The sequence below is a fragment of the Microbulbifer maximicatervae (SeqCode) genome (genome assembly GCF_052467225.1).
In genome coordinates, this window is record NZ_CP174303.1 from 3247301 (window position 1) to 3362643 (window position 115343).

The 115343-nt window shown below is 47.8% G+C and carries 82 protein-coding genes (2 of these 82 running past the window's edge); 40 read left to right on the forward strand and 42 right to left on the reverse strand.

All coding sequences use genetic code 11. The annotated features are described in order from the left end of the window. Positions 1–2747 carry the 5' portion of a DUF3857 domain-containing transglutaminase family protein gene (locus ACJJIZ_RS14320; protein WP_444913874.1) on the reverse strand. The gene continues 223 nt to the left of window position 1, outside the view, so 2747 of the gene's 2970 nt are visible here — the first part of the coding sequence; it begins with the start codon at positions 2745–2747; its stop codon lies off the left edge, out of view. An 829-nt stretch (positions 2748–3576) separates the two neighbouring features. On the opposite strand from ACJJIZ_RS14320, the gene ACJJIZ_RS14325 reads away from it, so the two are divergent. The 4 genes from ACJJIZ_RS14325 to ACJJIZ_RS14340 all read left to right on the forward strand — a co-directional run bounded on the left by ACJJIZ_RS14325 (position 3577) and on the right by ACJJIZ_RS14340 (position 7130). Further along, the gene (locus ACJJIZ_RS14325) at positions 3577–3933 is read left to right on the forward strand and encodes a helix-turn-helix transcriptional regulator (protein ID WP_282932855.1); all 357 of its coding nucleotides are present in this window, start codon (positions 3577–3579) and stop codon (positions 3931–3933) included. Next, the gene (locus ACJJIZ_RS14330; RefSeq protein ID WP_444913875.1) at positions 3927–5225 is read left to right on the forward strand and encodes a type II toxin-antitoxin system HipA family toxin; all 1299 of its coding nucleotides are present in this window, start codon (positions 3927–3929) and stop codon (positions 5223–5225) included. Before ACJJIZ_RS14325 ends, ACJJIZ_RS14330 begins: the two co-directional genes overlap by 7 nt. Before the next feature lie 216 nt (positions 5226–5441). Beyond that, the gene (locus ACJJIZ_RS14335) at positions 5442–6155 is read left to right on the forward strand and encodes a hypothetical protein (RefSeq protein WP_444913876.1); all 714 of its coding nucleotides are present in this window, start codon (positions 5442–5444) and stop codon (positions 6153–6155) included. A gap of 291 nt (positions 6156–6446) precedes the next feature. Further along, positions 6447–7130: a VOC family protein gene (locus ACJJIZ_RS14340; RefSeq protein ID WP_444913877.1), complete on the forward strand. Its 684-nt coding sequence runs from the start codon at positions 6447–6449 to the stop codon at positions 7128–7130. 99 nt (positions 7131–7229) lie between these two features. On the opposite strand, the gene ACJJIZ_RS14345 is transcribed toward ACJJIZ_RS14340, so the two are convergent. The 14 genes from ACJJIZ_RS14345 to ACJJIZ_RS14410 all read right to left on the reverse strand — a co-directional run bounded on the left by ACJJIZ_RS14345 (position 7230) and on the right by ACJJIZ_RS14410 (position 37995). Beyond that, entirely contained in the window at positions 7230–9374 is a 2145-nt protein-coding gene (locus ACJJIZ_RS14345) for a TonB-dependent receptor (protein WP_444913878.1), read from the reverse strand. Between the two features lie 31 nt (positions 9375–9405). Next, entirely contained in the window at positions 9406–12816 is a 3411-nt protein-coding gene (locus ACJJIZ_RS14350; RefSeq protein WP_444913879.1) for an ABC transporter permease, read from the reverse strand. Continuing rightward, entirely contained in the window at positions 12813–13700 is an 888-nt protein-coding gene (locus ACJJIZ_RS14355; RefSeq protein WP_413662054.1) for an ABC transporter ATP-binding protein, read from the reverse strand. Before ACJJIZ_RS14355 ends, ACJJIZ_RS14350 begins: the two co-directional genes overlap by 4 nt. Before the next feature lie 76 nt (positions 13701–13776). Beyond that, positions 13777–14883, reverse strand: a complete 1107-nt coding sequence (locus ACJJIZ_RS14360) for a Gfo/Idh/MocA family oxidoreductase (protein ID WP_444913880.1) — start codon at positions 14881–14883, stop codon at positions 13777–13779. Continuing rightward, a complete protein-coding gene (locus tag ACJJIZ_RS14365) occupies positions 14873–17146 on the reverse strand; it encodes a class I SAM-dependent methyltransferase (RefSeq protein WP_444913881.1) in 2274 nt (757 codons plus the stop codon). The genes ACJJIZ_RS14360 and ACJJIZ_RS14365 overlap by 11 nt, the downstream gene beginning before the upstream one ends. A gap of 9 nt (positions 17147–17155) precedes the next feature. Next, entirely contained in the window at positions 17156–18307 is a 1152-nt protein-coding gene (locus ACJJIZ_RS14370; RefSeq protein ID WP_444913882.1) for a class I SAM-dependent methyltransferase, read from the reverse strand. Continuing rightward, on the reverse strand, positions 18304–19404 hold the full coding sequence (locus tag ACJJIZ_RS14375) for a saccharopine dehydrogenase NADP-binding domain-containing protein (protein ID WP_444913883.1): 1101 nt from the start codon (positions 19402–19404) through the stop codon (positions 18304–18306). The genes ACJJIZ_RS14370 and ACJJIZ_RS14375 overlap by 4 nt, the downstream gene beginning before the upstream one ends. Continuing rightward, positions 19401–21155, reverse strand: coding sequence for an ABC transporter ATP-binding protein (locus tag ACJJIZ_RS14380; RefSeq protein ID WP_444913884.1), 1755 nt, complete (start codon positions 21153–21155; stop codon positions 19401–19403). Before ACJJIZ_RS14380 ends, ACJJIZ_RS14375 begins: the two co-directional genes overlap by 4 nt. After that, positions 21152–22960 (reverse strand): ABC transporter ATP-binding protein, encoded by a 1809-nt coding sequence (locus ACJJIZ_RS14385; RefSeq protein WP_444913885.1) that lies wholly within the window; start codon positions 22958–22960, stop codon positions 21152–21154. Before ACJJIZ_RS14385 ends, ACJJIZ_RS14380 begins: the two co-directional genes overlap by 4 nt. Beyond that, complete coding sequence (locus tag ACJJIZ_RS14390; RefSeq protein WP_444913886.1) at positions 22961–28546, reverse strand: non-ribosomal peptide synthetase; 5586 nt, start codon at positions 28544–28546, stop codon at positions 22961–22963. It lies immediately after the preceding gene. Positions 28547–28594: 48 nt separating this feature from the next. Beyond that, on the reverse strand, positions 28595–35221 hold the full coding sequence (locus tag ACJJIZ_RS14395) for a non-ribosomal peptide synthetase (protein WP_444913887.1): 6627 nt from the start codon (positions 35219–35221) through the stop codon (positions 28595–28597). After that, on the reverse strand, positions 35199–36614 hold the full coding sequence (locus ACJJIZ_RS14400; RefSeq protein ID WP_444913888.1) for an isochorismate synthase: 1416 nt from the start codon (positions 36612–36614) through the stop codon (positions 35199–35201). Before ACJJIZ_RS14400 ends, ACJJIZ_RS14395 begins: the two co-directional genes overlap by 23 nt. Further along, positions 36611–36940: an isochorismate lyase gene (locus tag ACJJIZ_RS14405; RefSeq protein ID WP_020415350.1), complete on the reverse strand. Its 330-nt coding sequence runs from the start codon at positions 36938–36940 to the stop codon at positions 36611–36613. Before ACJJIZ_RS14405 ends, ACJJIZ_RS14400 begins: the two co-directional genes overlap by 4 nt. Positions 36941–37257: 317 nt before the next feature. Next, entirely contained in the window at positions 37258–37995 is a 738-nt protein-coding gene (locus tag ACJJIZ_RS14410; RefSeq protein WP_444913889.1) for a thioesterase II family protein, read from the reverse strand. Positions 37996–38116: 121 nt separating this feature from the next. On the opposite strand from ACJJIZ_RS14410, the gene ACJJIZ_RS14415 reads away from it, so the two are divergent. Further along, positions 38117–39721, forward strand: coding sequence for a (2,3-dihydroxybenzoyl)adenylate synthase (locus ACJJIZ_RS14415; protein WP_444913890.1), 1605 nt, complete (start codon positions 38117–38119; stop codon positions 39719–39721). 84 nt (positions 39722–39805) lie between these two features. Here ACJJIZ_RS14415 and ACJJIZ_RS14420 read toward each other — a convergent pair whose 3' ends face one another. Next, positions 39806–40564: a putative outer membrane beta-barrel protein gene (locus ACJJIZ_RS14420; RefSeq protein ID WP_444897406.1), complete on the reverse strand. Its 759-nt coding sequence runs from the start codon at positions 40562–40564 to the stop codon at positions 39806–39808. Positions 40565–41526: 962 nt separating this feature from the next. Here ACJJIZ_RS14420 and ACJJIZ_RS14425 point away from each other — a divergent pair. The 4 genes from ACJJIZ_RS14425 to ACJJIZ_RS14440 all read left to right on the forward strand — a co-directional run bounded on the left by ACJJIZ_RS14425 (position 41527) and on the right by ACJJIZ_RS14440 (position 46902). Continuing rightward, a complete protein-coding gene (locus ACJJIZ_RS14425; protein WP_444913891.1) occupies positions 41527–42744 on the forward strand; it encodes a CaiB/BaiF CoA transferase family protein in 1218 nt (405 codons plus the stop codon). A 118-nt stretch (positions 42745–42862) separates the two neighbouring features. Next, the gene (locus ACJJIZ_RS14430; RefSeq protein WP_444913892.1) at positions 42863–44053 is read left to right on the forward strand and encodes an AMP-binding protein; all 1191 of its coding nucleotides are present in this window, start codon (positions 42863–42865) and stop codon (positions 44051–44053) included. A 61-nt stretch (positions 44054–44114) separates the two neighbouring features. Then, positions 44115–45086: a methyltransferase gene (locus tag ACJJIZ_RS14435; RefSeq protein WP_444913893.1), complete on the forward strand. Its 972-nt coding sequence runs from the start codon at positions 44115–44117 to the stop codon at positions 45084–45086. Positions 45087–45549: 463 nt separating this feature from the next. Next, positions 45550–46902 (forward strand): lectin-like protein, encoded by a 1353-nt coding sequence (locus ACJJIZ_RS14440; protein WP_444897410.1) that lies wholly within the window; start codon positions 45550–45552, stop codon positions 46900–46902. Between the two features lie 273 nt (positions 46903–47175). On the opposite strand, the gene ACJJIZ_RS14445 is transcribed toward ACJJIZ_RS14440, so the two are convergent. The 4 genes from ACJJIZ_RS14445 to ACJJIZ_RS14460 form a co-directional block, all read right to left on the reverse strand. Further along, a complete protein-coding gene (locus ACJJIZ_RS14445) occupies positions 47176–48423 on the reverse strand; it encodes a DUF418 domain-containing protein (protein WP_444913894.1) in 1248 nt (415 codons plus the stop codon). A gap of 314 nt (positions 48424–48737) precedes the next feature. Next, positions 48738–49565: an SDR family NAD(P)-dependent oxidoreductase gene (locus ACJJIZ_RS14450; RefSeq protein WP_444913895.1), complete on the reverse strand. Its 828-nt coding sequence runs from the start codon at positions 49563–49565 to the stop codon at positions 48738–48740. Positions 49566–49787: 222 nt separating this feature from the next. After that, a complete protein-coding gene (locus ACJJIZ_RS14455; protein WP_282932883.1) occupies positions 49788–50345 on the reverse strand; it encodes a hypothetical protein in 558 nt (185 codons plus the stop codon). A 73-nt stretch (positions 50346–50418) separates the two neighbouring features. Continuing rightward, complete coding sequence (locus ACJJIZ_RS14460; protein ID WP_444913896.1) at positions 50419–51312, reverse strand: hypothetical protein; 894 nt, start codon at positions 51310–51312, stop codon at positions 50419–50421. Between the two features lie 199 nt (positions 51313–51511). Between ACJJIZ_RS14460 and ACJJIZ_RS14465 the strand changes: the two genes are divergently transcribed. The 11 genes from ACJJIZ_RS14465 to ACJJIZ_RS14515 all read left to right on the forward strand — a co-directional run bounded on the left by ACJJIZ_RS14465 (position 51512) and on the right by ACJJIZ_RS14515 (position 64644). Next, positions 51512–51913, forward strand: a complete 402-nt coding sequence (locus ACJJIZ_RS14465) for a hypothetical protein (protein ID WP_444908216.1) — start codon at positions 51512–51514, stop codon at positions 51911–51913. Positions 51914–52106: 193 nt separating this feature from the next. After that, positions 52107–53645, forward strand: coding sequence for an efflux RND transporter periplasmic adaptor subunit (locus ACJJIZ_RS14470; protein ID WP_444908215.1), 1539 nt, complete (start codon positions 52107–52109; stop codon positions 53643–53645). After that, the gene (locus ACJJIZ_RS14475; RefSeq protein WP_444913897.1) at positions 53639–56779 is read left to right on the forward strand and encodes an efflux RND transporter permease subunit; all 3141 of its coding nucleotides are present in this window, start codon (positions 53639–53641) and stop codon (positions 56777–56779) included. Before ACJJIZ_RS14470 ends, ACJJIZ_RS14475 begins: the two co-directional genes overlap by 7 nt. A gap of 257 nt (positions 56780–57036) precedes the next feature. Next, positions 57037–58425, forward strand: coding sequence for an ATP-dependent RNA helicase DbpA (gene dbpA, locus ACJJIZ_RS14480; RefSeq protein WP_444913898.1), 1389 nt, complete (start codon positions 57037–57039; stop codon positions 58423–58425). Between the two features lie 328 nt (positions 58426–58753). Next, positions 58754–59137, forward strand: coding sequence for an SMI1/KNR4 family protein (locus ACJJIZ_RS14485; RefSeq protein WP_444913899.1), 384 nt, complete (start codon positions 58754–58756; stop codon positions 59135–59137). A gap of 203 nt (positions 59138–59340) precedes the next feature. Then, a complete protein-coding gene (locus ACJJIZ_RS14490) occupies positions 59341–59724 on the forward strand; it encodes a hypothetical protein (RefSeq protein ID WP_444913900.1) in 384 nt (127 codons plus the stop codon). Between the two features lie 26 nt (positions 59725–59750). Next, positions 59751–60095 carry a hypothetical protein gene (locus tag ACJJIZ_RS14495; protein ID WP_444913901.1) on the forward strand — a complete coding sequence of 115 codons (345 nt, stop codon included), beginning with the start codon at positions 59751–59753 and terminating at the stop codon, positions 60093–60095. Positions 60096–60846: 751 nt separating this feature from the next. Continuing rightward, positions 60847–61305 (forward strand): nuclear transport factor 2 family protein, encoded by a 459-nt coding sequence (locus ACJJIZ_RS14500; RefSeq protein ID WP_444913902.1) that lies wholly within the window; start codon positions 60847–60849, stop codon positions 61303–61305. Positions 61306–61601: 296 nt separating this feature from the next. Next, positions 61602–62486, forward strand: coding sequence for a homocysteine S-methyltransferase family protein (locus ACJJIZ_RS14505; RefSeq protein ID WP_444913903.1), 885 nt, complete (start codon positions 61602–61604; stop codon positions 62484–62486). A 631-nt stretch (positions 62487–63117) separates the two neighbouring features. Next, a complete protein-coding gene (locus tag ACJJIZ_RS14510) occupies positions 63118–63399 on the forward strand; it encodes a hypothetical protein (protein ID WP_444913904.1) in 282 nt (93 codons plus the stop codon). Positions 63400–64074: 675 nt separating this feature from the next. Then, a complete protein-coding gene (locus ACJJIZ_RS14515) occupies positions 64075–64644 on the forward strand; it encodes a DJ-1 family glyoxalase III (RefSeq protein WP_444913905.1) in 570 nt (189 codons plus the stop codon). 315 nt (positions 64645–64959) lie between these two features. Here ACJJIZ_RS14515 and ACJJIZ_RS14520 read toward each other — a convergent pair whose 3' ends face one another. Beyond that, the gene (locus ACJJIZ_RS14520; RefSeq protein ID WP_444913906.1) at positions 64960–65958 is read right to left on the reverse strand and encodes a GlxA family transcriptional regulator; all 999 of its coding nucleotides are present in this window, start codon (positions 65956–65958) and stop codon (positions 64960–64962) included. A gap of 108 nt (positions 65959–66066) precedes the next feature. Between ACJJIZ_RS14520 and ACJJIZ_RS14525 the strand changes: the two genes are divergently transcribed. Together ACJJIZ_RS14525 and ACJJIZ_RS14530 are read left to right on the forward strand one after the other, a co-directional pair. Continuing rightward, on the forward strand, positions 66067–66369 hold the full coding sequence (locus ACJJIZ_RS14525) for a putative quinol monooxygenase (protein ID WP_444913907.1): 303 nt from the start codon (positions 66067–66069) through the stop codon (positions 66367–66369). A 28-nt stretch (positions 66370–66397) separates the two neighbouring features. Beyond that, entirely contained in the window at positions 66398–67198 is an 801-nt protein-coding gene (locus ACJJIZ_RS14530; RefSeq protein ID WP_444913908.1) for an alpha/beta hydrolase, read from the forward strand. 43 nt (positions 67199–67241) lie between these two features. Here the strand turns inward: ACJJIZ_RS14530 and ACJJIZ_RS14535 are convergent, their stop codons facing one another. Beyond that, a complete protein-coding gene (locus ACJJIZ_RS14535) occupies positions 67242–68111 on the reverse strand; it encodes a LysR substrate-binding domain-containing protein (RefSeq protein ID WP_282932908.1) in 870 nt (289 codons plus the stop codon). Between the two features lie 140 nt (positions 68112–68251). Here ACJJIZ_RS14535 and ACJJIZ_RS14540 point away from each other — a divergent pair, with 140 nt between their 5' ends. Continuing rightward, on the forward strand, positions 68252–69382 hold the full coding sequence (locus ACJJIZ_RS14540; protein ID WP_444913909.1) for an S-(hydroxymethyl)glutathione dehydrogenase/class III alcohol dehydrogenase: 1131 nt from the start codon (positions 68252–68254) through the stop codon (positions 69380–69382). 56 nt (positions 69383–69438) lie between these two features. Beyond that, on the forward strand, positions 69439–70293 hold the full coding sequence (gene fghA, locus ACJJIZ_RS14545) for an S-formylglutathione hydrolase (RefSeq protein ID WP_444913910.1): 855 nt from the start codon (positions 69439–69441) through the stop codon (positions 70291–70293). Positions 70294–70362: 69 nt separating this feature from the next. On the opposite strand, the gene ACJJIZ_RS14550 is transcribed toward fghA, so the two are convergent. From ACJJIZ_RS14550 to ACJJIZ_RS14560, 3 genes are all read right to left on the reverse strand, one after another. Further along, positions 70363–71796, reverse strand: a complete 1434-nt coding sequence (locus ACJJIZ_RS14550) for an aldehyde dehydrogenase family protein (protein ID WP_444913911.1) — start codon at positions 71794–71796, stop codon at positions 70363–70365. A gap of 253 nt (positions 71797–72049) precedes the next feature. Then, positions 72050–73759 carry an alkaline phosphatase D family protein gene (locus ACJJIZ_RS14555; protein WP_413662096.1) on the reverse strand — a complete coding sequence of 570 codons (1710 nt, stop codon included), beginning with the start codon at positions 73757–73759 and terminating at the stop codon, positions 72050–72052. 213 nt (positions 73760–73972) lie between these two features. Continuing rightward, complete coding sequence (locus tag ACJJIZ_RS14560) at positions 73973–74539, reverse strand: DUF1993 domain-containing protein (RefSeq protein WP_444913912.1); 567 nt, start codon at positions 74537–74539, stop codon at positions 73973–73975. A 148-nt stretch (positions 74540–74687) separates the two neighbouring features. Between ACJJIZ_RS14560 and ACJJIZ_RS14565 the strand changes: the two genes are divergently transcribed. Both ACJJIZ_RS14565 and ACJJIZ_RS14570 read left to right on the forward strand, forming a co-directional pair. After that, positions 74688–75155 (forward strand): allophanate hydrolase-related protein, encoded by a 468-nt coding sequence (locus ACJJIZ_RS14565; protein WP_444913913.1) that lies wholly within the window; start codon positions 74688–74690, stop codon positions 75153–75155. A gap of 34 nt (positions 75156–75189) precedes the next feature. Beyond that, positions 75190–75582, forward strand: coding sequence for an allophanate hydrolase-related protein (locus ACJJIZ_RS14570; protein ID WP_444913914.1), 393 nt, complete (start codon positions 75190–75192; stop codon positions 75580–75582). Positions 75583–75908: 326 nt separating this feature from the next. On the opposite strand, the gene ACJJIZ_RS14575 is transcribed toward ACJJIZ_RS14570, so the two are convergent. Beyond that, positions 75909–76625, reverse strand: coding sequence for an SMP-30/gluconolactonase/LRE family protein (locus ACJJIZ_RS14575; RefSeq protein WP_444913915.1), 717 nt, complete (start codon positions 76623–76625; stop codon positions 75909–75911). Positions 76626–76870: 245 nt separating this feature from the next. After that, positions 76871–77716, reverse strand: a complete 846-nt coding sequence (locus ACJJIZ_RS14580; RefSeq protein WP_444913916.1) for an alpha/beta hydrolase family protein — start codon at positions 77714–77716, stop codon at positions 76871–76873. 548 nt (positions 77717–78264) lie between these two features. Here ACJJIZ_RS14580 and ACJJIZ_RS14585 point away from each other — a divergent pair. After that, a complete protein-coding gene (locus ACJJIZ_RS14585; RefSeq protein ID WP_444913917.1) occupies positions 78265–79137 on the forward strand; it encodes a glycosyltransferase family 2 protein in 873 nt (290 codons plus the stop codon). Between the two features lie 63 nt (positions 79138–79200). On the opposite strand, the gene ACJJIZ_RS14590 is transcribed toward ACJJIZ_RS14585, so the two are convergent. Both ACJJIZ_RS14590 and ACJJIZ_RS14595 read right to left on the reverse strand, forming a co-directional pair. After that, positions 79201–80346, reverse strand: coding sequence for a hypothetical protein (locus ACJJIZ_RS14590; protein WP_444913141.1), 1146 nt, complete (start codon positions 80344–80346; stop codon positions 79201–79203). 843 nt (positions 80347–81189) lie between these two features. Next, a complete protein-coding gene (locus ACJJIZ_RS14595; RefSeq protein ID WP_413662119.1) occupies positions 81190–81885 on the reverse strand; it encodes a YopT-type cysteine protease domain-containing protein in 696 nt (231 codons plus the stop codon). A gap of 626 nt (positions 81886–82511) precedes the next feature. Between ACJJIZ_RS14595 and ACJJIZ_RS14600 the strand changes: the two genes are divergently transcribed. Further along, positions 82512–83342, forward strand: a complete 831-nt coding sequence (locus ACJJIZ_RS14600; RefSeq protein WP_444913918.1) for a sulfite exporter TauE/SafE family protein — start codon at positions 82512–82514, stop codon at positions 83340–83342. Positions 83343–84041: 699 nt separating this feature from the next. Here ACJJIZ_RS14600 and ltrA read toward each other — a convergent pair. Then, the gene (gene ltrA, locus ACJJIZ_RS14605; protein ID WP_444913919.1) at positions 84042–85340 is read right to left on the reverse strand and encodes a group II intron reverse transcriptase/maturase; all 1299 of its coding nucleotides are present in this window, start codon (positions 85338–85340) and stop codon (positions 84042–84044) included. A gap of 723 nt (positions 85341–86063) precedes the next feature. On the opposite strand from ltrA, the gene csrA reads away from it, so the two are divergent. The 4 genes from csrA to ACJJIZ_RS14625 all read left to right on the forward strand — a co-directional run bounded on the left by csrA (position 86064) and on the right by ACJJIZ_RS14625 (position 90950). Next, positions 86064–86237 (forward strand): carbon storage regulator CsrA, encoded by a 174-nt coding sequence (csrA, locus tag ACJJIZ_RS14610; protein ID WP_444897449.1) that lies wholly within the window; start codon positions 86064–86066, stop codon positions 86235–86237. A gap of 712 nt (positions 86238–86949) precedes the next feature. Beyond that, positions 86950–89145 carry a hypothetical protein gene (locus ACJJIZ_RS14615; protein WP_444913920.1) on the forward strand — a complete coding sequence of 732 codons (2196 nt, stop codon included), beginning with the start codon at positions 86950–86952 and terminating at the stop codon, positions 89143–89145. Between the two features lie 348 nt (positions 89146–89493). Further along, a complete protein-coding gene (locus ACJJIZ_RS14620; protein WP_444913921.1) occupies positions 89494–89997 on the forward strand; it encodes a hypothetical protein in 504 nt (167 codons plus the stop codon). After that, positions 89994–90950 (forward strand): histone deacetylase family protein, encoded by a 957-nt coding sequence (locus tag ACJJIZ_RS14625; protein WP_444913922.1) that lies wholly within the window; start codon positions 89994–89996, stop codon positions 90948–90950. Before ACJJIZ_RS14620 ends, ACJJIZ_RS14625 begins: the two co-directional genes overlap by 4 nt. A gap of 127 nt (positions 90951–91077) precedes the next feature. Here ACJJIZ_RS14625 and ACJJIZ_RS14630 read toward each other — a convergent pair whose 3' ends face one another. The 6 genes from ACJJIZ_RS14630 to ACJJIZ_RS14655 all read right to left on the reverse strand — a co-directional run bounded on the left by ACJJIZ_RS14630 (position 91078) and on the right by ACJJIZ_RS14655 (position 97916). Beyond that, positions 91078–91959 carry a DMT family transporter gene (locus ACJJIZ_RS14630; RefSeq protein ID WP_444913923.1) on the reverse strand — a complete coding sequence of 294 codons (882 nt, stop codon included), beginning with the start codon at positions 91957–91959 and terminating at the stop codon, positions 91078–91080. Between the two features lie 526 nt (positions 91960–92485). Continuing rightward, positions 92486–93790: a hypothetical protein gene (locus ACJJIZ_RS14635; protein WP_444913924.1), complete on the reverse strand. Its 1305-nt coding sequence runs from the start codon at positions 93788–93790 to the stop codon at positions 92486–92488. A gap of 251 nt (positions 93791–94041) precedes the next feature. Next, positions 94042–94872, reverse strand: a complete 831-nt coding sequence (locus ACJJIZ_RS14640; protein ID WP_444913925.1) for an IQM protein middle domain-containing protein — start codon at positions 94870–94872, stop codon at positions 94042–94044. A 273-nt stretch (positions 94873–95145) separates the two neighbouring features. Then, entirely contained in the window at positions 95146–96000 is an 855-nt protein-coding gene (locus ACJJIZ_RS14645; protein WP_444913926.1) for an alpha/beta hydrolase family protein, read from the reverse strand. Continuing rightward, a complete protein-coding gene (locus tag ACJJIZ_RS14650) occupies positions 95993–96928 on the reverse strand; it encodes an alpha/beta fold hydrolase (RefSeq protein WP_444913927.1) in 936 nt (311 codons plus the stop codon). Before ACJJIZ_RS14650 ends, ACJJIZ_RS14645 begins: the two co-directional genes overlap by 8 nt. A gap of 127 nt (positions 96929–97055) precedes the next feature. Beyond that, positions 97056–97916, reverse strand: coding sequence for a LysR substrate-binding domain-containing protein (locus ACJJIZ_RS14655; RefSeq protein ID WP_444913928.1), 861 nt, complete (start codon positions 97914–97916; stop codon positions 97056–97058). Between the two features lie 230 nt (positions 97917–98146). Here ACJJIZ_RS14655 and ACJJIZ_RS14660 point away from each other — a divergent pair, with 230 nt between their 5' ends. Continuing rightward, positions 98147–99322 (forward strand): thiolase family protein, encoded by a 1176-nt coding sequence (locus ACJJIZ_RS14660; protein WP_444913929.1) that lies wholly within the window; start codon positions 98147–98149, stop codon positions 99320–99322. Positions 99323–99333: 11 nt separating this feature from the next. Next, on the forward strand, positions 99334–99771 hold the full coding sequence (locus ACJJIZ_RS14665) for a cupin domain-containing protein (RefSeq protein WP_444913930.1): 438 nt from the start codon (positions 99334–99336) through the stop codon (positions 99769–99771). A gap of 39 nt (positions 99772–99810) precedes the next feature. Here ACJJIZ_RS14665 and ACJJIZ_RS14670 read toward each other — a convergent pair whose 3' ends face one another. The 3 genes from ACJJIZ_RS14670 to cadR all read right to left on the reverse strand — a co-directional run bounded on the left by ACJJIZ_RS14670 (position 99811) and on the right by cadR (position 101612). Beyond that, on the reverse strand, positions 99811–100215 hold the full coding sequence (locus tag ACJJIZ_RS14670; RefSeq protein ID WP_108733067.1) for an acyl-CoA thioesterase: 405 nt from the start codon (positions 100213–100215) through the stop codon (positions 99811–99813). A 104-nt stretch (positions 100216–100319) separates the two neighbouring features. Then, positions 100320–101156, reverse strand: coding sequence for a metallophosphoesterase (locus ACJJIZ_RS14675; RefSeq protein WP_444913931.1), 837 nt, complete (start codon positions 101154–101156; stop codon positions 100320–100322). 21 nt (positions 101157–101177) lie between these two features. Then, on the reverse strand, positions 101178–101612 hold the full coding sequence (gene cadR, locus ACJJIZ_RS14680) for a Cd(II)/Pb(II)-responsive transcriptional regulator (protein WP_444897465.1): 435 nt from the start codon (positions 101610–101612) through the stop codon (positions 101178–101180). Between the two features lie 77 nt (positions 101613–101689). Here cadR and ACJJIZ_RS14685 point away from each other — a divergent pair, with 77 nt between their 5' ends. Next, the gene (locus ACJJIZ_RS14685) at positions 101690–103876 is read left to right on the forward strand and encodes a heavy metal translocating P-type ATPase (RefSeq protein WP_444913932.1); all 2187 of its coding nucleotides are present in this window, start codon (positions 101690–101692) and stop codon (positions 103874–103876) included. 15 nt (positions 103877–103891) lie between these two features. Here the strand turns inward: ACJJIZ_RS14685 and ACJJIZ_RS14690 are convergent, their stop codons facing one another. Then, positions 103892–104908 carry a hypothetical protein gene (locus ACJJIZ_RS14690; RefSeq protein ID WP_444913933.1) on the reverse strand — a complete coding sequence of 339 codons (1017 nt, stop codon included), beginning with the start codon at positions 104906–104908 and terminating at the stop codon, positions 103892–103894. A 347-nt stretch (positions 104909–105255) separates the two neighbouring features. After that, a complete protein-coding gene (gene norR, locus ACJJIZ_RS14695; RefSeq protein ID WP_444913934.1) occupies positions 105256–106827 on the reverse strand; it encodes a nitric oxide reductase transcriptional regulator NorR in 1572 nt (523 codons plus the stop codon). A gap of 171 nt (positions 106828–106998) precedes the next feature. Here norR and ACJJIZ_RS14700 point away from each other — a divergent pair, with 171 nt between their 5' ends. From ACJJIZ_RS14700 to ACJJIZ_RS14715, 4 genes are all read left to right on the forward strand, one after another. After that, positions 106999–107250, forward strand: a complete 252-nt coding sequence (locus ACJJIZ_RS14700; RefSeq protein WP_444894013.1) for a hypothetical protein — start codon at positions 106999–107001, stop codon at positions 107248–107250. 428 nt (positions 107251–107678) lie between these two features. Next, entirely contained in the window at positions 107679–108944 is a 1266-nt protein-coding gene (locus ACJJIZ_RS14705) for a glycosyltransferase family 2 protein (protein WP_444913935.1), read from the forward strand. 5 nt (positions 108945–108949) lie between these two features. Continuing rightward, positions 108950–109975: an HlyD family secretion protein gene (locus tag ACJJIZ_RS14710; RefSeq protein WP_444913936.1), complete on the forward strand. Its 1026-nt coding sequence runs from the start codon at positions 108950–108952 to the stop codon at positions 109973–109975. Positions 109976–110280: 305 nt separating this feature from the next. After that, entirely contained in the window at positions 110281–111513 is a 1233-nt protein-coding gene (locus ACJJIZ_RS14715) for a TackOD1 domain-containing metal-binding protein (protein WP_413662142.1), read from the forward strand. A 52-nt stretch (positions 111514–111565) separates the two neighbouring features. On the opposite strand, the gene ACJJIZ_RS14720 is transcribed toward ACJJIZ_RS14715, so the two are convergent. Further along, positions 111566–113206 carry an acetolactate synthase large subunit gene (locus tag ACJJIZ_RS14720; RefSeq protein ID WP_444913937.1) on the reverse strand — a complete coding sequence of 547 codons (1641 nt, stop codon included), beginning with the start codon at positions 113204–113206 and terminating at the stop codon, positions 111566–111568. A 304-nt stretch (positions 113207–113510) separates the two neighbouring features. Here ACJJIZ_RS14720 and ACJJIZ_RS14725 point away from each other — a divergent pair, with 304 nt between their 5' ends. After that, positions 113511–115343: the 5' portion of a potassium transporter Kup gene (locus ACJJIZ_RS14725; RefSeq protein ID WP_444913938.1), read on the forward strand. It continues 57 nt past the right edge of the window; only the first 1833 of its 1890 coding nucleotides appear in the window; its start codon is at positions 113511–113513; its stop codon lies off the right edge, out of view.

Consider the following 115343-nt stretch of genomic DNA (forward strand, 5'->3'; position numbering starts at 1 on the left):
ACATGGCGTTGTGTAAAGCCATTGCCATCTTCACTCACGAATAGAAGCGCGTCACTATAGAAATATGCTACCTCATCTGTAGCCTTTAGGATCCCCTTTCTCTGCATAAACTTGAGGTCCCTATCTGATATCTCACTGCCTTCTACAACCTTGTCGCTAGCTAAAAAACCAAACTCTCCACCGACCACCAGCCCACACACAGGCAAGCTCAACACCACTAACAAAGCATGCCTAGCACGCCATTTGGAACCCTCAATTACCGCTGGTGACTTATCACCATTCACAAACAGTAAATAGTTTGCCAATGGCAATACTGTTAGCACGGTTAGAAGCTGGAACACCAGGGGGTAGCCCGTATATCTACCCAAGACTGGTGAGATCAAAAAGGTAATGGCCAATACAACTGCAAATCTTTTGTTTGGCAAATATGATTTACCATATCGATTTTCACTATCTTCACGGAGTTTATTCCAAAGGGGGAAGTACCAGAACTTGTTAAAAATACCTCTAGCGAGCGGCATGATCGCACTACGTTCCTGCTCCCGGATATATTTGAAGTTTCTATAAAACCAATAAACACCAAAAATTCCGAATGTAAAAACCCACATCGCCGTCAGCTTACCCAGGGAGACAGGGTAAAAAATCGTATCTTCCTTTACAGGATTCTTCCATCTATCAAAGCGCCACATAAAGACCAGGAAGACATACATGGCGGCATAGATATAGATATAGATATACGTGGCGAGCGATAACTGTGACAAGAAACCACTCTCAGTATCTCCTGAGGTATTTTCATAAGACTGATAGATACCGTAACTCAGTTGATTCTTGAGTTTGTTAATAGCCTCTACGTAGGCTTGATATTCACTCGGCTTAACATGATCAGCCTTACTGCGGTATATATATTTCAGTGAAAGTGTCTTACTGGTTTCCTGATAGGAAACCTCATTTTTGAAATAGAAAAAGCTGTTATTTTCCTCAAAATACTCACTATCAAAAAACCAATCGTCTCCTTCGAAGTGAATTTCAATAACCTGCTCTATATGCTCTGGATACGATAACGCCAACGGATGGTGCCTATCCTGATCATCCGGCTCAGATACCCATGGGCTAACAATGTTTGCATAAAAATCAACCTCGTGGCGCTTTCTATCTGGTTTATCTTCCCAAAAATTTTCCAGCTTATATTGCTCATGAGAGGTGAATATATTTCGCTCTGGGTTATCTTCTAGCTCAATTAGAGCAGCGACTTCAATCCCGGGATAATAATCCTCAAAGAACTCCAAATATTCTGTCTGGATTTGATCTCGCCCATTGCTAGCTAAACGCTGTCTCTGCCTTTCGGCGTCCTTACCATAATTTACAGTAGTGGTTGTAAAGGTTGCAGGGCCGTCATCCAGTACTGTGAACTCATCTTTTACAAATACTCCATACTTTGCGAAATCTGGCTCCATATTTACCAAGTCATCAGTGCCCGACCTGAGTATTAGTGCTTTTCCATAATCTGGCTGAAAAATACTACTCAAGTCACCATGCTGATAGCTACGCGTTGGATCTACCCAATACTCTTTGTCTTCAAATTCAAAATAGCTGATAACATGGTCAAATGACCGTACGCTGGGGATTCTATCTTTAAGTCTTGTTTCGGTATTCACTAGAGCCGGGTAGCCATCAACTCCAAGTTCTTTCAATAGAGTTAAAAACAGTACAGTTTTATCTTTACAATCTCCATATCTATACCGCAAAGTCGTGCTGGCTGGTCTGGGCTTGTGTGAGTTTTCCCCCAACTCTATTCCTAAGTAACGTATCTCCTCCTGGACAAACCGAAGTGCGGCAGAGATTTGGGAACTCTTATCTTTGTGATTTAACTTGATGTCAGCGACTAATTTAGCTATCTCCGCATCAACATTAAAAACTCCTTGATATAACCCTAACCCCCAGACACCAACAGCTTCCCAGGTTGCCTGTTCACTAAAGTAAATAGCGCCCCAAGGACTAAACCAGGAAGGAGTCCCATCGTCAGATTTAACTGGATCAAGTTTATTGTCCTCGATGACATACTCTCTGGCACCCCCCAGATCTTTTTGTTTGAGTTCCAAATCGCTATTTAAAATTGAACTATAGAGAGGTGTTTGCTTCTCCCACAATATACGCAAATAGAGTCTCTCAAGTGGGACAGACCAATTCAGACTGGAGCTATATGCAAATATCCCCTGATAAACAGGATTCACCCCCGAACGCGTGTAGCTATACTCTACAACATCACCCACCCTGATATCGTCTAACAAAATATTGAGTGTTAATTGACCATGGTAGACTGACTCATCCATCTCCTCTTCGCGCCGAATATGATCTATTCGCGCAGTATTGAGTTTATTTAAAACCTGTCCATCGCGGATCACATTAAGAGTATGTAATGTAACCTTTTGATACTCTGGGTCATAATCAATACTTATCTGTGAGCTTTCATCAACCCCCTCTGGGTTAATAATGTATTCAGCCATTCGAAAGAAGTATTCAAATTCTGGCTTATCCCCCGCTTTGATCTGCGAGTCCAGAAGAAGATAATGAACCCCATCCTGGATTTTATCGATCGGCCGCTCTTTTACTTCAGGAACTACTACCTTTGTTACCCAATCTGGTATGGGAGATGTAGCAACTTCTTCTCTTGCCCAAACCTTGCCTGCGGCCAAGAATGAACAAATCACTAAAACTATTGATATAGCCGCATCAATCTTTTTCTTCATTATCTACTTTTCTACAATACTTAGAGTGGCTTTCAAATACGATATGAATGCGCACCAGTGAAATTAGGCTGCGAATCCAATTAACTCAATACCTGCTTATACAAGGGGCTTAGTAAAGGCTTTTTTCACTCGAAAGTCCAATATGGAGTCACAATACGAGCTATCCCGATCTTTTTTGTACGATAGTCCATTTACTAAGAATTTAAGACAACGTAAATAGCAGAAGATATAAGATTTAGAAGAGCTGAGACTCTCTATACTAAAACTGGTATTCAGGCTTATAAAAATTTAATCACAACCAAACTTCCCCCACAAACTACAAGTAAGCTTATAAATAAGCTTTCCTATTAACTAGGAGTTAACAGGGATAAATTTTGTAACGGTCAGCTACTGTTGGTTTACCCATAGAACAATATAGGGAAACAATTTGCTTCTAGTTAATTTGCGGCCACTGTTCATGGCAGTAGCTAATGTAAATCTCCATAGAAACCTCTTAGTTGTTCCCATTTGGCAACGGCAAGAAATCTAATAGCAGCAGTGGAGCCTAATCATCCCCGAGGAAAGTAGTCGCCCGCCTATGGCATCAAATCTTATGTAGAACAGGTGTTTCTCTTATCGCCAGCAGAAGTTGAGCTTCCGGTAGAGGCGGCCTCCATAAATAATAGGATTAATACAAATAATAGCCTGAATAACACCTGTAAACGATCAATTTAAGCATTAATAGCTGCAACTCCAACTATTAACACTTTTAACCTTTGTAGACTATAATAGCTCAAAAAGCACCCTTTAGCTCGACAAAACCCAATCAAAGGGTGGAAAGGCAACTATTATGGGATTTCACGGTCAATCAGATAAGCAAATACTTGAGTCGCTGGGCAATCGTCTCAAAAACTACCGCTTACGAATGAACCTTACTCAGGATGACATGGCTGAGCGTGCAGGCCTATCCACCTCCACCATTAAAGGGCTGGAGGCTGGTCGTGGCAGGCTTGATAGCCTTGTTGCTGCGCTGAGAGTACTTCGCCAACTTGATTCATTGGATAGCTTCTTACCTGAACCGGCAGTAAGTCCGATGCAAATTGCTACTCAAGGTAAACAGCGGCAGAGAGCCAGCCGCAGCTCACAGAATCAGCGCGATACCCTGCCCTTGAACAGCAATAAGAAAAGGAGCAAGCCGGAATGGTAAACCAGACAAATGCCGCAACAGTTCACTTGTGGGGCGAGTTGGTAGGCGCTGTCCACTGGGGTGACAGTGGTTATGGTTCATTCGAGTATGCACCGGAGTTCTTGCATCGGGGGCTGGATATAGCTCCGATAACCATGCCTATTGAAGCTTCAAATGAGCCATATACATTTCGCGGCCTCGGTCGGGAAACATTTAAAGGATTACCGGGACTCCTCGCCGATTGCCTGCCTGACAAGTTCGGCAATGCGGTGATTGATGCCTGGCTCGCACGCCAAGGGCGAACTCCAGAGAGCTTCAACCCTATTGAGCGACTCTGTTACACCGGTACTCGTGGCATGGGAGCGCTTGAATTTCAACCGGCGGTGGACGGCACCTTCAAAGACTCTGTCGACCTGAACGTTGAAGAATTAGTCAATCTAGCTGCCGCAATTACCAATAGGCAGACGGATCTCAATACGCAATTTGGACATAGTGATACTGAAAAATCAGGCTCCTTGCTGGACATTTTGCGCGTTGGCACCAGTGCCGGAGGCGCTCGAGCAAAAGCAGTTATTGCCATGAATGATAAGGGGGATATTCGCTCTGGTCAGGTCCCCGCCCCTAAAGGCTATGACTACTGGCTTTTAAAATTTGACGGCGCGGGAGATCTTGAATTCAGGGCAAGCGATGGCTATGGGCGGGTTGAATACGCCTATTATCATATGGCTCGCGAAGCGGGTATCAATATGGCGGAGTGCGGGCTACTGGAGGAAAATGGCCGAGCGCATTTTATGACGCGGCGCTTTGATCGGGTAAACGGGCAAAAGCTTCATATGCAGTCTCTATGTGGTATTGCGCACTTGGATTTCAACATGGCAGGCGCACACTCCTATGAGCAAGTATTCAGCATAATGCGTGAACTATATCTGCCTAAAAATGAAGCCGTTCAGCAATATCGCCGTATGGTCTTCAACGTATTGGCCAGGAATCAAGATGATCATACAAAGAATATTGCATTTCTTATGGACCCAGCCGGAGAATGGTCTCTTTCACCAGCCTTTGACCTGACTTATGCCCACAATCCTGGCGGAGCTTGGACAAGTCAACACCAGATAAGTATTAACGGAAAGCGTGATTACTTCAATTTAGATGACTTAATAACATTAGGGGAATCCATCAGTATTAAGCGCCCAATGGAGATAATTGATCAGGTCGCAAGTGCGGTAGCAAATTGGGAGCAGTTCGCTGAAGCCTCCGGTGTCTCTGAAAGCTGGACTATTGAAATTGGCCAAAACCACCGCAAGCTAACTTAAATTTTATCTATATGTCATTGACCTATCCGCTACCCACTTCTTTTGTGGCCCCAAGGATGGAGCCAGGGCTCGATCCCAAATTTTACCGCTAAAACCTTCAGCCTCCCAACCATACTCCCACGGCGGCCCCAGTGTATCTTTTAACTCCAAAGATCCCTTGTCGAATAGAACAGAGGCACCGTAAACGGGCTGATAGTCCATGAGATATCGAGGGGGATGAAGTCAAGTCCAATCGAAAAAACGACACTTCAATCGTCTTCATCTGAGAAATATCAGCTTACATTCTATTTTGGCGATAGACGTATTAAAGAGCTGCTCATGATGAAACTGTCACTTCTATTCACAATAATTTTGATTTCCCTTGCTTTTATGGGAGCTAAAACGGCAGCAGAAGAGAATAGTCATAACTCAATCAAGAATAGTGAGGGCATCATTTGTAATAATGAGTATGTTCTATGCACATCTGCCCCATGCATTCCAGATCCCAGTAATCCAGATTCAAATGCAATTTGCAGATGTGACGTTAATAAAGGGTTGAACTTCGGGTTTTCTGAATGTAAAAACCGGACTCCTGAGACTGACTCAAACGACGTCAAAAAAGCCTTATCGACATTTTCTTTCGCGCAGGCTTCCACCAAGCCTGTACTTTCCTGCCCCGAAGGTAAACCGTGGACTGATTGCCTGGATCAACCCTGCATTGTCGACCCGATGAATCCACTTAAAGCCATATGCACATGCAAGATTGTACGGGATAAGTCTTTTGTAACTTTTGGAGGCGATTGTGTTTCCCTGAGTTGTGATACGGGTTACTGGTCAGGTGCAACGGCAGAGTCCTATGTGGGAGCAAGCAGAAAACTGATGAAGGCATTTAGCTTAGATGAGGTTCCCGCCAAATATTGCGTGGGGATGAAACCTGAGGTTTCAGAATAATTTCTGCCCGATCCAAGTCACACCAATCTTTTGTGTTTTTTAGAAATAGATACCCGATTCGCAGTACGGGCCGTTGATCCCTACACTGTTTAGCGGCCCATACAATTTCTGAAAGAATCACCAAGTAGATTATATTACTTTCATAATTATTAAAATTTCGGCAAAAGTTAAATCACCCTTATCGTAATTTCTGGTATGGTTAAATCAACCACAAGAAATGATTAACTAACAACTGCCGCCTAAAAAATAAAAACCAAACAAACAACACTATTTTAGACAAAAGGCACTCTTATGAGAACACGCTGTAGCCACGTTTTACTCTGGGTGGAGGATATTCATCAAGCTGTACAAGATTTTCGTCAGCTCGGTTTTTCTGTGGATTACGCCACAAAAGAAAAGAACGCCCAGCACGCCCATATTTGGTTTAGTGAAGGGGCTATTATTGAGTTATTGACATCACCATCCAATGCTCAATACTTCAAATGGATTATTGATCTCTTTGCCGGCCGGGGCGCAGGACGTAGGATGATACGTTGGTCGCAAGAAGGGGAAGGTTTTTGTGATGTTGCCTTAGTCAGTGACGATTTTGATAATGATCTTTCAGCGATGAAGCGTGAGGGTGTTCAAACCGGGCGAGTGATTCCCTGGCAACGAACCAAGCCAAACGGACAAAAAACCAGCTTCCGCTTTGTTTATCCTCGCTCTGGGCGACTGCCATTTATTGTAAGTCCATATAACCCACCTCAGTACCCTCAAGAAACAAACCATAAAAATGGTGCTACTGGCCTGAGTAAAGTGCACATGGAAGTCAGTGAACAGGACTGGAAAACTGTACAACGTTTAATCGATAAAGATTCCATATTTAATATCAAACCCGGGCCTACAACCAAAGTTACGGGTATAGAGGTTAGTGGACTGAGAGAAAATTTAGACCCGACTCTATTGCATGGGAGTACAATTAACCCAGCAAGCTAAGGAGCCTCTGAGCTATTTAGTGGATCAATCTCTACAGAGATTGATCCACTCACCATCAAGATAGATAAAACAGTCGTTAACTAAACTGTCGAAATCTCATTACAGACGGTATAGAACTCCAACTCCCGCACGACGTCCTTTTGCCGGCGCCCCTATTCTGGCATCAGGGGCAAATATCGCATTGGTGTAGCCATATAACTGATACTGCTCATCAAGCAGATTGTCAGCAAACAGATAAAGCTCCATAGAGTCCGTTTGCAGTGCTACACGAAGGTCCACCTTGCTGTAAGCATCCAGGTTAAAGTGGTTTTGTGCATCTGCCGGGCGCTCATCTACATGGCGTACAGTCAGGTTAGTATTGAGAGCTGGTGCGCTTAACCCCATAAAGTCTGGCAGAGGCTGGTAGTAATTCAATGCCAGGCTAGCACTCCAGCTGGGTACGTCAGGCACTTCATTACCCGCCAAAACGTCACCGCCGGAAACACCATACACATCTTTTGTAATTTCCGTATCCAGGAAGCTCAAGCCACCGGCAATACTAAACTGCTCGGTAATAAACCAATCGGCCTCAAGCTCTGCACCAAATGTCTCCGTATCTGCATTTACTGCAGCAGAGGAATAGGAAGCAAAATCAAAGCCTAACAAATGATCATCTTCCACTGAGCTAAAGAATACAGCACCACTGATATTCAGACTGTCTGACTCATTTTTAATGCCTAGCTCGAAGGTGTCGACAGTTGCGGGCTTGTAAGCAACGCTATCGGCAGACTGCAAAGCAAAGTCATTGAACCCACCGGATTTATAGCCTCGTGCGGCAACTGCATAGATATTTGTAGAATTGGACAGCGAATAACCAAGAGCCAATCGGCCAGTTGTATAACTATCGTCCAAATCTCTTTGATCTTGAGAAACGTAGAGATTGCCATCCGTACCGTAGCTGGAATACTCACCGGCGTACTTCTTACTCTCTTGGGTGTAACGTAATCCAGCTGTAAAATTCAGGGAGTCAGTTACAGGTAATGTAGTCTCACCGTAAATAGCCTGGCTATCAGTATCGTAATCCCGGTATTGATTGGCGAAGGACACCAAATCAATTGAGTCAAAACTTCTTTCACCTTCTTGTAGATTGAGTCCAATCACCCAGAATGTAGATGCCTCAGGCAATGAGGACAAGCGTAGATCCTGGCTGATGGTCTGCTCGTCCTGGCTATCGCCACGAAGATACTCCATTGGGAAATTGAACACTGCTTGGGCAGTCTCTTGGTCAAAACCGGTTAGGTAACTAAAATCCGTGTTGACCAATGCAGTGATAGAAGTCAGTTGAGTATTAGCCCATAGGTGATTAATTTCAGTGGAAAATCGCTCAACGGTTTTTTCATTATCGTCAAAAGCTCCTGGTGTGTGTTCACTGCCAGGGTCATCACCGAAAGGTTGTAATAACTGAAGGTTCAGAAAGCCTTCCTGTTGTTGCTTCTCAGCAATAAATAAGGCTGATGTTTTCGCACCTAAATCCCATTCCAGGCTACCTCTGAAAGCCAGGTCTTTGGGTTCAGTCATTGGATCGCCGTTAGTCGTATTCTCAACCCAATGGTCCTCACTGATATGTCGGATGGCTACTCGGCCACGGAGTGATTCAGAGAATGGGCCGCTGATCACAGTTTGATATAAACTCTGGTTATCCTCTCCGAGCTCTACACGTCCGTAAGCTTCAAACTCTTCGGTTGGCTTGTTAGTGGTAATATTAATAGCGCCAGCTTCACTGTTGCGCCCGAATAAGGTCCCTTGAGGACCCTTTAATATTTCCAGTCTTTCGATATCAAGGGTCCCAAGGGACACATTTCCCGCAGGCATAGATACGCCATCAAGGTTCACTACAACGGAGCCATCATCCTTATTTACCTGAGTCAGTGAACCAACCCCGCGAATACGGATATTTGCATCCACCGCACCACTGGAAGAATAAACATCTACTCCAGGTGCACTGCGTAATGCATCTTCAAAATTGAGCAGCAATCGGTTTTTCAAATCCTCTTCGCTAACAACACTCAAGCTGAAGGGAACATCCTTGGCTTTCTCTTTTGTAAGCCGGGCAGTAACTTCAACGACTTCCATTTCTATTTCGGAAGAACTCTCCTTTTCCGCTCCTTCCGCCGTAGAGTAGGCTCCGGAAGCGTATAACAGACTTGCCGATATTAGCGAAATTTGTTTCGCAAGTACTTTCTTATCTAGGTTTAAGCTGAGCATAAATTGAATTTCCTTTCTATTACTTAGGCTATTAATTGATATTCGATACTTCAGAACTCTCAGCCAGTAAATTCTGTGCAGGGTCCCGCTGATAGGAAGGCCAGATATCCAGCGCTAGAACTTTCTCCGAGGGCAGACGCTTAATCAGCGTTTTTCCATTGATGACCTCAGAATCCAACTCATTGATATCGGCTAGCAAACGGTAGCTGGCCGTTTGTGCGACCGGTTGCCATCCACCCTTCTCCCAGCGCCAACGCTGTCCGTCCAGGCGTATTTGACCGGACTCCAGGTACTCGACCGTCAGAGCTGATGACAGAGGAGCCCCGAGCATATTTTGTGTCCGTGTCTCACCGACATAAGCGCTCAGTACATTTTCAATATTCTTCTGCTGCTTGATGTCATCGAGTAACGCGGACAGGGACTCAGGAGATTGCAGAAGCGTCCAGTCCAGTGCAGCCACCGGCGCGTAGTAGCGAGTCCAACCGGAAATCGGTGCGGTGCTTAAGCGCTCAACGGGTACCTCACTGCCAGCCAAGTCTCTGGTCGTCTTATCGGAGTATCGAACCAGCACATCATCAAGCACTTCAATGCCGTCGATTTCCGCTACACAAAGCAGGCCAATCGCTCCAGAAACTCCATCGCTGAGCCACGCGGAGCCGGCAATACGTCGTAAGTCCGAACTTTCCAGTAAATGCTGGCGGGCCAAGGCTCGGGCGATATCGACCCGTCGCAGCCAGCGCCCTGTACCTTCATCGGCGATATCCCAATGAGGCCCCTCGGACAGTTGCAGCAAATTACCGCTGGCCCGTGTCTCTCCAAGTCCTCTTGGCCATTGGGCAATCCGTTTAATTTCGATATCAGTACCCAGCCGCTGGCTCACGCAGGCCTGCATCTGCCCAACGTCTTTAGCAATGGCGGAAACCATATTTGAACGATCGGAATCATGGGAAATATCAAACCCATCGAATACCGCTAGTTTCGTATTGGGTGCCCATTGAATGGAGAAATCCAAGGGGCCATGAGTGCTCCCCTGCTCACTAAAGACATTTTTATCATCCCTTTGGATTTGGATCTGCCAACGCCAGTCCCCCGATGGGGCCGCGCCCTCAAGGGTTGTGGCCAGTTGTGAAGCCGGCAGGCTGAACTCAGGGTTCAAGCCCAGCGCTTCACGTTCCGCTGACACACGCAAGATACGCTCGGGGTCAACACCGATACGCGGAACAATATCGCTCGCTTGTAACCAGACTCCACTGGCAGTCAGCCCTGAGGGCTCTCCCTCTGCGGACCACCCCGGCGCCGTCATTTGCCACAACAGTTTGATGTTACAACTCTGTTCAGAGCAGCCTGATATTGGCAGCGACATATGGTCGTAACGTTGATCCGGTGTGACTTCACGCCCGCCCACTAAGGCCTTAACCAATACAAATCCGTGGGGTAATTCAAACTGCAAGCCCTGCCCTTCGACATGAACTTTATGCAATAACCACTCACCTTCTACTGTTTGGTTATCCGGGTTGATATTGATATTCAATTCACCACCGGACACCTCAAACCCACTCGCTTTCGGCAGCCAATAAGATTCCCAGAGGGCATCTTCTTGTTTGAGTTGCTCTGGTGATTGATACCCGCCCTGCACTACCAGCCTATCTCCCAATACAGAACCGAGACCGAGAAGAAATAAAGCGGAACAAGCCACCAGGGCACCCTGAGGGGCCATAAGGCGTGAACGTATCAGGGCAAAACCCTGAGACATGCGGCTATCCAGTCCACGGGGAATCAAAAGAGCAGCCAGGCCGATCATCAATAGGGCAAGCGCAACTTTAAATCCATCCAAGGCCAATAAATAACCGATCCAGGGTTCCCAACCACTGAGTGCTGACAGTTGAATATGAGCGGTGATACCCACTTCATAGGGCGGGTAATGCACCAGCTCCAGCTCATGATTGAGGACCAGAATAAAGGTCACAAACATTGACATGGAATAGGCAAAGCCCGCATGGCGGAACAATGCATGCACCAAAAGCACCATCATCGACAACTCCAATAAAGGAGCTGTCACTATCAGCAATTGATAAGTGAACGCCTGTACGATATCGACAGATGCCGGAGCGGTGAGAAGCACAGCAATAATGCCCGATAGACCCGGCAACAGGGCCAACAGCACCGTCATGGCGAATACGGTAAGGGCAACGCCAAATAATCGTGTGTAGTCGGGCGCGGGGGTTGCAGACAGCATGTCGTCAAACCCAGGCACCTGATCCCTGCGGCACACCAAGCCAGTCAATGCGGCAATTACAAAAGCAATAACCAGGAAAATAACATCCTTGAGAAGCGGCAATAGCATTTCCAAGCGCGGTGCCATAGGCCCTTCAGCGTGCCAGATGATCTGGGTAAACGAGCTAGCCACCCCCATTATTACCAGGACCGCAACACCGACCCACCAAGCGCGACTACTCCATACGTGAAATAATCTCCAGCGAGCTTCCAACATGAGTTGACACAGGGAGCGGCCAACCGATGCGGTATCGGGCTTAGATGGAGAGAAGTCTTTAACCTTGCGAGTGGCTGCCTTTTTAGCGGCCTTCGCCCGGGCAGGTTTGGCAGCCCCTTCCAGTACCAGTGTTTCCCTTCGCAAGTATTTCAGGCAAGCCGCCAAGGCAAGCAAAGGAACAAGACACCATAGAATTCGATTCAGTACCGAACCCAAAGTAAACGGCAGTAGCGAGGTTGATTTTTGCAGAGGTGTCCAGGAAGTAACCTCCGTATAAACGAAAGTAAATAGCGAGGGGTCCATTACCGCAGCCAGCTGCGAATTAATATTGCCACCCCGAAGAACGATCACAGCAAACATCCACAACATCATTAAAGCCGCTGCGAGTCCAAAAGGACCGGCCAGGCTGCGAGTTCGCAGCGTAGCGACAAAATACAGAGCGCCAATACCGATGCTCGCGGGAATCTGTAACCAGATCCATGCAAACCCAAGGGCTTTCCAGGGCGCTGGGCCAATCGCTGTTTCGGGCAGCAAGCCCATCCACACCAATACCGGCGAGACCAAAAACCCTACCAGCGCAGATGCACTTAATATAGCTCCTATTACCGCTGCGCCAAGAAACCGCCCCCAAAGCATTACGCTCAGGGAATTCGGTGTTGTATAGATCACTTCATGCAAACTGGCTTTGCGGTCCCGCAAAATAGGCTGCGAGAAAACCCAGGCCCAGGCAAAAAACTGAAAGAACATACATCCCGCACCCATCAGGTAAATGAGTGATGGTGAGTTCCGGGGAATATCTGTGGCCCCCATTTTTTGCATGTAGTCGGCATTGACCAAATTCAGAAGCAGGTAGATCACCAGCCCCCAGAAGGCTAAAGCCACGATGCCGCTGCTAAATCCGGCTCTTATCTCCAGCTTTGCCTCATGGGCAATAAGCGCCAGCTTGTTCATGCAGCCTCCCGCTGGTCTTTTACCTGCTCAATCGCCAGGTGATAGATATCTTCCAGGCGCGGGGTATGGGCCGTAAAGCGAGGGTCTTCGGGTTTCTCACCGTGCACAATTACCTGGGTGCCATCAGGCTTGGCGATATTGTGCAGGGATTCCGGTAACCGCTCGCCGCGAGGAATCAGTGCTTGCCACATCTTGTCTTTATGGGGCGCAGTCACTTCCGGGGCTGTCCCCTCAACGACAATGCGCCCTGAGGCCAATATCGCCAGGCGCTGACACAGGTTTTCGATATCTTCAACGATATGGGTAGAAAGCAATACAATGGCATCCGCCGCGACATCCGCCAAAACACAGTGAAAGCGATTGCGTTCAGCCGGGTCCAGGCCAGCGGTTGGCTCGTCAACGATGATCAGGCGCGGCTCGCCAATCAATGCAATGGCAATACCAAAACGACGCAGCATACCGCCGGAATAGGTTGATACGGCTCGATCGGCTACATCGGCCAAATTGACCTGCTCCAATAGCCTATCCACTTCACGGCGTCTTGCGCTTGTTTCGGTGAAGCCTTTGAGCCAGGCAAAACGCTCCAGCAATGACCGCGCTGCAATTCCAGGATAGGCGCCGATATGTTGCGGCAAATAGCCCAGTTTACTGCGCATAAAGTCCGGCTTTGCCAGCACATCCACACCATCCAGCATGATCCGACCACTGTCCGGGGTTTGCAGGGTAGCCAAGGTACGCATCAAACTACTTTTCCCGGCACCATTAGGCCCAAGTAATCCGTACATGCCGGGGCCAACTTCCAAGTTAACGCCGTTTAACGCCTTCACCCCATTTTTATATGTCTTAAAGAGCCCTTCGATGATCAACCCTGATTGATTTTGCATCTCTCCTCCTAACCCCGTTTTATAAGTAAAAATTCCGTAATCACTTTTTTTGTGCTGTTCGTGTTTTCTTAAAACTCTAGTCGCAAGCCTGACCGACAATATCCGCTAGTGCCTGAACTGATACCGGCTCCGGTTCCCCTCGCTGGATCAACGTCGGCATACCGATTCGGGCCGTTAAATCACTCCACGCCATTGAGACACTCAATGCCCATTGACCACTTTGCTTGCGCTTCTCGGGTTGTGCGATATCAGTACAAAGGGAGTGCAGAGCCTCAATAACCGCCTCCGGCCAAGTGAGGGCAAAAATATCGTGGTAACTACGCATTTCCGTATCGCCCAGGGTAACCATGCTGGGAACGGCCAGCCGCTCTGTACCCTCACCCTTTAAAATAAGCCGGCCGGTTTGGTCCCTTGGTGAATGCAACCTGGGATTCCAGAGCACGGGGCCGTGAGTATCAGTCAAAGTCAAAACCCCAGCCTCGCCACCTATAGCAAGCCGATGTAATAGCAGGGAATGATTATCAGGGTCCTGTGGATGAACCTGATTCTGAATACGAAAAGTCATGGGCACACCACCAAAGGTAGCCGACAGACTTTGAAAAGGATGGCCCTCTGGTTGCACCGGCTCGCTAAAAGACCAGGGGCGAAGCCCGCCCACTGCACGACCAATAACATCCAATAGCGGATAGGCCATCTGGCTGTTGCAAATAGCATCGATCATTTCCAGGCGCTGGTGCCGACGTAAGTATTCTGCCGCAGCCAGGAACTGCCTGGTGGGGCGCAAATTGGGGTATAGGGTGTTAACGGCATAGGCCGAATTCCCCTGCTTTGCAGCTAGCAGGTTGGCGGTAATTTCCTTGGTGTGGACCGGATGCTCCTGCAATACATGAATGCCTCGTTTAAGAAACGATTGTGCTATTTCAGAACCCTCGCCCCCGGTTGCACCAGAACGCACAACAACACACACAATATCGATATCATCGGGGACCTGCTCTGCCTCGGTATAGAGCGGTACTCCATATTGCTCGGCACAGCTCCTGGAATAATCACTGCCACGAGCCAATAATCCAGAGAGTTCAAAATGTTCTCGGCCGGGTAATCTGGACGATGTCAGGGCTTCGAGATAAATACGACCAAAACCTGTCCCTGCAACGACAACCCGCTTGCGGTTATCAACTCCCATTTGACTCTCCCCGGTTTTCAGCCATGGACACGGCCCATTGCTCTAGTTGGTTCTTGTCTATCTGACCCTCAAGAGTCAGAGGCAATTGGTCCAAAACTTCGATATAAATTTCTGACTTAAAGTGATCGAGATATTCGGCCAGGCAATCTGCTGACAGTCGCATTTGATGTTGCTTGGCTCTACAGGCGAAGAAGCGATGCCCCTGTCTGGACAAAGGGTGTTCGGAGACAGGCAAATCCATGACCAGCTGTAAGCCGGCAGCATCCAAGGCATTGTGCCACTGGGAAAGTGACAGAAAGGTTGTACCGGTATCTGTGCGCTCATCGACGGCATCCACCAACATAAACGCCTGTGATGCCATCACCCAGAACTCCTCACTGGTTGGCTCCGTCATAATGAACCAACCACCAGGGCGCAATAACTCGGCTGCCCTGCGCAATGACGCATCTGTGTCGCGGGCGGCGTTAAAAACACCACCGGCAATAATTACATCGAAGATATTGGGGGAAAATCCCTGGCTGCGCGGTGAACGATCAATATCAAACAATCCACGGTGCAACCAGGGGCGCTGCTCCTGATCCCCATGTTTTGCGAAAAAGCTGTCGAGAAAAGCCGCAGAGATATCCGTAAACTGGTATTCAAAGTTGATATGGCCACTGACACTATCCAACACTGGCAGTAGAGCCTGGGTTGTCGACCCAGTGCCAGCGCCAACTTCCAATATTTTCAGGGTCTGTTGCTGCCCTTCCCAATTATTTAAGATGGACTTCAATAAAGCCCTTACCGAGTGCTGCTGGTACCTGGCCGCTATACCCTCCCGGTAAAGCGCACTCGCTAAATCCGTGCTTCCACGAGGGAACAACAGATGCACAGCCTGGACTTTGCCCCGAATTAGATCCGGTAATTGTTCCGCGTTAGCGCGGGCGTAATCGATCGTTTTACTGGCTCCAGACAGCATCCGCCATTCCTGTTCCAGCCGAGTCCATGCCAGAGCCAGGGCAGCATCACTGTAGCTGTCTGGATCTACCTCTGGCGACCAATACTCGCCATCAGTACGAAGTAACTGCTGCTCCTGCAAAACCTTGGTCCAGCGCTTGATCAAAGCTCGGTGCTGCTGAGCCACCGGAGGGGCTTCAAGTATTTCCGCTAAGCTGTGTACTGAATGTCGATCGCAAAACAATCCCAGGTGGCTGAAAGCATTCAGCATGGATAGCAAAGCAGTAGCGTTAAGTTGTTCCGTAATCTTTACCGCATATTCCAAATCAATATGGGCAAATTCCGCATCCAGCTCGGTATTAATTCGCTCGAACAACCCTGCCATATCAAGGTTACTGGCCTCTGCCCGCATTTTGGGCTGCGCAAAGACCGCCCAGCGATTCTCTCCAGCAAGGGGAATTGTCACGGAGCTGGCAACCGCAGGGTGTTTCGCAACACTTTCAACAAGAGTCGAAAGCTTTTGGGTCTGGGCTTGCTGGGCCTTTGCAACAGGTTCTATACCTTTATCGGTACGGACCCAACCGGAAACATCGTTTGCCAATAAGCGTTGAATATCCCGCAACAGAGATTGTGATAGCAAGACATCGGTTTCATACAAAAGGCATTGCAGGCTTTTGAGATTGGTCAGGGCTAATGCCGGGTGTGCGACCAAGCCTTTTAGCAAAGTTGCCGTCAATACCACTCCGGAAAACCCTGAACGCTCCAGAGCAACCAGCGCTTTAGCTGGGTTGATAGCGGGGTCCTGCAATCGCACAGGTAGCCCACAACTCCATGCTGCGAAAATACCAAAGCGAGCAAATTCATTAAGCGGAGAAAATACGGCGACCTTTCCCTGAATAGGCCCCAAAGCTTCTTGCTGCGCTTCGAGTAAGGTAAGGTTTGTCTCCACGGTGGTGTTTTCTGCCAGCAATACCGAAAACTCACCTCGATGGCCTTCTAACGCATTCGGGATTTGTACCTCTAAGGTCAAGCAATCCTTCTCTGGGTTCGCCTCAGGCACAAGTTCAAACCCGATGCCCAGCCTTAGTGCCACCAAGTGCATCAGCAGAGGCAATCCATTCCCTGAATTATCAGCTTGCCAGAGTAGTGTTTTGCCTCGCTGTGAGCCCTGTTCTGCAAGCTGCTCACTGAGCTTTGCAAACACGGAACCAGTCCAAGTCAGCACCTGACTGCCACTCCAGTCACAGCCTTCAAGTGATAATGCGGGATCTTCACCCAACTGTTCCAAACCACTTAAAATATTTGCTGCTATTTCTTCTATTTTCATCACAGTCCCTTAAACAGCCCTTGCAACAAATAAGGTTTGGCCGGCTACTGATAGCGGCGATGTCGAGGGTGCCAGGAAGTACTTAATCTCAAAGCCAGCGCTAACCAGCTCTTCCTGCCAGGCTGCGCTATCGATAAATACTTGATCCGAGCCCCCTCGCCGATCTTCACTGCCCAAAAGAGTCCCGGATTCAGCAGGGGAAAGCAGAAACTGCATAGCCGTTAACATGGCGTGGTTATCCCGAGTGGATTCGCTAAACAATAGCCAGCCACCAGGGACAAGCGACCTGCGAATACGCTTTAGCGTTTGGCCAATATGAGCAGCGTTGTGCAAAACATTGCCAGCCACAACGATATCGGTACTTGCCGGCGCAATTGACTGCGCAGAAAAATCGACATTGATATCGAGCAGGCTGCAACGCAAACCGATGTGATTGCGAAATTTTTTCTGTGCCGCAGTGGTAAATACTGGCGATACATCGGTAAAGCGATAATTAACCGGCCTTCCGGCTAAAGTATCTAAAATTGCCGAAGTGGTTAGGCCTGCACCTCCCCCCAATTCAAGCACCCTGAGCATAGGCCCAGGCTTGACAGCCTGTTTTATGATGTACGCTGCGGCATAATTGAGATACGTCGTAAACCAGTTGTTCTGGTAGGCGGCCAGTGCCGTTAGTATTTCTCCATTCTCAAACAGCAGTTGATTAATGGAGACTTGATCCCGCACCAGTTCAGACAAATGCCTCAGGAGCTTTTGGTGTGACTCGGCCATTTCAGGGGGGAATCCCAGCGCACCGTAGGCCTCCGGTAATTTATCTGCTCCGACTGCACTCTCAGGAATTTGCTCCCAGGAGTAGTTGCCATTACTGAGTTTCAAAAACTCCCGTTCAACCAAGGCCACCAGCCAGCGGCGAATTAACCAATGGTGTCGGCAGGCCGCACCTAGCGTATTAATAATTTCCTCACTGCCGCGCCCAACACTCTCTGGAGTCAGCGCTCCGCTGGAGGAAAATAACTCCATAATCGCCCACAGGCTGATAAACTCAAGCCTCTGCATTGCAGCCGGCAGTTTTGCCAAACCACTGTCTGTAGCAAGCTCAGCGGGTAAAGCTGCCAGCCCAGCCTCATGGGCGGTATCGGCGGGTGGAGGTGTTAGGTTTTTCAAATGGCTCCCTCCTCAAGGCACACCATATCTTCAATACTTGTTTCCAGGGTGGTTAAAAAACTCAATGCCCCAATCTTCGACATGCGTTCCATCGCCAATGCCGGCGGCAATACTTGGGCGCAGTAATGACAACCCGGTGGGATTTCATCGCGAAGTACAGCCATAGTGGTGACTGCGGCTACCGCTGCTGTTAGATCTGCATTGCCAGTGCCCCGCAACGCGGCTGTGCGCGTGCGCTCTTGCTTGTTGTATTTACCGGTAAGTTGCAAAAGCATCAGCACATAGGGATCGCGCCCCGCCAGATCCAATTCACTGGCCCGACACAGGGCTGCACGCGCTTCATCGCGGCTAAAACCATGGGCAGTATTAAAGGCGGATAAAATATAAGAGCCGCTAACCGCGTTATACCAATCACCATCAGAGAGGGATAAATCCTGAGCCAGGAGCTCGCCCTCGCTATTTAAATACGGAAGCACAGTGGTAGATGCAGGAAAAAAGGGCAGCTCGACATCGGAACGGCGTTTCAATATTCCACTCACCCGGCGTCCATTGCGCCAGGCTGCCAAGGGTTTATTGTGCTGTTCATTGGCACCTTGCAAATAATCATCGGCGGCGACATCGGTAAATCGATCGCGCAAGCCGAAATAGCTGATCAGGCTCTCTACCTGTGAAAACTCCTGCTCTGCCAGCCAGCGTGGTAGCAGACTACTGAGCCCCGGCTGTAATCCAGCAGATAAAACTGCGGTCAGACCATGGCTCTGGTAATAGGATCCATCGAGTTGCTCATAGAGGGCTTCATCGCCAGCAACATCGATATAGGCTGCTCCCACTTGTGCCGCAGCTTTGGCAACCCTGTCGCCAATTAAATGTGAAGGTCCTGCACAATTGATCAGAACCTCACAGCCAGATACAAACTGATCCAGTGAGGCTGCATCCAGGTAGTCCACCGTCTGATAAGAAATTACCGAATCACTGGATAGCGGCTGTTTATGTGCATTGCGACCACCAATACGCATAGCACCCAACTCGAGGGACTGTAAATAACCGGTAACCGCTGCGCCCACATCGCCATAACCACCTAAAATCGCAATTGTCATAGGCTTACCTCCGTATCGGACTCAACCAAACGCCAGCCAGTAGCACGGCTGCGCTGGTGCCAAAAATGTGCATACAGCCCCTGCTGTGATAACAACTTGCGGTGATTGCCAACTTCAGCCACCGCACCTTCTTCAAGTACGATTATTTGATCCGCGTTCATAACGGTGGATAATTGATGGGCGATCACAATGACAGTGGACCCTTGTTTTAATTGCTGCAGGGAACTGTTCAGGTACTTTTCATTGCGCGGATCGAGTGCTGCTGTTGCTTCATCCAACACAACAATAGGTGCAGCTTTTAATAGGGCACGGGCGATAGAAACCCGCTGGCGTTCGCCACCAGAAAGTGCAGCGCCCCCCTCACCTACCTGCGTCTGCCATCCCTGGGGCAAACGCTCGATAATCTCATCCACGCCAGCCAGTTTCGCCACACGTTCCAGTTCTTCCTGACTGGCTTCGGGACAGCTCAAGCGAATATTCGCTTCCAGGGTGTCGCTGAACAGATACACATCCTGCATAACGATAGAGATCTGCCGCATCAGGTCTTCTGTGCGCAGTTGCCGCACATCCACCCCGCCCACTTTTACCTGGCCCTGGTCGGTATCAAAAAAACGCAATAACAAACGGGTGATGGTGGTTTTACCCGAGCCTGATGCACCGACTATCGCTGTAGTGGTACCCGGAGAAACCCTAAAGGAAAGATCCTTCAATACCGGTTGCCCCGACTCGTAGCTAAAATTCACATTTGAAAATTCAACCAACCCACCCTGCTCGGTAAAAGGCTGAGATCTGGATGGCTCAGGTAGCGACTGCTCAAAAAAGATAGCGGCCAGTCTGTGCAAATCATTACCGGCCATGCGCAGCAGACCACTGCGCCCGGCGAGTTCCGCCAGAGGACCGGTAAATCGGGCCGCTAAAGCTAGCAAAGCCACCAATTCAATAGGGGGAAGTTGTTGATTGAGCGTGAGCCAAACACCCACGGCAATCACTGCGGCAAAGGCGAGTTGCACCATAAATCCACCGGCAAACAAGCGGGGGAAGGTCTGCTGCAACATGGAACCCGCCGCTCTGCTTTGCCCGGCAATCGCCTCTTCCAGTGGGAGATAACCACTGACGTTTTTACCAAATGCCCTCATTACCGCCTGGTTGCGCGCAAACTCCACTACCCGGTTGCTGGCGCGAGCACCAGCAGCATCCACTTCCGTTTCCATGGCGCCGATCCACTGGGAGGACCAACGATGGCCGATATAAATCAGGGGCACAAACAACAAAGCGGTCAGCCCCAAGCGCCAGTCAAACCACAACATCGCCACCCCCACGGTAAGCGGAGTGACAACGCCGCTGACAACAGGGGGTAGCAAATGTGCAAAGACATTGGTCACCATCAAGGTGCCCCCGGTTGCGCTGCGGGACAAACGACCGACTTTTTCTGCACTGAACCAACCGAGGGGAAGTTGAGAGAGGTGTTCACCCAAGCGATTGTGCAGGGTTTTCAATACCAGGATGGCCAGTGCAGCCCCTTTTACGGTTTGCTGGTAACGGGCAATACAAGCAATCACAACTACCGATAACAGGGAAAGCAACCAATACCCAACCGCCTCCATCTCAGATGCCAACAGTGCGCTGAGCAGAGGTACCAGAAGCGTCACCGCGATTCCCTGCAACACGCCATAGGCGAGAAGCCATACTGTATAAGTGCCAACTTCACGGCGATGCGCGGGTCCGAGAATGGCAAGCAAACTACGAATCATGATGAGACCCCGCTAATAACCTGAGCCCCACCATTCATTGCTTCTTCGTTTTGTTCAGCACTGTTGTACAAACGCCATAGTTCCGCGTAGTGCTTGCTCTCAGCCAACAGTTGTCGGTGACTTCCGCATTCAACCAAGCGGCCGCCGTCCAGGACCGCAATCTGATCGACTTCGGTGATGGTGTGCAGCTTATGGGCAATCACCAGTACCGTGCGATTGCGCACCAGGCAGGACAATGCCTGCTGAATTTGGGCTTCGGATTCCGGATCGGCGTGAGCTGTGGCCTCATCCAAAATCAACACAGGGGCATCTGCTAAAAGCGTCCGCGCGATACTTAAACGCTGCGCTTCTCCACCAGAAAAAAAGGCATCCTTGCCAATAACCGCCTGGTAACCTTGGGGGAAACTTAAAATTTTTTCATGGATGCAGGCACTGCGCGCTGCATCTACCAACTCCTGGTCACTGGCACCCGGGCGCCCAAGGCGCAGGTTATCTGCCACAGTGCCACCCAATAGCTGAGTCTCTTGAAGTACAAAGCCAACATGTCGATATAAATTGTCCGGATCTATATCACGGACATCGACGTCTCCCAGAAGTACAGCACCTTGGGTCACGTCATAAAAACGGGGAACCAACTTGGCCAGGGTGGATTTCCCGGCACCGGAACTCCCCACCAAAGCTGTGATCGAACCGGGGCGACAGCGCAAAGTAATATCGCTTACTACCGGCCGATCCTCGGCATAGGCAAAACTGACTTGCTTAAACAGTAACCCTGCATCTTTGGGCTCTTTGGGTTCAGAAGTCACAGCCAAGGGCGCAACCTCCAATAGTTGGTCAATCCTGGCTGCGGCTGCTTTGGCTTTTTGTTGGGCGGTTAATCCCTGGCTCAAAGTCAGGATGGTCTGAGGAATCATTACCGCGATCAGTGTGGTTGCAAGAACATCGATTGGCTGAATGCCTGTATTCACTACCAACCAGGCGCCCCCTCCCAGACTCACCAACATGATGACCGGCACCGATAGGGCCAGAGAGGTGACTGCCTCCAGACGCACAAGCGGTGTAACCCAGCTTGTATAACGGCGACTAAAATCTTCCACGGCCTGTTGGTAATTCCTGTGGGCGCGACCGGTTTGAGAGAAAACCTTGACCACCGCAATACCGTGGACAAATTCAACAATCGCAGCACTGACCCGGCCAAAGTCCTTATCCAGCTGCTGCATTTTTTCCCCGAAACCACGCATCATCCAGGCGTAGGACACGAGGTAAATTGGCAGGGTAACTACCGCTAACAGGGCCAAGCGCCAGTCGAGCCAGAATAAGTAGCCCAAGCCCGCCAGCGGCAGTGCAAACGCAGCGGCCAACTCCACCTGATGATGCGCAACCATATGGTGGAGATCATCGAGATCATCTTGCACGGCCTTGCGGACCGCACCGGAAGTGTGCTCGCTGTACCAACCCAGAGGCACCTGCCCCAATTTCCGCACCAGGGCACGTCGCAGTTCCGCCTGCATACGCTGGTCGGCAATATGGGTTAACCACAAACCGATTACGGTGCAGATCCAACCCATCGCCAGCCCGGCAACTATCGCGAATACAACGGGAATAATCGCATCGGCGATATCACTGATATCGGGCGCCAGGAACAAGCGAGCCAGCTCAACGATACCGATAAAAGGAATCAGTGAAGTGAGCGCACCACAGGCACCAAGCGCCACCCCTAGCCACACGAGGCCACGAAATGGACGCATCAGTTCCCGCAGGTTGGACTTTCGCAAGTTGGAATTTGGCAAAATGTGCTCAGCCATCTATTCGCCCGCTTTACCGCGCTGTAATGGTTTTGCCAAATGCTCGACGACGGTGGCAACCTGCGGCGGTTCCATAACGCTAAAGTGATTGCCCGGCACATCGATTAATTCAAAATCACCCAGACAAACTTCCTGCCAATAAGGCGCAGCCATATGCCCTACGCCGGCGGTGACACCGAAGGATTGCTCTTCCTGGCAGCGCAAGTAGGTCATATCGCCAATATAGGGAGGAAGGTCAAAACAGGCGGCGCGCATACTGTGTCGGCACACCCGGAAAAGCCCCGGTATCATCGCGGCTTCGACCGGCACACCCGCTTGGGCAGAGGCTAACTCGGTATAACCGGTCAGGCGCTGTTCCTGGGTAAGTTGTGAGCGTTGTCGCACAGCTTCAGCGACCGTTTTAAGCCCTGCATCACCGTCGAGTTCTGCCATTGCACCGGCGGGAACACGACCGTTGTGTTTCTGCATTAAGGTCTCGATCGCGCGGGAAATGTCTTCGCTCTCGATATGCTCACCAAATACCGCTTTTACTGGATCGAGATTTAGGTTGGGGGCAAAAATCGCTTCGAAAGCCAGCTCTTCATCGGTATCCACAAACATTGGGATACTGTCGATCAGGCTCAGGTCAATCACATCGACGCCGCGCTCCAGCAATCTCCGCGAAACTTCCGTCGCCAGCAGACCACCCAGGCAGTAACCAATTAACTGGCAGCGCTGGTAGCCCTCGTCGATAATTCTCTGGGCGTAATCATCGGCGGTGCGCTCGATTAACTCTTTGGCATCAATGGACAGATACGCTTCTGTATCGGCGACGGCAATTCCAATGACCGGGCCCAGATCCTGGGCCGCAAGCGCTTTGCCCAGGTGCTGGAAGTAATCCAGGGTACCCAGGGCCGCATGGAACATAATCCGCACCGGCGCCTCTTCTTTGGATGCCCCTTTACCCTCGCCCTTACGGCTGAAAGGCACCATCAAGGAGTTGCTGCCCTCGCGGGTAGTTGCAACCAGGTTGTCGCTATCAGTGTCTGCGTGTTCCTCGGCAGCGGCATCCGGCTCGGCTCTCAGTGCTCTGGCCAATGCACCAACCGTCGGTCCATTGAGCATGTGGCGCAACAAGGCGTCGTAAGTAAACGATTTTGCCTCGGGAATCTCTTCCAACAAGCGCCCTGCAACCCGCGCCATAATCAGCGAGTCACCACCGAGATCGAAAAAGCTGTCCTGTCGGCCCACATTATCGAGGCCCAGTGCATTAGCCCAGAGTTTGCACAGAGCCGTTTCCAGAGGGTCCATCTGTTCTGAGTGCGCGGCCTCTTGTGCATCGCCAGTCGCAGGGCGCCAACCGGCGAGCATTTTGCGATCGACTTTGCCATTGGCGGTGAGCGGCAGCTGGTCGAGAACTTGTAAATGAGCGGGCACCATATGCGCGGGCAATCTATTCGCTAAAAAGTCCCGCAGCTTCCCGGCACTTAAATATTGCCGATCAATTTTCATCTGCGCGGCCAATAAGTTCATACCAAAAGCCGACAAAGGATGCTCATCTTCCGGCAGGCAGAGTACTTGGCCGGCACCATGGGCTTTTAACAGCGATTGCCATTTTTCGATAGACAGGAACTTGGTCGCACCACAAGCGCGATCATCGCCAGCCGGGTCCATCATAAAACCCTGGGTGAGTAAGATATGGGCGTGATCCACCGTTGGCTCAGTCAGGATTAACCAGCCTCCGGGCGCCAGCAATTCGACTGCACTGGCAATAGCCACGTCTGGATTTCGAGTACTGTTGAGCATCCCAGCACATAAAATGACATCTGCACTATTGGGCGCCAAACCCTGGGCGCGATAGTCTGTATTGAGATCCATTATTCCGAAGCGCACCCAAGGCCATTCTTTAAATTGGCGGCGAGCCTCAGTCAGGAAAAATGCGGTCATGTCGGTAAATAGATAGTCAACCTCATATCCATCCAACATGGGAATAACCGACGCACTGGTAGCCCCTGTGCCAGCACCCAACTCAAGAACCGTTAACCCTCTATCGCTCTGGGCGGCAATGCGGTTAATTAATGCGGCAACGGCGGCATTGTTATAGCGGGCAATAAGATCGTCCCGATAGAGGGACAAAGCCACCTGCTGGTCGCCCTGGGGGAACAACAATTCAAACGGGTTTTGTTGATTCGCTAGTAACTGGGGTAATAACTCGACATGATCCCGGTGATATTGCAGGAATTCCCGATCACAAAAACCGCTTTCAATTCCCTGTTCAACGCGCTTCCACGCTTCGTCAACAGCAGAGATGTCTACTGCTTGGGTACGCGTATATTTTCCCTCAGCAGCGGCGCTGATAGTGGATAAGCTGAGCAGCTTCGCATTAACGAGAAGGTCCAACCAACGACGCACCAGCCAGTGATGCTTTTCGTGGACTTCCGCTAGTGAAAGAATTTCTTCTGCACTGTATCCCTGCTCGCAATCTGTAAATGCCCCCAGGCCCATCAAGCCGTGAAGCATCGACAACAGGGCCGCTTGTTCAAGCGCCTGCACATAGTCGCCGACACTGACAGCTTCCGGCTCGCCCGCCTGGTAGTGCGCAAACTGACGCACTGAATTTACCAGCTCGGGATCGATAACCGCCGGCTCGGCATCATCCATCCGGCGACTTTCCACAAAGCCCAACAGATGTAAGTCCGCTCCCGAATCGCCCTCTTTCCTCTCAATCACCGCCGCTGCTGTTGATACTGCGGGGTGGGCCAATAATGCAGACTCCACTTCTCCCAGTTCGATACGGTGTCCACGAATTTTTACCTGTCCGTCTTCACGACCCAGGAATTCGAGTTCACCACCGGGCAAATAACGGCCCAAATCGCCGGTGCGGTAAAGGCGCTGACCGTCCACCGGATGAGAGAAGAATTTCTGTTCAGAGAGGGCCGCATCACCGAGGTAACCATCGGCTAACCCCAGGCCAGTAATCATCAGCTCACCCGCTACCCACACAGGGGCATCGCGCAACTGGCTATCCAGCACCCGGAAGCCCTGGTTCGTCAGCGGCACGCCATAGGGAATACTGCTCCAGGCGGGATCGACTCGCTCAATACGGTGGTAGTTGGACCAGATTGCAGCTTCTGTAGCCCCACCCATGCCGATCAGATTGAGTGCGGGCACATGGCGCCTGATATGTTCCGGTAAAGTAACCGGAATCCAATCCCCCGATAGCATTGCCAACCGCCATTCAGACAGCGGCCGAGGTTCTGTATCCAGATAGGTGGCCAGCATTTGCAACTGCGCGGGGACGGAGTTCCACAATGTCACCCGGTGCTCATCCATGACCTCCGCCCAATGTGAAGGGTCTGCACCGCGGGCCGGATCGGGCAATACCAAAATCGCACCGACTGCCAAGGGGCCAAAAATATCGTAGACCGACAAATCAAAACTGAGTTGGGCCAAACCCAAAATGCGATCGCCCGGGCCCACTTCGAAGCGGCGATTAATATCCAGCACCGTATTTAAAGCGGCCCGATGATTAATCATCACACCCTTGGGTTCGCCGGTAGAGCCGGAGGTGTAGATGACATAAGCCAGCTGCTCGGGGTCACCATTACTGGCTACCGGAATCTCAGTTTCAGGTGCCAGGGTATCTACACTGATCACCTGCACTTCTGATGGCCACTTAATTTGGCTGGCGAGGTCGCTGAGTGTCAGGACGTATTCCGCCTCTGCACTGAGCAACAGTTTATTGAGCCGTATTTCCGGTTGTGCCGCGTCCAGTGGCAAATAGATACCACCAGCCAGGAGCACACCGAGGGTCGCCGCTATTTGCTCCCGCCCTTTCGGCATTGCAATGGCCACGCGGCCGCCCAGCTGGAAACCTTCTTTGCTCAGCGATTTGGCGATACCCGCCGCTTTTTTTGCCAGGTCGCCATAACTTACACTGCCATTGCTATCAATGATGGCGGTAGCTTCTGGCGTTGCCGCAGCCTGGGCAAATACGCCCTGATGCAATAGCTCTGAAGGAACAGGCCCATCGGTTTGATTAACCTGATGCCTCTCCTGTTGCTGCCACTCGGGTAAAGAAACCGGAGATTTGCCAAGCCATTGCCCGTCGCCGCCAGCGGCGAGCTCATTCAACAAGCCGGTAAAGGCCGCGAACATATCCTCTACCAGGCCCGATGGAAAAACGCCCTGGCGCACGTCCCAGTTAATTTCCAGGCCATCGGCATCATCCCTTACCTGGCAATCCAGGGTGACTTGCGGTGTCTGGGTAATTCCTCTGCCGGACTTTCTACCGCTAGCGGGTTTTTCTGTATCTCCCAGGCCAATAGCACTGGTAAATACCACCGGCATCAATGCGGCCTCGGGTCCTCGCGCACGGGACATTTCCCGCAGTACTTCCACACCGGAGAACAAGCGGTGATCAATATCACTGAACAACTGTTCGCCAATGCCTGCCGCCCAATCGCGAAAGGTTTTTCCATTGGAATCACCAATCGCCAACACACTGACCGAAGTAAAATCACCAATCAGCTGGTTAACCTGAGGGTGTAAGGGCAGCCGATTCAATAAGGTAAGATTCAGGCTAAAGCATGGCTGGCGGCTCCACCGCTGCAATACCGCTCCGTAGGCAGCCAGCACGGCAACCGACGCGGTCAAGCCGGCAGTACTGGCTCGCTGCTTCAGTGTCTGCCAGTGCGCGGTGTCCAGGCGATAGTGGTGGCGATTAAAACGTACAGATTCCGCTTCTGCAGCAGGCGGCAAAACCGGTAACTCAGGTGCGGGCGGCAATTGCTCAAGGCGATCCAACCAATAGCGACGATCATTTTGGTAGCCCTGGCTGTCCAATAAACTTCGTTCGGCCAGTAGGTAATCACGAAAATCAATTTCCATTGGCGGCAGGGCTGTACCGGGGTGAGACAGCAGGAGATCGAGCTCATTAAATAAAATTCCTGCACTGGCCCAGTCTGCGATCAGTGCATCCATAGAGAAATGCACTATATGGCCCTTATCTGTGCGGCTATGGCGCAGCTCGAACATGGGCCACTCACCAATGGGGTAGTTGCGGTGGCCCAGTTCATCTCTCACCGATTCCAAGGCAAGCTCCAGGGCGTCCTCGTCCAAACCGGTAAGGTCTTGGCTTTTCATTTCGTAGTGCGGCACTTGGGGGAGAACCCGCTGGTATCCCTCCTGCTCGATAACCGCCCGCAACATCGGGTGACGTTCAATGAGTTGGTTCCAGGCTTCCTGTAAACCTTTTGGATTTAATCCCGGGTACTCCAGCTCCAGGTAACCGTGACAAGCAACGCCGCCGTAGCCAAATGCATTTTGTCGACCCAACAGGTAGGCGGTCTGCACATCGCTTAAAGGGAATGGTTCATGCCGATTTTCCCTATCGGCCTCAACCACCACTCCCAGATCCTGGTCGTTGCCAGCGGCTGTTTGAGCAGCGCTCAGTATTTCGATAATTTGTAACTTGTGTTCCCGCAGCCTCTGCTTGTGCTGCTCCGACAGCAGGCCTTTGGCCGCGCGAAAGCGCAGTTGTTCAGACTCGGTCCAGAGTTCCACCCCAAGCCCTTGTAATTCGTCGATCAGTTCCATAGCCGTCATGGGGTTAAAACTCCGTCCAATCGCTGAAAAATAAAATTGCCAACAAGCTCATATCACACCCTCTTCCACCGTATCGGGATCAACATCCACTAGCGGTTTCATTGCACTTAGGGCACCGGCAACATCTGCCAGTCTCGGAGAGGCGAATAAACGTCTGAGGGGAAGCAGCAAGCGGTGTTGCTGTTTTAAGCGGTCGATAAACCGGGTGGCCAATAAACTATCGCCACCCAATTCAAAGAAATTTTGATCGCGGTTTATCGCTGGCAGGTTAAGAAGTTCCTGCCAGATCAGTGCGACCAGGCGCTCGTTATCTGTTGCCAGCTCAGCCGCTTTTTCCTGTTGCGGTTTTTCCACCGCATGCACGAGCTTTAATACTGAAGCCCGATCCAATTTGCCGTTTGCACTCAAGGGCATTTCCGGCAAGGTCACAATGAAATCCGGGACCATATAAGACGGAAGATGGTGGCGAAGGTACTCGCGCAAGTCATCAGTACTAAAAGTTGGTGGGCATTCGGGTGCGAGCACAACGGCAGCGACCAGCTGTTGTTCTTCTGTGGTTAGCACCAGCGCGCGCTGCACAAACATCTGACGATTAAATACGGTTTCGATTTCACCCAGCTCTATGCGATGGCCACGGACCTTCACCTGGCTATCGGCGCGCCCCAAAAATTCCAAGCATCCATTCGGCCAGTAGCGTCCAAGATCCCCTGTGCGATACCAGCGCTCACCATCGACCGTAACAAAGCGCGCTTCGGTCAACTCGGGAGCCGCGCGATAGCCCATGGCGACACCATCACCACCGATCCACAGCTCACCCGTTGTCCAGTCAGGGCAGTCGCGCCCCTGGGCATCCACCACCCTGAATTTCTGGTTAGCCAGGGGGTATCCGTACGGGATCGAGTGCCAGCTTGGGGCAACGTCTATAACTTCAAAACTGTTGGACCAAATAGAAGCTTCCGTGGCGCCACCCAGTGCGATAAAACGGCATTCGGGCTGTACTTGTTTTAAGCGCTGGGGTAAATCCAGGCCAATCCAATCGCCGGAATTTAATACCAAACGCAATTTGCCAGGCGGTGTACCTGCACCGACAGTGAGTAACATATCCAGTAGCGCCGGTACCGTATTCCAGATGGTGATGCCGTAGTGACATACCCGTTGATGCCAGCACTCGGCATCCCGCCGGTCCTCTTCATCAATCAATACCAGCGCACCACCGACCGATAGCAGTCCGAAAATATCGTAAACAGAGAGGTCAAAATCCAGGGCTGAAATGGCCAGCACACGATCATTTCCATCAACAGAGAAACGTTCGTTGATATCCGCAATGGTATTCCAGGCGGCACCATGACTGATCTCGACGCCCTTGGGTTCACCTGTGGAGCCGGAAGTGAAAATGATATAAGCCAGTTGCTCAGCTTCTGTTGCAATAGGCTCATCTATAGGAGCGAACTGTTCGGCCTGTTGAATTGCACTTTGGTCGAGTACCACTTTTACATCGGCACGGCGCAACATTGACTCACGCCTCGCCTGCGGTTGATCGATACCGACAGGTAAATAAGTGGCTCCCGCTGCGAGTACGCCCAAAACAGCGGCAATCTGGTCGGGTCCTTTCGGCAGGTTAACGGCCACCACCTCGGCAGGTGAAACCTGGCTTTCCAATAACCAGGCAGCGATGCGCAAAGCACGTTCTGCCAGAACGCCATAACTCAGAGAATTATCGTCTCCCCAATATAAGGCGATATTGTCGGGATTTGCTTTTGCCCGCTGGAAAAATCGCTGCGACAAATTATCCGTTGGGTCAATTGCGGTACGCTTTTCAAGCTGGGTTCTCAGTTCCCGTTGGGCCTTGGGTAATAAATCAGGCGGTGTGGAATCCCATTCAGCGTCACCCGCCCATTGGAGTAAGCCGATATAGGCCTGGAACATTTCCGCGCACATCCCCTCAGGGAAAAGCGCTTCGACCACATCCCAATTTAAGAAAACGCCTCCCTCGACTTCGACCACCTGGTGATCCAACCAGACTTGCGGCGTTTGTGTCAGGGCCCAGATGGGTTCCCGCAGAGGCCCATCCTCCGGTGCCGCTGTGCCACCGGGAATACCCAGTGCACTGGTGAAGACCACGGGCATTGTGGCTTCCGCGTCGCTCTGTCGGCGGGCTAATTCCCGCATCAAGCTAACACTGGAAATATCGCGATGTTCCAGGGCCGCGCCAACTTCCCCTTGTATTTTTTTCGCTCTCACCAACCAGCTGTCACCGGCCTCTGGCCGGTAACCCACCAGGGTCAAGGAGGTGAAATCCCCCATCACTCGATAGATATCCGGGTGAACTTCACGGCGATCAAACAGGGTAAGGTTCAAGCTCAGGTCAGGGCGACTGCTCCAGCGGCTCAGCACCTCGGCAAAAGCGGTTAGAAGCAGACTTGATGGAGTGATTCCCTGTTCAGCAGCACGTGCAACCAGGCTTTGCCAGGTACTCTTGTCGATATGCTGTTGATGACGCACGAAATGCGGCCGTTCAATGGATGCCGGCTCCCGCACAATAGGCAGCTGGGGCGCGGGAGGCAGCTCCGATAATTTGTGCTGCCAAAATGTTTTTGCGGCAGCCAGGGGACCTTCGGCAAGATCACTATCAAATACGGCGGTAGTTTGCGGCAGTACATTGCGCACATAGTCGCGGAAAGAGAGTTCGATAGAAGGTAGATGAGTTTCAGGGCTCTGACAGAGGATATTTAGCTCACGATAAAACAGCAGAATACTGAAGGCATCGAGAATCAAATTGTCCAAACCGATAGCCAATCGGGTATTGCGCCCACAGCGCACAGCACGGACATCAAACAGTGGCCACCGGCTGGGCTCAAACACCTGCTCAGCGCACTCCTGTCGCAGTTGAGCAAAAGCAGAAGCTGGATCGCGGTCTACCTCTGTAACATCAATGGAAAATCTCGGCACATCGGCAAGGATGCGCTGACGACCTTCACTGTCGAATACAGCCCGCAGCATTTCATGGCGGGCAATCATCGCATTTAGTGCAGACTCCAAACGCTCCAGATCGAGATCAACAACGTCGTATTCGCGATAAAAATGACAACCGATACCACCCAAAACAAATTCCGGGTCCCTTCCCAGCCAATAGGCCCGCTGGACATCGGTAGGTTCAAAAGCGGCGTACCGATTGGCCTTATCCGATTGCCAGGGTGTAACAGTAATTTCGGTAGTGTCTTTATTTCGCTGTGGGTTCTCAGTTGGATCTTGAACTAATGTCGCAGCAAAGTCGGCCAAGCTGGGCTGGCTAAATAATTCCGACAGTGTGACACCTTCAAAGCCAGACTCGCGCAGATCTCGCACAACACGGGTTGCTAACAGGGAGTCACCTCCAAGTGCGAAGAAGTTATCGTCCCGGGCTATATCATTAACATCGAGGAATTTGCACCAGGCGGCAGCCACCTGCTGCTCTAATTTACCTTGCGGTGGGTTCTGCTTTGTCTGGTACTGCGACAGGGATTCATCGGCAAACTGCTGTAAACCGCCGCGATCAACTTTGCCATTGGCGGTAAGCGGTATTTCAGTGAGACACCAAAGCTCACTGGGCAACATGGCGCTGGTCAATCGTTGACTCAGGAACTCCCGCAAATCGTTCAAAGGTTCCTGCAACTGCTGCAAATCAACAAAGCACTTTTCTGGATTTATATTCCCTTGCGATAATTTGGATTCCAGAACGACAACCGCAACCACACCTCGCTGAGTCAGCAGTGCGACCGCTTGCGCAATCCCTTTGTGCGCAGTCAGTGCCGCTTCAATCTCGCCGAGTTCAATGCGGTGTCCGCGCACCTTGACCTGATTATCGGCGCGGCCCAAAAACTCCAGGCACCCGTTCGGCCAATAGCGGCCCAAGTCTCCGGTGCGGTACCAGCGCTCGCCTTCGTCTGTCACAAAACGGGCTGCGGTGATATCGGGAGCACCGCGATACCCCAAAGCAACGCCAGCACCACCGATCCATAACTCCCCTGTCACCCAGTCAGGGCAATCACGCCCCTGGGCATCCACCACTCTGAATTGCTGGTTGGCCAAAGGGTAACCATAGGGAATAGATCGCCAAGAGGAATCAACTTCTTTGACTTCAAAATTGTTCGACCAAATAGAAGCTTCGGTGGCCCCGCCCAAAGCGATAAAGCGGCAACCTGGGTTTACGCGCTTTAATCGTTCCGGCAGGTCAAGGCTGATCCAGTCGCCAGAATTTAATACCAGGCGCAGCTCCCCAGCTGGGGTATTACCACCCGTGGTCAGCAGCATATCCAAAAGCGCCGGCACCGTATTCCACACAGTAACGCCATGCTGGCACACCAGCTGATGCCAGCGCTCAGCATCCCGCCGGGATTCCTCTTCAACCAATACCAATGCACCGCCGGCGGACAAGAGCCCAAAAATATCGTAAACGGAAAGGTCGAAATCCAATGCTGATACGGCGAGCACTCGATCATTTTCGTTAACCGAAAAGCGCGTGTTAATGTCCGCTATTGTGTTCCAGGCACTCCCGTGACTAATTTCTACGCCCTTGGGTTCACCGGTAGAGCCGGAGGTGAAAATGGTATAGGCGAGACCTTTGGCCTCTCCCACGACAGGCTTGGATAAAGGCGCGACACCGGAGAGCACAGACAAGTTATCTATAACCAGCTTGGCTCCAGCAAGCTTTATCACGCGCTCTCTACGTAGCGGTGGCTGGTCTATACCCAGCGGCAGATATGCCGCTCCTGCCGCTAATACGCCCAAGGCTGCAATAATCTGCTCCGGTCCCTTGGGTAATAAAATACCGACCAAATCACCGGGCTCAACGCCTTGAAGCTGTAAATACGCGGCCATCGCCAAAGCACTGTGGGCCAACTCCCCGTAACGGATTTGATCACCGCTCCAATAGAGAGCCACTGCTTCTGGGCAGTTTTTGGCATTGCTAAAAAAATGTTCGTGTAATTGGTGAGGCTGGTATGGCTTGGCTGTGGAATTTACCTGCTGGCGCTGCTGCTTTTGTTCCGCTGGCAGCAGCGATGGTATCGGCTGGGCCCAGAATTCCGGGCTGCCGATCAGGCATTCCAGTAACTGCGTAAAGGCGGCAAACATGCCATCCAGGACGCCGGGAGCAAAAGCAGCTTCCCGCGCATCCCAGTTTACGGACAGGCCACCTTTGAGTTCCATAACCTGTACGTCCAGCCACACTTGTGGCCCTTGGGAGATAATCCAATTGACATCTCCAAAGGCACTCCGAACTGACTCGCCAAATAATTCTCCCAACCCAAGCGCACTGGTAAAAACAACCGGCGCAAACACCGTTTGTCCCTGTTGCCTGCTGAGGTCACGCAGCACCTCTACGCCGGAATAACTCCCGTGCGCTACATCCTGACGGAAGTTGTGTTGTAAACGCTGTGCACGCTCAACAAAGGTTCCACTCTGGCTGCCCTGCCAGGCAAGCAAGATCGAAGAAGTAAAGTCTCCTACCAGAGAGTTGACATCCCGGTGCAGGGATTCCCGGTCGAACAGGGGGAGATTCAGCAGGAAATCTGACTCTTCGCTATAGGCCGTAAGCACTTCCGCAAGCGCCGCTGCCAAGGTCATGGATAAAGTAATACCGTGACGACTCGCAAATTCCGCTAGCTGGTTTTTCCGATCAGCAGACAGACTATAGTGGCGACGAACAACGCGACGAGTGTCTTTAGACTCAATACCTATTGCAGTGGGTAATTGAGGAGCACCAGTCAAATCTGCCAGGCGATCCTGCCAGTGTTCTTTGGCCTGCTGCTTCTCAGCTCGGCGCTCTTCCTTTGAGTGAAGAGCGCTGCGGTCAGCCTGGTAGCGCGGATAACTGTAATTAAGCGGAACCAGAGACTGTTCTGGTTCCAGGTAGAGCTTGGCCAAGTCATTCAGTAACACGCGCAGACTAAAGGCATCTGCAGCTACCATATCCAGATTAATATGTAGGCGTGTGCCGCCAGCTTTTAATTCCGCAGGTAACAATGAGAGCTGTACATCAAAAACCTCGCCCTGCGATATATCCAGCTTCCGATGGGAGAGTTGCTCCCTAACAGCGATAAGACTCTGCTCCGCTTCTGCGGCAACCTGATGCCTGAAATCATGAACCTTTAAACCGGGCCAGCTCACTTCTGCGGGAATCTGCTGTCGACCATCATCGAGGATTTGAACACGCAGCATCCCATGTCGCTCGAACAGGGAGCGCACAGCCTGTTCCAATCGATCAGGTACTACTTCCTGGCCATCAAACTCATGATAAAAATGTGCGGCAACGCCCCCTAAATATTGGTTCGGGTCTCGTCCAATCCAATAGGCATGTTGCATCGGTGCCAAATCAAAGGGAGTGCCTTCATCAAAGGCTCCCGGCACAGATAAATGTTCACTGGTACTTTCTTCAGTTCCAGTAGCCAACTGAGGTAGAGAAAGCCAGGCTTCCAATTGAGGCACTGCAATAAGATCAGCAAATTTTACTTTGATCTTTTTCTGCCTTAATTGACCAGCTATCTTCATGATTTGTACTGAGTTAAGCCCCAGTGCAATTAAGTCAGCCTGCGGATGAATGCCATTAATATCGGCATCAATAGCCTGACAAACTAAATCCTTTAACAAACTGGCCGGACTGATTGGCTCTGATTTATTCTGCGGCTTCGGCGACAAGAGATACGCTCCTTATTGCGTCTCGGATAACACGCATTTTGATACAACTTTCACGATACTCGTGGGCAGGAAGGGAAGCCTCAACCAGGCCACAACCGGCAAATAGTGTTACCTTGCCCGGAGTAATAAGTGCAGAGCGCAGCGCAACAGCAAACTCCCCTTCCCCCTCGGCATTGAGCCAACCAACAGGTCCGGCATACCAACCGCGATCCAGGCCTTCATTTTCACGGATATACTTCAGTGCTTTTTTCCTCGGCAGGCCTCCCACCGCAGCACTTGGGTGTAAATCCGATAAGATATCCAACAGATTTACACCATCTTTCACCAAGCCCTCTAGAGGCGTCAGCAAATGCTGAATTTGCTTTAATTTACAGAGTTGGGGCGGTTCAGGTTCCGCTACGCTGTGGCAGTATTTGCGCAAAATAGAAAGGAGATGTTGGACAACCAGGTCGTGTTCAAATCGGTCCTTCTCGCTGTCAAGCAGAGATATCCCCAATTTGTAATCAGTTGCCAGGTCTTTTCCCCGAGGTGCGCTACCGGCCAAAGCCACTGTGCTAATACGCCCGTCTTTACCAGCCGCTAAGCGCTCAGGCGAAGCCCCAAGAAAGCAACTTTTTCCGCGGGAAAAGGCAAATAAATAGGCATCGGGGTAAGATTCTTGTAAATATCCGAGAATACTTCCCGGGCAGCAATCCGCGCTCAGTGATTCAGAACGAGCGAGAACTACTTTTTGAAACTCGTTGCGCTTGATTGATTCGACCGCACCAACTACACGCTGCTGCCAAGCTATTTGGCCTGCATAATTTTGGCTAAAATCAGACTCCACCGAAAACACATTGTCATTCGCAGAAAGGTCGGAGCTACGAGACAAAATATGCTGCCACCGCGCCTTCATCCGCTCCGCAGTCTGATTGCATTCTGTTTGATCGGTAACGATAAAATTCATTACCAGATAACTGCGACCCCCTTCACAGTAAAGGGCCAACTCGGGCAACGTAAGCGCCCCTGCGGGAAAGTCTTGCCACAAGGATGAGGAATCTTTTTGGCTATCAAAAGCAAACCCACCACACAAAACCGGCCGATGCCCCCCGCTTACCACAGCGGAGGACAGTAATTTTTGCCAATTGGCTTGGATTTCAGACCAAGATTCCCCTGGGGCACAACTAAATTCACAGGCAGAGCCAAAGGTCACAGCATATTCATCTCTAGAGGGCACACCCCACAGAGACGCGAACCTTTCATGCTGATAGCCGGTGGCAAACAACCCTATTGGGTTGCGTCTATGACATGGAGTTGAAAACGATGCCAGAACCTCTGGCTGCCCCCGGCTTACCCTGGACTTGGCTTCCTGCAAACAGGCTTCCAGGCCAGCATATTTAGAGCGGCCCGTCATACACCTTCCTCAACGGGCAAGCCGCGCTCAGCGCGCCAATGCAGCTTTTGTTGATTGATAAACCAGTGAATAATCCCGGTAAAAAGCTGCTCTATATAATCTGCGGAAAGTTGTTCTTTCTCAGCCCAACGACGGCGGTCAATCAACATATCCGCAACCCGGTCTGGAGCAGGAATACTCGTTTCATCCGGCTTGAACTGGGCTGCTGACAAAACATACCCCATACGCCGCTGCAACAGCCTGATGATCTCGCGATCAATGGAATCGATACCTTGGCGGATCTCATTCAGATTTTCACACTCCATTGGTAGCTTCGTTGCTTGCATAGAAACTCCATCACCTAAGCAGTTCATCTTCCCATCAATAATGAAACGTTATAACATATCATTATCGAAATCAACGGGATGTTTGTTTTGGATTTGGGCGTCAGGGTGGAGAGAGAGTGTGCTACTTGTTACTAAAGAGAAATAATTCGAACATCATTAAAAATAACGATCCCGGATTAATCGAAGTAGAGATCCGCTATCTATTGAACGATGGAGAATATAGAGCCGCTCAACAGCCCTATTCTCCCAACAATTAATTTCGATAGCGTTACAAGAAACAGAAATATTTTATACGGCCAACATAACTTCACATACAGTTAGGCCAAGCGGAGCTTCTGAACAATATGGCCAACCACCAGATCGGGGCAATCTGACAGATAAAAATGGTTACCTGCGTATTCATTCAATTGGAACTCACCATTGGTCCACTGCTGCCAACCCTGAGCTTCAACGGTACTCAACTCAGGATCATCCCGTCCTAGCATCGCGGTGATGGGGCAATCTAGAAGTTGGTCCGAGGACATATTGCTGGTTTCGATCAATCGATAATCCTGGCGTATAGCAGGAAGTAGTAGAGCCCTTAACTCAGGAATTTCCAATAATTCAGGAGAGGTGCCGCCAAGCTCAATGAGTTGTTGGCACAGAGATTCATCACTTAACTGGTGTATGTTTCCACTCTTTTGAAATTGTGGCGCTTCACGCGCAGAGACAAATATGTGTTCAGGACCGTGCAATTTTTCGCGATACAAGGAGAGAGCCAATTCATGAGCAACTGTAGCTCCCATACTGTGCCCAAATACTGCCCAGGGTTTATCGATGACAGGTTTGATAGCCCTACTTAACAAAGCAATTAAAGTTTGCATATCTGCGGGCATAGCTTCATTACAGCGTTGCTCCCTACCCGGTAAACATACGAGAACCAATTCTATGGAATCTGGCAATAATTTCGCCCAGGGCCGGTAAAGTGATGCTGTACCACCAGCATGAGGCAAACACAAAAGTCGGATAGCCGCTTTAGGTTGAGGGCGAGGGATTTGTAGCCAAGCGCCGGACATAGATTTATCTCAATAAGAAATTTGAAGCCGTGAATACTAACTGTTAATTCTTAATTTAGAAATCTGAAGAAGATTCAAAAAAACACTCCCCTGCTCCACCCAAACATTTCAGGAGACCAGCATGGAAAATAATTTACTTAATGGTTACACGCCTCACCCAAAGGAACTAGAGGATTTCTATCAGCAACAAGGAATTTGGGATAACCAACCTATTTGGGAGCTGATCACACGTAATGCGAAAAACTTTCCCAATCAATGCGCAGTTCGGGACCTATCGGATCAATTAACTTATGCTGAATTGGTTAATGAGGCCGATAGCATTGCTGCAGGCCTGGTGGAACAAGGCTACAAAGTTGGGGAGCGGGCAATACTCCAGTGGAGCAATAAAGTCAGTTTCATCACAGCCCTACTCGGTTTATTTCGAGCGGGAATGGTTCCTGTATTAGCTTTGCCAGCACATCGCCAAAATGAAATATGCCATTTTGCACAGGTCTCGGGTGCCAGTGTCTATATCACTTCAGGAGCGGAAAGTGATGGAAGTCGACACAGCATGATAGAACAAATTGCTTCGCAATCTCCGACCTTGCGAGGCATATACAGCTCTGATGAAAATGACACATTCCGCCCCCTGCCCAGAAGAGAATGCCAAGGTTTCACCCCTGTTCCAGTAGACCCCAACGCCCCAGCTCTATTCCTCGTTTCCGGTGGCACTACAGGACTTCCGAAACTTATTCCACGTACCCACAATGACTATCGCTACAACATTACCTGCGCTACGGCTGCTTGTAATTTAGGAAAAGATGAAATCTATTTGGCAGTACTCCCCGCCGCCCATAATTTTCCACTGGGTTGCCCCGGCATTCTGGGCACGCTATCCATGGGTGGGCAAGTCATATTCACCAAAGATGCAAGTCCGGATTTCTGCTTTGAGCTGATAGAGCGTTACGGCGTAACCGCCACAGCCCTGGTCCCAGCACTGGCTCAAGTCTGGACTGCAGCGACAGAATGGGAAGATGCTGATTTAAGCTCTCTCCGCTTACTTCAAGTTGGTGGCTCAAAACTGAGTCCAACTGACGCCTATGCTGCGATAGATGCTTTTCCCGGTGCACTACAGCAGGTATTCGGAATGGCCGAAGGGTTGATTTGTTACACCCATCGCGAAGATAACAATGAAACCATCACCAATACTCAAGGAAGACCTATGAGTTCCCTCGATACTCTAAAAGTGGTTGATGAGTACGGGCAGGAAGTGAAAGCCGGAGAAGAAGGAGAACTGCTTACTCGCGGCCCCTATACACTGAGAGGCTATTACCGTGCAGAAGAACATAACCGACGCGCTTTTACCCCAGATGGATTCTATTGCAGCGGGGATCGTGTACGCATTCTGGACAATGGCAATATTGTAGTTACTGGACGACTCAAAGATGTTGTAAATCGGGGCGGGGAAACATTTGCATGTGACGAAATTGAAGAGCATCTACTCGCCCACCCCAGCATCCAACAAGCAGCTATCATTGCTTTGCCAGACCAAGAGATGGGAGAGCAAGTTGGAGCGACTATCGTATGTACGGATAAAGCGCCAAGCTTGCAAACGTTGCGCGACTTCTTAACCGAAAGGGGCCTGGCCAGCTTTAAGCTACCTGAGCAGCTTAAAGTGTTATCTCGTCTGCCGGTTACCGCAGTCGGGAAAGTTGATAAGAGGAAGCTCTTAGATCTTATCGATTAGTACTATTTGAGAGATTGAGCACCCATATTCATGAAAGTATGGCTTTAACCCATACTTTCATTTTAAATGAACAAGAAGTATAAATCAGAATATAAAGGATATACCAACTTGCAACACATTAAGGTTCCTTAAATCAAATTCTATATGGTCAAAGTCATTTATATAATACTCCCCCACCTTACCAACATTATGCAGCATGTATTCGGCACTTATACGGAAAGAATTATTAAAGTTGTATCGCGCACCTAGACCTACATGGAAATAGCTTTTACTGAATTCATTTGACCCATAATAGTTACCACCAGCGTAAAATTCATCCATAGTATATGACCAGTCCAGCTGCGCAAAACTATAGCCCAACAACAAATACATGCAGGACCTGTCGCAATACCAAGATAAATCCAGAGTTCCTGTAATTGAAAATACATCCAAGCGATGTTTCTGATTGACCTGGTATCGCTCAACAACTGTAACTTCGTCATCGATATAATCGATATTTTCTACCGATATCGATCGCCCTAAATTTGTTCTGCCATAGCTAAAGCGAAGTTCAAACGGGTAGCCATTGAAGTCGATCCCGATATCGACGCTGCCCCAAGGCTCACTTCCTGAACTTGAGGTTTTGTAGTAACTATATTCGTAAAAATAATCGTAGTAGAAATATGGGTCATAAAATACACCCACAGTACGATAATCCTGCTTAACCTCCAGCCTATTAACTCCACCATTCAGTGAAATATATGGACGAAACCCCCACGGGTTTTCTAAACTGCCATAGTCAGCAGCTATGGCCTCCATGGAAAAAATAAGTGATCCAATAATGACAGCTGAGTGCAGGCGCATAGTAACCTCCTTGTCGCTTTACACAACTCAAGACCCTCACAGAATCCAATACATTGATTTGTCGATATGACTAAAAGTCCTTTACAGCGGAACAAAAAACAATTTGTCAAAGCTCCCATCTTGATATCGACAAATGGTGTTCTTATGCAATGAAAAGCTATGGATTCAAAGTAAATTTGTACTCCTATAAATTTAAAAATAGCAGTTACTCCTAACTTCCAGGGCTCAATTTACTGCCAGGGTAGCGAAAGGTGTTAGCAAAGTGATGAACGGGCATAAACCAACAATGTAAGAACGAAGCCGTTAGATTTATACACGCCGTTTAAATACTCTGAATTTCAGATATAAACAACAATCAAAAACGATACTCTTATATTATTCATACTTTGATGCCGAGCAACACAAGGAGGAGGGCTGAAAATCAGGACACTCCGCGATCCCTTGCCGTTTTATGTCATTTGACCAACTATTTTATGCTGGCATAACATTTACCTCAGCATCAAGATTCTTTGTGGCAACCCCGGTCAATGAATACGAAATTGCGTCCAGGGTTGTCACGCAAAACAATATCATTTTGGCGGCGCACATTTATCGGCTATCGCATATAACTCCACCCTACTGATATGAAAACGATCCATATTCACATCCTTAAAAGCCATTAACTGGATCTCAAAGAGTCTAGTTTGCAATACCCGGTTGTGCGTTGGTGGCGCATACTTAGACTTACTACTATGTAAAAACTATTTCTCGGATCGGGATACTATTTGTCAGTCAAACCTAAGAGGAATAATTAAACACTCAATGTCCGCCGTAACTTCAATAGATCCTAATAACCAATGCAAACTTCGTACTCTCTTTTCCCACATCAGAATTACACAGTGATCTATAAACTAATACCCACTTGTAACTAAGTGGCAAAACTTGGCTGGCCATTAATTTTGTTTGCGCAAATCAGGTATATCATGATGCTCCCTCTCCACGGAAAGCGTATTCTTTCATTCGAAACCTGGGGCGCAGGGTCCTTTCATGGCACTTTACTAGCTTTTCTGGGCGCAGAAGTAGTCAATATTGAAGACCCCAAACAAGGTGGGAATCCACTTAGAAAAATGGGATCTATCTATCTTGATGAAGCTCGCGAAGACAATGAGACAAGTGAATCGACGCTCCACAACAAGAAGAGCTTGGCCCTGGATATCAGGGATCCCACTGGCAGGGAGGTATTCTTGAAGCTTGTGAATAACTCACATGCTGTTATCGACAACTTTCGAGGTTCTTTGCCCGAAGAGTTAGGCGTTACCTATGCTGACCTCAAAGTGGCGAACCCCAAAATAGTTTGTACCCATCTCTCAGGGTATGGCAGAGACAACAATAGAAAGCACTGGCCAGGATATGATTTCCTTATGCAGGCAGAAACTGGTTGGATGTCAGTGACTGGAGAACCAGGATCGATCCCAACCAAAGTTGGCGTGTCAGTAGTGGATCTCCTGGGGAGTGTCTATTCAGCCCTCTGTACCGTTTCAGGGTTACTGAGGACCGAAGTCACAGGAAAAGGCGGTGATTTTGACACTAACTTATTCGATATTGCGCTAAATTGCCTCTGCTACCAAGGGTTATGGTTTCTCAACGAGGGGATAGTCCCAGGGAAGCAACCTCGCTCAGCCCACGCATCCCAAGCACCTTGCCAATTAGTAAAGACAGCAGATGGTTGGTTTTACGTGGCCTGCTTAACCCAGAAATTCTGGGAAATGCTTTGTCACGAACTAGGCTCCGATTTATTACAAACTGATGCCCGCTTTTTGACCAATGAAAGCAGGATGCAAAACAGAGAGCTGCTGACAGAAGCTCTGGACCAGCACTTCCAGAAGAGAACAACAAAAGAATGGTGCGCTCAAATGGAGGGTAAAATCCCCTGTGCCCCGGTCTATGATATCGCCGAGGCGCTTAACAACCCCTATGTCCAAGATAACGACAAGACTGTATCAATTCCTTATACACGCAGTACAAGCCGTGACTCAATACAATTTATAAACGCCCCCTTCTCTATTCCCGACACTCCTCCAGTGCCTTTTCAGCAAGCACCACTTTACGGAGAGAACACTCGAGAGATCCTTGGTGACCTGGGTATCCCACAAGATGAAGTGGAGTCCCTGGCAAAAGCTGGCGTGATCTATTGCTGCTGAAATGCATCGGTACTGATGAGGATAACTCCCAATTGGCCAGACCACTCTCTACCTAGGCGCCCTGTTACTACAATTTCCTCAGTTCCACCCGATACCTCACCACCCCAGGAAGACGGGATTGAACGGGAGCTACCTTAACGCTATGAACATCGGCCACCTGGATTGGAATGCCATTCTCGCCCACGCCCGCAGTCTTTCACTCTACGGCGGACCAGATATACCTGTTTCTGCCGTATGTCTCGATGACATCCCCGTTTGTGGCCCCGTTGAACTGAAACATATCAGCCAAAATGCCGCGCAGGAACACGGAGCCATTATCATGTCTAGCGGCGGCACAACTGGAAAGCCGAAGCTGGCCTATACACCTTATCACCAGGCAATTCAAAGATTGCTCAAGGAATGGCGCCCGCTCAGCTCTCAAAGTGTTCTTCTTAATCTCTTTAATCCTGGGCGGCTATGGGGTGCACACTACTTCATTCAAACACTGGCAGAGGCTTCCAAATGCACCATTGCACCTACAGGCCCCTTTATATCAGGTGAGGTGGAGAATTGGCTGGAACTTCTACATAACATCGATGTGGACTCACTTGCTGGCGCACCCACAGGACTGGCAGATTTTGCCGAAGGTATACTAGATTCAGGCAGCCAACTCCCAATAAAGACAATTATCTGGATGGGGGAACCTTGGACCAAAGCAAAGTTGAAGGTCATACGTAAGGCTTTCCCTGATGCTGGGCTGTGGTGCGACTATGGATCGGTAGAAACCAATAGCATTGCTGTCAATTCCCCTGAGTGTGATTTGAACATATATCACCTTTTAGCGGACCAATTGATCGAAACTGACGATCAAGGCGCCCTGCTTACCCGTGTAGGTACAGGGTGGACAGTACCGATAGTGCGTTACCGGTTAGGTGACCTAATCCAAAAAGCAACTTGTCCCTGTGGTCGCCCTAATGGCCTATCTATTCAGGGGAGAGCAGATGACAATGTCGGGTTATGCAGCGCCCTTCTGGACCTCAATAAGATCATAGAACTCACCTATGAATGTGAAGGCGTCGAAGAAGTTCAACTGCTTCTCAGCGGCGACACACAAACAAAAAAGTCTGCCGATTCAATAGTCGTTCAGTTCACAGGCACGGCAAGTGCCAACAGCATCTGTGAGCATATTTTGAACAACATTCACAACCTCGCCTCTGTTGTCAGACAGTACCCTCAGTCCTTCACAGTACAAAAAGCCGAGCGACTTAAGCGTATCGAACGCACCAACAAAGTTCCCCGGGTTATTTGGAGAATGAGCGATGGGAAATAGCGGTAGAACTCAAAGCATAACTCCCCCTAGCGCATCCGACGGTCCTATGTGGGACCGTCTTATGGGAAACTATAATTTTGCCTGCCTGATGGTTTCTGCAAAGTTGGATATCACCGGGCTAATTGAACGCGGTTATGATTCCTGCGAAGCACTCAGTAAGGAATTGCAGCTCAGCAATAAAGGAATGGGCTTCTTTCTGCTGATTCTGAGTCATTTGGGGTATATCTGCTTCGACAAACAACAAGTGAAAAATACAGAGCTGGGAAAATGCTACCTCTCCAAAAGTAGTCACTACTATTGGGGGGAAGTCTTACTCGATCCTTTTCAAATCTATGACATCAATCACCTGGATAAAAAGATACTCACCAGCTTACAAAGAGAATATGAGCTGGAATGTAAAGGTCGCTCTGTAACCGACATGTGGCAAAAAAATGACATGGACAATGACTCGGCAGCAGCTTTTACTCATCTGATGCATTCGCAGGGGTTTGCCTCCGCAGTTGAGGCTGCTTCCTGCGGTATTTTTGAAAACGCTCAAACCTTACTCGATGCCGGTGGAGGCTCTGGAACCGTTGCTCTCGCCTTCTGCGATACCTATCCTGAGCGCAATGCGCTGCTCTTCGACCTGCCGCCGGTTTGCGATATAGCAGCAATGTATATAAATAAGTTCAAGAAAAACCAGCAAATCCAGATAGTTAAGGGGGATTTCTTTAGAGACCCATGGCCTGAGGGGTTCGATGGCATTTGCTTTAGCAATGTGTTGCACGATTGGCAGCATGCTACATGCCAAATCTTAATCGACAGAGCCTTCGCACTTTTACCAAAAGGTGGGCAGGTATTTATCCACGATATGCTCTTCGATGATACTCGTTTAACGCCAAGCTTGTTCTGCTTTCATTTGTTTATGAACCACGGCTCCCAACTATACTCAGCCAAAGCGCTTTATCGGATGCTTGAGACAGCAGGATTTGTAAATCCTCAATCATACCAGGCACTCGGCTATTTCTCGGTATTATCAGCCAGAAAGCCCTAGCCCTACCCTTATTATCCTATTTTACTTATATGATATCTATCGCTACTTCCACGAGCAGTTCGTTTTTTGATTACCCTTTCGTCACCGACTGACTATTAGGGTATTAGCTAGAAAGTGTTTAACCTTTAAATAATAGTAAATAGTTTTTGGTTTAAGCATTATAAAACTATAACTTTGTGAGGTGCTTCTCGTTAATACATTTAAAGTAGCTAACAGGTTATATCTTTTCGATATCATTGCTTTCGCACTCTATTGCCCTTCAGGGGTTTATACTTGAAACATTTGAAGATTATTGAAGTTCCTGATATCCGACCTCACAAGGGAGACGGGTAGAAATAAACTTCATACGTTTAGAGACGCAAGTATTGCTGCATGCGATTACTTTTATCTCGGCAGTCGTAATAGAGAGCGCAATTAAATCTGTTTAAAAAATAACAAACTCAGGCGAACAGTAGGAATAATAATGAAAAAAAACTATTCATGGTCACTCTCGAAAGGGCTAAAGAAGATTTGTATCGCTTTATTTAGTTATATAACGTTGATGAGTACGCCTCTATTTGCAGAGACCGATCCTTATTCAATGTTGGTTCAATTCAACCTCTATTACGATTACGAGACAGAACAAGGTACCAATGACCACGCAAAATATGCACTCGAGCTACAACGGCGCCTGACTTACTCAACACCAATTCGCTATACACAAGTCCTTGCAACACACAACAGTTATAACTCTGATGCCTATGGTGCTATCTGGGTAGGCTCTGAACAATCTGCCAGGGTTAAAGACCAAATTGATATTGGTGCTGAAATTATTGAGCTGGACCTGCATCAGTTCAGTGGTGAACAATATTTTTGTCATGGCTCATTCTACTGTAATTTCTGGCTTGATCCTCAACGCGTTCCTATCTCTACTGTATTGGGAGATTTGAGGGATTGGGCTTACAAGCAGGATCAATATGGCACTAACCGTACAGTAATCGTACATATCGAAAATGCGGTATCGTCCGGTGCCCAGGTAACTTTTAAAAACCATCTTATAGATCAGATAGGCCTGGAATACATTTACACACCCCAAGACTATAGAGAGGACTTTCCCAATGGGGTTGAAGTCACGAGCTATAAACGAACCTCACTTCCCTCTCAAGAGTTATCACGGGAGACAGTCCGTAAACATGATGGTGTAAATGGGAAAAAGAGATTCGTATTTTTTTGGACAAAAAATGACAGCAATATTGGGGATGATAATGAGTCATTCGATGTAATATTCGATGGATGGGGTGGACTGGACAGGCACTGGAAGAGTGGCGATGACGATTCCCTGGACAACTGGGATGACGGTATCAACACCGTAGAACACTATGATGTCAGTGCTACAGACAGCAGATTTCAAAATAAAGGACTATGGTCTTGGGGAGAGGGAGAACCCAATGATCATGGTAACGGAGAGGACTGCGCTGTTATCAGAAGCGACGGGCGCTTTAACGACCGTCAATGTGATCGCTCTTATTCATTTGCTTGTAAAAGGCGGTTAAATGGAGAACTGCATGTAAACGACTTAAAAGATGATGGCGCTATCGATTACCCTGTTATGTGGTCACTGACTACGAGGAAGTCTACCTGGTCGAATGGAGAAAGTGAATGTCAGGCACTGGGTACTCAATGGCACTTCGATGTGCCTCGCAATATGATGGAAGCACTCGCATTGAAAAGTAAGCTGGCAGCTGCCAGCGAGACAGCAGCCTGGATTGCTTATACTGACCAGGATAGTGAAGGTACAATTGAAGGTGACTTTATAATAACAACTGTAGATTACTAAAAAGATATTGTAGGGTTCTTTGTCTTAAGGTAATTAGAGATCTACTAACTTTCAACTTGATCTGACAGTTACCCGCTTCTTAGAAGAAGCCCTGTCAGATCAAGTTCAAATCATGCCTATTTTTAATATGATAACATCTTATCTTTACGGCCAATCATCCTATAAAAATATTTAAAAGATCTCGCAATAAAAAATCTGTGGTACAGGTAACGAGCTACCGATGACTCCTATTCTCAAGTTTAACAGCAGCCCGCCTAATTTTACCTATAAACTCTATAAGCGCTGTTCGGTCGCCGGTATGCCCTTTTCCTTTATCAGCGGTGCAAACCTGAAATATGTTATAGTTCGCCAAAACCACTCTAGTGGCCCCATACGAAATGCTTTAAGCCAAAGATCCGAATAGGCCAGCTGAAACAGGCACAGCAGCACACAGACCCCAAGTACTTCTATACGTGTCAGCTCACCATATAAACCCAATCCAAAGCCATAAAAAATATAAATGCAAATAAATGATTGAGCCAAGTAATTGGTAAATGCCATCCGCCCAACACTTTGGATCTTGCCTTTGATCCATAGGTGTTTACCTAATTTGAACCAAAGGCAGATCAAGCCGATATAACCGATACTGGTAAATGTGGACCCTACCAAATTAAAAATGGCACCATAGGTGAAATAATCATCCATACTCCAGTCATGACTATAGTTCCAGATAAGCCCTATACCGGTCAATGTCACCCCAATAGCCACCCCAGCAATAGCTAGTTTTTTGTAGGCAGACGAACTGGCTTTGCCACGTAGGATATCCAACTTAAACAGGCCCATTCCCAGCAACATCATAGCGGCAGCTTTTAAAACAATGGAGAGACTAAAGTAGGAAATAACGATTGCTGATTCCGGACTAGAAGCTAAATTACCAGCAACTAATCGACTCCCGACCAGATCCCAGAACCCTCCTCGATATATTTCTATATCTTGCTGGATCTGCGCTGTATCAGGGGCAAAAATGGCTGCCGTTGCATATCGAGCTTCTCCTGTTAGGGGTTGTATAAAAGCTCCTACCAGATATGAGCTATATGCTGACAAGGCAAGAGTAATCACCCCCAATGCAATCAGCCAGCTTCCGCGCAACTTGCGGAACAAATAGGCAAACATGGCTATAAAGGCATAGATCATCAGGATGTCACCTTCCCAAATGAAGATGCCATGACAAAGGCCTATCAATAACAGCCAGAAATTTCGACTGTAATGAATTTTTGCAGCAGACTTATTCTGTTGCTCGCGTTTCTCAGCTAAAAGTATGATGCCTGCGCCGAAAAGCATGGCAAAAAGCCCCATGAACTTTTGATCAGCAAACAAATGGAAAAAGCTAAAGAGAAAATCATTCAAAGGGCCATTTGGCAAATAGGCCTTTGGATTCAAATAAGCCGCCATAGGCATAGAGAAATTTATCATATTCATTAAAGGAAGCCCCAATAAAGCGACTCCCCTCAACAAATCCAACTGTGATATTCGATCCTGCATATAAGTCCTTTTAAAACTAAAATACGTTACAGATATATACTGAGGTGGAGATTACAGGAAAAAAGGAAGAAATCGCTATATTTTTTCTGCTCGTAGGTACCAACTAGGGCCTTTCTAGGGAAGCTTTGATAAATGGACTTCTAGCCACCCCCATGGGATGAGAGGATGCATCTGAGAAAGAAACTTCTCGCGGGGAGTTCCATGACGCTTCAGATTATATGCAGCTTCGGCAAAGGTAGCTAGGGGCAAGATCTTGACGGATAGCGGAATACTACCAAGTTGGCTCGAAATTAATCAGAGGTTTCCTAACTAAGCTAAATATCAATTAACGTATTACTATCCAACATCGCCTTTGCCTGCTGAAATGCAGTTTCGGGTACATAAGGATGGGAGAAAATCCAAAACTGCCCGCTTTCTATACCACTAGTAATGATATCAGCAGCTTTTTCTGGCTTCATACCTTCAGAAACCACCTTGACAACTTTGGCTTTAACTTTTTTCTCGACTTCAGACTCAGGGTGAATTACCGCTACACTTGCAGGCCTATTACGTGAAGAGTCGAGAATATTAGTTTTTATAGCACCAGGACAAAATACAGAAGTTTTTATAGGCGAGTTAGCTAAACGAAGATCCCGCTCTAAACTTTGCATTAAACCTACAACACCAAATTTTGAAACATTGTAGGCCCCTAAGTACCCTATACCATATAGGCCGGATTCCGATGCTACAGACAATATATGGCCCTCGTCATTCTGTTCGATATGAGGGAGAAATACATGAATACCGTTAATAGGCCCCCACAAATTCACCGATAAAATCCACTCCCACTCATCGATAGAGGTTTCTGCTATAGCCCCCAAAGGACCTATACCGGCCACATTACAGAGCAAGTGTACCTTATCAAAGTGATTTAAAGTTCTATCGGCGATGTTTTGCATATCCCCAAGTTTAGATACATCTGCTTGTACGCAAATATACTCAGCACCTTCTCGTGCTATCAATTTGGCTGTTGCTTCGAGATGACTTAGGGTATATCCGGCTAATACCAACTTCATTCCTTTTTCGGCCAAACGTATTGCTAAAGCCCGCCCTAGTCCACTTCCCGCCCCTATAACAACAGCAACTTTATCGGACAAATCCATAACTTTCCTTTTTACAATATATTCCACGTGACTAGGAACTTTAGATTAAACAAATCCTTAAATAGTTGATATATTGCTATTCACAGCAATAAAAACTGAATAAATTAAACCTCTACCAATAATCTGAATAACTACCAGGAATCTTATCCTTTATCCCTTCAGTAAAACTCTGTTGTGGCCATTTAAGCCACTTAAACTTTAATGAAGCTATAGATTAACAACCTAATGAACCGGGTATTGTATTTCTTTGGCAATCACCCACATTTTATAATCTGCAGGCATTTCAGATAAGTAATCGAGAGTTCGATAGATAAGATGTTTCTCCATTTCATCGACTCCAGAAGACTTGCTCCAGCCTTCTGCTGCTAACCGGTACATAAAAGTAACCAAAAGGAATTTCTGCTTGCTTGATAACCCATTTCCATGACCATTGATCATCATATGCATAGAAACAAGGTCATAATCCAAGTCAAAAATTGACTCATCAACCTGGACGGATATCTGGGCCGAACGACCCGATACAGAGTTCCCCCGCGCAATCACCTGCATTTCATCAAGAAAGAAGGAGACATGAGCACTATTAGCGGCAGAGCTGTTTTGATAGCGCCCTCTAAGTGCCAAGTCCCTTATCTGACGATTTGAAATTTCACCCTTTAGCCAGAGTTCTGTCATCTGGGTAAACGGGTCGTAGTCCTCGCTCTGGACTATGTACTCATCTGCAAAGGGGGATAAGGAATAGAAAAGCGCGACAAGCCAAAAACAGATCCTTGTTACAGTCATTACAACTACCACTCGAAGTGAAGACCATGCCACGCGGTCGATTATGACGGGAAATCTATTAAATTAAGTATAATCAAGAATTATTGTAGGAACATTGATCGGGAGGACACTTGCACTCATTTACGGGCGAATCAACCGGGGGCTTAAATTCCACATTGACCTTAGCTTTTTTAGCCAGCCTTTTCTCTTGAAGCCTTTCCAAAGCCTCCTTCGTCATTGCGTTTATCTCCCCAGAAAGAAATTTATCAACAAACATTTCGGCTTCTTGATCCAGACTGTAACTACTACGTCCCATTCCCTCTCGTGAGTTATATTTCGATAAGCTATAGGTCAGTAATATCTCTTGAGCTTCACTATCAAACTTACTGAATAGATCTATGATCCAATTAGTTTCCAAGAGGTGTTCAAGAGCTTCAAGATTACCTTGAAGCTCTAAATAGATAGCGGCAAAGTCCTCACCTCCTTGAAGGATCCGGCCTATGTAACCAGCTTCCTCTTTGTGGAAATAATCCAATCTTGCCTGGATGTTTATTTCTTTGATGTCATTGGCGATAACATAGCGACCCAACTTTTCCACTTCAGCCACAGTCATACCAAGCTCATAAAGCTCCTCCTGATTCGTCTTTAACATATACCAAGAAGAGAGTACCCCTAGCAGTCTAAATGACGTCAGCCACGCTCGTTGCTTTCCTAAATCAATCTCGTACCACGCGGACTTTCTCTCAAGCCCATACTTACTGAGGTATGACAAGTCCTCCCCTCTATTAGCAGCTTCCCTAACAGCCCTCATTCTTTGCCAGGCAGCCCAGTTCCGCTCCCTACTCAGCACCCGTTCACTGTTAATCTCTTCATTATGTTTATAGGTAGTCGCAAATAACTCCTCGAGAGATGTGCGTTTAGAATCTGCAAAAGAAGGTGCCGCCAATAAGAAGATCAGAAGGAGGCAAACCGGGGGAGTTAATTTCATAGAGACACCTTGTGGTGCTGTTGTAGTCGCATTTATCGAAGGGAATCTACTAACTATCGTCAAGAAATCTCTGCCGAAGGGTTAACCTGTGCCGTAATTACCCCTAGTAGAAGAAAGAAAAACTTGGAAATACCTCTTGGTCACATAGCGAAAGCAACCTTTGTCGAGCAACCGGCCTCTGGTGTATGATTTATCAGTAATGAAGAACTATTCGTCCACATTTCGCGCCAAGCTGATAGCCATGGCGGCCCTGCTCCTGCTGATGTTGCAGGTACAGACCGTGCTCGCCTGCGAAATGATGGAGGACCCCAAGCCATCAGCGGAATGTTGCTGCGATGATATGGCCAAGGGGTCAGACTCAGGTGATGACTGTTGTGGCTATGATGCCCAAGTCTCCCTGAAGACTTCGCTGGACGACCACCAAGTTGCCGTCACCGCCGCATACTTGAATCTGGAACTTCCCCAGTTGGCGCCACCGCCAACTTACCAGTGGCCCCAAATTCTGGCTCCGCCATTCGGTACGCCTGAATTATCTCCTACTGCGACAGAATCCCACCCCGGCAACCGAACCTGGCTTGCCACTTTGCGCCTGCGTATTTGATCACTCCCTTTCTCTCTGACTAGCGAAATATGCCCCCAGCCCATGCTGGCGGCTTCAGAAAGATTGTTCTAGGAGTGAACCTTTTGATTTCCCAACAAGCTATAGCGGCCATTGGTGGCCTGCTCGTTGACCCGTTTATTGATAATGTGCTTTGCGCGCAGATGCCCCTTTCCTTCACTCAGGAGGGTGCCCTATGAGCCAGCAAAAAACATTGAGCTTAATCGCCCTTACCCTGATGTTAGCGGCTACCGGCGCGGCCTTTTATTGGAAGAAAATTTCTGCACAAGCCGAAGCTCCAAATGCCGATTTTGTGCAAGCTGGCCCCTTCCAGATCGCCGTGTCTGTCGACCCGTTGCAACCCCAAGCGGGTAAAAACCAAATTCGAATTGAAGTTCGTAATGCTGACAATGAGCCGATATCTGGAGCTGAAGTTCGCGCGGTAGCCGAGATGCCCGCCATGGGCGCCATGCCAGCTATGCGTGCCGTGGCAGATATCAGTGAATCCAGCCCCGGTATCTTCACCGGTGAAATTGAGCTGGCCATGGTGGGCTCCTGGCCCATGGTGGTAGATGTAGCGACAGGCCACGATAAGCATGTCGATTTGGCCTTTGATATGAGCACCAATCGCAAAGGCCTGCGCCTGAAATCTGCGCCTGAGGCTTCAGATACTGCCTATTACACCTGCTCAATGCACCCATCGGTAAGAGCTGCCGAAGCCGGTACTTGCCCTATTTGCGGTATGAACCTGCAACCTGTGAGCCACGATGAACTGCAAAGTGGCAGCATTGTGGTGGATAGCGGCCGGCGCCAGGCCATTGGTATCAAAACCGGTATCGTCGAGCGACAGCCATTCGCTTTGCCCATTCACCTACACGGCCAGGTTACCTATGACGAAACCCGCTTGCGCGATATCAGCCTACGCTTCGACGGCTGGATTGGTGAGTTAGATGCAGATTTTGAAGGAAAGCAGGTTAAACGCGGCGAAGTACTGTTTTCTGTTTACAGCCCGGAGTTGCTCGCAGTCCAAGACGAGTATCTAAAGGCCCGCCGACGTGGCGACGCCCTGGAGAAAGCAGCACGAAGGCGTCTACTGTTGTGGGGCCTATCTGAAGAGCAAATCGACTGGCTGGTTGAACAGCAAAAAGCGCAGGACTATATCCCGATTTTTGCACCCGCCAGTGGTGTGATAATTGAGAAGAATATTGTCGCGGGCTCTGCGTTTGAAAAGGGCGACAACCTGCTGCGCATAGCCGATCTCAGCCAGGTTTGGATTGAAGCCCACGCCTACGAAGATCAGCTGCCGTTGATAGAAAAAGGTATGCCGGCCAAAGTGCGTTTAACCAACGTCTACCACGAGGAAATCCCAGCCACCCTCACCCAGATTGATCCCTTCCTGAATCACAATAACCGCAGTGCACGGCTGCGTGTGACCCTGCCCAATACCGATGGTGAACTGCGCCCGGGACTGTTTGCGGACATCATGTTAACCGCCGAACTGGGAAATCTCCTGGTGGTACCCAGGGATTCAGTATTGATCTCCGGCAAGAAACGCATTGTCTTCCGCGACCTGGGCCAGGGTCGTCTTGAACCGGTACAAGTACGCACCGGATATGGCGACAGCGACAGGATTGTTATCCGCTCTGGCCTCCAGGCCGGAGATAAAATTGTCACCTCTGGAGTATTCCTGATCGCGGCGGAAAGCCGCCTGAAGTCGGGGGTGCAGCAGTGGTAAATTCCGAACCCAAAGGGCTGATTGCCCGAATTATTGGGGCCTGCGCCGGTAAGCCGGGGATCACTTTGATTCTTGTAGCGATCGCAGCCCTGGCGGGATACCGGGCGCTAACCAGTGTCCCCCTGGATGCTATTCCGGACCTGTCCGACGCCCAGGTGATTGTGATGACAGACTGGCCGGGGCGCAGCCCTGACCTGGTCGAGGATCAAATCACCTACCCGCTTTCTACCGCAATGTTAGGACTGCCCAAAGTCAAATATGTGCGGGGCCAGAGCTTTTTTGGTCTTAGCTTTGTCTACGCCATCTTTGAAGACGGCACCGATATTTATTGGGCCCGCTCACGGGTTCTTGAGTACCTCAACCAAGTAGCCGACCAGCTCCCAGAAGGTGTTCAGCCAAAGCTTGGCCCGGATGCTACCGGAGTGGGCTGGGTGTTCCAGTACGCGCTGGTTGATCGAAGCGGTAACAACGATCTGCAAGAACTGCGTGCGCTACAGGATTTCAAGTTGCGCTATTGGCTCACTTCTGTTGAGGGCGTGGCCGAAGTCGCCTCCATTGGCGGCTACGAAAAGGAGTACCAGGTCCAAATCGACCCCCATCGCTTGCAGATGTTTAAGGTTCCGCTCGGCAAAGTGGTCGAGGCCATTCGCCGCAGTAACAATGACACAGGAGGAAGGGTACTGGAGATCGCAGGCCACGAACATATGGTGCGTGGCCGGGGCTATATCCGCAGCGTTGACGATCTCGAAGAGGTGGTGATTGGGGTCAATGCGGCAAAAATTCCGGTGACTTTGGATCAGGTAGCGGATATTACCCTGGGGCCTGCAATGCAGCGCGGTATTGCCGAGCTGGACGGCGAGGGGCAGACCGTAGGTGGCATCGTAGTAATGCGCTACGGTGAAAATGCCCTGAAGGTTATTGAGAGAGTTAAAGAGCGCATCGAGCAAATCCGTGCAGGCTTACCGGAAGGCGTTGAGCTGGTAGTAACTTATGATCGCTCACAATTAATTAATAGCGCGATCGACAATCTCAAAAATACTCTGATTGAAGAGATGCTGGTGGTCGCCGCTGTGATCGCTATTTTCCTACTCCACGCCCGCTCAGCGTTGGTAGCTGTAATCACTCTGCCGATTGCAGTTTTACTGGCCTTTATTCCACTGTCCCTACAAGGGCTTACCGCCAACATTATGTCACTGGGAGGTATTGCCGTAGCCATCGGTGCCATGGTGGATGCGGCAGTGGTAATGGTGGATAACATCCACAAAAAGCTGACAATCAATGGCGATAAGGAATTGTCTCCGGGTGAGAAAAGAACGCTAATCGTTCGGGCAATGCAGGAAGTCGGACCGAGTATTTTCTTCTCCCTGATTATTATCACGGTTTCATTCCTGCCGGTATTCGCGCTCGAAGCTACCGAGGGCCGCCTATTCAAACCCCTCGCCTACACCAAAACCTACAGCATGGCTTTCGCCGCCCTATTGGCTATCACCTTGATTCCAGCGCTCGCGGTACTGCTAATGCGCGGCAAAATTCGCAACAGGGAAAACCCGATTTCCCGCGTTTTAGTCCATACACTACTGCCAGTGATCCACTTCTGCGTGCGGCAACGCAAAGTTGTAGCCACTCTCGCGATATTAGCTCTGGTTTCTGTGGCCTACCCCATTAGCAAGCTAGGTGGTGAATTTATGCCGCCGCTCAATGAGGGCAGCATCCTGTATATGCCTACCGCCCTACCCGGCATGTCGGTTACCGAAGCGGGCAAGGTGCTGCAACAAATGGACGAGGAACTGAAAGCTTTCCCAGAAGTAGAGCATGTCTTTGGCAAGATTGGCCGCTCCAATAGCGCCACCGATCCCGCACCGCTCTCAATGGTAGAAACCGTAATCACCCTGAAGCCTAAAAATGAGTGGCGCCCCGGCATGACTTGGGACGACCTGCTGGCGGAAATGGATGAAAAGCTGCGCTATCCCGGTATGCCCAATATCTGGTGGATGCCCATCCAAACCCGCACTGAGATGCTCGCCACCGGTATTCGCAGCCAGCTCGGCATCAAAGTGTTTGGAGATAACCTGGAGGAGATCGAACAGACCGCTTTGGCCATCGAAGAAGCACTGCGCAGTGACCAACGTACTTCGGAACAAACCCGAAGCGTCTTCGCCGAGCGTCTAACCGGCGGTTACTTCCTGGACTTTGATATCGATCGCGCACGGGCTTCCCGCCACGGCTTGAATGTACAAGATATCGAAGATGTGATCGCCGCAGCCGCTGGTGGCCTGGCCGCAACCCAGACCATCGAAGGCCGAGAACGTTACGATGTGTTAGTGCGCTATGCCCGCGACTACCGGGATACCCCTGAACAGCTGGAACAAATCCTGGTCCCCGCCTCTGATGGTTCCCAAGTGCCCCTGAACCAGCTGGCTGATCTGGACTTCCGTACTGGCCCGCCCATGATCCGCAATGAGGATGGGCAGTTGGTGGGCTTGGTATTTGTCGACTTGAAGGGCGATATCGGCGTTGCAGATTATGTTAATCGCGCAAAGCAGGTTGTTGCCGATCAGGTTAATCTGATTCCCGGGCAACGTATCGCCTGGGCCGGCCAATACCAATACCTGGAGCGCGCCAAGTCCCGCCTGCAATGGTTAGTGCCCCTGACCTTGTTGGCTGTGTGTTTCCTCCTGTATCTGCATCGAGGCAGGCTATCCGACACCCTGTTTGTACTCACCGCCATGCCAATGGCACTGATCGGCGCCTTCTGGCTGCTGTACCTGCTCGACTACAAACTGAGCGTTGCTGTATGGGTCGGCATGATTGCCATGGCTGGTCTCGCCGCTGAGATGGGGTTGTTAATGCTGCACTACTTATCTGCCGCCGGAAATAACTCTGAGCGCGGCAATACAGCGACTGTTGCCCAAGCGGCAGCTGGCCGTATTCGCCCGATGCTAATGACCAGCCTGACACTGCTAATTTCATTGATACCAGTCATGGTTTCCGATGGCACCGGCGCAGATGTTATGAAACGGATCGCAGCACCAATGGTGGGCGGCACCATAACCACACTGCTGTTTGTATTGTTAGTGATGCCCGGGGTTTTCTATCAATGGAAAGCCCGCAAAGGTAAGCAAAGCTCACGTTAGTAAATTGGGGCATCGGGTTTACGCTACCCAGTGCCCCAGTTCTCATTTCACAAGAAGATAATCTGGATAGAAGAGACTTTTACGGGAACAAGGTGATTCATAGGTTTCTTCAGGGTTAACTGTTAAAATTCCATACAAATTTTGTATTGCACAAACTGCAAAATTGCAGCGTTCACAAAGGCTAAGTAGGTGACGATCACTTTCCCTACTGCTTGTGTAATACGCGTATTTGACATTTAACGACTCCAGGATTCACCTTGACTGCACCTTTTTCCGATCTCCCCCTAAACCCCGCCCTGCTGAAAAACCTCGCGTCACTCAACTACAAGTCCATGACCGAGGTTCAGGCCAAAACGCTTCCTATCATTCTTGACGGCAAGGACGTTATCGCCAAGGCAAAAACCGGTTCCGGTAAAACGGCCGCCTTCGGTTTGGGGGTGCTGCACCGGCTCAATGTCAGCCGCTTTCGGATTCAATCGCTGATTCTGTGCCCAACACGGGAATTGGCAGACCAGGTTGCGCAGGAACTGCGCCGACTGGCCCGGGCAATTCACAACATAAAGATTCTGACTCTCTGCGGCGGCATGCCTTTCGGCCCGCAGATCGGCTCCCTGGCCCATGGTGCCCATATCATCGTTGGTACTCCAGGACGCATCGAAGAACACCTGCGCAAAGGAACACTCTCCTTAGAGCATGTCGATACTCTGGTCTTTGACGAAGCCGACCGAATGCTCGATATGGGATTCCAGGACGTTATCGACACTATTCTGGCGCAGGTTCCAACTGGGCGACAGTCGTTACTATTCAGCGCGACCTATCCCGATGAAATTGAAAAGCTCAGCACCCGAGTGATGCAAAAACCGGTGATGGTTAAAATTGACTCTGCCCATAGTGACGAGGTGATCGAACAACGCTTTTACAGAACTGAGAGTTTCGAGGATCGCCTGGAGATGACACGGCGTGTTCTGCTCAATGACAAACCCGTCAATACCCTGGTTTTCTGCAACACCAAACGCGAAACCGATGAGGTGGCCGATGATCTGAAACAGGCTGGCTTCAATGTCCTCGCCCTGCATGGTGATATGGAGCAGCGCCAGCGCAATGAAACCCTGATTCGATTTGCCAATGGCAGCGCTTCAATTCTGGTGGCCACCGATGTAGCGGCACGCGGTCTTGATATCGACAAGCTGGATGCCGTTATCAACTTTCATATCGCCAAAGACCCGGAAGTTCACACCCACCGCATCGGACGGACAGGCCGCGCCGGTGAGCGCGGTTGCGCTTACTCCTTTTTTGCCGAGAAAGAAGGCCACAAACTGGTTCGCATGGACCTAACCCAGGACCCACTATCCGATCCAGATACACCGCCACCCGCCAGCATATTAAGTGAACCCCCTTTCCAGGCACCGATGGCCACTCTTCAAATCGATGGCGGCAAGAAGCAAAAGGTCCGCCCCGGCGATATCCTCGGTGCCCTAACCGGCGGCGATCGCCCGATTAACGGTAAAGATGTTGGCAAGATCAACGTACTGGACATGACCGCCTATGTTGCGATTAAACGCAATGTGGCATCACAAGCACTGAAGAAAATAGAAAACGGCAAGTTGAAAGGACGTAAATTTCGGGTGCGGCGTATTCGAGGCTAAGTCGAGTGAATATCCCCTGGCGACGCCGGGGGATTGCCCTTTTGCGCTCACTTCGGGTTCATGGTTATCCTGACTGTTATTTCAAAAGCTGACGAATAATATAATAATCAACTATGAATCAAAGAGTTACAGAGTGATATAAGAAATGGGGTAGTAGTCAAAGTGATCCTTTTTGCAGTTTGCACGGCCGTAACAACTAAATTTAACCCAATGACTTTATAACAATATTTTCGTTATAGCGAAGAAATTGATTCTGCAATAGTAATCAGGATAATAGTGATCCGTATGATTACTATATAAATGCTATACGTGGGCAATACACAAACACATGAAAAATACAATTAATACAATTAATAATGCCTTTGACATTGAGTTACCATCTTTCTATACCGATACTCTTATAAATTATCCATTCCCACAATCTGATGATCCAGACCGGATTGAGGGAGAACTTGTAAAAGACTTAGACTGGCTTATAAAAACTAATCGGAAGCTTCGTGAAGATGGTTTCTGTTATCAAGATCATTGGCCAAATCATTTTTTTGCAATAGGCTTCGACGGCTTCGGAAATTATTACTTTATCAATTTAAGCCAACAAGATACCTCTATATATATAGCAGACCATGAAGAAGATTTTAACCACAAAGAAATTTCAAATATGAAGCTAGCTTCAAACATTGAAGAATATATCAATGACTGTCTTGAAGAGTAGAAAATTTCAACCGAAAACATTTAACAAAGTCATTAAGTACGTTCTGACCAAGAAACAGCCTCCACCGGAATGCCTATGCGTTGCTCCGGCATCCGTTTATGGCGGCGTTGTGATCCAAATGGAGTGAAGCTATAAATATTTTTGCACGGACAATTGCGGTATTTTCTGCGCTACTTTTTTGTTTGCTATCGTGGATCGGCCCTATGGCTGAAACTTGTACTATGGGGGATACAGGTGGTTACGTTGGGAGTGTCATTCTAGCTGTTCCTTTTGCATTACTTGCTTCCTTCATTATTTTTAAGGCCAAGCCAGCAAACATATACTTTGAAAGCATCTCAGCCAGCTTAATAGTAATACCGTGTTTATTTATAGGATATATATGGTCTTTGCTTTTGGTAAACACTACTATTAGCGGCAACCATTTATGTGGCCCTGATTACAACAGCTATCTTAATGAGTACGGCACAAATTTTTGGTATATTCCGTTAATACAACTAATTGCCTGCGCTCAATTGATATTTTTTTCAATTAGGTCAGTGCATAACAAATCAGTCAAGAAGGACACCGTAAACCGCACCTCTTCTTGAGAAGTTATATGTGATACGAGGCTACGATGAAAAAAATTACCATTATATTATTTCTTTTACTGAGTACGCTTTTAGCCGGTGGTTGTGCGTCTCAAGTCAATAAAGTTATGCAATCGTGGGTTGGGCATCACAAGGCTGATCTAATTGCAAGCTGGGGGCCGCCAAATCAAGTGGCCGATGATGGTCGCGGAGGGGAAATTCTGATTTATAACAGCTACGTAAATTTGGGGCAAACTCCTGGAAGAGTCCAGACGGATTACTGGGGAAATACTACATATACCGTACCACAGCAAAATGGCTATCAACGAACCCGCATGTTTTATGTTAATCCAGAAGGCTACATATACAATTGGCGTTGGCAAGGGCTATAGCATATTAATCGGGCAGCCAGTAGTTTCTAGCTACCGGCCCCACACCACCCACCATGCGGTACTGCAATGGGCGCTCTCTACCAGTAATGAATATCTACCCAGCGATCACGTAACGAAATTAAACCTATCTTTTCGAAAACTCATTGTTGAGAGTGATATGAACATTCTCAGTTTTTGCACTTCACCAGTAACTTGTGACGGACGAAGCACAAGTTACTGCCAGCGATTCACTTACACTCATGTGCAGTAATTTTCAGACTTTCACTCTAACCCTGCGCCAGTTCTTCCAACAGTCAAGATCAATACATTTTTTATAGCCTTAGGCTATGCCAAAACAATTGATCCAACCACAGGGAAACACGGCAAGCTCTTTCAGTATCTTTTCGAGCGAAATATCACGGGATCGGTCAGTAATCTGATAAGAGTGGCATTTAAATTGGAGCAGAGACTTATCATGCCAGGCAAGCTTTGCCCAAACAAATAAAAACCCTTTAGTTTCAGCAAGCACCATGTTACACATAAGCGCAACTGCCCAAAGATCCCTCCTAAAACTGGTATCACCGTTTCATTTGAGCATCCTCGTTTTAGTCCTGTAAACCAGTTCCACAATGTGGAGATCCAATCAGATAGTTATTTGATGGGGAAAGTATGATATTTTTCCCTGTGAATTTAGCGGGCGGCGGCAGGGCTTGAAAAGCTACGCGGCACTTCGGCTGCTCTTGCTAGCAACGTTATTTTTTAGGAGGGAACCATGAAAACACTAAGAAAAATTGCATTGGTTTTGTCACTGTTCTCTGGACCTGCTATAGCAGGATCAGATCCAACATTTGAACCAGTTATTGCACTCTTTTCAGCTATCTCTAAGTTTGATCATTCTGCTATGAAGAGGTCTGTAACAGACAAATTTGAGCTTCTTGAGAATGGAGAAGTTTGGGGCATTGATGAACTTATCGCCGCTGTCCCCCCTGCTGAATACAAGAGGGAGAACTACTACAGCCTTATCTCTACTGATGTGAGAGAGGATATTGCCTTTATAAATTACTGGAATAAAGCTGTGTTTTCCTCTGAAGAGGGTACGCGGGACGTTATATGGCTGGAAAGTGTTGTGGTGGTCAAGGAAGATGGTAAATGGGTTCTACAGCAAATGCATTCTACACACGTTGAACCCAAGAGGGTTCCGGCGTCGATTGCATATCAAGAGATGCGCTGAAAAACATAATGAATGAGGGACAACGCCTACATTTCTACTTCGCTTTTGGCTTGCTCACCGGCTTTGCAAGTTAATATAAAACTAGTGCATTAGTACGGCGTGCCTTATCCAGTGGTTCAGGCTGTAGAAAACTAATGTGTGTTTTGTACACTTTATGGCTCAATGGGTATACTTTGTCAGTAGCTGGGTTTTAATCCTAGCCTTTCTTGCATGGCAATTTTAATGGCGGCAGTATAAAGTTTAAATATAACTGGGTGTTCAACTTCAGCGCCCGACAGCTTACACCGGAGAGCATCATGCAAGGAATTCTTTCAGAAAAGTTGATTCTTACTGAAGCGGCCATACTCGAAAGAGTCAGGCGTAACAAAGATATAAGCCTTTGCAGCCATGTCGACCATGCTAAATTAATCTATAGCAAAACTGGTGCTGAAAGCCTTAAACGAATCTACAGTGAATACATAAACCTTGCAATTGATGCAAAACTCCCTCTTTTGCTTGCAACTCCCACATGGAGGGCCAGCTCAGAGAGAGTTTCTCTAGCCAAGGCGCCTGCGTCTATCAATGAAGACGCAGTTAATTTTCTTTCGAATATCTTGCCAAAAGAAGGAAATGTATATGTAGGGGGCCTAATCGGCTGTAAAAATGACTGCTACAAACCACAACAAAGCTTAACTTACAAAGAATCTCTTTCTTATCATCGTTGGCAAATTGATAAGCTCGGAGCCTCTAAAGCTGACTACCTTATGGGAGTAACCCTACCAGCTGTACCAGAGGCTCTTGGCATTGCATCTCTAATGTCAAAGCACTCTAAGCCATATTTTATTAGCTTTGTCATTGGCTCAGATGGTCGCCTTTTAGATGGCCATGCCATTCAAGAAGCAATTTCACATATTGATTCTCAGGTTTCACCTAAACCTTCTGGATACTTTATTAATTGTTCTCATCCATCTTTTCTAGACGCTTCAAATCAATTACCTAACAGGCTAATCGGCATACAAGCCAATGCTTCATCACTAACGCACAATGAGCTAGAAAATAGCGAATCGACGCACTCCGACAGCATATTCGAATGGGGCAACCTTATGCTCCACTTAAATCAGAATCACGGATTCAATATATTGGGCGGCTGCTGCGGTACTGATTCAAGACACTTGGAATACATTATAAATAATCACAACTAAAATATTTAACCTATCCATCTCCGCCTACGGCTAAACTGGACAGCCAATCTCTTGGTTTGGCTACTATTAAAGGCATTAACTAGACCAACGAAATTATAAGTAGGGGAAAAGGAATAACACTGAGACTCGCACTAGTGTAGGATTAAGTACTGCGCACTTCGCCCCTTAGCTGAGCGTTAAGAACTACTAGTCATGAATATAGAGTATTGCTGGAGGGTAGACAAAGAGCTACCAATGCTAAACGAAGAGGAGTGGTCACAGCTCGGTCCACTACTTACGGATACCATTAAGAAAATTAAGGCTTATCGTGGTAAACACGGTTGTGATATTCCAACAGCTAGAACCAACTGCAGCGCGGAAGCAGTGGTGAAGTTCGAGGAATTAACGGGGTATCAGAACATGGATTCTGACGTTATGCCTTACTTAAGGCGTAGTAACTATGGCCCAAAGTGTAATAAGTGTGGCAAATTGTTCCGCACACCAAAAGCTAAATTATGTGTAGCATGCGGTCAAACATTGGAGCAAAATGTTTAACAAATTAATCAATATCGCCCTTATAGGGCTAGACCTCTACACTACGTGCAACTGCCCATTATTGAAGGACTATGTGTAGCCTACAAGGGAAGTATCTATGGAAGACTTTATTGGAATCATATTTATTTTGCTGTTTGTCGAAGTTACATACTGGGGAATATCGTATAGTACTGGTTACTTGTTGACACCTATAGTGTCATTTGGCAAGTGGAGAGCTGATAAAATTATAAAGGACAAGGGAACCGGCAAGAAAAGAAAGCACCAGACAGGCTTTACACTTATCGAGAGGTCAGGCCAAGTATACCTAGGCGCTATGGCTGTTTGTATTCTAGGCATGTGTTTTTGGCTAATAGTAATACTTGTTATGTGCCTCATATAAAAAAGCGAATAACCAAGTGTTTAATTCACTCACTATCGCTCATCAGCGATACACTGAAATATGTGCACCCGTTAATACATCGTTATAAGTAAAAATTAGTAAAGTTAAGAATCCACAAGAAATGAAAAATCTTAGCTATGAAAAAGATAGGAGAAACTCCTATGGTGAGAATGACAAGAGCAGCCGTAAAAATATCCGTAAGAGGAAAAAACAAAGCTCCCTATTATTTCGTAGAGATGCTTCTAATCTCACACGGCTAACAAATCACGGGATAGACGAAACGTTCTCTCAGGAAATAGAGTCAGAAGTTAAGACCACAATCTGCTTCGTATAAATCTGACCCAAGACCTACTATCTAATCCAGATACACCGCTAGTAGCAAGCATATTGAGCGAACCTCCTTTCCTGGCGCCGATGGCTACCACACAAATCGATCGCGACAACAATTAAAAGACTTGCCCCGGCGATATCCCGATTGCCATAACCGGCGGCGATCAATAGCATCACGTGCACTTAATAAAATTGGAAGAACGTAAATTTCGAGTGTGATGCACCCTGCGGTAGGCCTTTCAGGAGAATGATCTTAGCCCGTTAGGGGTTCTACCAACTCAAAGAGGTAGGATTAGCCCAAAAAGCCTATAAATAAGTAAACCCCATCGTTTTGGAGCTGCGACCGTGCCTAAAATACTGATTCCCGTCGCCGATGGTAATGAGGATATCGAAACCATTGCCATCTACGATATTTTGAGCCGCACGGATGCAGAGCTTGCCTTAGCATCGATTATGCCAAGTAGGCGTATAACTACCCTGCGTAACCTTGTTATTGAAGCCCCCTGCTCCATAGAGGATTGTTTAGACTCTACGTGGGATCTAATAGCCCTGCCAGGCGGTAAGGAAGGTGCAGAGCAAATGCATAACTCGGCTCCCCTAATAAAGCTCATCCGAGAACAACTTGAGTCGGGCCGCTGGCTAGGGGCAATTTGCACTGCTCCCGTAATCGTTCTTGGTCGGCAAGGGTTAATTACCAATTTCAAGGCCACTTGCTACAAGACTTTTCGCGGTGAACTTAGTCAATATGTAAAGGAAACCAGTGATCAGAGAGTGGTTGTCGACCGGAATTTGGTCACCAGCCAATCACCCGGGACCGCTATCGAGTTCGCTTTTGAACTCGTCACCTGCTTATTTGGGAAAGAACTATCGCAGGAGATTGCACAGACGGTGAATGTCTATCTACCGCCAAATTAACTTAGGGAGCCTCTGAATAACTCCGTGATACCTCTGGCTTGCAGAGCGGTTCACAATCAAGGCGCGGCTTCGCAGGAATGTCTAGACCTTTCAAGAAGTCGCAACGCGGAGTGTGAATTGCTCTGCAAGCCCCGAAGGGCGGGCCTTGAAGGCCACAGCTGCTGCGTTGCAGCTCTTGCAAAGGACTGAGCCATTCGCGGCGAGCTGCGCCTAACATCTGCAGCCTTCAAGACCCGCAGAGGCATTACAGAGTTATTCAGAGGCTCCTTAGCTTTTTCCAGGAACCTGGGGCGCTGACTTCTATCACCAAGAAAATCAGCTTTTCTGATATTTCTGCCTAAATTGACTGGGACTCATACCCACATGCGACTTAAATACACGTCGGAATACTGCATCATCGGAATAGCCTAATTCTTGCGCAACACTGGCAACCTTATTGGCTGGGTTTAGTAAAAGGCTACGTGCGTACTCCATACGGACGCTATCGATAAATTGTTTGGGTGCTTGCGCTGTTAACTGTTTTAGCCGCCGGTGTAATGTTCGCTCGGATATCGACAGTTCTTTTGCCAGCAACTGACCGCCTAACTGTTGACCAAAATATTGACGAACCACATTTTCAGCATCAACCAGAAACTGCTCTTTCGATAGCTGGTAGCCTTTTGGTACATGCAAAGTTTGCGAACGCGGGTGGGAATCCACAACAGCGAGATCAGCAACTTTGGTAGCGACTTCATCGCCAGCTAGCATCTTGATCACTTGTAGAGTCACATCTACCCAAGATAAAGGGCCACCCGCTGTCACAATATTTTGATCTACTAATAACCCACTGGCCCATAGCGGGCAGGCATTGCTAAAGCGGGATTTCAACTCATTGTGTAACCACCAAGTGGTTGTGCATTGCCGTCCATTTAACAGACCCGCTTCACCCAGCGCCAAAACGCCACTACAAGAACCCGCGATAATTGCCCCGCGCCTATATTGGGTTCGCAGCCATTCGCAAGTCGGTTGATCCAGCAGCTTTTCAGGGGGCACACCAAACTGGTTGGGCATAAATCCGGGGACTATCACGGCTTCGCAGCTGGATATTTGTGATATCCCATGGCTTACAGCAAAGTACCTGCCCTGCCCGTCTATAATGTCGGCGCCATCAGAACTGGCGACCAGGATTTTGGGGGACCAGGATTGTTGATAGGCAGGGTCCAGGGAGTGCTGGCTTTCAGATAAGCGGAGGCCACCTAGGGCAAACATATCTTGAACGCCAGCTAGAGCCGACGGCAAAACTCCCGGCATAGATAAGATGACTATCTGGGCCATAAATCCTCAAAGTGGCGAATTTTGTCTGATCATTGTCTTTTTGGACACTGATAGTCAAGCCTGAGCTTCCCCTAGGATACTCATCACCAAACAACGTGAGAGAAAACAATGACTGAAGCTAAACTGGCCATCGTGGCACTGATCGACGCCAAAGCGGATAAGGCTGATGAGGTAAAGGCGCTGCTTACCTCAGCCCAACCGCTCGCTGTGGAAGAGCAAAAAACCCTGAGCTGGTATGCCGTACAAATCAACGCTACGCGATTTGCTATTTTTGACACGTTTAGCGATGAAGACGGCTTAACTGCACATCTTAACGGCAAGATCGCTGCAGCATTGCTTGGCAAAGCGGATGAACTGCTCGCATCAGAACCACAAATTATGACTGCGGATATCCTCGCATCTAAAGTCTAAGGAAGCCTTGAAAAACCGGGAGCCGGCTTTGGATAACTCTATCGTCTTTATCCACGGAACCAATGCCGGCCCCTGGACAATGGAGAACTTTCACCAGCATTTTGAGGAGGAAGGTTTCTATTGTCACAGCCCAAGCTACCGCTACCATCAAGATCTAAAGTCAGAACAAAATCAGCAACACCTTAAAGGATTGAGTATTGCCGACTACGTTGATGACATAAGTGCATTTATACAATCTTTAAATCAAAAACCTATACTAGTCGGCCACTCCCTGGGCGGTGTTATTGCACAAAAATTGGCGACTATGGATTTGGCACAGGCAATCGTGTTGCTTAACGGAAGCGTAAACTGGGGAATACTGCCCACCACAGAAGAAGAGCGTGCGCTGGGCAAGTTGTTTATGGCTGCGGGTGAATTTTGGAATGATGTCCTGTTACCGGATTTCGCGACAATGGCGAAATTTGGGTTGAATAAACTTAATCCAGGTGACCAACACAAGGTCTTTGATCGATTAGGCCCTGAATCTGGACAAGTCCTATTTGAATTGTTCTTCTGGATCTTTGACAGCAATAAAACAACCAGGATTGATTATCAAAAAATCAATTGCCCCACTTTAATGGTTTCGGGAACCGATGACCTGGCAATTCCGCCTTCCACAGCACAGTTAATCGCAGAGCGGCAAGGTAAAAGTACCACCTTCTACCGGGCGGAAGGTTATGGTCACTATTTAATGCTGGAGCCAAAATGGAAGCGGATTGCGGAATTCTGTAGTAAGTGGGTTAGCCAACAAATTGAAGAAACCACTCCCGCTAGTAATAAACCACTGTGAACCCTTTGCTACACCAAACCCTAAATCTTCCTCTTCCCTTTTCTCAAGTGAGATACTCGGCTAGATAATCGATCAGCAGCCTGACTTTCGGGGCGATATATCGATTGCCGGGGTAAACTGCATATACCCCTTCATCCCTATCTTCGAGATCACTTAAGAGGGTGATTAACTTTCCTTCAGCGATATATTGCTCGACATAGTAATCGGGCAACTGCACAACCCCCAGGCCTTTAAGCGCAGCATCTAAAAGCGCCCCACCGTTGTTGTAGCGAAGGCTACCTTTGACCCTAAGGTTTTTTTCTCCTTCCCTGGTATTGAATCGCCAGTAATCCAGTGTGCCCAGCAGGCAGTTGTGCCTGGTCAATTCTGACAAGGAGTGTGGAGTCCCGTGCTCTTCAAGATAATCCGGTGAGGCGCACAGATGAATTCGCCGGTCCGCCAACTTTCTTGCCATCAAAGTTGAGTCCTGCAACTTACCCAGGCGTATGGCGATATCGTAACCCTCATCTATGAGGTCAACCTGGCGATTGGTGAAATAGGCATTGACCTCAATCTTGGGGTTTTGAATCACAAAATTATTGATCAGTGGTGCAACCTTCTTTTCAGCATAAGTGACCGGTGCCGTCAGTTTGATTTTGCCCTGTGGGTGGCTCTGTAATTGAGTTACTGCTCGTTCCGCCGCCTCCAGCCCATCGAGCACCCCCCGGCAATGCTGGTAAAACAGCGTACCTTCTTGTGTCAGTGACACCTTGCGCGTGGTTCGATATAGCAGTTTGACATTCAAGCGGCTCTCCAAAGCACTGACCTGGCGGCTGACTTTGGCGGTGGAAATAGCCAGCCGCTGCGCTGCGAGGGTAAAGCTCTCGCTTTCAGCAACATAAACGAATTCTGTAATACCTTCCCAATCTTTCATTATTGCAAATATGTAAAAGTAAGCTTCAAAAACACCCAATTATAATCAATTCTGCAATCAATATAATGGCTCCCCAGTCGTCACAGCGGGGCCAACCAACTCCAGGCCCTGAATGACATGATTTAACAGCGAGTAATCTAATGTCTGAACAATTTATCAAGTCGAAGGCCGCCATCGCTTGGGGGCCTGGCCAACCGTTATCGGTCGAAGAAGTGGATGTCATGCTGCCAAAGGCTGGTGAAGTATTGATCAAGGTCATTGCATCGGGAGTGTGTCACACCGATGCTTTCACCTTGTCTGGCGACGACCCGGAAGGCAAATTTCCCTGTATTTTGGGCCATGAAGGTGGCGGTATTGTCGTGCAGGTCGGCGAAGGGGTTACCAGTGTCAAAGCGGGTGATCATGTGATCCCCCTGTACACCCCAGAATGTGGCGAGTGTAAATTCTGCAAATCCGGCAAGACGAACCTCTGCCAAAAGATCCGTGAAACTCAGGGCCAAGGCCTAATGCCTGACGGCACCACGCGCTTCTATAAAGATGGCAAGCCCATCTACCACTATATGGGCTGCTCGACATTTTCGGAGTACACCGTATTGCCAGAGATTTCACTGGCAAAAGTAAATCCGGCTGCGCCGTTAGAGGAAGTCTGCCTGCTGGGTTGTGGTGTCACTACTGGTATGGGCGCTGTGATGAACACCGCCAAAGTTCAAGAAGGCGATACCGTTGCGATCTTTGGCCTTGGGGGTATCGGCCTTTCGGCGATTATCGGCGCTACTATGGCAAAAGCTTCACGAATCATTGCCATCGATATCAATGAAAGCAAGTTTGAATTAGCCCGCAAACTGGGGGCGACGGACTGCATCAACCCCAACAACTACGATAAGCCAATTCAAGAAGTCATTGTCGAACTCACCGAGGGCGGTGTGGATTACTCCTTCGAATGCATCGGCAACGTCAACGTGATGCGCTCCGCTCTGGAGTGCTGCCACAAGGGCTGGGGTGAATCGGTCATTATCGGTGTAGCTGGTGCCGGCCAGGAGATCTCCACCCGCCCGTTCCAGCTGGTAACAGGCCGAGTCTGGCGCGGGTCCGCATTCGGCGGAGTTAAAGGACGTTCCGAATTACCAGACTACGTAGAGCGCTACCTGAATGACGAATTCCAGCTCAACGACTTTATCACCCACACCATGAGCCTGGATGACATCAATAAATCTTTCGATCTGTTACACAAAGGCGAAAGTATCCGCACCGTCATTCACTTCGATCAATAACCAGCAATGATCAATTGGGCCATCCCTTGGAGGTGGTCCAATTAGGGCTATCCATCATGTCTATTGAAAATATCAGTGCCAACCGGAGTTTTGGCGGCTGGCACAAGCAATACCTTCACGACTCTCAGTCACTTAACTGCAAAATGCGTTTTGCTATTTATTTGCCACCGCAAGCTTCACAAATGCACAAGGTTCCGGTGCTCTACTGGCTGTCAGGTCTGACCTGTACCGATGAGAATTTTATGCAAAAGGCAGGAGCCCAGCGGATTGCCTCCGAACTAGGGATAGCCATCGTTGCTCCCGACACCAGTCCCCGTGGAGAATCTGTTGCCGATGATGAAGCCTATGATCTGGGGCAAGGTGCTGGATTTTATATCAACGCCACCCAAGCGCCCTGGAGTCGCCACTACCACATGTATGATTATGTGGTGGAAGAACTGCCAGCACTTATCGAGACCACCTTCCCTGTGACAACACAGCGCGCCATTGCAGGACATTCAATGGGGGGCCATGGTGCACTGATGATCGCCCTACGCAATCCAGCAAGTTATGTTTCCGCATCAGCCTTCAGCCCCATCAGCAATCCTTCTCAGTGTCCGTGGGGACAAAAAGCCTTTGAAACCTATTTGGGCAAAGATCGGGATAGTTGGCGAGACTACGATAGCAGCGAACTGCTCAAAAATGCCGACAAGCCTGTGCCGATGTTGGTGGATCAAGGGGAAGCCGATAGCTTTCTTGTTGAACAGCTGAAACCAGAGACGCTCGAAGAAGCTGCCAAAGCAAGCAACTACCCGCTCCAACTTCGCCGCCATTCCGGTTATGACCACAACTATTACTTTATCGCCAGCTTTATTGAGGAACATCTTCGGTTTCATACCCAGCATCTCAGCCAGACATGCCCAAACGAATAAGTAAGGTCAATCGTTAGTCCAAGGCCACAGCTGCAAGGAGAGTTGTGGGCCTGGTGACCTATTAATTTTCTAGCTATTTAATTCACGCACCACCATCAACCGCTCCTCGGTCATATCCGCAATAGCCCAGCGTACCCCTTCCCGACCAAGACCCGAATCCTTAACACCACCATAGGGCATATTATCTACCCGCCAGCTGGGTACATCACCAATAACCACACCACCCACTTCCAAGGTATCCCAGGCTTGCTGGGCTTTGTAAAGGTCACGAGTGAATATGCCAGCCTGCAGACCAAAGGCACTGTCATTCACCTTGTCTAAAACATCATCAAAGCTATCGAAAGGCTCCAGAATTGCAACTGGGCCAAATGCCTCCTGCTGTACAATGGAGCAGTCATGGGGCACGTTTTCCAATAGCGTTGGATCAAGCATGGCGCCATCTCGTGTACCTCCACAAAGCAGGGTTCCCCCGGCTTGAACCCCCTCTTCCACCCAGGTATGCAAGCGGGTAGCCTCTCCCTCAGAAATCATTGGGCCAATAAATGTATCTTCTGATCGAGGATCGCCTTTCTTAAGCTTTTTAGTACGCTCAACCAGACGTCGCTTCAGGTCTTCATATAGACTACAATGTCCATAGATCCTCTGGACGCCGATACAGCTTTGGCCCGACTGATAGAAAGCACCGAAAATCAGCCTCTCTACAGCATCATCAAGATCTGTATCCCGATCGATAACGCAGGCTGCATTACCTCCCAACTCCAAAACCACTTTCTTTCGCCCCGCCCTGGCCTTTAGGTCCCAGCCCACCGCCGGTGAGCCGGTAAAGCTCAGCAGCTTAAATCGATCATCCACTGTAAACAGCTCTGCTCCCTCTCTATGGCAGGGCAATACAGAAAAGGCACCTTTCGGCAACTGTGTTTCGGCCAGAACTTCAGCGATGATCAATGCCCCTATGGGCGTACGGCTTGCGGGTTTTAGTACAAAGGGACATCCTGCAGCGATGGCAGGTGCCACCTTGTGAGCAGCAAGATTCAAAGGGAAATTGAACGGCGATATAAATGAACATGCGCCTACTGGCACTCGCCTGATATATCCGCGATAGCCCCGTGAGCGCTTGGATATCTCAAGATTGATAATCTCACCATTGATACGCACTGCCTCTTCAGCGGCCACATGAAATGTATCGATTAGACGCAGCACCTCGCCCCGCGAATCATGAATCGGCTTACCAGCTTCAATACACAGCGCTTCGGCCAGCTCTTCAAACCTTTCACGAAAACGTACAACACAATGCTGTAAAACTTCCTGGCGGTTGTAAGACGGCAAATTAGCCATCGGTTTTTCTGCCAAAAGCGCCCAGTCGATGGCACTGTCAATAACCTTGGCATCAGCCATTGCAACCCGGGTAGCTACTTTCCCTGAATACTTATCAGTAACTTCCAGATCGGTGTTGGCATGCACTGCTTCATTGGCCAGGTAGTAAGGGTAAGATTCTTGCAGCAAGGTAATATCCTTTTACTTGATGTCTTGATCTATCAAGAGTGCCCCAACGCTAGATACAGCATTGTGCCCATCGTCGGGTATAGATGACCCGCAGGCATATATCAAATGCGTGTTCATTGGCATATTGGTTTTGCTACCGGGGAAGGACTTTCTTACTCGTACAAGCTAGATATGATGCAGAAGGGATAGAAATAGAGGAATCTTGTGAAGCTGGGGGCAAGCGCCCCACAACTTCATATTGACTGGGAACCAGCTACTTTTCGGTTAACCACATGCCAACAGGCTCATAATTAAACTTCTTATATACCGCTTTTTCGGTATCCGGGTTATCACTCTTCTTATCGATGTTGTATACGGTCCAGTTTAATTCGTTGACATTGAATTCGATCACTGCATATCCATAGATATTACTAACAAAATCTTTGATATGTGGGTTATTGACCTGAACCCCGCCATTTAGCAGTGATGTAAACACACTGCCAACATCAATACCTTTCTCAATCGTATCGTTCATATTGGGAGAAGATATGGAAGGGGTCATCAGCTCAACGCCGACCAGGTTGTCGTAGTCCCAGTTGCTAATTTTGCTGAAATCAACCTTCAGGTATGAAGCGATACTGGAGTGGAGGTCCCCTGTCAGCACTACAAAGTTATCGACATTGCTGTCCTTAACAGATGACAGGATCTTTTCCCGCTCCCACTGGTAACCATCCCAGGCATCATAATTGGCATACACCAGCGAGCGCCCCAAGATAGTACCAGCCAATTGTGCCAGCAAAGTCTGGTTTCCCCACACTTTCCAGCGGGCACTGGAGTTAACAACTCCATCAATCAGCCAATCCCGCTGAGTCTTACCCAGCATGGTTTGGGTATCTTCTTCATAATCTGTGCACCAGTAGTTTTCCCAAGCCGTACCATCCTTGCACGGCTCCTTGGTTCTATAGGTGCGGCTATCTGTCATATACAGATCAACCAAGTCACCGAATTGGAAAGAACGATAAATCTGTAAGTAGTCAAAAGCGTGGCTTGCGGATTCATCGACTTTTACCCGCGCTGGAACATATTCGATCCAGGCCTGCTGAGCATCGCGACGCAGCTGGCGCAGCTGGTCAGGGTTATTATCGCCGGTCTGGTAGGGATGAGATGGCACACCTAGAGTATCCCGCTCGTAATCCCAGTAAGCATTGTCTGCGGTTTCATGATCATCCCAGGTGATGATAAATGAGTGCATTTCCATCGCTCGCTGCAGGTTCTTGTCCTTGCGATACTCTCTGTAAATATGACGATAGTCCTCAAGATCCATCGCAACAGAGCCGCCAGAAGGCAGGGAGAGTGAATGCACTATCGAGCTTTCAAAGCCTTCGTACTGGGCATATTCATAGATAAAGTCACCCAAATGCAGTACGCAATGTACATCTTCGTCCGCGATATGGTTGTAGGCGTTGTAATAACCGGTGGTGTAATCCTGACAGGTAACCACAGCCATCTTTAGATTCTCTAGGCTACCGGTAGGCAGTGTGTGACAACGCCCAACGCGGCTACTGACAGTCCCGTATTTGAAGCGGTAATAGTAACGTTGGTCAGAAGATAAGTAGCCTTCCAGGTCAATGTTAACGGTGTAATCACGGTCTGCAGTGATATCACTAGCATTAATCTCAGCACTTAGAATTGGCTGGGTAAATTCCTCATCCAGCGCGACATCTACATACAAAGACTGACCCGCGATATAGGAATCAGGGTTAATATGCGTCCAAAGGACCACTCCAGTTTGACTGGGATCTCCCGAGGCTACTGATAAATCAAAAACAATTCCGTCGTTATCAATTTGATCAGCAAATGTGGTGCCGCCCAGTACAAAACGTGCATAGGTTTCACTATCAGTGTCCGCGAGAGAACGGACCGTAAAGGGGGTCAAAAGTGCAACACCCATGGCCTGGACAAAGGTTCGGCGGGAGATGGTCATAAATAAACTTCCTGTTATCGTACGCATGAAGAATCGGAAAGGGAGCGGATTCTATAGAAGAACGTACCAACAAAGAAGTTTGACTTTTTATCTAGTAATCTCTTTTTCTCTCGAAATTAACACTTATGGAGTTAATACACAAAAGTCAGATTAATGAAAGCAAAATCCCCCTCTCCATTAGCTATAAACTTGAAAACTTAGCGTTGCTAACCATTAGCAATCTGAAATCATCTCTGGCCTGAGATAAGCAAAACCGTGCTGTACATAGTCGGCTTTTCCTAAGGAAACACCTTGAGCTCTCAAGATTGCATAGGCCGTGTTGATATGAAAATAAAATTGAGGTAGCGCCCAGTCCCTGGCATATTGCTCATTAGTCATATCGAAAGTCATCCCATTCGGGAGCTTAATCGTCACAGGCTCATCCACTGCTATCATCACTGCTTCTGGCGTAACGCTTCTTAAAAATGCCAGTGCCTCTCGAATTCGCTCTTGAGCTTCGGAAATGGACCCGGGGTTTTCACCAGCTCCCTGCCCTTCACGAGCCAACTGCTCCAGAAAATCTGTAAGCGCACGCCGTCCCAATCGAAATATTGCCTCTTGCGCCTGAAAGCAACTAAACCGAACTTGGGATGATAAAGGAAACATATCTGGGGCAAGCCTCGCTTTAAGGAGGGCTTCAGACTCATCTTCTGGAAATTCTGTTTTTGCCTTATCCAACCAACTAGAAAGTGCTTCCAATAGTTGTATATACGTAGGTAACAATAAATCTGTAAGGTTCATAATGTGTTTCCACTGGTTTTTATAGATAAGCGACAAAATATATCTCTGGTAGCATTCTAAAATAATAAGGGAGGCACAAGCATAATCTAGTGTCTTCTTGCCTCCATATCTAAGCTAAATTCATAAGGCGTCAACTCGAGATAAATAAATGCTCAGGATACTCAGATATATTGCTGCTAGTTTAATGGTATTGGTGTCACTAGCGAATGCTGAATCTATTGACGTCGCAGTTAATGACACGCTAATGCGTGGATTCGCCCTCGAAAAACATATGCTTAAAAACCATGCCACTTTTGTACGAGAGGCTAAAACGGCGTCGATCTATCGCATGTGGTCAATTGGAGACAAATACCCCGCAATGGAAAGAGTTCTCAACGGCGGCACATGGATTACACTCGAGATCTGGTCGATTCCGCAAGCCAACTTGGTCAACCTATTAGAGGAGGAAGCCAAAGGATTGGTTTTAGGTAAAGTTGCTTTAGCGGATGGAACACAGGTATTAGGCATACTGGGTGAAAACTATATTGTCCAAAACCAGAAAGATATATCCAAGTGGCATGGCTGGCGAGCCTATGCGGAGAGTATGGGTATGAGTAGTAATAAAACCGGTCAGTAGCACTAATATCAAATATTGGATTTACACAACCGAAATGAGTACATATACAGAAGTCGCAGTAAATGGACCATTGATGCGTGGCCTGGCGTTAGATAAAAATTTAATACAAAACAATGCAACATTTGTTAGGGAGGCTAAAACAGAAGCCATTTACCGGATGTGGGCAATCAAAGGCGAATATCCTTCCATGCAGAGAGTGCGCACAGGTGGAACATGGTTCAACGTTGAAATTTGGTCCTTACCCAAGGCCAACTTAATTGAAGTACTTAATTTAGAAGCGGCGGGACTAACTTTGGGTAAAGTAGTCTTAGAAAATGGCGGGCAAGTTTTAGGGATATTAGGAGAAAACTATTTGACTCAGCAACAAGAAGATATTTCCCAATTTCATGGATGGCGCAACTATATACAACAGAAATCTAAAAACTGACGTTGAAGCTACTTTTATTTAATCCTAAACAATATCATTAGGGAGCCTCTGAATAATTCCGTGATGTCTCTGGCTTGCAGAGCGGTTCACAATCAAGGCGCGACTTCGCAGGAATGTCTAGACCTTTCAAGAAGTTGCAACGCGGAGTGTGAATCGCTCTGAAAGCCCCATAGGGCGGGCCTTGAAGGCCACAACTGCTGCGTTGCAGCTCTTGCAAAGGGCTACGGCCATTCACTGCGAGCTGCGCCTAACATCTGCAGCCTTCAAGGCCCGCAGAGATATTACGGAATTATTCAGAGGCTCCTTAGCTAAACAATCCACTCAGTCTATATCTTTGGGCGATATAGCTGCCTACCACGGCACGGTATTCCCACCCACTCTAAGCACCCTGCATCCAGAATCGTTACTACCCCCCCCCCTCTCGGGTCTTCGCAAAAGGCTATATTCGTGGGTCGCTTACCACATGTGGGTATACGTTCGGCCACCCTTCCCTCACCATCAAGAACGGTCACGTCACCTTGACCAAAAACTGCACAATACAATCGCCCGTCACTACCGAAAGCCATCCCATCTGGCCCTACAAATCCCTCTGGCGCCCCAACAACCACATTGCCGAAAAGCTCCCGTTTGGGGTGCGTTAACGAAGCGAGATCGTAGCGGTAGATGTCGCCGCTAATAGTCTCCCCTACATACAGCTGACCCCAATCATCAATGGCAATACCGTTGGGAAAACGCAAACCGGAATCAAGCTGTCGCAACACATCTCCATTGCGAGGATCTATCTCTAATACCTGTCCATAGTAGCGACAAGATCGGAAATCAGCTCGAATCACCTGCCCCTGAACAAAAATATCCGGGTCAATCCCGGAATCGGTTATGTAAAGTAAGCCATTTTCACCAAAAACCAGATCATTGGGCCATAAGTAGGGCTGATCTTTTGGTCCGTCATAAGCTTCAATAAGATCCCCATTTAACCCCATGCGAACAAGCTGCTTACCCCCTCCATCTGCAATCCATAAATTGTCATACCCATCGATTGCCATGCCATTAGGACGTCTAGCACAATATCCTATCTGTTGGTATCGCCCCTGAAAATCGATACGGCTTATACAGTGCCGGCCAGATGCCATTTCAGTGACATAAATGCGGCCATCAGGTAGACAGACGGGCCCTTCTGGTTCTTGTAAGCCTCTACATAGTACTTGTCTCTCCATGCTAACGACCACAGGCTCGAGTTGGTATAAAAGGCATCATGTGTGATACGAGGGCGTATCAACGCCAGGAGGGACTAGTCCAGCCAACCTAATACGTTCCGCCAAAGACTCTCCTTGAACTCCTTTCGGAAAAACCCAAAGTGGCCTATTGATGCATTTCCAATAGAGCTGGTTTGAATAACCTCAATATCTGTATTTGCATTAGAGTAAAAATCTCGCAATGCGTAGACAGCCTTCTCGGGTGCAAAGTCCTTATCGTCATCTATTAGCAGGAACTTCATATCACACTGCAAGCGCTCGAATCCCTCACGAATCGGCCGACCATGCTGATCGACAACGTAATCCTTATGTCGAGCCCAGTAAGCCCATTCACGAGCTATTCCTGCAGGTAGGTTCTCTCCCCCCCAAAGTACTCCGGGCACCCATCCCAAAACATTCGATAGCAAAGGAAATGCGCAGTACCATCCAAATAATAGCTTTGGCTGATACCTTGCATCCCAATGCCCCCAATAGCCGCTCTGAGAAGAAACACAATACACACTCGCAAATCGGGTATTATTTGACGCAAGACCTACAATTTGACCACCGACACTATGGCATATGCAGTGCCACTCCAAGCTTTTAGTTCGTTTGCTACACCAATCAATCACTGCCGCCAAATCGCTCTCCCCCCAGGCTCTTAAGGTCAGCCGTTTGTCCCTTTGATTCTCGATAGAGGACTTACCAATACCTCGGTAATCATAAGTAAGAACCAAATAGCCATTCCGGGCTAAGAAACAAGCAAAATCCCGATAGTAGCTCTGCTTAACCGCCATAGCAGAATTAATAATGATGCCGGCTTTGGGCACCTCACTCGGCGAGAATAGCCTTGCACCAAGCACTATCCCATCGTTAGTGGGGATTTGCTGAGCCTCAATCATTTATTCAAAGGTTCCCCCGTGTAATTCAACACAAACTATTGGGTAAGTTAAAATTCCACCCAATACTTCCGGTCTATCACATGAGATGTAATTAACAAGCTGATCCCTAACAGGTATTTCCTCCTTCCAAGAGCAGTAAATTGACTTGAATATTCACTTCTAGACATTTACCACCCCCTAAAGACTAGAGCAAGTTAAAAGCCTTAATTATATCGCCCTATATAATGAGATTTGATGTTCCAGTTTATGAATTGAAAGGAGGTAGCTTTACCAAAAAGTCAAATAACATGGCAGACTATTGCTCTAGCTTTCCACTATTTCACCTGCAAATGTCCACGTGAGCTGCACAAAGATATACCCTGCCAATAATCCTCATATTCACTATCAAAAGTGCTAAAACTTCTAAGTACTCTAAAATGCAAGGATAAGGTTTGATAGCCGATCAATCCAGTCGCCAAGTTAAGGAGATTCGATTTATCGCTCACCTTATATTCCACCTGATTCACTTAAAATGATTTTGAGCTATAGACAACAGGAAGTTTAGGTGCATGTCCGATCGATTCAGTATTATTATGCCATGCTACAACGATTCTGACCTTCTGTATAACCTATTACAAGGCTACACTTTACAAACCTTTCCAAAGGAAAATTTTGAAATCATTATTGTAGATAACAACTCGCAAGACCCCAACATCCTGTCATGTTACAACCAGTTTAAGAACCACCTTACTTTAACTTTACTATTCAGACCTCAATTACCAGACCCATTTGCACTTAACTCGGCGCGAAACTTAGGGGTAAAGATTGCTAAATACGAGTGGTGTGTATTTACAGATAGTGATTGTATCCCCGCCCCGAACTATCTGGCAGAGATTCAAAAAATAATCAATGATTATGGGCCTAGTATCTGCATGACCGGGATAAGGGAATTTATTCACTCTAAAGATATTGCCCCAGCAGAAATGGACGGCGACGGCAAGTACCTTGACGCATGCCCTAGATTTAATAGCCCATCAAATTATGGACTCAGTAAAGATAGGCGCCTAGGTAAAATAGAGCAATTACCGAATACAGAACACCCCTGGGGGCACTTTTATGGCTGTAATATGGTGTTTAAAAGGCAGGATGTCATTAAGGCTGGTTTTTTTGATGAAAAATACGATGGAACCTGGGGTTACGATGACATAGACCTGGCTTATCGAGTTATCAATGAACTCAAAGTACAGCCAATTTTTATGAAAGAAGCCATTGTCTACCATCAAGACAACATAAATTTAACAGAGACAATCAATGGCAAGAAGAACAAAATTAAAGATTTGAGCAACCCAAACTATCAATATATCTGCAAGAGAATTTCCGGGTATTATGAGTTTAGTAATCGCGAATTCAAACGATTTGGGCTAACAACTACTGCAAGCTAACAATTGACCTGAGTGACCAACTTAAACGCGCCTAAATATTGTTATACATTCTTCAAGCATCTATCAGATATCTGATAGTTCAATCTCACTAGAGAAAGATTTCAGAAACAGAACAACCTTATCAAGAGAGAAAATAGCCTCATTAACAGCAACCTCAATATGATAACCATCAGAAGCTTTACTGATAACAAAGACCAGTGCATCTCTTGTGATTGAATAGGTCGCGATGCAGTCGACCTCTCGAGCAGGCAAATAACTAAACGTAAAGTCTTCGTTGATACTTGATGTAACTTGTTTCTCTACTTTTAACATATTGAGGAGTACCATTGCATAATATGCAATGTGGTACCTTTTTAATAGGTATATTTGATACCTAGAGAGTTTATTTAGAGAAAAATAGAAACCAGATGCCGTATTTCCTACCCCAGCCAGTCTTTCACCCTGATCAGGAATGTTGTGAATAAACTCTTGGGTAATCAATATGTTTGCCCGCTGCCTTTCGAAAGTACTGACAAAATTATCTATAAAAGATTTCAAGACATTTTCGAAAGATATCTCGCTAGATTCAACTTTAGCTGACACCAATACGATGTCATCGAGATCTCCTTTTATACAACCCTTTTCCTCCAAGAGAAATGGATTTGGCTTGTTCTCCTTCCTATTAAACATTCTCAGACTTAAACCAATAAATAAAGCTTGGACCAACCCTATAACCCGGTGAAAATTTGAGTATTGCCCATTACCCTTGTATATATGCATTATTGAAGAGCAATATGCATCTGACTTTTCCTGATCTTTTTTCAACAAGCAATTGGCATATTTAGAAAAGAGCAGGCCAGTGTAACCGGAAAAAAAATCATGATTTGCTATAAAGCATACAGATGTGCTATCAAAGTGGATGTAGAAGGGGATCTTTTCAACCTCCAACCTCTTATATAGGACCTTCCTCCCAACGACACCTGTCAGCTCTTCCCTCAGCGCCTCAATCTTTTCTAAGTAAAAGCGTTTCGGGTGAGGCGCGGTAGTCAATGCAACTAAGTCATAGAGCTTGTCTAGACAATCAGTAATTTCATCTTGGTTAGTTCTAGTGACAACATTTATAAGTAAAGTAGATACACAGCCATAACCTTTTAGGTGCTGCTGAACAAAGCTCTCTGGCGCTTCTATCGGCGTGAATAGTCTGGACAGAAAGTTGGATTTGTCGGCCACGATACCACCTTACAAGGGAGGGATTGTCACTTCAGTCGATCACATACCATCTAAATTTAGTCAACTACCCTTATGGCAACAATTACTTAAAGGTTTTCCTTTGAGCAACTTAGCATAAAGAGGGCATAGAAAAACATAAGACAAGTAGTTATTATCAGCTAACAACCATTAACACAACTGTGTATGCGCCGGGGTCCATATCTAAATAATAACTAAAGAAAAACTACACGCCCATAGATTCCTGACAGGGTTGTCGCAAGACGCATATTTAATCAAATTATTTTCTTAAATTTAAAGCTAACGAAGCCTTATCCGATGATAATTTTCACCATCTAAAAAATTGGTATACCAAGCTGCGAAAACGGCCCAACAACTCTTTGAGATTGCCCTATCTCCACTTAGAGATAATGAAGGGAGCCAACCTTAGATGGTGAGGCTTTACTGTGACAAGTTTTTAGCCTTACCCTAAGCCAGGTTGGCGCCCCATATTGATGCCAGCTCCATAAAGGCTAGGTGGCGCCAGTAAAAGTTGTGAGATAGCTACACCTTATTGCTCAAATACTGATTGCCAGGCGTTCATGCTTTTCATCACTTTCATTGTAGTAGTAACATAAGTTGAGGTTACTAATCATCAATGGCCTCATACCTTGATATTCAGCGCGCCCCAGTCGCTTCAGTGCCTGCTAAATAGATATGTGCTCTTCACTATCTTTTAGGTTTCATTTATGGGGATGGCGCTGAATATCAATGCATAAATAAATTTTTCTAGAGCTATTGGTAGTTATTATTTTTAATACTATTTCCTGTATTAACAGACTTTAATGGGCAGACAATCTGTTTGAGTTAGCGATCATTGTGAGCCAACAACTGAAATCCTATCGTTGCGGATGTCCGGTATAATCTGTTGCTGCTATGGTAATTTTCATACCACTTTCGAAACTGTGCAAATTTTAAGAACTTGAACTCTCCCGCATTAGGGTCAAAATAATATGTGGTTTTATCTGCAGTGGGCTCAATCCTGAATGCTGTTGCATGTGCCCACTTAGCCCCAGAAAACCTTAACATGCTATAAATTGTTTGAGTCTGCTGAGTAAAGCATTGCTCTGCTTCAATGCCGTCAAACACAATGGAAAATTGTTCTTTTAAAGGAGGGTTTCCAACCTTGTCTTTTTGTTTTGAGGCCTTCCCTACATGAGTTATATGCTTGAAGCCTTGAGACTCCAAATACTTTTGGGATTCTTTTATCATTTGGAAACCCTTTAGTGGATCCCCCTCAGTTCCATCTTTAAATTTGAATCGATACATAGAGGCAAAGCGTTGGGCAACTACTGCCACTTTCGTTTTATCAACATCGCCTCCTGTAGACAATGCATCCTGAAGACCAGATTGAAGCCCCTTGCTAATCCAACTTACCGCTAGAGCTTCACAAATTCCACCCTTAGAATTTGGGTGCTTTTTAAGCATACTATTGTAATTGCCCTGGTTGAAACTCCAAGTTTTCTGACCTCCAAAATTGGAGGCTCCAGCATCATTTGGCATAGTTTGTCCTTACCACAATATTACATATTACATTGCTGATTCTATTTGTGAATCATGCAAAGAATATGAAAGGTAAATTTTGCAATGCTTAAAGCAACCATTATTTGGTGCAATAAGTCGTCTTTGCTCTAGCCTGAAACGTATTTTGAATTATGCAGATAAGGAAACTTCAATTTCCTTTAAGTCCGGACAGGCAAGTATATTTTGTGATCCTGGTAAGATACTGATAGTTATGATTCCCTTGCTTTCTCAAATCTAACCACACAAATAAACAAGTAAGGTAAATTTCATCAAATGCCAAAAAACCAGTGATTTCGATGCGTTTTAGGCTAAACACCCGGTCAGTGGTAACGAGGCCTGAAAATAAGTAAATAGCTTGCTGATCTAGTTCAATTGCCGGCTGAATACCGCACCTATACAGTCCAATATAAACCCCGCCTAGAGCTCAAACTTGACAGGTGCGAATCCTACCGATGCACCTTCCTCCATTTTTTAATGGACGTTCGGTTACATTTTTGAGTGTGTCAATTAACTGGATCGCAAAAATCATAAAGAGCAATTTAATGTATCAAGCGGCGCGATTCAGTGTATTTGGTTGCCTTCAGGAGTGACTAAACTATTGCACTATGGAAATGCTATTTGTTTACTTGTTACTCGGCGCCATCGCGGGTACAGCGGCAGGCCTCTTGGGGATTGGTGGGGGTCTGATCATTGTGCCTGCTTTGGTGTTGATTTTTTCTGCCACGGGTATCTCCCCCCAGGTGCTGACCCATATGGCGGTGGGGACTTCGTTGGCAACCATTATCGTGACTTCAGTCAGCTCGGTCTGGGCACACAACGCAAAAGGTGCCGTTGACTGGCGCCTATTCTGGATTATGACTCCAGGGATACTTGTGGGGTCTTGGCTGGGCGGCGTGACAGCAGACTTGTTACCTGGTGCTTGGTTGCAGCTATTGATTGGCGTGTTTGCCATATTTATGTCCCTGCGTATGGGCTTAAGTGGATTGGCCTCGGCAACCTCACAAGAAAATGGCGATCACTTACCCGGGGCAGCACCTTTGATCTGTTCCGGAGGAGTAATCGGCTGGCTCGCAGCGATCTTTGGTATTGGTGGAGGGGCCTTGGTGGTTCCCTACTTATCGCACTTCGGTACAAAAATGCAGCTCGCTGTCGGAACCTCTGCTGCCTTTGGTCTGCCAATCGCGATTTCTGGTTCAATCAGCTTTGCCGTGCAAGGGTGGGACAATCAGTTACTACCAAAGTGGAGTAGTGGTTATATTTACTGGCCGGCTTTTGTGGGAATTGTACTTACCAGCGTGCTCTTTGCCAGGCTTGGTGCCAGCGTTGCTCACCGAATATCTGCTAAGCGCTTAAAGCTGTGCTTTGCCTTACTGCTTTGTATTATCGGGGTTCGTTTTATCTGGCAAAACTTCAATCTCTTAGCTGGACTAGGCTAGACCTACCCCCTGGATTGTTTTTAGCGGATCGGAAGTAAACAGTCTATCCCTCCCAAGCATCTATTATCAGATGCTCGCAATAAACATTCTGGTCTTAAAGGCTCCCGGTCGAATTACTCTTGCCAGCCCTTCAGATTACGCGGCTGAAACATCCTTATAGGATATTAGTAATACAATGATTGGTATTTTCCCTCAATACATGCCAACCAAAAATTATGCGTTCAAAGTGGCAAAGATTATTTTTAGCCATTGGTAATCTATATTTTCAAACTAGAAAATACTTCGTTCTAAATTGAAACCACCAGCAGGAAATTGAAATAGAAAAGATGAAAGCCCATTAAAATATAGGCACGAAAATAATCTTATTGGATTTTATTAAGTTTGTTTTAGTGTCAAAGCCGCGTAAAATCGATAGATATTTATCAGTACTTGGTTCGCAATTCAGGGGTTTTCTACAGGGCTAATAGTCCAACAGAATCAATCGTTCCAAGATTTTTTATCAAAGCTTTCCCCCAAAAGGAGAACGGTAAAGTGACATAAGAGAAAAGTAAAAGCGCTGACCCAAGGTGCGCCAACACCAGGGGCCAGCTAACCAAGTTGATATCAGACCTATCAAAGGTCGAGTAGACCAAAGGAACTTCCCCTTCAGCCTCTCACAGAACCGTACGTGAACCTCTCAATTCATACGGCTCTTCGTATTCAGCACATTTTCAATCTTCCCATTCTCCAGTGTGCAAACAAGCCACGCATTTGTTGACGAACCTTTCCAATAAAGACCCAACTCTTGAAACAGCTTCGCTTCAGATGCTTAAACTTCTTCCTGGCCCAACGCATCAGCGTTTGGTCAAGATACTTCTGAAGTCGATAAACACCATATTTCCGCCCAAAGTGACCGTAGTAGTTCAGCCATCCTTGTATTGCTGGATTAAGTGCTTGTGCCATCTCCGACAGTGATCGATCCACCCAGTTAATCACACGCCATTGCCTAACCTTATCCTTGATCCTCTTGAAAGCTTTTGGGCTCATTAATGGACCAAAGGCAGTGAAGGTTTGTCCATGGCGATTCTTTGCTTTCCTGGGACCAAATCGATAACCCAGAAAGTCAAAATGGATCACAGGGTGGCTGTCTTTGCGGTTGCTGTTCTTGCAATAAACCTTGCGGGTTTTCTCTGGATGAGCTTCAAGCCCGCAGGTAGTCAGGCGTGCTTTTAGAGCCGCCAGTAAGCGATCCGCCTCTCGAGGATTACGACAATGGTAAACAGCATCATCCGCGTAACGCTCAAAAGGAATATCTCTGTGCGTTCTCACCATCCAGGCGTCCAGCGCGTAGTGCAAAAACAAGTTTGCTAGTAGCGGGCTAATTACGCCCCCTTGTGGAGTACCTTGTGTTCGCTCTTCAAGCTGTCCGTCCCGATGTTGTACTGGAGCCGTTAACCAGCGCTGTACATAGAGTCTGACCCACCGATGATTATTATGTTTATCTAATGCCTTCAGCAGGAGTTCGTGATTAATATTGTCAAAGAAACCTTTGATATCTAAATCAACTACCCAGATTCTATCCCAGCATCGTTGTCGAGCTCGACGCACTGCGTCTATAGCAGATTTGCCTGGCCGATAACCGTAGGAGTCAGGGTGAAATACCTTCTCCAATTCTGGCTCCAGCAGTTGCTTAGCCACCATTTGTGCAATGCGATCTTCGATTGTGGGGATACCCAGTGGTCGCAGGCTGCCATCGAGTTTCGGAATATCCACTCGTTTGACGGCTGATGGAAAATAGCTGCCAGATGACATCCGATTCCATAGCTTGTACAGGTTTTTGACAAGACTCGATTCGTATTGCTCTATCGTTATCTCATCAATCCCCGCTCCGCCGCCATTAGCCTTAATCTGCTTCCACGCTTCCCAAACCGCTCGCTTGGGAATATTGAATGGCTTTGCGCTAATCGTTAATTCCTCCCCATCTGGGTTGATTACACGGTTAGTCGCCGAATACGACAACCCCTTCGCTCCACGTCCATTACAGCCGCTTCTCCACTACTACGGGTTGTTCCGCCCCTGTGACCAGTCTTGGTACTCAACGTCTTGTAGGGCCTCTACTTGACGCTCTTCCTTAACACCTGGACGACAGGTTCTCCTGTTCCACCCAAAAGCCTGTTGTGTGTTCACGCCACCTCTATGCCGGATGCCACTCGGTCGGTAAACAGGTAACCTCCAAGCTTATCCCCGCACTTAGCCAGTGCACGGGTTTTGACATCATCTTGGTAATACGCTTTCGACACCTCATCAGTGGTTCATTTGCATTCGTCTCTACACAACATACCTGACGTATCTCTTACGCCTTTTCCTCAAGCGCTTCTAACCAAAGCTCTTTACTCCGATCACCTTGAGGCGGTTTGTTATCACTTCCTGCAAAGCGATAACGGAGGGCCGACCTCCATCTCCTGGATAGCACGTATTTATTTTTTATTTATAAAAAATAAAAAAAAATACTCAGGACGCACTGGCTGTATGGATAATACGCTAGAAACCCGCTCGTCTTCAATAAAGTTGACTAGGCTCAGGAGCTTAGAGTGCTTCATCAAGCTCTGGAAGCGTTGCATCCGTATTTTCTTCTTTTATGCCTACCGTTCTCGTGCGCCTCCTAACCCTCCTCCACACACCACTTTCCAGCTTCCCCTTGTGTGGAATCCGCACATAATTTAGTTTCCGAAGGAAATAAGCATGTTGATTTTAAAGCGCCGGACTGGTGAAAACCTGAGAATTGGAACAAATGTTGTAATAACAGTTATTGAAGTAAAAGGCAGTCAAGTGAAGATAGGTATAGATGCACCCAAGTCTCTACCCATTCATCGTGAAGAGATCTATATACGTATCAAGAAGAAACAGAAACCTTAAAGCTATTTATCAGTCGTCGCCTCAACCAAACCACTATTCAGATTTTATACATACGGGCTGGAGATTTTTAGACCTCAGACAAGAACACCGTGTTGCCGAGAGCACAGCGCCTATCTCGGCACAGCCCACTCTATCAACCAGGCACTGACCATTTCTGAATCGGAATTCTTTGAGGCTTTGCGAAGACTTTGTGAGATAGTGGGAGCAGTACAACAAACTTATATTTGCCTCAATAAATACTGATATCTTAGCGCGGGCTATTGCCGATGCTTCCTCCCCTGCGCACGCTGTAACTTAGTTCAAACCGTTTAATACATTTACCTCCAGCCGCATCAGCTTTAATGGAATTTATTCCGATAATAGATTAACCCCCTACCCTTTCACTCTTGAAAACCTTATCAAAGCGCTAGCCAGAATCATTGGTGAAAACTATAGGATCAACAATACCAATTAATATAGCGGACACCCCACTTGGCCTTCGACAAAAATTCTAGTGATCCCATGTAAAGCTTCTTCAAATACTCAAACAGAGGGGCTTCACAAGATTTCCTATCAAAATAATGCCCCTTTAGAGAAATTATTAAGTAACCCACAGAAAGGTAGATCGAGAGAACTAGAATGGCGCTCCCAATTCTAATAACTCAAAAATGAGATTTTGTCGACAATTTCACAGATAACAATCGATTCCAATCGCACATTTACGGGCAAACTTATGAGCAAGCTATTCAGCAAGAAAACTTTAGCACTGGCATTTACAGTCATACTGGCTTCATGTGGAGGAGGTGGAGGCTCTTCTTCAGATTCGGACCCAGCCCAATCATCTGGCGACAGTGGCGGGGGCCAAGGCTCTGGAGATGGTGGCGGTTCAGGTAGTGGTAGCGGCTCTGGGGATAGCGGATCGGGGACCCTTCCAGACAACGAACCTGGCACTGTGACTGTTGGCGATATAGAAACGGCAGATCTGGGGTTTGCCCAGATTACTTCCCGGGATATCACATTGCCGAATGCCCAAACCAATGCTGAAGAAGTCCATGGACTCCCACACTATATAGCCAGAACAGATAGTAATCAGGATGACAATCTACAGTCTGTGCCCATGCGAAGTTACACCACCGCTTGTGCAACCGACACCGATAGACCTCGGATGTTTGTTTCCAAGACCCTTAGCGAAGGTAGTGGAGAAGATGAAATCACTTATGGCACCGTTTATGAGCTGCAATATAACCCTGAAACTCTAAGCTTCGACCAAACTGGCAATACCACAATTCTAAAACAATGCTATGAAGCCCATGGTATCGCAGCTAGCGCTGATTGCTCACGGGTTGCCGTCTTGTGCAACACTGAATACCAGGCAAACGAGCGCTATGACGTACAAGGGGATCTGGTTGATCAATACGGTAGCGACTGGATGAAGATGGAAAATAATATCAGTGCTATTGACGGACGTATTGAAAGGGATATCGGCCTGATGATATCTACCAATCACAGTCAGTACATTGGCTATTTTACGGACCATCCCACACTGAAGTTCGAGGACTTCCTACCTGGGCTAAAAGAAAATTTCCCCGAGACCGACTTCGGCGATTCCCCGACCTTTAAGACAATTAAAGGTAACGAAATGCAAGAGGAGATGGCTTACATTGTCGATCAACTCTCTGATGCCGACTATAACTCTATGGTCGAGTATATTCGCGAGAATGGCTATAAATATAATGATCAGATCTGGCTAATGGAGTGGGATAACTTAGCGCTTAGCGAGAAGCCTGCGACCTATGTTGTAAACAAGATGCATGGTGGCGGCCACGCCGGAGCCCAAGAGCTTATCTATGTCGAGAATGATAGCCAAGGCCGCACCAGCTACGCCTTCTCAGTAACTGCTCGGGTTTTTGATAGCAGCTATGGTGGCTCCCACTATTCTGCTGGAATGACTGTTATTGATCGCGATAACTGGTCATTAAATATGAGTGGCAGTAATAACAGAGGCTGGTATTGGCTTTGCGGCTACGGTCATGTCTTGAATATCCGGGCATTTTATAATCCTGGTACCGAAAAATATGGAGCGATTTGCACTAGCGATGGTGGTCAATATAATCAATCGCGCGGATTAAATACTATTGCCATCAAAATGGAGGATATTTCTTCTACCAGTAGATTTGAAGGTTACTACAATTACCTGATCCCCTCCGACAATGCATTTTTCTCTAACGGAGGTGGACATACTGTAGTCCCTGTGGATGAAGACACCAACTTATCTCTCATCGTCTCCCCCAAGTACATTGATGATGAGGAAATGAATCGCTTCCTGCAAAGCGAATACGGCATTGATACCAGCACTGAAGGGCCTTTTGACCAGCAATGCTCATCCGATGATACGAACTGCTTCTTTTCCTACATGTCAAACAGCGATAATCCAACCATTTCAAGACAGGGGCTACGCAGTGGGGATGCCCTGGAGTCCTCATCCCTGACTCGCATTGGTATTGCTAAAGTGGATGGTGAAGGAAGTATCGAGGGGGAAGGCTTTAAATGGCTTGTAGAAGAGCCCGACTGTCAAATCAGTGATCCACAACTTATCGACTTGAAAAATGGGCGTTACCTATTTGGCTATGCGCAATTTCAGTGTATTTCCGACAACCTTTCTTATAACCGGAGTTCCGCTAAAAATGGGGCAATGCGGATGCTTGTTCCGAAAGCCTACTATGTTATGGAAATTGATGCAGACCTAAATGTATTGGAAGGCCCTGTAAAGCTGACGAATTTTGGCTGGGGCGGACTTGACGAACCTGTCTTCATGGGCAACGGCAAAGTCGCTTGGTCATACATCAAGAACCCTACAATTGATAGTTACGGCGGCGGCAAGCAGAACGTTTGGCAAGCGATGATTTACCACTCAAATAGCGCTAATTGATTCATTCATAAAAAGTAAAACTAGCTGTGATAAAAATAGAGGCTTTTGCTCTCTATTTTTATCACACAACTGTTAGATCTCCAGAAGCTACAAAGATCTAGAAGTGCTATTTATCGATCGATGGCAAAACCTTGTCGAATATAAAGTCAAAACTACTGTTTCTTCACACAATGACTACTGGATCGGTAGAATAATACGGCACCAGATCAGTGCAATTGCCTGAAAATACATACTCAGATGCAAGTATGCTAACCTCCCGCCTAAATATAATTAGTCACTGAACTATAAAAACTGAACCGCCCTTTCTTCATTGAGTATTGAATTTAGAAGTCGCTACGCAATAAGGAAATGGCTATTACTGTTCATGTCTGGAAGCAAAAGACCGGGGATGTCGGACATGCTTCCATCACTATTGATAACATCTATATCAGCTACTGGCCCTCTTCAGCATCAAGGAAAAAGGACTTTAAAATCGGGCGATCGCACAGCCCTTCCTTTCCAAGTGGTTATCGAGTTGACAGACGCCTCGAGGGCGGTGATGCGGATCAGAACATTCTTATCGATGGGCTGAATGAAACAAAAATGATTAAAGCCTGGGAAAACTTCAAGGGCGAACAGAAGCATTACAATATGAAGGGTCAGAATTGCTCGACGGTCGTTGCCTGGCTACTTGAGACTGGCTCAGGGTTCGCATCACCTGGAAAAGGAGGAATCAAAATCAGTGACTGGGCAGCAAGTCCTATTCATCGTATTCTCTTCCAGTTACGCTTTTTTGGTAATCATATTGATATGTGGACACCCAATGATGGGTTAGCTTATGCGCTACAAATTCGAAGCCAGATAACCTCATGAGCCTACCGCTATTCTACTCGCCAAATTACAACATCAGCTTGCCGCTGCTTTCCAGCTTGCATCCTTTTGATGGCTGTAAATATGAGAAAGCATTGGCACTGATTAATGCCGAGTCAAAAGCGAACATTGAGTTAAGAGTTGTTTCAGAGCCTCTTAGTCAAGACTGGCTATTATCTGTACATACGCAGTCCTATTTAGATAGCTTGCATCAATCAAAAACACTGGCTCGCGTTATAGAGATGCCGCTACTGCGCTTGCTGCCCGCAGGCGTATTAAATAAATATTTCATGAAACCAATGCGCTTTGCAGCTGAAGGCACGTGCTTGGCGGTACAGGAAGCCTTGGGTAAGAAAGCCTTTACCTTAAATCTCGGTGGAGGCTATCACCACGCATTTGCTGGTCACGGTGAGGGGTTCTGTGCTTTCGCCGATGTAGCTATTGCTATTAATCGTGCCCGCGAACAGCACCTGCTCTCACCAGATGACGATATCTGGGTAATTGACCTTGATACCCATAGAGGGAATGGGTTTGCTGACTGGGCCATGGAGGACCCCAATATACATATCTTTGATATGTACAATATGCAAGCCTACCCCGGCTTGCACCCCGATGAGCAGGAATCTCGCTGGCCATTTTTAGTCCCCCTAAAGCAAGGAACAGATACTGAAGGTTACCTCAGTCGGTTGGAGTCGGAATTTTCGGACTTCATTAAGCAGAGTCCGCTGCCTAAATTGGTTATCTACAATGCAGGCACAGATATTATTGCCCAGGACAAGCTGGGGGGGCTCCAGGTCAGTATCGATGGGGCCAGAAAAAGGGACCAATGGCTGGTTGACCAGATTCAATCGCTGGATGTGCCTATGGTCACCGTAACCAGTGGCGGCTACTCCGAAAACTCCTATCGTCTAATAGCTGACTTGGCGATTTACCAGGCAAAAAAGGTAACAAGTTGAAGCTCTGGAGAGGCCTCTGTCATTGAGAAAAGTGGCCTAGTAAACAACCGCTCCCTAACCCACCAAATTTTTCAAAGACTTTTGAGTATTTAGGCACTTGATTGACGCTGGAGTACTGAGCACCAAGTTACTCTTTGAGCTCTTTCGCCCGCAACCAAGCCAACCCGAGACCAGCGGCAACCGTAATACCCATGCCTATCACACCACGGATACCGAATTCTGTGCCAAACATAAAACGATCAGCTAACACACCGACGAGGATCGCACTATAAAACAGTGCCCCAACGAGGTAAGCAGGTGCAACACGATTAGCGATCGTGTAAGCAAGATTCTGTGGAACAAACAGCAGTGCGGGAATCGCGAGAATCCATAGCGACGATGTCTCTACCTTCGCCCCCTCCCAGAATACAATAGATAAGCTAAAGACCAACATCCCAACAGCGAAATAGAACATGATGCGCTCAGGTGGCTCGGTCCGGCCTGCGACACCGGTTGTGATACTACCCGCTGCACGCGCTACTCCCGCCAGCAACGCAAGGAGTGAGTAGGGATTGAAAATGCCCTGAACACTGTGCTGGATCAAAATGAGGCATACGCCCAAGAATGCCAGTATCGCAAGAAAGATAGTGGCGATACTAACCCGGTGACCGAGGAATACTCGGGCCATCAACATGGCAAAGAATGGATTCGTGCTTTCCAGCACCAGGGCATCTGCGATGGGTATGCCCTTGACCGCCCAGTAGAAGGCAGCAAAATAGACAAAACCTGATATGGAGCGAAGGACAAGGATCTGAGGATTCACCGGCCTTATCCCCGCCACCCCCTGTCGCATCAGAAGAAACATACCCGACAATGGAGCAAGCAATATGACCTGTGCAGCCAATAGTAGAAATGGGCTAAGGCCTGCACCAGAACCCAGCTTACCGGCAATACCAAGACACCCCATCAACACTCCGCCGAGAAGAGCTAATCCAACACCCAGGGAATGATTTTGATAAGTGGATGGCAAACTGTCACTACCTTTGGCAAATAGAGGTCAAACCTGCCTGAGAGGCAATAATGATGCCTTCATTTATGCATCGGGCGGGTCATTACAGAGCAGAACACTATGTAACATTAGCCCTCCGATTGATTCATTTCCTATTGGGCTGGCCAAAGATTTTGGCGCAGTAATTCCTTGCCTGCCGGCGTCAGTTTCCCTGTTACAAAAAATATGAACGTCATAATATGAAAGCTGAGTTTTGACCACTTTTAGATCAAGAGTATTAATCCTGTCCCCAGTTCTACCTCAACAGATATACAGCGTAAGTGACTGTCGGCACTTCCTTTCCACCAGATCTAATCCCAACCCAATATCTCGTTACTTCTCCTTGCGGTTTATATCAAACCCTATGGGCTTTATCGCACAAAGATGGTTGGTAGCCCTAAATTACTTCAAATTGGCGGTGGAGCGTAAGAATCTATAGACGCTCGCTTGAATATGGAGATTATACCTACACCCTATTTATTAAACTCGCGTTATGCCTTGCCAATCGCTAACTTGTATAAATATCACCGCTCTCGGAAAATTCTCTTAGTATCTTCATATATTTTTCCACATACTTTAGAGCGCTTTCTTTGCTAACCAGCGGTTCGCAATATCCAAAAACAAATACCCCTTCTCCATCTATTGTACATGTCACTAGCATTATGGGGTGTTCTCCATGTGTTTGAACGGTCATAACCACACCAAAGTCAAAGAACTTCAAAGGGCCCGTATACTCACCTATATCCCCTACATTGGATACGCAAATTCCAGAGGGAAAGTAATCTTTCGCAGAGCTAGAATCTTTAGCTAGCTGTTCGATCTCTTCGAGATTGTAATCGGGTATAAGTGAAGGCTCAAAGAAATTTCCACATCTAAACTGCATATAGACTTTTTTTTGAATTAAATGCGCGAGACTCAGCAAGTCAAGACTAGTTTCATTTGATAACAAGGATACAGTTAATGTAGTTGTACACTCTCCAATAACATCCCGATCTATTTGGTGTTTACATAAGTACTGGGCATTTATAGGCAACATTAACTCTGTGGTGGAGCAGAAACCGGGTAGTGACCGAGCAGCAATAATAGCAGCAGCATCATAGATAGAGGTAACCTGAACATTCTTATCTTTTGAACGCAAGTACAATTGCTCACATAATTTCTTGGGGAGGACTCGGTAAATAGAACATCCCTTTCGATGTGAGGCATCTGCCGCCTGCTCTACTAACCACTTTGGGAGAGCGCAATTATCACTACTAATTGCCGACTGCGTTTTTTTGAGATGTTTTATTGATCCAATATAGTCCACCACCGATTTTTGCATTATCGAAGCAGAGGGTTTATCTTCTGAATCCCCTCTCAAGTACCGATCCAAATCTCTAACCAAGAGTAATAAGGAGCGCCCATCCATAGCAGCATGGCTTACCATAAAAGCAATCCACTTTACTTCCTCATGATCATTCGCATAAACCGTGAAACGATACACATATTTATCCAGCTCAAGAACTTTACTTCCTAGGCGCTTGAACTCTTTCTGATAATTTAGAGGCAGTGCATCGCGCTCAATCTCAATAGGAATAGCGTCAAAGGCTACATCACAGAACCAATAAGCATGATGATTTTTTTCTATACGAGAACGGAGCATTGGGTGCAGGTTATGGAGGTATTCCATTCCCTTTAGTAATTCTTCGACGCCGAGAGACTTACATGCCCTGAAAAAAACAGCTAGTTGAACCGCACCGCTTGACTTTTCGGTCAGCTCTACAAAAAGTGCCTCTTGAGCCCCAAGCTTACGAAAAGGTTTTGCTTTTTTCATTACAGGCTCTTCCCAATGGGGAGATCACTGCCAATAGTATAGAACGAGAAAAAGCTATATCCATGCCACATTTATAACAAGCGATTCTAGATAATCACTAGGCGCGGACAAAAAAATCATAACTGCAAACGCCAAAAACAAGACTCACATAGCTTAAGAAGCTTGCAAATCGCTTAGACAATCCACATCGCCGCACTCCAGATATACTCGAATATAGTTAGACAAAAATAAAACCATACGCTAAACAAGCTTCACCGCCACCTACATTCAATCGAAGTACTAAAGCTTATATCCGTATATCCTAGCAACAATAACTGGGCACGAAGTTGATCAATGGCAACTGGAGTGGGCCGATAATGGCCAGAACAGGTGTTAACGAAAACTATCTTTCCACCCTCCGCTACGATCTCACCCGCTGCTGCAACACTATCTCCTGCCAGAAACGTCGAATGAGCAAAGACTGGCTTTGGATAAAAGTAACTTGAATATATATTCCCATTTTTATCCATAACATAGATAGCAGCTCTACCATTATAGTCTTCTGCCTGTTGTGCACGCCTAGTATCAAAAAGCTCACCAGTAGAGTCATAAATCTTCCCGTCCATCACCGATAGTTTCGTCCCCTCTCGCTGGGCATCTGTGTAATAAATAACATATGCAGGACACATATATTTAAATTTTTTAAGACACCTTACATCTTCACCCTTGTATTTTGAATGAAGTTCAAAAAGCCTGTAGTTTTTTATTTTTGAATTACCATGTACCGCAACACTAGAGCTACTTTCATTAGCCCTATTCGTATCGTTCATAGTAAGAATCCACTGGGAGATTCCTTCTGGTGCACATCTGCCCGCATTAACCCCATGGTAATTACATGTATTTTCACCTGACCACCAGTCAGTTGGTCTAGGCAATACACTATTGGAAAGACCTACTTCCATTAAGTATTCTGATGTTTCATTTACTTTACTGCTCTCAACTATAAATGACCTATCACGGTAAGTCATACCGCTTGAGGGCTGACCACAATGGAGCGCAGTCAAAAGCAAGGCAATAACTTTCTTTAGATTCTTGACGACCATTAACGGTAACTCTTTCGTAACTGTAAAGGACAGGAGAATACAGTGGGCTCAAAATGCGCTGTGAATAGGTGATTATAAGCTTTCAGCCAGCATCTAAGCCTATATTATCCCGCACGCACTGTATTTTTCTTCGCAAATTTAGGTTATTCAGTCATCAAAACCCACTCTAAGAAGAACACCCAAGACTAACCAGCAGGACCTGATATAGAAGAGTAAATAGCATGACGAGTGGGACGACTTCTAAATCAAAATAGAAATGGTCCCCTTAGATGCTCAAGCCGCAGTATTCAACCAACCTAAAGCATCCCTCCACAAACTATCTTCGTAGCGCGTCTTGAAGAAACCAAAATGACCTATTGGCTTTGTATCCACGGCTTTAGCATTCACAATCTTTATTTCGGTATTTGCATTACAATAGAACGCCTTAAGAGCCTTCACAGCCTGCAGTGGAGCAAAATCTATATCATCATCTATGTATAGAAACTTCATATTGCACTCTAGACGGGAGAAGCCATCTCGTACGGGGCTACCTCTCTGGTCAACAATATAATCTTTATGGCGCCCCCAGTAGGCCCACTGCCGGGCAACACCTGCGGGTAAACTTTCACCTCCGAGGAAAAGGCCTGGAACCTGCCCCAAAATATTTGATAAGAGCGGTATCATAGCGAACCAAGCAAACAATATTTTGGGCCTCTGACGCAATCCCCAGTGGCCCCAATACCCGCTTTGGGAGGATACACAGTAGACACTAGCAAGTTGGGTATTGTTATCTGCGAAGCCAATAATTTGGCCCCCTACACTATGCCCCACACAATGCCAGGTTAGCGATTTGTATTGGCCAGTAGACCAATCGATAACAGTGGCCAAATCGTACTCTCCCCACGCGCTCATAGATAGTCGGGAGTCTCGTTGATTGGCAACCGCAGACTTACCTATACCTCGATAGTCATAGGTCACTACCAAGTAGCCATTCTTAGCCAGGAATTTTGCAAATTCAGCATAATAGCCCTGCTTGACCGCAGTAGCCGAATTTATGATTACCCCCGCTTTAGGCGGACCTTTTGGTGAAAATAGCGTTGCCCCGAGAGATAGGCCATCCTGAGTTACTATCCGACATTCTTCAGTCATTACTTGAGACCTCCATGTCTTGGTCTAATACAAAATTTATGAGAGGACCCAGCACCACATCCGGAGCCTCCAGCTCAGGGAAATGTCCAGCTTCTGCTATGCATAGTAGAGAGGCCTCCGGGATCATATTCAAACTTGAATGCTTACAAGTACATTTATGAGAAAGGTCCCGCTCCCCCCAAAGAAATAAGGCTCTCACTGTTAAGGGTTTGGAGAAAAGAGTACCCTGCAAAGGAGATTCGCCGACTAATAATCGTTGAAAAGCTGACGCCAGATTAAAAGTTGCTCCATGTTGGTAGGCTTGTTGGGCCAATTCATTAAACGGTGTGATCAGCTCACTCCTCCCTAGCGCAGCTTCAAACCAGGCAAGTGTTCGCTTACGTTTCAGAGCTTTTAGCAACAACTGACTTAAAATTGGCTTACTCAGCAATCCTCGTGGATCTCTTCCCTCCTTCCATCTCAACATTTCTCCCCAGCTCGGTACTTGAGATAGCACTATGTGGTCAAGCAAATCTGGACGCTTGTACGCAAGTGCAATTGCTCCAAAGCCGAGTACGCATGGAGCAACAAGCGTCACACATCCAAGGGCAAGGTTTTGTAAAAACACCTCGGTAAGACTAACCAAAGATGCAAAGTTATAATCAAGACTCGTTGAAGGAATGGAAAAACCAAAGCCAGGTGGTTCAAATATTACAACGGTGAAATCACTCGGAACTTGGCTTGCAAGATAGTCATAATGCTCAATAACAACTGGCGGATCTGCTTCAAATACAATTACACGGCTGCCTCGCCCTATTTTTCGATAGCGAATCACACAAGAGCCCAAATCCATAAACTGAATACCATCTCTTGAGTGAGCTGCGTACCCTTTAAGGGTTTGACTTTTAAGCAAACTCGGCACAAAGCCATCTATAACTGCCGATATCATACTCTGGCCACCTGATTACTTTAGATACTCAATCAGATAATCCTAGGGAAGTGACAACACTGCGACAAATGGGTTTTTCCTTAGGCTCAGGCAAGAAAATCTTGTCTGGGAAAATAAAGCTAGGTGATTAACCTTCTAGGGAATGGACAACTTCTATAAACCAGCGAACAAATCCTTCAATAATTTCGTTACCCTCCAATGACTTGCTAAAGGCAAGATACAAAGGAGCCAGCTCACTGAATTTTTCAGGGTAGAGTAATTCAAGCTCTCCAGATCTGACTTTAGGCGTTAGTGCGGGAAAGTACCCCATTGCGACTCCCAACCCTTGCTCGGCCATCTCGAGTACGGGTTGTAAGCCATCACAAGTCAGCGTCTCATTAAATTCAACTGATAAGCCCCAATCTGCCGACCATCTTTGCCAACCCAGCTTATCTGTAGACAATTGGATCTGATTTGCTCGATCGCTCTTCAAGTAACCCGGCGCGCAAACCGGTGAAATTCGCACCCTTGAGATCTCCCGGTAACACAAATCATCATTCGACTCCTTGTCATAACGTATAGCAACCTGCAGCTCGCCAGGGTCTATGCTGGCGCGGGCGATTTGAGACTCGATACTAATACACACTGTGGGGTATAGCGCTTTAAAGGATTTGATATTTGGGGCGAGTACTGTATTGGTCAGAAATGGAATACTGTGGATGGTAAGTGTTTTATTTTGATCCCGCGCAAGTAAATCCAAAGTTGCCCTTCGAATCACTTCCAGTGCCTTGGCAATTTTCAGATGGTATTCCCTACCAACACCCGTAAGTTCAATAGTTCGATTGAAACGAATAAATAGCTTGGTTTGCAACTCCGCCTCCAGCGCTCGTATCTGGTGCCCAACAGCGGAGGGTGTTACATGAAGCTCTTGTGCAGCGTCCTTGAAGCTTAAGTGCCGAGCGGCCGCATCAAAGGTTACCAGCAAGTTAGTCGAGGGAAGTTTCCGCATGAAGAATACTGTGATGCCATACCATTATTTTGTGAATGGCAGATTATCATGGGTACTACAGGCTCCCTCAACGTGTTAGCTGCCAAAATTGAGGAGAATCTAGCCCAAAACAACCCCTCCCGTTGGAGCGGTTACGCTTGAAAGCAGCTCCAAACTCACCTCCCTCCTGCAAGCCCCTCTATCTGATCTAATGTAAACACATCCCCTCCCCGATCGTGTGAGCTACACCCATGAGAGATGTCGCCGTTGTTGCCTATTGCCGAACTGCCATCGCCAAAGCCAGGCGGGGTGCGCTAAATGAAACTCACGGTATTTCTATGGCTGCCCATGTCCTGAGGGAGGTGGTTTATAAGGCGGGTTTAACGCCACAGGAAGTGGAAGACGTTGTGCTGGGGTGCGGCTTACCCGAGGGAGCTACCGGACACAATGTCGCACGCAACGCGGCACTCTTTGCCGGCTTTGGGTCTCAAGTGCCGGGGTTTACTATTAATCGCTACTGCGGCTCTGGCCTTAACGCGGCTTCTATTGTGGCCAACCGTATTGCCGCAGGCGAAATGCAAATTGGGGTGGCCGGTGGCGTCGAGAGTATCAGCCTGGTGCAGTTCAACTTGAACCTGAACCATTTTGTCTATGAGCCCTTACAAAAGAAAGTGCCGGCAGTTTGGTGGACCATGATCCAAACGGCCGACTATGTCGCCGATCAATACAACATCAGTCGCGAAGATCAGGATCGCTATGTGGTTGAATCACAAAAGCGTGTTGCCGAAGCTCAAAAGGCCGGAAAGTTTGCCGAGGAAATCACGCCGTTTGATACGGTAATGGCAGTGAAAGATAAGGAGAGTGGCGAAACCAATCGCCTGAAAGTCACCTTGTCAGAAGATGAAGGCCCCCGCCCCGGCACAACCATGGAAGCCCTCTCTGCGCTGGAACCGGTGAACACAGGAGGGACGATAACTCCCGGTAATGCGTCCCAATTATCCGATGGGGCCGCAGCGATCGTCATGATGGATGCTGAACTGGCAGCGCAGAGAAACCTGCCTATTCTGGGGCTGTTTCGCGGTATGCAGCTGGGAGCGGTAGCGCCAAAAGAGATGAGTATTGCGGTAGCGCCAGCGGTCAGTCGCCTTATGAAGCGCCACCAACTCACCCAGGATATGATTGACCTTTGGGAGCTACATGAGGCTTTTGCCGTAACCACCCTATACAACCAGGCTGAACTCAAAACCCCTTGGGACATTACTAACGTTAATGGCGGAGCTATTGCGCTCGGCCATCCCTACGGTATGTCGGGCATCCGCTACCTGGGTTCAACCCTGTTAGAGCTGGGGCGGCGCGACGCCCATCGGGCAATTATTGGTGTCTGCACTGCCGGCGGTATGGCGACAGCTGCTTACTTAGAGCGATAAGGAATCAGCCCATGAACACCTGGAAGCCTATGGCTGCCCTCGTATTACTGCTACTGCTCCCCTTGGCGGGTTATCTACAGGAAAATATGCAGGGGGTAAAATTTGACACACTGGTAGAATCGACCAAGGATTGGGTCGGAGATACCCTACCCCAATATCCAAAGGGGCAGCCAGAGCTCTCTGTGGTGCGTGTGACAATCAAGCCCGGCGCACGGCTACCAGTGCACAAACACCCCGTACCTAATAGCGTCTATGTTGCCGAAGGCACTTTAAAAGTTACCCTCGTTGACCAAGATAAAAGCCTAACTTTGGATGAGGGGAAAGCCTACGTTGAAGTCACCGATATGTGGCATTTTGGGCGCAATGAAGGCGACAAGCCGGCGACACTTATCATTTTTTACGCTGGTGCTAAGGGAATTCCGACAACGGTCTTTCAAAAAGATAATTAGGAAGCACCCTACTCTAATAACTTGCCGATGAATTGGCAGCTAACTGACGCGCAGCAGGGCCTCTCTAAGATAGCCAGGTAATGGGGTCTTTAGCTTTTCAGGGGATGATAGAGTGACATAGGTAATATTGGCGGTGAACGCTAGTATTCCATTCTCCAAAAAGCCTTTCGTTTGAAACGTAAAAGAGTGATTACCAATATCCGCAACAGAAACATGGATACTTAATTCTTGATCCCAGGTTACAGGGGATAGAAATTCCAGGTTAAAAGCTCTTACAGGTGTAAGAAAACCCAGTTGTTTCATTCTGGCGATAGCAGGCCCTTCAAGCAAAACAGCCATTGCATCATGGGTTGCCTCAAGTGCAAAAGATGAGAACCTTGGGGTGTATACGATTCCCTCGGGATCACAATCCCCGAACAGTACTTTTCGTTTGACGGTTATCATCGTATCAACCCGTTATTTCTTATCTGGGATGGAATTATATGTGAAGGCCTCCACTCCATTCCTACCAAACAACCTACCCAAATCCATCATTGAGGGATCATGCCTCAAGGACTAAATATGGATAATACAGTTACTTCTGGTGGCACCAGGAAACGTACCGGCAAAATACTGGTCCCTACCCCAGGGCTTACATAGAGGTGTTTACCACCTTCCACAACATGCCCAATAGCAAAACGCTGCCCGTAACTTGAAGGTACTATGGGCCGCCCAATAAACGGCAAGTAGACCTGGCCCCCGTGAGTATGCCCGGCGATAGTCAATGACAGCTCCGCAGGCAGTTCGGGGAATATATCCGGATTATGAGTGAAGGCCAATATCGTCTCACCCTCATCTATCCCCTGCATTGCTTTTTTAACATCGTGAGGACCCTCCCAAAAATCACTGATTCCCACTAGCCGTAATTTACATTCGCTACTAACCAGACTTACTGACTTATCCTCAAGCACTGAAATCCCCTGGCTTTCAAGGGATTGCTCAACCCGCGCTGCATCAAGCCACCAATCATGATTTCCCAATACGGCAAACACCCCCATCGGGGCCTTGAGTTCTTTAAGAATTCCCGCTGCATCCTCCGGCGGAACGAATTTACCTCCAACAACCCCCTGAATAACAAAGTCACCGGGTAGGAGAATAAGGTCGGGCTGGCTTTTATTAACAGCCTCAACCAGGTTTTGTAAGCTCTTCCGCCCCTTGTAAGGGGAACCTACATGCAGGTCAGCAAGTATCGCGACCCTTAGCCCATTACATTCCTTTGGCCAGGCATCTACGACAATATCATCTTCATTAATTCGGAAACTTGCAGGCCCAACGATAAATGCCCATACGGCCAACAACAAACCAATACAAAATAATACGATAAAAGTTATACGCCACTTACTCAAAACAAGGCCCAAAATTTACGACTAACACTCATTATTATTTGCCGGATGGCCATGACAGCTACAATCTGTCAGCTCCCGCATAATGTCACAGGCATTAATTGCCTGACCACCCTCACATCGATTGCGTAAATCTACCAAGCTTTTTCGCAACTGCTTGAGCGATTCCAGTTGTTTTTCGACTCTTTGAATTTGATCATCAACCACGCTATCAATATCAGTGCAGCTTTGCGATGGAGCCTCTTTTAATCTCAACAGGTTGCGAATATCCTCGAGGGGGATATCCAGAGAACGACAGTGGCGAATAAAACGCAGTTGTTCCAGGTGAGACTCTGAGTAGAGCCGGAAATTACCCTCTGAGCGAGCGGGCTCTGGCAGTAGCCCTGCCTGCTCGTAGTAACGAACCGTTTCCACTTTGCAGCCCACTCTCCTGGCAGCTTCACCAATTTTGTAAGCCATGCCACTCCCTCTTGACTCTATAGTTACTAGAGGGATTGTAATACTGGCTCACCGACTGATCTATCCGAGAGTGAATAATGGTCAAGCGCGATTCCAGCTGTGGCTGCAGCGGGGCAACCCAAGCCGCAACCATGACGCCGATTCAAAACACCAATAACAACAGCGACAAAGGTGACCTGTCCCTGTTCTCCATCAGCAAGATGGACTGTCCCACTGAGGAGGGGTTGATACGCGCCAAGCTCTCCGGCATACAGGGAATTTACCAGCTAGACTTTAATCTGGTGCAGCGAATCCTACAGGTGCGCCACGCGCCAGGTATGGAGAGCAAGATCCTCAACACCCTAACCCCTCTTGACCTGGACGCACGCCTGGCCACGGAAGATGACATCGATTCCGCGCCACCTGCCACCCATGCAAACTGGTGGTTATTGGGCGCGGCCGGTTTGGCGGCGATTGCCTCCGAGGTCGTATTCTGGTTACAGGGGGGAAACAATTGGCTGGTAATGATACTGGCCCTGGCCGCTATCGCTGGCGGCGGACTCACGACCTACAAAAAGGGCTGGATTGCGCTCAGCAATCGCAACCTGAATATGAACGCGCTGATGTCCATCGCGGTCACCGGCGCCCTGCTTATCGGTCACTGGCCCGAAGCGGCAATGGTGATGGTGTTATTCACCCTGGCAGAATTAATTGAAGCCAAATCCCTGGATCGTGCCCGCAATGCGATTCGGGAGTTAATGGACCTGGCCCCGGAAACCGCCACCGTACAGGGGCCAGATGGCGAGTGGGTTTCCATGTCAGCCAAGACTGTTCCGGTTGGCACAACCATCCGGGTGCGCCCCGGCGAACGTATCGCTCTAGATGGGGAAGTAATACGCGGCAATTCAGCAGTAAACCAGGCCCCAATTACCGGAGAGAGCCTTCCGGTAGACAAAGGCCCTGGAGATGAACTTTTCGCCGGCAGTATCAACGAATCCGGGGCACTCGTGTACCAATCTACGGCTGCTGCCAACGATAACCTGCTCGCCCGAATCATTCATGCGGTGGAAGCCGCACAAGGTAGTCGCGCGCCAACCCAGCGCTTTGTCGACCAATTCGCCCGCTGGTATACGCCCCTGGTATTTGCAGTGGCACTGGCTACTGCGGTAATACCGCCGCTACTTTTTGCCGGCAGCTGGATGGAATGGATCTATCGCGCACTCGTGTTACTGGTAATCGCCTGCCCCTGCGCACTGGTAATCGCAACTCCTGTCACCATCGTAAGCGGCTTGGCATCGGCCACCCGCCACGGAATCCTTGTTAAAGGCGGGGCCTACCTTGAGCAAGGGCGCCACCTTCGCTGGTTGGCATTGGACAAGACAGGAACCATCACCCATGGCCTGCCAACCGTCACGGATTTTAAAGTGTTAGCGCCAATGCCCGCGGAAGAGGTACAAACCCTGGCGGCGAGCCTAGCTGAACGTTCCGATCATCCGGTATCCAGGGCCGTACTGGAGTTTGCTCAGATTCCCCACGAACGTCTGCAAGAAGTGGATACTTTTGAAGCCCTGGCCGGGCGCGGCGTCAGGGGCAGAATTCAGGGGGATCAGTGCTACCTGGGTAACCACCGGCTTATTGAAGAATTGGGCATTTGCTCCGCCGAACTGGAGCGCCAATTGGGAACCCTTGAGGAAGAAGGGAAAACTGTTGTGATGCTGACCCGGGAGAACTTCGTACTGGCGATATTTGCTGTCGCCGATACCGTGAAGGAATCGAGCCAAAACGCCATTGAGAGCCTTCACAAGCTGGGCGTGAAAACACTGATGCTTTCCGGGGACAACCAACACACTGCAGATGCGATTGCCAAACAAGTCGGCATCGATCGGGCTGAAGGCAACCTACTGCCGGAAGACAAGCTCAGAGAGGTGGAGGCTCTATCTGGAAAAGGCCAGGTTGGCATGGTTGGCGATGGCATTAACGATGCCCCCGCCTTGGCACGTGCTGATATTGGGTTTGCGATGGGAGCAACGGGAACCGACACAGCGATAGAAACCGCTGATGTGGCCCTGATGGACGACAATCTGGGCAAGATCGCCACCTTTATCCAATTATCTCGTTCAACGGCCCACATTCTTTGGCAGAACATTATCTTGGCGCTGGGCATAAAAGCGGTCTTTCTAGTGCTTGCTTTTGCCGGAGAGGCAACCATGTGGATGGCTGTTTTTGCCGATATGGGTACCAGTTTGTTAGTAGTCTTTAACGGGCTCCGAGTGATGAGAAAATAATCAATCCCACCCAAGTTAGTCAGTGCTGGAGAGCGGCACCTCTATGTTATTCTTAGCATCGATCACAGCACTGATTAATTCCGCCGGCTGATCAACTCCGATATAAATCCGTCTTACCTGCCCAACTTGCCTGTTTAGTTCGATAAGAATATTTGGATTACCGGAAAAGTTAAATCGTTTTATAGCTTTCGACCTTGGAATGTAACCAGAGCTTTGGGCAATAGAATGGATATCACTTAGACAAATATTCTTCTGATTAAAGAGGCCAAACCTTACTATGAGGTAGTCATTATTAAGAGATATTGGTCTACGCCCCATTGACCTATATTCAGCAACCAAAAATAGAAGCCCAAACAGAGTTAAAAAGCTGATAATATTTGCTGCCATTGGCGACCAAATAAAGTGTAAAAGGAGATGTACTATTGGCAGTTCGAATAAAATAATAAAAATGAATCCGAGAGCAGTAGTTTTTGCTCCAGCCTTCAAATGATAACTAAAATGTTTACTCCCATGATATTGGCTTGGGTCAATGCGATGACCAAGGAACGTGAACATCCAAACACGGGCCTCGAACTCCAATATTTGTGCTAACACTCCCCCACCGATATATTTCTCCACTGACGAACGTATTGCGATATCGGGGTCTTCATGGTTGAAGGCTGCCCCCCTAATTGCCGAACACATTGTAGCTATAGCCGTCACTTCAACTATAACCAAGCCTGCCAATAGCAAGTATCTCCCCATCTCCAGGTATGGCCAAAGGACTTTACTTTGATTAGGGATAATGTAACTTCCAACCAATACTACCAGGCTTCCAAAGACCAGTATTTTTAGCAGTGCGTCCCGCTTATTTTTGGAACAAATTAAACACAGAATAGGTAAAATAATAAGGCCATCTATCAGTAGCAACCACTCGTAATTAGCGCGACCGTAATCATTTAGGGGGCCGTTAGAGCTATAGTATAAGCCCCAAAAAATGGAGATACAGATTAGAAATAAAAGTGGAAAAATCTTTTTTAGCGCCGCGTTCATTGCTTACCCTATCGAAAGAAGTGCAACGAGCAAAATCACAAACCTAAAGCTGTGACTTCAACCAATCTTTAAATTTGATAATGCCGCGTGCAACCAAAAAAGGAACCAGAAACTGGCCACTCATCTGAAGTGCAAACTTTGGCCAGAAATCTATTTCTTCAGAGAAGAATGACAGTACAAGATTGCCTGGAAATAAAAATGTACCAAATACGGCCAACCCCCACCAATAATTTTCCAGTTATACGCAAATGCCAGTAAGCCGATAGTCAGGGAAATTACCCCTACAACCAGCGAAAACCGTAATCCTTTATCGCTAATCAACATTGCAACTCCTTGCTTAATATAGATTACTTACCTCGAACAACCTCTTTCTTGATGTAAACACCCAATCTTTTAGCGAGACGCACCAAGTTCCCTCGGTCTACGGATAGTAATTTGGCCGCTTTACTCCAGTTCCCATCGGTCTCAGCCAGGGCACGCCCAATTAGTTCGCGCTGATAGTTTTCCGTTTCCCTCCTTAAATCAATAGCCTCAGTCAGCGACTCTACCGGTTTCTGCGGAGGCTTCTGAATAACCAGGTCATCGGGAATTTCAATTTGTGCTGCAGTAATGGCAACAATAGCTTCTGGAGAGCTACCTTTGCGGGCCCTAAGGGCTGCGCGGCTGATAATATGTTCCAGCTCGCGAACATTACCCGGCCAAGCGTATCGATGTAGCTTATTGGTGGCCTCTGTACTGAGACGCAACTGACGAAAACCCAGCTTCCTGCGGGAGCGCTCCAAGAAGTAATCTGCCAACAGCAGGACATCATTATCCCTCCGGCATAGCGGTGGGACTTCAAGGGGATATACAGAGAGGCGGTGGTAGAGATCAGCTCGGAAAGTACCGTTTTCAATCCCTTTGCGTAAATCCCTATTAGTCGCCGCTACAATACGAACATCTACATGCTGCACCGTATCTTTGCCTACCGGTTGAATCTCACCACTTTGCAATACACGCAACAGTTTGCTCTGCACCACAAGCGGTAACTCGCCAACCTCATCCAGGAAAATAGTGCCGCCGTTCGCCAGTAAAAATTTGCCGGGCCTCTCGCGATCTGCGCCGGTGAAGGCCCCTTTTGAATGGCCAAATAGTTCAGCTTCCGCCAGGGTTTCAGTCAGGGAAGCGCAATTCAGATAGACTAAGGGCTTCTCCTTGCGAGTCGACAACCTGTGGACGGTACGGGCCACCAGCTCTTTCCCCACTCCCGTTTCACCGAGAATCAGCACGTTGTAATCCGACCCAGCCACGAGCTCTATCTCACTGCGCAGGGACTGCATTTCCGCGCTCTCACCAATTAATTCACCTCCATCTCGCTCCAGAGCCTGCTGGGTCAGGTCTTTCACCAATTGCTCGGCATGCTCAGCGGAGTGTGACAGGGCCTTTAGCTCTAAAGCTGTGCGTAAAGTGGCCGCAGACAGCGCGGCTATCAGCTCCAGGGTTCGATCACTGATTCGGGCATAGGCATCCGCAGACATGCTATCCACTGTTACCAGACCAATCAGATGGTTATCTGAATAAAGAGGCAAGCCCATACAAGAGTGCACGGGAAGATCTCCCTCCCTATCCAACAGCAAACCATCGAAGGGATCTGGTAGCTGACAGTCAGAGGGGAAGCGGACCGGGTGTTCCGAGGCGCAGATCTGCGCAAGCCGTGGATGCTCATCAATCAGGAATCGCCGCCCCAGGGTCCGTCGGGCAAGCCCTTGGACTGCGAGAGGGGTGAGTGTATCGCCGTTGAGCCCAAGCAAGGCAACGGCATCGCATTTGATCGCTTTGCGGATAGTAGACAGCAGGCGCTCAAAGCGATCGCTGTTGTTAAGGCTGTTAGCCAGGTCCAGAGCCACTTCGAGCAGTAAGGTTGCGTTGGTATCTACCATAGCCAAATCAGTCCAAAAGACCTTTTAGAGTCATTATGACACAGCAGCGATAAAGGTCAATTTGACACATAAATACCAGGAATAAGCCGTAACTCCTTGTTTTTATTGGCATTTATATTTGGCATAGCAGTTGCTAAAGATAGATTGACGCCGTTTGAACCTGAGGCCGATATGCTGAATACGGAAAACCCCTTACTGCGTGAGCGTTTCAAGCTTCTGCTAAAAGCCGGTAACTTTACGCTACTTCTGTCAGTTCCCCTGCTGATTCTGACAATTGTTATTTGCTACCCCCTATCACACCTGTTTTCCATTCCCGCGCAAGTCGCAGGACATATCTTTATGGTGATTAGTGCGACGTTTCTAAAACTGGGCTATATAGGTCGTGTGGTTGCTCAATACAACCTGGACCTTGAGGTTCGATAAAGGCTGAACCGCCGCCTCCGAATTCCCCCTTCCTAATAGCAGCGAATAAATCAACCCAGAGCCCCTGCTGGCTCTGGGGTTCAGCATTGCCCGACACCTCAAACCACCGTGGACTATACTGACAGTCTCAGGTGACGCATCTCCTTGTGGCGACACATCAAGTCTGCAAGCACTTAATTGATTGATGAACAAAGGGCCAAAGTCAGGGGGTATCAAAATTGGGCTTAGCCTTAACAAGCAATGAGTTGAGAGCCCTTACCAATGAATGGAATCCAAGCGTAAGACCCACTCCGCACACTCAATCCCCTCCCCTTCTCAAAGAGGTACTGCCAGACACTAGCAGTGAGCCACATACGTTCGCTCCTATATCACAGATAGGTAACAGCAATAGCCGAGGGCCGCATTCGCCTATTGGGGAGCAAACCTAAATGTGGGAAATGATCGATGACGGAATTACTTTCTTTGCCACTCAGAGCTACGCCACTCTCTTTACGATGTTTTGGATTGTCGTGGTGTTGGAGTTTCCCAGATATTTAATGTCGTTTTTTACCTCTGTATTTTTTTTCGCCTCCAAACCTGAATTTGAAGAAGATATAGAGTCTTTAGGCAGACTCACAGCGGTAATCGCCGGTCACAACGAAGAAAACTCTATTGAAAAGTGTGGCGAGCGCTTACAGGAACAGAGCTATATCCCCTATGAAGTCATCGCAATCAGCGATGGCTCCACAGATAAAACCCGAGACGATATTCACTATCTGCAAAACAAGGGCCGCTTGGATGGCGCTCATGCAACAGAACTGCGTGGAGGCAAGGCCTCAGCCCTCAACTTAGGACAGAGATTTTCAACAGGCGACTTTATAGCCTCAATTGATTGCGATTGCACCTTCGATCGCCACGCTATGAAATACGTGATGCAAGGCTTTGCAGATCCCAGGGTTGGCGTGGTTTCAGGTAATGTAATTGTCCGAAACTCCACAGAAAATATACTCAGCTCCTTCCAGGCCATTGAATATGTAATCAGTATTTGCTTGGGGCGACACTCCCTAGCGATGCTCGACCAAATGTGTTGTGCCTCCGGTGCCTTCAGTGCTTTTAGGGTATCCGCAATGAATCAAATTGGCGGCTTTGATGCCGGCGGAGGAGAAGACTTAGATATCACCTTTCGTTTGCGGGATTACGGTTGGAAAGTGGAATTTGCACCTGAGGCGATTTGTTATACCGATGTTCCCACCAGCATCACAGTTCTAATGCGCCAGCGCTTTAGGTGGGAACGGGATGCGATTCGCCTTCGCTACCGCAAGTACCTGCATTTTATTAATCCGTTCCGCCAAGGAATGCAGCTAAAAGAGTTTTTTCACCAATATGAATTCCTGGTTTTCAATGTTATTGCCGCAATAGCTTTACCAATCTATTTAGTCTGGCTATTTGTGCGCTATGGCGACAATGCCTGGTTTATTTTAGCGGGAGCCCAGGTTGTATTAATTGCACTCGATACAATTACCTTTGCTTTAGCTTCTTACGCAACCCCAAAAGTCAAGTCACTTCCCCTTTGGCCCTATATTCCTGCCTATAGCATCTTTTATGTTAACTTTATGCGAGTCGTAAGACTGTATGCTTATGTTCAGGAATGGATCTTTAGAACATCCTATAAAGATTCTTTCGCCCCTTTAAAAGTACACCGTGTTCGTGAGTAGCTTGAATGAAGGCTCTGCGAAAACGACTACGCCCAGATAGCTTCGAAAGCGAGCAGCGAAAAACCCGAGGATCTGCCAGCCGACGAATATATCTGGCTTTGTTAATTTTATTTGGTATTGGCGTTATTCGCTATATATGGGGTGACTGGTTTTTACTGCGAAGCGATGGGTTAGTACTACGCGATCAAAGCGTTATTGAAATGGGCTATCTAGTAAAAGTAGTAGAGGTTGCCGTAGATGAAGGGCAAGCTGTTCGAGAGGGCGAGTTACTCTTAAGGATTGAATCAATGGAGCTACTGGAGCGAATCGCCGATCTCTCCACCCGCCAAGCTAACCTAATACAGATTTCTGCTGAATTCACTTTATTGGCAGAGACTGCTAAAAAACTACTCACTCCCGCCAAGGAGCGTAAAGTACAAATTGGCCGAATCGTAGATAGAATCAATAAACTTGCAAATAAAGGAGTAGTCAGCGAAGTCGGTTACCAAGATGTATTGAAAGATAACTTCGAGGCCAGTGAAACCCTGGTAAAATTACAAGTTGAAAGCGCCACCCTGGAAGGAAAACGTAGATCTGTTGATGAGGCAATTTATCGCTCCGAACAAGCGCTAAGAAAACTGGAGGAGCATTACAATAACGGTATTATTCAAAGCCCCACTTCTGGTCTAGTTGGGGCTTCAGTCCCCCATGTCGGCAATGTTTATGATGCTGGGGAGCCCCTTATGTCTATCTACACCGGGGAAGCCTATGTCCTAGCCTATCTACCCAATCAATATCAATTCGTGATCAAGCCTGGAATGGAGGTATTGGTTACTGGTGGACGCTTTAAAGACAAAGGGGTACTAGTAGAAATGATCCCCCTCTCAGCCGCACTACCCCAGGAGTTCCAAAATACATTCAAGCCCACATCGCGTAATCAGTTAGCGAAAATAGTCTTACTTGACCCATCAAAATTTCCGGTGAACGAGAAAGTTACCATAACCCTAAAGATTGACTGGATTGATGTCATTATTGATAAATTTATTAATTAACTCCCCCCAGATGACGACTACCTTTTATGTCATACAGTTATTCCTAATTCCTGCCAGGGACGTAGGGCACCTATCCCTGCCTATTGCCAATTTTTCACCTATCTTTTCTTAAATACTCAACAATCTATTCAGTAAAAGGGACGCCATATACACCACAGGTTACACAGTTACGTATAACTGGCATGAAATAAGCTAAAACACTCAGTTAATCTTTCAAACGCCAGCTGTTATATAGGTGTGGAGGAATCAGCATCTCCTTTTTAAGTGACGAATATAGCTTTTTTCGCTGGCCCGGCGACTCTAAGGTGACATCGCATACCGGTGAATCCAAAGACGCTATTTTGATTGAGGAGCCAGCATCAGTAGATGACCTGACGCATATATGGCATATGCGTGGTGGCTTGTATCTACTCCCGGTTATTGATCTCACTGGAACAGTCGGCGAGAAGGCAGATCTGGATTGCTCAAAGCTTAGTGCGCAGGATATGCCCGTTGTGAGCCAGGTTATTGACGACTTTCACTATCGGCGCGCGCAAGTCCACCTGGATTTCCACACCACTCAGAAAGATAGCGACAAAATACTAGCGCGATTATTTGTATCTGGCGTAAGTCTCTCGCCGCACTATAGCCCCAACTCCAAAGCTACTGTTGATTTTAATATTATCCTCGATAGCCCGACGGTTGTGACGGAATGTGAAAAACTGATCGAATCAGGATTTCTACAGGGCAAGTTTTTCGATCGACGCCATATCTGTAACGGCTGTGGGGGTTCTCAGTTTAATGTCCGTGAAGAGTGCGCGGTATGCAGATCCTCTAACCTTACCGAAGACTTCTATCTTCACCATTTCAGCTGCGCTTATTTGGGTCGTGAAGCTGACTTCAGGGAGGGTGAAGACCTGATTTGCCCCAAATGTCGAAAGGAGCTTTTACACTTCGGCAGTGACTACGACAAACCCGGCACACTGCTTATTTGCAATGCTTGCGGCCATGCCAGCTCAGAAGTGGAGATAGGTTTTTTGTGCCTCAACTGCCAGAAAGATACCGACAGCGAATCCATACGCACCGGGGATATTCACAGCTACGACATTACGGAACGCGCCAGTAGCTACCTAAGAGCTGGCTATGCATTTCTCGATTTTACTGACCATAACCCTATGTTCGCTGACCTACCCTTCACCCTGATCGTAGAACTCAACCAGGCGGCAAGAGCCTGGAAAGAGAACAAAACAAATTTTTGCTTGGTGAATATCAACTACGAACATGCTCATGAACTCGAAGTCGAGCATGGGCCCCGACAAACAATGCAGAGCCGCCGCCAATTCATAGAGAACCTTCATGGAGTTTTATGTAGAGCTTACGAAGGTATACGGAAAGAGGACTTTATTACCGGGAAATATGAAGATTATATGGTTCTACATGGAATAGCTAAGGAGGACATACTCGAAGATCGCAGAGAAATGATCAAGATTGCCATGTCCTCCATAAGGCTGGATATTGGCCCCTACTTTAAAGTACTCGGGCCCGAGGAGCTTGTTTAAAAGAAAGCCGAACACCTCCCTGTTACAACTACCTTACCCGAGCCGGCTACCCCTACAACTTACTCGACAACTCGCGAATCTCATGATTCAGGATACGGTCGTTGTGACTGTAATCCACGGGCACATCCACGAGATGGACCCCGCCCGCCCTACAACATTTTTCTATCATCGGCTTAAACTCATCCGTGGCCGTTATTCTGTGGCCATGAGCACCATAGGATTTTGCATAGTCGACAAAATCAGGGTTACCAAAATCCAGACCAAAGTTATCAAACTCCATCATGGCCTGCTTCCACTTGATCATACCGTAGGCATCATCGCGCAAAATAAGTACGATAAGGTCAAGCTTTAATCGAACTGCCGTTTCAATCTCCTGGGAGTTCATCATAAAGCCCCCATCCCCACAAATTGCGACCACACGGCGGTCTGGACACACTAACTTGGCAGCCATTGCCGAAGGCAAGCCCGCCCCCATCGTTGCCAGTGCGTTGTCGAGCAGCACGGTATTCGGGGCTAAAGCAGGATAATTCCGCGCGAACCATATTTTGAACATGCCATTATCAAGCGCAATAATGCCCTTCTCCGGCATCACTTCGCGGAGATCCTTTACCAGTCGTTGCGGACGAATTGGGAAAGTGGTGGTATTTGAGCCCTCCTGGATATGCTTTTGAAGCGCGGCTCGGATACGGTGCGCATCGGTAAAGCTCCAGTGACCCTGGGGTTCCAAGTGCTGGTCCAGCTGCCACAAGCTGTTGGCAATATCGCCAACCACCTCTATCTGTGGGAAGTAGACCGGGTCCACCTGCGCTGAATTGAAGTTGATATGTACAACTTCCGGGCCACCGGGACGCATAAAGAAAGGCGGCTTTTCTACAACATCGTGGCCCACATTGATAATCAGGTCGGCCTGCTCAATGGCCCGGTGAACAAAATCCCCGTCGGATAGCGCGGTATTGCCAATAAAGTGCGGTCCCGATTCATCAATTACTCCCTTACCCATCTGAGTTGTCACCACCGGAATACCCAGCTTGTCGACAAACTTGCGCAACATTTTGGCGGTTAATTTACGGTTTGCGCCTGCTCCCACCAACAGCAGCGGTTTACGGGATGCCTCAATGGCTTCTGCAGCTTTGCGCACTGCCTTCTCTTCGGCAATTGGCCTGCGGTTATAGCTGGGCTCCAAGACCGGCATGGTGGAGTGTTCACGGGCAATATCTTCAGGAAATTCCAAGTGGGTTGCCCCCGGCCGCTCCTCTTCAGATTGCCGAAAGGCTTCACGGACATGAGCTGGCACATAGTCGCCCCCCACGATTGTCTTTGTGAATTTGGTCAGGGGGCGCATCATGTCAACAATATCAATAATCTGAAACTGCCCTTGCTTAGAACTTTTGATAGGTTTTTGACCGGTGACCATCACCATCGGCATTCCACCGAGCTGGGCATAAGCTGCGGCAGTCACCAGATTCGTGGCCCCCGGACCTAAAGTAGACATGCAGACACCAGGCTTGCCCGTAAGCCGACCATAGGTAGCAGCCATAAAACCGGCACCCTGCTCATGACGCGTGACAATTAGTTTTATCTTTGAGCCCCGCAAAGACTCCAGCATATCCAGGTTTTCCTCACCAGGAATCGCGAAGATATACTCAACACCCTCTTTCTCCAGGGCACGAATAAAAAGGTCCGATGCTTTCATTGGGGAGGCTCCTGTAGTCCCACCTTACTAACAATAAGATCCCCGCCAAAAGAGCCGTTTTTATAACTGCCTGACACGATTGCTCAATTACGCGGATGCCTCTCTTACATCTCACTTTATCGGCTCGTAAGTTTGCACCCTGCACAGTAGTTCACATGGTGCCTTAGCAATGTATTGCTAAGATCAGTCTCAGGGAAAATTAATTTCTTGCGCGCTGATATCCACCATCCAAGTGATGACAGCAAACTCCCTGATAAGTCTTAAATCACTGCCTTTGTATGACACCGGATGATAAGAGTTGCAAATGGAATCTCGCTCAGAAGGCGCAAGAAAACACTGGGTTCTATCACTTGCCGCTCTCGGGGTTGTATTTGGTGATATCGGCACTAGCCCACTCTACGCATTTAAACTGATTTTCCACCCCCGGTTTGGAATTCCCCATAACACCGAGACCATTATTGGTGGGGTCTCTGCTGTCTTCTGGGCACTTACCCTCATTGTCACTATTAAGTACGTCATATTGGTAATGCGCCTGGATAACCGAGGAGAAGGTGGGATCATGGCGCTGATGACACTGGCCCTGGAAGCGACAAAAGGGCGAGAATTATTAAGAAAGCTCATTATCGGCGGCGGGATCTGTGGCGCGGCACTATTTTTTGGTGATGCCGTTATCACACCAGCCATCTCCGTTCTCTCCGCAGTCGAAGGACTGGAGATAGTCAACAAAACTCTAAAACCGTTTATCCTGCCAATTTCTATCGGCATACTCTTTGGATTGTTTTTTGTACAGCGCTTCGGCACCGAAACCGTGGGGAAACTGTTCGGCCCGATTACCGCCATCTGGTTCTTAGTTTTGCTGCTCGCGGGCCTTTACTGGGTGCTCCAGAATCCTGTAATTCTCCACTCCATTAATCCCTTGCATGCTGTTAGCTTCCTCACTAACCATGGCATGGCTTCATTCTGGATATTAGGTGCAGTATTACTGGTGTTTACCGGAGGAGAGGCCCTATATACCGACATGGGGCATTTTGGACGCATGCCTATAAGAATTGCCTGGATAGGTTTGGTGTTCCCCGCCCTCGTGTTGAACTATATGGGACAGGGCGCTCTACTTATTAGTGACACCTCTGCGGTAGACAACCCCTTTTACCGGATGTACCCGGACTGGTCGCTCTACCCAATGATTATTCTTGCAACTGTAGCAACCTGCATCGCTTCCCAGGCCTGTATTTCGGGGACCTTCTCCCTGACAAAACAAGGAATCCAACTTGGCTTGATGCCCCGTTTTGCCATCCGGCACACGTCATCAGCACTCGTGGGACAAGTTTATATGCCCGGGGTCAATTACCTATTAATGACAGCGGTAATACTAGTGGCAATTCTCTTTGGAAGCTCAGTCCACCTGGCTAGTGCTTATGGTGTGTCAGTGAGTGGCGCAATGTTGATTACCTCCTGCATTGCAGCAATCGTGTATCGCCACTACCTCAAATACAATCTGCTAATTTGCCTAGCTGTCGGCTCATTCTTTGCTTTTATTGATTTTGCCTTTGTTACTTCAAACCTGGCAAAGATTGGCCACGGGGGGTGGTTCTCTATAAGTTTAGCCGCATTTATTGCGATGCTGATGATTACTTGGAGAGATGGAAAAAAAGCAATAAATTGTTACTTGCAGGGTAAGAATTATAAATTGGAACCCTATTTAAACTCACTTTTTGATAACCCCCCATTACGAGTACCTGGAACAGCGATATTTGTGGGAACCAATCAACTCTTTGTACCTCATGCCCTAATATACAATTTGAAACATAATAGTGTCCTTCATGAAAAGAACCTTTTCCTAACCGTTACGTCGGCCAATACACCAAAAGTACTACCAAAGAATCGAGCAATCATTAGTAAGATCAGAGAGGGATGCTTCAGGCTAATCTTACGTTATGGATATATGGAACGCCCAGATGTCGAAGGGGCCATAAATAAACTCAACAAAATGCACCTTTTGGATATAGATCCAAGTAAGTCTTCTTTCTTTACCTGCCGATACAATATATTTCCTGTTAAAGGTGGCTATAGCAAAATGGCAAATTGGCGAGAGCGGATCTTTGCTGCAATGGTAAGGAATTCAAGCAGTGCTATTGAA

Coding starts and splice junctions, on each gene's coding strand:
- ACJJIZ_RS14325 (WP_282932855.1), top strand. CDS start 3,577: ATGGGATTTCACGGTCAATCAGATAAGCAAATACTTGAGTCGCTGGGC.
- ACJJIZ_RS14330 (WP_444913875.1), top strand. CDS start 3,927: ATGGTAAACCAGACAAATGCCGCAACAGTTCACTTGTGGGGCGAGTTG.
- ACJJIZ_RS14335 (WP_444913876.1), top strand. CDS start 5,442: ATGAAGTCAAGTCCAATCGAAAAAACGACACTTCAATCGTCTTCATCT.
- ACJJIZ_RS14340 (WP_444913877.1), top strand. CDS start 6,447: ATGAGAACACGCTGTAGCCACGTTTTACTCTGGGTGGAGGATATTCAT.
- ACJJIZ_RS14345 (WP_444913878.1), bottom strand. CDS start 9,374: ATGCTCAGCTTAAACCTAGATAAGAAAGTACTTGCGAAACAAATTTCG.
- ACJJIZ_RS14350 (WP_444913879.1), bottom strand. CDS start 12,816: ATGAACAAGCTGGCGCTTATTGCCCATGAGGCAAAGCTGGAGATAAGA.
- ACJJIZ_RS14355 (WP_413662054.1), bottom strand. CDS start 13,700: ATGCAAAATCAATCAGGGTTGATCATCGAAGGGCTCTTTAAGACATAT.
- ACJJIZ_RS14360 (WP_444913880.1), bottom strand. CDS start 14,883: ATGGGAGTTGATAACCGCAAGCGGGTTGTCGTTGCAGGGACAGGTTTT.
- ACJJIZ_RS14365 (WP_444913881.1), bottom strand. CDS start 17,146: ATGAAAATAGAAGAAATAGCAGCAAATATTTTAAGTGGTTTGGAACAG.
- ACJJIZ_RS14375 (WP_444913883.1), bottom strand. CDS start 19,404: ATGACAATTGCGATTTTAGGTGGTTATGGCGATGTGGGCGCAGCGGTT.
- ACJJIZ_RS14380 (WP_444913884.1), bottom strand. CDS start 21,155: ATGATTCGTAGTTTGCTTGCCATTCTCGGACCCGCGCATCGCCGTGAA.
- ACJJIZ_RS14385 (WP_444913885.1), bottom strand. CDS start 22,960: ATGGCTGAGCACATTTTGCCAAATTCCAACTTGCGAAAGTCCAACCTG.
- ACJJIZ_RS14390 (WP_444913886.1), bottom strand. CDS start 28,546: ATGACGGCTATGGAACTGATCGACGAATTACAAGGGCTTGGGGTGGAA.
- ACJJIZ_RS14400 (WP_444913888.1), bottom strand. CDS start 36,614: ATGACGGGCCGCTCTAAATATGCTGGCCTGGAAGCCTGTTTGCAGGAA.
- ACJJIZ_RS14405 (WP_020415350.1), bottom strand. CDS start 36,940: ATGCAAGCAACGAAGCTACCAATGGAGTGTGAAAATCTGAATGAGATC.
- ACJJIZ_RS14410 (WP_444913889.1), bottom strand. CDS start 37,995: ATGTCCGGCGCTTGGCTACAAATCCCTCGCCCTCAACCTAAAGCGGCT.
- ACJJIZ_RS14415 (WP_444913890.1), top strand. CDS start 38,117: ATGGAAAATAATTTACTTAATGGTTACACGCCTCACCCAAAGGAACTA.
- ACJJIZ_RS14420 (WP_444897406.1), bottom strand. CDS start 40,564: ATGCGCCTGCACTCAGCTGTCATTATTGGATCACTTATTTTTTCCATG.
- ACJJIZ_RS14425 (WP_444913891.1), top strand. CDS start 41,527: ATGATGCTCCCTCTCCACGGAAAGCGTATTCTTTCATTCGAAACCTGG.
- ACJJIZ_RS14435 (WP_444913893.1), top strand. CDS start 44,115: ATGGGAAACTATAATTTTGCCTGCCTGATGGTTTCTGCAAAGTTGGAT.
- ACJJIZ_RS14440 (WP_444897410.1), top strand. CDS start 45,550: ATGAAAAAAAACTATTCATGGTCACTCTCGAAAGGGCTAAAGAAGATT.
- ACJJIZ_RS14445 (WP_444913894.1), bottom strand. CDS start 48,423: ATGCAGGATCGAATATCACAGTTGGATTTGTTGAGGGGAGTCGCTTTA.
- ACJJIZ_RS14450 (WP_444913895.1), bottom strand. CDS start 49,565: ATGGATTTGTCCGATAAAGTTGCTGTTGTTATAGGGGCGGGAAGTGGA.
- ACJJIZ_RS14455 (WP_282932883.1), bottom strand. CDS start 50,345: ATGACTGTAACAAGGATCTGTTTTTGGCTTGTCGCGCTTTTCTATTCC.
- ACJJIZ_RS14460 (WP_444913896.1), bottom strand. CDS start 51,312: ATGAAATTAACTCCCCCGGTTTGCCTCCTTCTGATCTTCTTATTGGCG.
- ACJJIZ_RS14465 (WP_444908216.1), top strand. CDS start 51,512: ATGAAGAACTATTCGTCCACATTTCGCGCCAAGCTGATAGCCATGGCG.
- ACJJIZ_RS14470 (WP_444908215.1), top strand. CDS start 52,107: ATGAGCCAGCAAAAAACATTGAGCTTAATCGCCCTTACCCTGATGTTA.
- ACJJIZ_RS14485 (WP_444913899.1), top strand. CDS start 58,754: ATGAAAAATACAATTAATACAATTAATAATGCCTTTGACATTGAGTTA.
- ACJJIZ_RS14490 (WP_444913900.1), top strand. CDS start 59,341: ATGGCTGAAACTTGTACTATGGGGGATACAGGTGGTTACGTTGGGAGT.
- ACJJIZ_RS14495 (WP_444913901.1), top strand. CDS start 59,751: ATGAAAAAAATTACCATTATATTATTTCTTTTACTGAGTACGCTTTTA.
- ACJJIZ_RS14500 (WP_444913902.1), top strand. CDS start 60,847: ATGAAAACACTAAGAAAAATTGCATTGGTTTTGTCACTGTTCTCTGGA.
- ACJJIZ_RS14505 (WP_444913903.1), top strand. CDS start 61,602: ATGCAAGGAATTCTTTCAGAAAAGTTGATTCTTACTGAAGCGGCCATA.
- ACJJIZ_RS14510 (WP_444913904.1), top strand. CDS start 63,118: ATGGAAGACTTTATTGGAATCATATTTATTTTGCTGTTTGTCGAAGTT.
- ACJJIZ_RS14520 (WP_444913906.1), bottom strand. CDS start 65,958: ATGGCCCAGATAGTCATCTTATCTATGCCGGGAGTTTTGCCGTCGGCT.
- ACJJIZ_RS14525 (WP_444913907.1), top strand. CDS start 66,067: ATGACTGAAGCTAAACTGGCCATCGTGGCACTGATCGACGCCAAAGCG.
- ACJJIZ_RS14535 (WP_282932908.1), bottom strand. CDS start 68,111: ATGAAAGATTGGGAAGGTATTACAGAATTCGTTTATGTTGCTGAAAGC.
- ACJJIZ_RS14540 (WP_444913909.1), top strand. CDS start 68,252: ATGTCTGAACAATTTATCAAGTCGAAGGCCGCCATCGCTTGGGGGCCT.
- fghA (WP_444913910.1), top strand. CDS start 69,439: ATGTCTATTGAAAATATCAGTGCCAACCGGAGTTTTGGCGGCTGGCAC.
- ACJJIZ_RS14555 (WP_413662096.1), bottom strand. CDS start 73,759: ATGACCATCTCCCGCCGAACCTTTGTCCAGGCCATGGGTGTTGCACTT.
- ACJJIZ_RS14560 (WP_444913912.1), bottom strand. CDS start 74,539: ATGAACCTTACAGATTTATTGTTACCTACGTATATACAACTATTGGAA.
- ACJJIZ_RS14565 (WP_444913913.1), top strand. CDS start 74,688: ATGCTCAGGATACTCAGATATATTGCTGCTAGTTTAATGGTATTGGTG.
- ACJJIZ_RS14570 (WP_444913914.1), top strand. CDS start 75,190: ATGAGTACATATACAGAAGTCGCAGTAAATGGACCATTGATGCGTGGC.
- ACJJIZ_RS14575 (WP_444913915.1), bottom strand. CDS start 76,625: ATGGCAATCGATGGGTATGACAATTTATGGATTGCAGATGGAGGGGGT.
- ACJJIZ_RS14580 (WP_444913916.1), bottom strand. CDS start 77,716: ATGATTGAGGCTCAGCAAATCCCCACTAACGATGGGATAGTGCTTGGT.
- ACJJIZ_RS14585 (WP_444913917.1), top strand. CDS start 78,265: ATGTCCGATCGATTCAGTATTATTATGCCATGCTACAACGATTCTGAC.
- ACJJIZ_RS14595 (WP_413662119.1), bottom strand. CDS start 81,885: ATGCCAAATGATGCTGGAGCCTCCAATTTTGGAGGTCAGAAAACTTGG.
- ACJJIZ_RS14600 (WP_444913918.1), top strand. CDS start 82,512: ATGGAAATGCTATTTGTTTACTTGTTACTCGGCGCCATCGCGGGTACA.
- csrA (WP_444897449.1), top strand. CDS start 86,064: ATGTTGATTTTAAAGCGCCGGACTGGTGAAAACCTGAGAATTGGAACA.
- ACJJIZ_RS14615 (WP_444913920.1), top strand. CDS start 86,950: ATGAGCAAGCTATTCAGCAAGAAAACTTTAGCACTGGCATTTACAGTC.
- ACJJIZ_RS14620 (WP_444913921.1), top strand. CDS start 89,494: ATGGCTATTACTGTTCATGTCTGGAAGCAAAAGACCGGGGATGTCGGA.
- ACJJIZ_RS14625 (WP_444913922.1), top strand. CDS start 89,994: ATGAGCCTACCGCTATTCTACTCGCCAAATTACAACATCAGCTTGCCG.
- ACJJIZ_RS14635 (WP_444913924.1), bottom strand. CDS start 93,790: ATGAAAAAAGCAAAACCTTTTCGTAAGCTTGGGGCTCAAGAGGCACTT.
- ACJJIZ_RS14640 (WP_444913925.1), bottom strand. CDS start 94,872: ATGGTCGTCAAGAATCTAAAGAAAGTTATTGCCTTGCTTTTGACTGCG.
- ACJJIZ_RS14645 (WP_444913926.1), bottom strand. CDS start 96,000: ATGACTGAAGAATGTCGGATAGTAACTCAGGATGGCCTATCTCTCGGG.
- ACJJIZ_RS14650 (WP_444913927.1), bottom strand. CDS start 96,928: ATGATATCGGCAGTTATAGATGGCTTTGTGCCGAGTTTGCTTAAAAGT.
- ACJJIZ_RS14655 (WP_444913928.1), bottom strand. CDS start 97,916: ATGCGGAAACTTCCCTCGACTAACTTGCTGGTAACCTTTGATGCGGCC.
- ACJJIZ_RS14660 (WP_444913929.1), top strand. CDS start 98,147: ATGAGAGATGTCGCCGTTGTTGCCTATTGCCGAACTGCCATCGCCAAA.
- ACJJIZ_RS14665 (WP_444913930.1), top strand. CDS start 99,334: ATGAACACCTGGAAGCCTATGGCTGCCCTCGTATTACTGCTACTGCTC.
- ACJJIZ_RS14670 (WP_108733067.1), bottom strand. CDS start 100,215: ATGATAACCGTCAAACGAAAAGTACTGTTCGGGGATTGTGATCCCGAG.
- cadR (WP_444897465.1), bottom strand. CDS start 101,612: ATGGCTTACAAAATTGGTGAAGCTGCCAGGAGAGTGGGCTGCAAAGTG.
- ACJJIZ_RS14685 (WP_444913932.1), top strand. CDS start 101,690: ATGGTCAAGCGCGATTCCAGCTGTGGCTGCAGCGGGGCAACCCAAGCC.
- ACJJIZ_RS14690 (WP_444913933.1), bottom strand. CDS start 104,908: ATGAACGCGGCGCTAAAAAAGATTTTTCCACTTTTATTTCTAATCTGT.
- norR (WP_444913934.1), bottom strand. CDS start 106,827: ATGGTAGATACCAACGCAACCTTACTGCTCGAAGTGGCTCTGGACCTG.
- ACJJIZ_RS14700 (WP_444894013.1), top strand. CDS start 106,999: ATGCTGAATACGGAAAACCCCTTACTGCGTGAGCGTTTCAAGCTTCTG.
- ACJJIZ_RS14705 (WP_444913935.1), top strand. CDS start 107,679: ATGTGGGAAATGATCGATGACGGAATTACTTTCTTTGCCACTCAGAGC.
- ACJJIZ_RS14710 (WP_444913936.1), top strand. CDS start 108,950: ATGAAGGCTCTGCGAAAACGACTACGCCCAGATAGCTTCGAAAGCGAG.
- ACJJIZ_RS14720 (WP_444913937.1), bottom strand. CDS start 113,206: ATGAAAGCATCGGACCTTTTTATTCGTGCCCTGGAGAAAGAGGGTGTT.